This window comes from Pseudonocardia xinjiangensis (assembly GCF_050948425.1).
Taxonomy (GTDB): Bacteria; Actinomycetota; Actinomycetes; order Mycobacteriales; family Pseudonocardiaceae; genus Pseudonocardia; species Pseudonocardia xinjiangensis.
Genome location: NZ_CP192009.1, coordinates 2168601 through 2281186 on the forward strand (window position 1 = coordinate 2168601; position 112586 = coordinate 2281186).

General features: G+C 73.8%; 104 protein-coding genes, 1 pseudogene and 1 riboswitch (2 of these 106 cut by a window edge). Of the genes and pseudogenes, 64 read left to right on the plus strand and 41 right to left on the minus strand.

Annotated elements, in window-relative coordinates; genetic code table 11:
- Positions 1-1474: the 5' portion of a serine/threonine-protein kinase gene (locus ACQPZA_RS10275; protein WP_433279999.1), read on the minus strand. The gene continues 59 nt to the left of window position 1, outside the view; only the first 1474 of its 1533 coding nucleotides appear in the window; the start codon lies at positions 1472-1474; its stop codon lies off the left edge, out of view.
- Between the two features lie 74 nt (positions 1475-1548).
- A riboswitch (cobalamin riboswitch) is annotated at positions 1549-1668 on the plus strand.
- Positions 1669-1703: 35 nt separating this feature from the next.
- Between ACQPZA_RS10275 and cobN the strand changes: the two genes are divergently transcribed.
- From cobN to ACQPZA_RS10295, 4 genes are all read left to right on the plus strand, one after another.
- Positions 1704-5510, plus strand: a complete 3807-nt coding sequence (gene cobN, locus ACQPZA_RS10280; RefSeq protein WP_433280001.1) for a cobaltochelatase subunit CobN — start codon at positions 1704-1706, stop codon at positions 5508-5510.
- Entirely contained in the window at positions 5507-6247 is a 741-nt protein-coding gene (gene cobI / locus ACQPZA_RS10285; RefSeq protein ID WP_169398865.1) for a precorrin-2 C(20)-methyltransferase, read from the plus strand. The genes cobN and cobI overlap by 4 nt, the downstream gene beginning before the upstream one ends.
- A 7-nt stretch (positions 6248-6254) precedes the next feature.
- On the plus strand, positions 6255-8003 hold the full coding sequence (cobT, locus tag ACQPZA_RS10290; protein WP_433280003.1) for a nicotinate-nucleotide--dimethylbenzimidazole phosphoribosyltransferase: 1749 nt from the start codon (positions 6255-6257) through the stop codon (positions 8001-8003).
- A gap of 199 nt (positions 8004-8202) precedes the next feature.
- Positions 8203-8841 carry a hypothetical protein gene (locus ACQPZA_RS10295; protein WP_433280005.1) on the plus strand — a complete coding sequence of 213 codons (639 nt, stop codon included), beginning with the start codon at positions 8203-8205 and terminating at the stop codon, positions 8839-8841.
- Between the two features lie 5 nt (positions 8842-8846).
- Here the strand turns inward: ACQPZA_RS10295 and ACQPZA_RS10300 are convergent, their stop codons facing one another.
- Positions 8847-9584, minus strand: a complete 738-nt coding sequence (locus ACQPZA_RS10300) for a DUF998 domain-containing protein (RefSeq protein WP_169398862.1) — start codon at positions 9582-9584, stop codon at positions 8847-8849.
- A 78-nt stretch (positions 9585-9662) separates the two neighbouring features.
- Entirely contained in the window at positions 9663-10157 is a 495-nt protein-coding gene (locus ACQPZA_RS10305; RefSeq protein WP_433280007.1) for a DsbA family protein, read from the minus strand.
- A gap of 133 nt (positions 10158-10290) precedes the next feature.
- On the opposite strand from ACQPZA_RS10305, the gene nhaA reads away from it, so the two are divergent.
- Positions 10291-11571: a Na+/H+ antiporter NhaA gene (gene nhaA, locus ACQPZA_RS10310; RefSeq protein ID WP_433280009.1), complete on the plus strand. Its 1281-nt coding sequence runs from the start codon at positions 10291-10293 to the stop codon at positions 11569-11571.
- Positions 11572-11753: 182 nt separating this feature from the next.
- Here nhaA and ACQPZA_RS10315 read toward each other — a convergent pair whose 3' ends face one another.
- The 3 genes from ACQPZA_RS10315 to ACQPZA_RS10325 all read right to left on the minus strand — a co-directional run bounded on the left by ACQPZA_RS10315 (position 11754) and on the right by ACQPZA_RS10325 (position 14290).
- A complete protein-coding gene (locus tag ACQPZA_RS10315; protein ID WP_433280011.1) occupies positions 11754-13145 on the minus strand; it encodes a DNA polymerase IV in 1392 nt (463 codons plus the stop codon).
- Between the two features lie 67 nt (positions 13146-13212).
- Positions 13213-13917 (minus strand): 4'-phosphopantetheinyl transferase family protein, encoded by a 705-nt coding sequence (locus ACQPZA_RS10320; protein WP_433280013.1) that lies wholly within the window; start codon positions 13915-13917, stop codon positions 13213-13215.
- Between the two features lie 139 nt (positions 13918-14056).
- A complete protein-coding gene (locus tag ACQPZA_RS10325; protein ID WP_433280015.1) occupies positions 14057-14290 on the minus strand; it encodes a hypothetical protein in 234 nt (77 codons plus the stop codon).
- Positions 14291-14501: 211 nt separating this feature from the next.
- On the opposite strand from ACQPZA_RS10325, the gene ACQPZA_RS10330 reads away from it, so the two are divergent.
- Together ACQPZA_RS10330 and ACQPZA_RS10335 are read left to right on the plus strand one after the other, a co-directional pair.
- Positions 14502-15635, plus strand: a complete 1134-nt coding sequence (locus ACQPZA_RS10330; protein ID WP_433280017.1) for an NAD(P)/FAD-dependent oxidoreductase — start codon at positions 14502-14504, stop codon at positions 15633-15635.
- A gap of 40 nt (positions 15636-15675) precedes the next feature.
- Positions 15676-16863 (plus strand): cytochrome P450 family protein, encoded by a 1188-nt coding sequence (locus ACQPZA_RS10335; RefSeq protein WP_433280019.1) that lies wholly within the window; start codon positions 15676-15678, stop codon positions 16861-16863.
- Positions 16864-16948: 85 nt separating this feature from the next.
- Here the strand turns inward: ACQPZA_RS10335 and ACQPZA_RS10340 are convergent, their stop codons facing one another.
- Together ACQPZA_RS10340 and ACQPZA_RS10345 are read right to left on the minus strand one after the other, a co-directional pair.
- Positions 16949-17593, minus strand: coding sequence for a CoA transferase subunit B (locus ACQPZA_RS10340; protein WP_433280021.1), 645 nt, complete (start codon positions 17591-17593; stop codon positions 16949-16951).
- Positions 17590-18354, minus strand: a complete 765-nt coding sequence (locus ACQPZA_RS10345; protein ID WP_169397985.1) for a CoA transferase subunit A — start codon at positions 18352-18354, stop codon at positions 17590-17592. Before ACQPZA_RS10345 ends, ACQPZA_RS10340 begins: the two co-directional genes overlap by 4 nt.
- Before the next feature lie 182 nt (positions 18355-18536).
- Between ACQPZA_RS10345 and pcaB the strand changes: the two genes are divergently transcribed.
- From pcaB to ACQPZA_RS10365, 4 genes and pseudogenes are all read left to right on the plus strand, one after another.
- Positions 18537-19664, plus strand: coding sequence for a 3-carboxy-cis,cis-muconate cycloisomerase (gene pcaB, locus ACQPZA_RS10350; protein WP_433280023.1), 1128 nt, complete (start codon positions 18537-18539; stop codon positions 19662-19664).
- A gap of 112 nt (positions 19665-19776) precedes the next feature.
- A complete protein-coding gene (locus ACQPZA_RS10355) occupies positions 19777-20535 on the plus strand; it encodes an IclR family transcriptional regulator domain-containing protein (protein WP_433280025.1) in 759 nt (252 codons plus the stop codon).
- Between the two features lie 87 nt (positions 20536-20622).
- Positions 20623-21759 carry an LLM class flavin-dependent oxidoreductase gene (locus tag ACQPZA_RS10360; protein WP_433280027.1) on the plus strand — a complete coding sequence of 379 codons (1137 nt, stop codon included), beginning with the start codon at positions 20623-20625 and terminating at the stop codon, positions 21757-21759.
- Positions 21756-23098, plus strand: a pseudogene (locus ACQPZA_RS10365) (NtaA/DmoA family FMN-dependent monooxygenase). The gene ACQPZA_RS10360 and the pseudogene ACQPZA_RS10365 overlap by 4 nt, the downstream one beginning before the upstream one ends.
- 73 nt (positions 23099-23171) lie before the next feature.
- Here ACQPZA_RS10365 and ACQPZA_RS10370 read toward each other — a convergent pair.
- From ACQPZA_RS10370 to ACQPZA_RS10395, 6 genes are all read right to left on the minus strand, one after another.
- Complete coding sequence (locus ACQPZA_RS10370) at positions 23172-23540, minus strand: DUF488 domain-containing protein (RefSeq protein WP_433280029.1); 369 nt, start codon at positions 23538-23540, stop codon at positions 23172-23174.
- Positions 23537-24748, minus strand: coding sequence for a cupin domain-containing protein (locus ACQPZA_RS10375; protein WP_433280031.1), 1212 nt, complete (start codon positions 24746-24748; stop codon positions 23537-23539). Before ACQPZA_RS10375 ends, ACQPZA_RS10370 begins: the two co-directional genes overlap by 4 nt.
- A gap of 167 nt (positions 24749-24915) precedes the next feature.
- On the minus strand, positions 24916-25536 hold the full coding sequence (locus tag ACQPZA_RS10380; RefSeq protein WP_433280033.1) for a response regulator transcription factor: 621 nt from the start codon (positions 25534-25536) through the stop codon (positions 24916-24918).
- Positions 25533-26639 (minus strand): sensor histidine kinase, encoded by a 1107-nt coding sequence (locus ACQPZA_RS10385; protein WP_433280035.1) that lies wholly within the window; start codon positions 26637-26639, stop codon positions 25533-25535. The genes ACQPZA_RS10380 and ACQPZA_RS10385 overlap by 4 nt, the downstream gene beginning before the upstream one ends.
- Complete coding sequence (locus ACQPZA_RS10390) at positions 26636-27415, minus strand: ABC transporter permease (protein WP_433280037.1); 780 nt, start codon at positions 27413-27415, stop codon at positions 26636-26638. The genes ACQPZA_RS10385 and ACQPZA_RS10390 overlap by 4 nt, the downstream gene beginning before the upstream one ends.
- Positions 27412-28356: an ABC transporter ATP-binding protein gene (locus ACQPZA_RS10395; RefSeq protein WP_433280039.1), complete on the minus strand. Its 945-nt coding sequence runs from the start codon at positions 28354-28356 to the stop codon at positions 27412-27414. Before ACQPZA_RS10395 ends, ACQPZA_RS10390 begins: the two co-directional genes overlap by 4 nt.
- Before the next feature lie 123 nt (positions 28357-28479).
- On the opposite strand from ACQPZA_RS10395, the gene ACQPZA_RS10400 reads away from it, so the two are divergent.
- On the plus strand, positions 28480-29535 hold the full coding sequence (locus ACQPZA_RS10400) for a winged helix DNA-binding domain-containing protein (protein ID WP_433280041.1): 1056 nt from the start codon (positions 28480-28482) through the stop codon (positions 29533-29535).
- 10 nt (positions 29536-29545) lie between these two features.
- Here the strand turns inward: ACQPZA_RS10400 and ACQPZA_RS10405 are convergent, their stop codons facing one another.
- Positions 29546-29716, minus strand: a complete 171-nt coding sequence (locus ACQPZA_RS10405) for a hypothetical protein (RefSeq protein ID WP_169397969.1) — start codon at positions 29714-29716, stop codon at positions 29546-29548.
- Between the two features lie 85 nt (positions 29717-29801).
- On the opposite strand from ACQPZA_RS10405, the gene ACQPZA_RS10410 reads away from it, so the two are divergent.
- Positions 29802-30767, plus strand: coding sequence for a GlxA family transcriptional regulator (locus ACQPZA_RS10410; RefSeq protein WP_433280043.1), 966 nt, complete (start codon positions 29802-29804; stop codon positions 30765-30767).
- Between the two features lie 16 nt (positions 30768-30783).
- Here the strand turns inward: ACQPZA_RS10410 and ACQPZA_RS10415 are convergent, their stop codons facing one another.
- Positions 30784-31881 carry a sensor domain-containing diguanylate cyclase gene (locus ACQPZA_RS10415; protein ID WP_433280045.1) on the minus strand — a complete coding sequence of 366 codons (1098 nt, stop codon included), beginning with the start codon at positions 31879-31881 and terminating at the stop codon, positions 30784-30786.
- A gap of 129 nt (positions 31882-32010) precedes the next feature.
- Here ACQPZA_RS10415 and ACQPZA_RS10420 point away from each other — a divergent pair, with 129 nt between their 5' ends.
- The 3 genes from ACQPZA_RS10420 to ACQPZA_RS10430 all read left to right on the plus strand — a co-directional run bounded on the left by ACQPZA_RS10420 (position 32011) and on the right by ACQPZA_RS10430 (position 36259).
- The gene (locus ACQPZA_RS10420) at positions 32011-32841 is read left to right on the plus strand and encodes an enoyl-CoA hydratase-related protein (protein WP_433280047.1); all 831 of its coding nucleotides are present in this window, start codon (positions 32011-32013) and stop codon (positions 32839-32841) included.
- Between the two features lie 84 nt (positions 32842-32925).
- Positions 32926-34281, plus strand: coding sequence for an FAD-dependent oxidoreductase (locus tag ACQPZA_RS10425; protein WP_433280049.1), 1356 nt, complete (start codon positions 32926-32928; stop codon positions 34279-34281).
- 181 nt (positions 34282-34462) lie between these two features.
- Positions 34463-36259 carry an acyl-CoA dehydrogenase gene (locus ACQPZA_RS10430; RefSeq protein WP_433280051.1) on the plus strand — a complete coding sequence of 599 codons (1797 nt, stop codon included), beginning with the start codon at positions 34463-34465 and terminating at the stop codon, positions 36257-36259.
- Between the two features lie 10 nt (positions 36260-36269).
- Here ACQPZA_RS10430 and ACQPZA_RS10435 read toward each other — a convergent pair whose 3' ends face one another.
- Positions 36270-36545 (minus strand): hypothetical protein, encoded by a 276-nt coding sequence (locus tag ACQPZA_RS10435; protein WP_433280053.1) that lies wholly within the window; start codon positions 36543-36545, stop codon positions 36270-36272.
- Between the two features lie 258 nt (positions 36546-36803).
- Here ACQPZA_RS10435 and ACQPZA_RS10440 point away from each other — a divergent pair, with 258 nt between their 5' ends.
- Complete coding sequence (locus ACQPZA_RS10440; protein ID WP_433280055.1) at positions 36804-37655, plus strand: NAD-dependent epimerase/dehydratase family protein; 852 nt, start codon at positions 36804-36806, stop codon at positions 37653-37655.
- Positions 37656-37701: 46 nt separating this feature from the next.
- Here ACQPZA_RS10440 and ACQPZA_RS10445 read toward each other — a convergent pair whose 3' ends face one another.
- Together ACQPZA_RS10445 and ACQPZA_RS10450 are read right to left on the minus strand one after the other, a co-directional pair.
- Positions 37702-38940, minus strand: coding sequence for an MFS transporter (locus ACQPZA_RS10445; RefSeq protein ID WP_433280057.1), 1239 nt, complete (start codon positions 38938-38940; stop codon positions 37702-37704).
- A 66-nt stretch (positions 38941-39006) separates the two neighbouring features.
- Entirely contained in the window at positions 39007-39186 is a 180-nt protein-coding gene (locus ACQPZA_RS10450) for a hypothetical protein (RefSeq protein ID WP_169397978.1), read from the minus strand.
- A 152-nt stretch (positions 39187-39338) separates the two neighbouring features.
- Between ACQPZA_RS10450 and ACQPZA_RS10455 the strand changes: the two genes are divergently transcribed.
- Both ACQPZA_RS10455 and ACQPZA_RS10460 read left to right on the plus strand, forming a co-directional pair.
- The gene (locus tag ACQPZA_RS10455) at positions 39339-39575 is read left to right on the plus strand and encodes a type II toxin-antitoxin system Phd/YefM family antitoxin (protein ID WP_433280059.1); all 237 of its coding nucleotides are present in this window, start codon (positions 39339-39341) and stop codon (positions 39573-39575) included.
- Positions 39572-39994: a type II toxin-antitoxin system VapC family toxin gene (locus ACQPZA_RS10460; protein ID WP_433280061.1), complete on the plus strand. Its 423-nt coding sequence runs from the start codon at positions 39572-39574 to the stop codon at positions 39992-39994. Before ACQPZA_RS10455 ends, ACQPZA_RS10460 begins: the two co-directional genes overlap by 4 nt.
- 6 nt (positions 39995-40000) lie before the next feature.
- On the opposite strand, the gene ACQPZA_RS10465 is transcribed toward ACQPZA_RS10460, so the two are convergent.
- Entirely contained in the window at positions 40001-41026 is a 1026-nt protein-coding gene (locus ACQPZA_RS10465) for an LLM class F420-dependent oxidoreductase (protein ID WP_169397979.1), read from the minus strand.
- Between the two features lie 125 nt (positions 41027-41151).
- On the opposite strand from ACQPZA_RS10465, the gene ACQPZA_RS10470 reads away from it, so the two are divergent.
- Positions 41152-42408, plus strand: a complete 1257-nt coding sequence (locus ACQPZA_RS10470; protein ID WP_433280063.1) for a glycosyltransferase 87 family protein — start codon at positions 41152-41154, stop codon at positions 42406-42408.
- A gap of 88 nt (positions 42409-42496) precedes the next feature.
- Here the strand turns inward: ACQPZA_RS10470 and qcrB are convergent, their stop codons facing one another.
- Genes qcrB through ctaE form a run of 4 tightly spaced genes read right to left on the minus strand, consistent with a single transcriptional unit; the run spans position 42497 to position 46849 of the window.
- Positions 42497-44221 (minus strand): cytochrome bc1 complex cytochrome b subunit, encoded by a 1725-nt coding sequence (gene qcrB, locus ACQPZA_RS10475; RefSeq protein ID WP_433280065.1) that lies wholly within the window; start codon positions 44219-44221, stop codon positions 42497-42499.
- Complete coding sequence (gene qcrA / locus ACQPZA_RS10480) at positions 44218-45375, minus strand: cytochrome bc1 complex Rieske iron-sulfur subunit (RefSeq protein WP_433280067.1); 1158 nt, start codon at positions 45373-45375, stop codon at positions 44218-44220. Before qcrA ends, qcrB begins: the two co-directional genes overlap by 4 nt.
- Positions 45372-46214 carry a cytochrome bc1 complex diheme cytochrome c subunit gene (gene qcrC / locus ACQPZA_RS10485; protein WP_169400357.1) on the minus strand — a complete coding sequence of 281 codons (843 nt, stop codon included), beginning with the start codon at positions 46212-46214 and terminating at the stop codon, positions 45372-45374. The genes qcrA and qcrC overlap by 4 nt, the downstream gene beginning before the upstream one ends.
- 29 nt (positions 46215-46243) lie before the next feature.
- Positions 46244-46849 carry an aa3-type cytochrome oxidase subunit III gene (ctaE, locus tag ACQPZA_RS10490; protein WP_169400356.1) on the minus strand — a complete coding sequence of 202 codons (606 nt, stop codon included), beginning with the start codon at positions 46847-46849 and terminating at the stop codon, positions 46244-46246.
- A 127-nt stretch (positions 46850-46976) separates the two neighbouring features.
- Here ctaE and ACQPZA_RS10495 point away from each other — a divergent pair, with 127 nt between their 5' ends.
- Both ACQPZA_RS10495 and trpD read left to right on the plus strand, forming a co-directional pair.
- Positions 46977-47405 (plus strand): hypothetical protein, encoded by a 429-nt coding sequence (locus tag ACQPZA_RS10495; protein WP_433280069.1) that lies wholly within the window; start codon positions 46977-46979, stop codon positions 47403-47405.
- Positions 47398-48447, plus strand: coding sequence for an anthranilate phosphoribosyltransferase (gene trpD, locus ACQPZA_RS10500; RefSeq protein ID WP_433280071.1), 1050 nt, complete (start codon positions 47398-47400; stop codon positions 48445-48447). The genes ACQPZA_RS10495 and trpD overlap by 8 nt, the downstream gene beginning before the upstream one ends.
- A 327-nt stretch (positions 48448-48774) precedes the next feature.
- Here the strand turns inward: trpD and ACQPZA_RS10505 are convergent, their stop codons facing one another.
- Positions 48775-49053 (minus strand): Lrp/AsnC family transcriptional regulator, encoded by a 279-nt coding sequence (locus tag ACQPZA_RS10505; RefSeq protein ID WP_169400353.1) that lies wholly within the window; start codon positions 49051-49053, stop codon positions 48775-48777.
- A 36-nt stretch (positions 49054-49089) separates the two neighbouring features.
- The gene (locus ACQPZA_RS10510; RefSeq protein ID WP_433280073.1) at positions 49090-50805 is read right to left on the minus strand and encodes a DEDD exonuclease domain-containing protein; all 1716 of its coding nucleotides are present in this window, start codon (positions 50803-50805) and stop codon (positions 49090-49092) included.
- A 104-nt stretch (positions 50806-50909) separates the two neighbouring features.
- Here ACQPZA_RS10510 and ACQPZA_RS10515 point away from each other — a divergent pair, with 104 nt between their 5' ends.
- The 3 genes from ACQPZA_RS10515 to ACQPZA_RS10525 all read left to right on the plus strand — a co-directional run bounded on the left by ACQPZA_RS10515 (position 50910) and on the right by ACQPZA_RS10525 (position 55294).
- A complete protein-coding gene (locus ACQPZA_RS10515) occupies positions 50910-52292 on the plus strand; it encodes an NYN domain-containing protein (protein WP_433280075.1) in 1383 nt (460 codons plus the stop codon).
- 739 nt (positions 52293-53031) lie between these two features.
- Positions 53032-54042, plus strand: a complete 1011-nt coding sequence (locus ACQPZA_RS10520) for an NlpC/P60 family protein (RefSeq protein ID WP_433280077.1) — start codon at positions 53032-53034, stop codon at positions 54040-54042.
- 103 nt (positions 54043-54145) lie between these two features.
- Complete coding sequence (locus ACQPZA_RS10525; protein WP_433280079.1) at positions 54146-55294, plus strand: glycosyltransferase family 4 protein; 1149 nt, start codon at positions 54146-54148, stop codon at positions 55292-55294.
- A 31-nt stretch (positions 55295-55325) separates the two neighbouring features.
- Here ACQPZA_RS10525 and ACQPZA_RS10530 read toward each other — a convergent pair whose 3' ends face one another.
- Entirely contained in the window at positions 55326-57155 is a 1830-nt protein-coding gene (locus ACQPZA_RS10530; protein WP_433282753.1) for an AMP-dependent synthetase/ligase, read from the minus strand.
- 111 nt (positions 57156-57266) lie between these two features.
- On the opposite strand from ACQPZA_RS10530, the gene ACQPZA_RS10535 reads away from it, so the two are divergent.
- The 6 genes from ACQPZA_RS10535 (at position 57267) to ACQPZA_RS10560 (ending at position 61625) form a co-directional block, all read left to right on the plus strand.
- Positions 57267-57659, plus strand: coding sequence for a polyketide cyclase / dehydrase and lipid transport (locus ACQPZA_RS10535; protein ID WP_169400287.1), 393 nt, complete (start codon positions 57267-57269; stop codon positions 57657-57659).
- A gap of 10 nt (positions 57660-57669) precedes the next feature.
- Positions 57670-58458, plus strand: a complete 789-nt coding sequence (locus ACQPZA_RS10540; protein WP_433280082.1) for a metallophosphoesterase family protein — start codon at positions 57670-57672, stop codon at positions 58456-58458.
- Between the two features lie 107 nt (positions 58459-58565).
- On the plus strand, positions 58566-59006 hold the full coding sequence (locus tag ACQPZA_RS10545; protein ID WP_169400289.1) for an SRPBCC family protein: 441 nt from the start codon (positions 58566-58568) through the stop codon (positions 59004-59006).
- A gap of 36 nt (positions 59007-59042) precedes the next feature.
- Entirely contained in the window at positions 59043-60269 is a 1227-nt protein-coding gene (locus tag ACQPZA_RS10550; RefSeq protein WP_433280084.1) for an ArsA family ATPase, read from the plus strand.
- On the plus strand, positions 60266-60628 hold the full coding sequence (locus tag ACQPZA_RS10555; protein ID WP_169400291.1) for a hypothetical protein: 363 nt from the start codon (positions 60266-60268) through the stop codon (positions 60626-60628). Before ACQPZA_RS10550 ends, ACQPZA_RS10555 begins: the two co-directional genes overlap by 4 nt.
- A gap of 46 nt (positions 60629-60674) precedes the next feature.
- The gene (locus ACQPZA_RS10560; RefSeq protein ID WP_433282755.1) at positions 60675-61625 is read left to right on the plus strand and encodes an ROK family glucokinase; all 951 of its coding nucleotides are present in this window, start codon (positions 60675-60677) and stop codon (positions 61623-61625) included.
- A 32-nt stretch (positions 61626-61657) separates the two neighbouring features.
- Here the strand turns inward: ACQPZA_RS10560 and ACQPZA_RS10565 are convergent, their stop codons facing one another.
- On the minus strand, positions 61658-62095 hold the full coding sequence (locus tag ACQPZA_RS10565) for a hypothetical protein (RefSeq protein ID WP_169400292.1): 438 nt from the start codon (positions 62093-62095) through the stop codon (positions 61658-61660).
- 197 nt (positions 62096-62292) lie between these two features.
- Here ACQPZA_RS10565 and ACQPZA_RS10570 point away from each other — a divergent pair, with 197 nt between their 5' ends.
- The 3 genes from ACQPZA_RS10570 (at position 62293) to ACQPZA_RS10580 (ending at position 64401) form a co-directional block, all read left to right on the plus strand.
- Positions 62293-63048: a lysophospholipid acyltransferase family protein gene (locus ACQPZA_RS10570; RefSeq protein ID WP_169400296.1), complete on the plus strand. Its 756-nt coding sequence runs from the start codon at positions 62293-62295 to the stop codon at positions 63046-63048.
- Positions 63049-63115: 67 nt separating this feature from the next.
- The gene (locus ACQPZA_RS10575) at positions 63116-63733 is read left to right on the plus strand and encodes a hypothetical protein (protein ID WP_433280087.1); all 618 of its coding nucleotides are present in this window, start codon (positions 63116-63118) and stop codon (positions 63731-63733) included.
- A gap of 179 nt (positions 63734-63912) precedes the next feature.
- Positions 63913-64401: a polyadenylate-specific 3'-exoribonuclease AS gene (locus ACQPZA_RS10580; protein ID WP_169400653.1), complete on the plus strand. Its 489-nt coding sequence runs from the start codon at positions 63913-63915 to the stop codon at positions 64399-64401.
- A 36-nt stretch (positions 64402-64437) separates the two neighbouring features.
- On the opposite strand, the gene ACQPZA_RS10585 is transcribed toward ACQPZA_RS10580, so the two are convergent.
- Entirely contained in the window at positions 64438-64623 is a 186-nt protein-coding gene (locus ACQPZA_RS10585) for a GPGG-motif small membrane protein (RefSeq protein ID WP_433280089.1), read from the minus strand.
- 140 nt (positions 64624-64763) lie between these two features.
- On the opposite strand from ACQPZA_RS10585, the gene ACQPZA_RS10590 reads away from it, so the two are divergent.
- Positions 64764-66152 carry a class II 3-deoxy-7-phosphoheptulonate synthase gene (locus tag ACQPZA_RS10590; protein WP_169400651.1) on the plus strand — a complete coding sequence of 463 codons (1389 nt, stop codon included), beginning with the start codon at positions 64764-64766 and terminating at the stop codon, positions 66150-66152.
- A gap of 191 nt (positions 66153-66343) precedes the next feature.
- Here the strand turns inward: ACQPZA_RS10590 and pknB are convergent, their stop codons facing one another.
- The gene (gene pknB / locus ACQPZA_RS10595; RefSeq protein WP_433280091.1) at positions 66344-68116 is read right to left on the minus strand and encodes a Stk1 family PASTA domain-containing Ser/Thr kinase; all 1773 of its coding nucleotides are present in this window, start codon (positions 68114-68116) and stop codon (positions 66344-66346) included.
- Positions 68117-68183: 67 nt separating this feature from the next.
- Between pknB and ACQPZA_RS10600 the strand changes: the two genes are divergently transcribed.
- A complete protein-coding gene (locus tag ACQPZA_RS10600) occupies positions 68184-68540 on the plus strand; it encodes an Rv2175c family DNA-binding protein (protein ID WP_312859532.1) in 357 nt (118 codons plus the stop codon).
- A 28-nt stretch (positions 68541-68568) separates the two neighbouring features.
- Here the strand turns inward: ACQPZA_RS10600 and ACQPZA_RS10605 are convergent, their stop codons facing one another.
- Genes ACQPZA_RS10605 through ACQPZA_RS10620 form a run of 4 tightly spaced genes read right to left on the minus strand, consistent with a single transcriptional unit; the run spans position 68569 to position 73930 of the window.
- The gene (locus ACQPZA_RS10605) at positions 68569-69510 is read right to left on the minus strand and encodes a phytoene/squalene synthase family protein (RefSeq protein ID WP_433280093.1); all 942 of its coding nucleotides are present in this window, start codon (positions 69508-69510) and stop codon (positions 68569-68571) included.
- Positions 69488-71239: a polyprenol phosphomannose-dependent alpha 1,6 mannosyltransferase MptB gene (gene mptB, locus ACQPZA_RS10610; RefSeq protein WP_433280095.1), complete on the minus strand. Its 1752-nt coding sequence runs from the start codon at positions 71237-71239 to the stop codon at positions 69488-69490. The genes ACQPZA_RS10605 and mptB overlap by 23 nt, the downstream gene beginning before the upstream one ends.
- Positions 71240-71267: 28 nt before the next feature.
- Positions 71268-72821 (minus strand): phytoene desaturase family protein, encoded by a 1554-nt coding sequence (gene crtI, locus ACQPZA_RS10615; RefSeq protein WP_433280097.1) that lies wholly within the window; start codon positions 72819-72821, stop codon positions 71268-71270.
- Positions 72818-73930, minus strand: a complete 1113-nt coding sequence (locus ACQPZA_RS10620; protein ID WP_433282757.1) for a polyprenyl synthetase family protein — start codon at positions 73928-73930, stop codon at positions 72818-72820. The genes crtI and ACQPZA_RS10620 overlap by 4 nt, the downstream gene beginning before the upstream one ends.
- Positions 73931-74071: 141 nt before the next feature.
- On the opposite strand from ACQPZA_RS10620, the gene metF reads away from it, so the two are divergent.
- Positions 74072-74971 carry a methylenetetrahydrofolate reductase [NAD(P)H] gene (metF, locus tag ACQPZA_RS10625; RefSeq protein WP_433280099.1) on the plus strand — a complete coding sequence of 300 codons (900 nt, stop codon included), beginning with the start codon at positions 74072-74074 and terminating at the stop codon, positions 74969-74971.
- Here the strand turns inward: metF and ACQPZA_RS10630 are convergent.
- Both ACQPZA_RS10630 and ACQPZA_RS10635 read right to left on the minus strand, forming a co-directional pair.
- Complete coding sequence (locus ACQPZA_RS10630) at positions 74955-75647, minus strand: LppM family (lipo)protein (RefSeq protein WP_433280101.1); 693 nt, start codon at positions 75645-75647, stop codon at positions 74955-74957. The two genes, metF and ACQPZA_RS10630, sit on opposite strands and share 17 nt — an antisense overlap.
- A 44-nt stretch (positions 75648-75691) precedes the next feature.
- Positions 75692-76267 carry a GNAT family N-acetyltransferase gene (locus ACQPZA_RS10635; protein ID WP_433280103.1) on the minus strand — a complete coding sequence of 192 codons (576 nt, stop codon included), beginning with the start codon at positions 76265-76267 and terminating at the stop codon, positions 75692-75694.
- Between the two features lie 185 nt (positions 76268-76452).
- On the opposite strand from ACQPZA_RS10635, the gene ACQPZA_RS10640 reads away from it, so the two are divergent.
- Both ACQPZA_RS10640 and ACQPZA_RS10645 read left to right on the plus strand, forming a co-directional pair.
- Positions 76453-76770 (plus strand): hypothetical protein, encoded by a 318-nt coding sequence (locus tag ACQPZA_RS10640; RefSeq protein ID WP_169399815.1) that lies wholly within the window; start codon positions 76453-76455, stop codon positions 76768-76770.
- Positions 76771-76790: 20 nt separating this feature from the next.
- The gene (locus ACQPZA_RS10645) at positions 76791-77237 is read left to right on the plus strand and encodes an SAV_6107 family HEPN domain-containing protein (protein WP_433280106.1); all 447 of its coding nucleotides are present in this window, start codon (positions 76791-76793) and stop codon (positions 77235-77237) included.
- A 30-nt stretch (positions 77238-77267) separates the two neighbouring features.
- Here the strand turns inward: ACQPZA_RS10645 and ACQPZA_RS10650 are convergent, their stop codons facing one another.
- Positions 77268-78176, minus strand: a complete 909-nt coding sequence (locus ACQPZA_RS10650; RefSeq protein WP_433280108.1) for a ParA family protein — start codon at positions 78174-78176, stop codon at positions 77268-77270.
- Positions 78177-78230: 54 nt separating this feature from the next.
- On the opposite strand from ACQPZA_RS10650, the gene ACQPZA_RS10655 reads away from it, so the two are divergent.
- Positions 78231-78998: a class I SAM-dependent methyltransferase gene (locus tag ACQPZA_RS10655; RefSeq protein WP_169399818.1), complete on the plus strand. Its 768-nt coding sequence runs from the start codon at positions 78231-78233 to the stop codon at positions 78996-78998.
- A gap of 371 nt (positions 78999-79369) precedes the next feature.
- On the plus strand, positions 79370-79753 hold the full coding sequence (locus tag ACQPZA_RS10660; RefSeq protein WP_169399819.1) for a DUF3040 domain-containing protein: 384 nt from the start codon (positions 79370-79372) through the stop codon (positions 79751-79753).
- 100 nt (positions 79754-79853) lie between these two features.
- Here the strand turns inward: ACQPZA_RS10660 and ACQPZA_RS10665 are convergent, their stop codons facing one another.
- The 3 genes from ACQPZA_RS10665 to ACQPZA_RS10675 all read right to left on the minus strand — a co-directional run bounded on the left by ACQPZA_RS10665 (position 79854) and on the right by ACQPZA_RS10675 (position 84502).
- Complete coding sequence (locus tag ACQPZA_RS10665; RefSeq protein ID WP_433280110.1) at positions 79854-82139, minus strand: transglutaminase TgpA family protein; 2286 nt, start codon at positions 82137-82139, stop codon at positions 79854-79856.
- Positions 82140-82212: 73 nt separating this feature from the next.
- Positions 82213-83481 carry a DUF58 domain-containing protein gene (locus ACQPZA_RS10670; protein ID WP_169400477.1) on the minus strand — a complete coding sequence of 423 codons (1269 nt, stop codon included), beginning with the start codon at positions 83479-83481 and terminating at the stop codon, positions 82213-82215.
- A 46-nt stretch (positions 83482-83527) separates the two neighbouring features.
- Positions 83528-84502 carry an AAA family ATPase gene (locus ACQPZA_RS10675; protein ID WP_169400479.1) on the minus strand — a complete coding sequence of 325 codons (975 nt, stop codon included), beginning with the start codon at positions 84500-84502 and terminating at the stop codon, positions 83528-83530.
- 430 nt (positions 84503-84932) lie between these two features.
- Between ACQPZA_RS10675 and mraZ the strand changes: the two genes are divergently transcribed.
- The 21 genes from mraZ (at position 84933) to ACQPZA_RS10780 (ending at position 110819) form a co-directional block, all read left to right on the plus strand.
- Positions 84933-85364, plus strand: a complete 432-nt coding sequence (gene mraZ / locus ACQPZA_RS10680; protein WP_169400476.1) for a division/cell wall cluster transcriptional repressor MraZ — start codon at positions 84933-84935, stop codon at positions 85362-85364.
- 164 nt (positions 85365-85528) lie between these two features.
- Positions 85529-86512, plus strand: a complete 984-nt coding sequence (rsmH, locus tag ACQPZA_RS10685) for a 16S rRNA (cytosine(1402)-N(4))-methyltransferase RsmH (RefSeq protein WP_433280113.1) — start codon at positions 85529-85531, stop codon at positions 86510-86512.
- 174 nt (positions 86513-86686) lie between these two features.
- Entirely contained in the window at positions 86687-87553 is an 867-nt protein-coding gene (locus ACQPZA_RS10690; protein ID WP_433280115.1) for a hypothetical protein, read from the plus strand.
- Positions 87553-89409 carry a peptidoglycan D,D-transpeptidase FtsI family protein gene (locus ACQPZA_RS10695; RefSeq protein ID WP_433280117.1) on the plus strand — a complete coding sequence of 619 codons (1857 nt, stop codon included), beginning with the start codon at positions 87553-87555 and terminating at the stop codon, positions 89407-89409. Before ACQPZA_RS10690 ends, ACQPZA_RS10695 begins: the two co-directional genes overlap by 1 nt.
- A 240-nt stretch (positions 89410-89649) precedes the next feature.
- Positions 89650-91308 (plus strand): UDP-N-acetylmuramoyl-L-alanyl-D-glutamate--2,6-diaminopimelate ligase, encoded by a 1659-nt coding sequence (locus ACQPZA_RS10700; RefSeq protein ID WP_433280119.1) that lies wholly within the window; start codon positions 89650-89652, stop codon positions 91306-91308.
- Between the two features lie 46 nt (positions 91309-91354).
- Positions 91355-92764, plus strand: a complete 1410-nt coding sequence (locus ACQPZA_RS10705; RefSeq protein WP_433280121.1) for a UDP-N-acetylmuramoyl-tripeptide--D-alanyl-D-alanine ligase — start codon at positions 91355-91357, stop codon at positions 92762-92764.
- Positions 92761-93831: a phospho-N-acetylmuramoyl-pentapeptide-transferase gene (mraY, locus tag ACQPZA_RS10710; RefSeq protein ID WP_169400066.1), complete on the plus strand. Its 1071-nt coding sequence runs from the start codon at positions 92761-92763 to the stop codon at positions 93829-93831. Before ACQPZA_RS10705 ends, mraY begins: the two co-directional genes overlap by 4 nt.
- The gene (murD, locus tag ACQPZA_RS10715) at positions 93831-95213 is read left to right on the plus strand and encodes a UDP-N-acetylmuramoyl-L-alanine--D-glutamate ligase (RefSeq protein ID WP_433280124.1); all 1383 of its coding nucleotides are present in this window, start codon (positions 93831-93833) and stop codon (positions 95211-95213) included. Before mraY ends, murD begins: the two co-directional genes overlap by 1 nt.
- The gene (gene ftsW / locus ACQPZA_RS10720) at positions 95210-96529 is read left to right on the plus strand and encodes a putative lipid II flippase FtsW (protein ID WP_433280126.1); all 1320 of its coding nucleotides are present in this window, start codon (positions 95210-95212) and stop codon (positions 96527-96529) included. Before murD ends, ftsW begins: the two co-directional genes overlap by 4 nt.
- The gene (gene murG / locus ACQPZA_RS10725) at positions 96526-97701 is read left to right on the plus strand and encodes an undecaprenyldiphospho-muramoylpentapeptide beta-N-acetylglucosaminyltransferase (protein ID WP_433280128.1); all 1176 of its coding nucleotides are present in this window, start codon (positions 96526-96528) and stop codon (positions 97699-97701) included. The genes ftsW and murG overlap by 4 nt, the downstream gene beginning before the upstream one ends.
- Complete coding sequence (gene murC, locus ACQPZA_RS10730; RefSeq protein ID WP_433280130.1) at positions 97698-99110, plus strand: UDP-N-acetylmuramate--L-alanine ligase; 1413 nt, start codon at positions 97698-97700, stop codon at positions 99108-99110. The genes murG and murC overlap by 4 nt, the downstream gene beginning before the upstream one ends.
- Before the next feature lie 79 nt (positions 99111-99189).
- On the plus strand, positions 99190-100038 hold the full coding sequence (locus tag ACQPZA_RS10735) for a cell division protein FtsQ/DivIB (protein WP_433280132.1): 849 nt from the start codon (positions 99190-99192) through the stop codon (positions 100036-100038).
- A 207-nt stretch (positions 100039-100245) separates the two neighbouring features.
- The gene (gene ftsZ, locus ACQPZA_RS10740; RefSeq protein WP_433280134.1) at positions 100246-101667 is read left to right on the plus strand and encodes a cell division protein FtsZ; all 1422 of its coding nucleotides are present in this window, start codon (positions 100246-100248) and stop codon (positions 101665-101667) included.
- A gap of 26 nt (positions 101668-101693) precedes the next feature.
- On the plus strand, positions 101694-102386 hold the full coding sequence (pgeF, locus tag ACQPZA_RS10745) for a peptidoglycan editing factor PgeF (protein WP_433280136.1): 693 nt from the start codon (positions 101694-101696) through the stop codon (positions 102384-102386).
- A 101-nt stretch (positions 102387-102487) separates the two neighbouring features.
- Positions 102488-103219 (plus strand): YggS family pyridoxal phosphate-dependent enzyme, encoded by a 732-nt coding sequence (locus tag ACQPZA_RS10750; RefSeq protein WP_433280138.1) that lies wholly within the window; start codon positions 102488-102490, stop codon positions 103217-103219.
- 57 nt (positions 103220-103276) lie between these two features.
- Complete coding sequence (locus ACQPZA_RS10755) at positions 103277-103984, plus strand: cell division protein SepF (RefSeq protein WP_433280140.1); 708 nt, start codon at positions 103277-103279, stop codon at positions 103982-103984.
- A 4-nt stretch (positions 103985-103988) separates the two neighbouring features.
- Positions 103989-104282, plus strand: coding sequence for a YggT family protein (locus ACQPZA_RS10760; RefSeq protein WP_312859490.1), 294 nt, complete (start codon positions 103989-103991; stop codon positions 104280-104282).
- 47 nt (positions 104283-104329) lie between these two features.
- A complete protein-coding gene (gene wag31 / locus ACQPZA_RS10765; protein ID WP_169399533.1) occupies positions 104330-105196 on the plus strand; it encodes a DivIVA-like cell division protein Wag31 in 867 nt (288 codons plus the stop codon).
- Between the two features lie 60 nt (positions 105197-105256).
- Positions 105257-107050, plus strand: a complete 1794-nt coding sequence (locus tag ACQPZA_RS10770; protein ID WP_433280143.1) for a hypothetical protein — start codon at positions 105257-105259, stop codon at positions 107048-107050.
- 299 nt (positions 107051-107349) lie between these two features.
- A complete protein-coding gene (ileS, locus tag ACQPZA_RS10775) occupies positions 107350-110529 on the plus strand; it encodes an isoleucine--tRNA ligase (protein WP_433280145.1) in 3180 nt (1059 codons plus the stop codon).
- Positions 110530-110543: 14 nt separating this feature from the next.
- Positions 110544-110819, plus strand: coding sequence for a DUF167 domain-containing protein (locus ACQPZA_RS10780; RefSeq protein ID WP_433280147.1), 276 nt, complete (start codon positions 110544-110546; stop codon positions 110817-110819).
- Between the two features lie 84 nt (positions 110820-110903).
- Here ACQPZA_RS10780 and ACQPZA_RS10785 read toward each other — a convergent pair whose 3' ends face one another.
- Positions 110904-111284 carry a DUF4267 domain-containing protein gene (locus ACQPZA_RS10785; RefSeq protein ID WP_433280149.1) on the minus strand — a complete coding sequence of 127 codons (381 nt, stop codon included), beginning with the start codon at positions 111282-111284 and terminating at the stop codon, positions 110904-110906.
- Between the two features lie 92 nt (positions 111285-111376).
- On the opposite strand from ACQPZA_RS10785, the gene ACQPZA_RS10790 reads away from it, so the two are divergent.
- Entirely contained in the window at positions 111377-111952 is a 576-nt protein-coding gene (locus ACQPZA_RS10790; RefSeq protein ID WP_433280151.1) for a TetR/AcrR family transcriptional regulator, read from the plus strand.
- 62 nt (positions 111953-112014) lie between these two features.
- On the plus strand, positions 112015-112586 hold the 5' portion of the coding sequence (locus ACQPZA_RS10795; RefSeq protein ID WP_433280153.1) for a class I SAM-dependent methyltransferase. 181 nt of this gene lie beyond the right edge of the window; 572 of the gene's 753 nt are visible here — the first part of the coding sequence; it begins with the start codon at positions 112015-112017; the stop codon falls past the right edge of the window.

The window sequence follows — 112586 nt, forward strand, 5'->3', positions numbered from 1 at the left end:
GGCCGGCCAGGCGGTAGGTGAGCTGCCAGTTCGTGCAGGTCTGGCCGCCCGGGCCCAGCTCGGCGGACTGGGTGCTGGTGAACGCCACGTCCACCTCGAGCCCGTCCGCGTCGTCGTCGCGCACCGCCGTCAGCACGGGGTTGTGGATGACCGTGGTGGCCTGCCCCTTCGCCCACACCTCCAGCCCGCTGCTGGCGATGTCGGAGTCGGGGTGCAGGAGGGCGAACGCGTCGGCGTAGCGGTTCTCGTTGATCCCCGCGACGTACTCGTCGATCACGGTGCGGGCCTCCTCCAGCGCGGGGTGCGCCACCCCCGGCGCCACATCGACCAGGTGCTCGCGCGGGAGCGCGGCGCCCGACGTGCCGGTGGCGGCTGCGGGTTCGCTCGGTGCGGCGCTCACCGACCGTGGACGGTCGACGAGCTGCAGGAACGCGATCGTGGCGAGCGCGGCCACCAGCACCGCGGCGACCGTGGCCACGACCAGTGGACGGCGCCCGCGCCGGGGCGGCACCAGCGCGGGCGGCGGTGCGAACTGCGGGGCCGGGACGGCGGGGGGAGGCAGGCGCGGGACGTACACCGTCGCGGTGGTGCCGGGCCCGCCGGCGGCCGGGCCATCGACGACGGCCCGGGTGACCGGCTGTCCCGTGGCGCGCTGCGCGCCCTGCAGGGCCTCGGCGGCCTCGGCGGCGGAGGCGAACCGGTCGCCCGGCGCCTTCGCCATCAGCCGCTCCACCACCCGGCACACCGCGTCGGGCACCCCTGCCGGGCGCAGGTCGGGCACCGGGTCCCGGGCGATCCGCGCGACCGTGGCGAACAGCTCCTCGGTGTCGGTGACGAACGCCGGACGGCCGGTGAGCAGCGCGAACATCGTGGCGCCGAGCCCGTAGAGGTCGGCGGCGGGGGTGGCGTGCCCCTCCAGCAGCCGCTCCGGCGACGCGTAGGCCGCGCTCGCGCGGATCCGGCCGACGGCCGTGGTCTCGGTGACGCCAGGCAGGCGCGAGATGCCGAAGTCCCCGAGCTTCGGCTCGCCGTAGCGGGAGACGAGCACGTTGGCCGGTTTGAGGTCCAGGTGCAGGATGCCGGCGCGGTGCGCCGTCTCCAGCGCTCCGGCCACCGTGACCGCGACGTCCAGGACCTCGGCCCACGGCAGCGGCCCGTCCCGGCGGATCCGGTCGGCGAGCGACCCCGCCGACATCAGGTCCATCACGATGTAGGGCTCGCCGCGGGCGGTGGTGCCGCTGCGGTGCACCGTGACGATGTGGGGGTGCCCGGACAGCGCCCCCATCGCCTGGCACTCGCGGACGAACGCGCGCCGCACACCGTCGCCGTCGAGCCGCTCGTGCAGCACCTTCACGGCGACCCGGCGGCCGAACTCCGGCTCCTCGGCGGCGTAGACGGTGCCGTACCCGCCCTGGCCGACCACCTCGGGACGGGCCAGCCCCGGGATGCCGGGTTCTGGCACGTCAGAGATCATCGGCGCAGTCTAGGGATGATCGTGGGGGCGTCGGCATCCTCACGCCGCGTTGACCCGTGACCTCCCGATGTGTTCCAGTGCTCCCCGACGTCAGTGGAGGAAGCCGGTGTGAGTCCGGCGCGGTCCCGCCACTGTCACCGGGCCGGCACGCGCGGGCCTGGGAGCCAGACACTCGCTGCCGTCGCACCTCCCACCGAGTAGAGGGCGCGGACCCTCGGAAGGAACGCTGATGACGCGCGCTGCCTCCGCCACTGCCGGCCCGGAGGGGTCCGCCGCCGACGGGGCTCCGAGCACCGTCCTGCTGTTGTCCACCGCCGACACCGAACTGCTGGCCGCCCGCAGCTCGGGGGCCCTCTACCGCACGGCCAACCCGGCACGCGTCGAGCCCGCCGGCCTGGCCGCGCTGCTCGACGGCGTCGACGTGGTCGTGCTGCGGCTGCTCGGCGGGCGCCGCGCCTGGCCGGAGGGGGTCGACGCGCTCGTGGCGTCCGGGCGTCCCGTCGTGCTGCTGGGCGGGGAGGCCGCGCCCGACGCGGAGCTGATGGCCGCCTCGACGGTGCCGGCCGGTGTGACGTCGGAGGCGCTGGCCTATCTCGCCGCCGGCGGGCGGGACAACCTCCGCGAGCTGCACCGGTTCCTGTCCGACACGGTGCTGCTGACCGGCGAGGGGTTCGCCCCGCCCGCACCCGCCCCCGACTTCGGGGTGCACGGCGAGCGCGAGCAGGTCCCCGGCCGTCCGACGGTTGCGGTGGTCTTCTACCGGGCGCACGAGCTGTCGGGAAACACCGCGTTCGTCGACACGCTCTGCGACGCGATCGAGGCGCGGGACGCCAACGCGCTGCCGGTGTTCTGCGGGTCGCTGCGCGGTGTCCCGTCCGCCGGGGCGGACGGCCTGATGGAGCTCCTGGGCCGGGCCGACGCGCTGGTCGCCACCGTCCTCGCCGCGGGGGGCACCCGCGCGAGCGACGCCGTGGCGGGCGGCGAGGAGGACTCCTGGGACGCGGGCGCGCTCGCCGCGCTGGACGTGCCGGTGCTGCAGGGGCTCTGCCTGACCACGTCGCGGGCCACCTGGGCCGACTCGGACGCCGCGCTCTCGCCCATGGACGCCGCGATGCAGGTGGCGATCCCGGAGTTCGACGGCCGGCTGATCACGGTGCCGTTCTCGTTCAAGGAGGTCGACGCGGGCGACGACATCCCCGTGTACCGGGCCGACCCCGAGCGCGCGGCCCGGCTGGCCGGGCTTGCCGTCCGCCACGCCCGGCTGCGGGCCACGCCCGTCGCCGAGCGGAAGCTCGCCGTGGTGCTGTCGAGCTACCCGACCAAGCACGCCCGCGTCGGCAACGCGGTCGGGCTGGACACCCCGGCGTCCGCGGTGGTGCTGCTGCGCGCGCTGCGGGACGCCGGCTACGCGGTGGGGGACTTCCCGGAGGACTCCGACGAGCTGATCCACACGCTGATCGCCGCCGGTGGCCACGACGTGGAGTGGCTCACCGAGGACCAGCTCGCCGCCGCCCCGTCACGGGTGCGGCTGGAGCACTACCGCCGCTGGTTCGACGCGCTGCCGTCCGCGCTGACCGACGGGATCCGGGAGCACTGGGGCGAGCCGCCGGGGTCGCTCTACGTCGACGGAACCGACGTCGTGCTCGCGTCCCTGCAGTTCGGCAACGTGGTGCTGATGATCCAGCCGCCGCGCGGGTTCGGGGAGAACCCGGTGGCGATCTACCACGACCCCGACCTGCCGCCGTCGCACCACTACCTGGCGGCGTACCGCTGGCTCGACCACGAGTTCGGCGCGGACGCCGTGATCCACCTCGGCAAGCACGGCACGCTGGAGTGGCTGCCGGGCAAGGGGCTCGGGCTGTCGGCGGAGTGCGCCCCGGACGCCGTGCTCGGCGAGCTGCCGCTGGTCTACCCGTTCATCGTCAACGACCCGGGCGAGGGCACGCAGGCCAAGCGCCGCGGCCACGCCGTGGTCGTCGACCACCTGGTGCCGCCGATGGCGCGCGCCGACACCTACGGCGAGATGGCGAAGCTCGAACAACTGCTCGACGAGTACGCCACCGTCGCCGCGATGGACCCCGCGAAGCTCCCGGCGCTGCGCGCGCGGATCTGGGAGGTCGTCACCACCGCACAGCTGCACCACGACCTGCACGTCGACGACGCGCCCGGCGAGCAGGAGTTCGACGACTTCGTCCTGCACATCGACGGGTACCTGTGCGAGGTCAAGGACGTCCAGATCCGCGACGGCCTGCACGTGCTGGGTGGGGTGCCTGCCGGCGAGGCCCAGGTCAACCTGGTGCTGTCGATCCTGCGCGCCACACAGGTCTGGGGCGGGAAGCGGGCGCTGCCCGGCCTCCGCGCCGCGCTGGCGGCGTGGGCGGGCATGGACGAGCAGTCCCTTCTCGCGGCTCCGGGTGAGCGGTTGCAGCAAAGCCACTTTGACGCAACCTCGTTGCATGAAAGTGGCTTTGCTGCAACGGGGGCTGCAACGGGGGCTGCACCGGGGGCTGCAACGGGGGGCACCCCGCTGGAGCGGCTCGTCGGGCTCGCCGGGGGGCCGGCCGTCACCGGGGCCGATCTCGTCGACGTGCTGGAGGGCGTCGCTCGCGCGCTCGTCACGGAGGTGCAGGGCCGGGGCTGGAGCGGCGCGGCGCAGGTGTGCGCCGATCTGCTGGGGGAGGAGATCCCCGACGTGGTGGCGGTGCTGCAGTTCGGCTGCGCCGAGGTCGTGCCGCGGCTGAACCGCACCACCGACGAGATCGCCGGCGTGCTGCACGCCCTCGACGGCGGGTACGTGCCCGCCGGGCCGTCGGGCTCGCCGACCCGCGGCCTGGTCAACGTGCTCCCGACCGGGCGCAACTTCTACTCCGTCGACCCCAAGGCGATCCCGTCGCGCTCGGCGTGGGAGATCGGGAGCGCGCTGGCCGACTCGCTCGTCGCCCGCCACCTCGCCGACACCGGCACCTACCCGCAGAGCGTCGGGCTCACGGTGTGGGGGACCTCGGCGATGCGCACCCAGGGCGACGACCTCGCCGAGATCCTCGCGCTGATCGGCTGCCGCCCGGTGTGGGACGAGGCGTCGCGGCGGGTCACCGGGGTCGAGGTCGTGCCGCTCGAGGAGCTCGGCCGCCCGCGTATCGACGTCACGGTGCGGATCTCCGGGTTCTTCCGCGACGCGTTCCCGCACGTCATCACGCTGCTCGACGACGCGTTCGGGATGGTGGCCGAGCTGGCCGAGCCGCCCGAGCAGAACCACCTGCGCGCCCACGTCGAGGAGGACGTGGCCACCCACGGCGACCGCCGCCGGGCCACGGCCCGGATCTTCGGCTCGAAGCCGGGTGCCTACGGCGCCGGGCTGCTGCCGCTGATCGACGCCCGCAACTGGCGCAGCGACGCCGACCTCGCCGAGGTCTACGCCGTGTGGGGCGGCTACGCGTACGGCCGCGGCCTGGACGGCCGCGAGGCGCGCGCCGACATGGAGCAGTCGTTCCGGCGGATCGCGGTGGCGGCCAAGAACCAGGACACCCGCGAGCACGACATCGTCGACTCCGACGACTACTTCCAGTACCACGGCGGGATGGTGGCGATGGTGCGCGCGCTGACCGGGCGCTCGCCCGCCGCGTACGTGGGTGACTCGGCGGTCACCGACGCCGTGAAGACCCGCACGCTCGCCGAGGAGACCAAGCGGGTCTTCCGGGCGAGGGTCGTGAACCCGAAGTGGATCGCCGCGATGCAGCGCCATGGCTACAAGGGCGCGTTCGAGCTCGCCGCCACCGTCGACTACCTGTTCGGCTACGACGCCACCGCCGGCGTGGTCGACGACTGGATGTACGCCCAGCTCGCCGAGAGCTACGTCTTCGACGAGACCAACCGCGACTTCATGCAGCGGTCCAACCCGTGGGCGCTGCGCGGGATCACCGAGCGGCTGCTCGAGGCCGCCGACCGCGGGCTGTGGGCCAAGCCCGACGACGCCGTGCTCGACCGGCTGCGCCAGACCTACCTCGACCTCGAAGGCGACCTGGAGGGCGAGTCGTGACGAACACGCTGGTGGGGGTCGGGGTCGGCCCCGGCGATCCGGAGCTGGTCACCGTGAAGGCGGCCAACCTGCTGGCCAAGGCCGACGTCGTGTTCGTGCCCGTGGCCGACTCCGGCGAGACCGGACGCGCCGAGCAGACCGTGCTCTTCTACGCCGAGGCGTGGCGGGTGGAGCGGGTGGTGTTCGCGCTGCACGACCGCGAGCACACCCACCGCCGGGAGCAGGCCTGGGACGCGGCCGCGGCGCAGGTGGCGCGCTGGTACGCGCGGCACCCGGGCGGCACGGCGGTGTTCGCGACGATCGGCGACCCGTGCGTCTACTCCACGTTCAGCTACCTGGCCGCGTCGGTGCGGTCGGTGGTGGGGGAGCTGTCGGTCGAGCTGGTGCCGGGGATCACCGCGATGCAGGACCTCGCAGCGCGCAGCGGCACGTCGCTGGTCGAGGGCCGCGAGGCGCTCGCCCTGTTCCCGATGACCGCCGGGCCCGAGCGGTTCCGGGAGGCGCTCGCGCGCGGGGACGCCGTGGCCGCCTACAAGTTCGGGCGGATGCTGCCCGAGACCCTCGCCGTCCTGCGCGAGACGGGCCGGATCGACGAGGCGGTGTACGGCGCGGGGCTGGGGCTCGCGGAGGAGGACATCCGCCCCGCCCGCGACCTGGACCCGCACGAGCCCGGCCCCTACCTCTCCACGCTGGTCGTCCCGCCGAAACGCGACGGCCGCGGCCACGGACTGCGCTGACGCCGCCGTGGACCCCGACGCGTTCTACGAGGTCGTGCACTCCCGCCGCGACGTGCGCTCGGGGTTCCGGCCCGGCGCCGCCGTCGACGACGCCGTGCTGCGCCGGGTGCTCGATGCCGCGCACGCAGCGCCCAGCGTGGGCTTCTCCCAGCCGTGGGACTTCCTCGTGGTCCGCGACCGGGCCCTGCGGGAGCGGGTGCAGGCCCACGTCGCCGCCTCCCGGGCCGCGTACGCCGCCACGCTGCCCGGCGCCCGGGCCGCCGCGTTCCGCGACCTCAAGGTCGAGGCGATCCTCGACGCCGCGCTGAACATCGCCGTCACCTGCGACCCGACCCGCGGTGGCCGCCACACGCTGGGCCGCCACACCCAGCCGCGGATGGCGCCCTACTCGACGGTCGGCGCCGTGCAGAACCTGTGGCTGGCCGCGCGGGCGGAGGGTCTGGGCGTCGGCTGGGTCAGCTTCGGTGACGAGCGCCTGCTCGCCGGCCTGCTCGGGCTGCCGCCGCACCTGGAGGTGGTGGCGTACCTGTGTGTCGGGCCCGTCACCGACTTCGCGCCCGAGCCGGAGCTCGCCACGGCCGGCTGGGCGCAGCGCCGACCGCTGCGATGGGCCGTGCACCACGACACGTACGGCCGGCGCGGACTACCCGGGGAGGAACCGATGGACCTGCTCGACGAGACCGTCGCCGCGATCGTCGCGCCGGACGGCGCGGCACGTGCCGCCGCCACGGAACGCCTCGACCGGATGACGAAGCCGCGGGGCTCGCTGGGCCGCGTCGAGGACGTCGCCGTCACCCTGGCGGGGATCGCCGGGAGCTGCCCCCCGGCGGTACCCGAGCCGGCGGCGGTGGCCGTGTTCGCCGCCGACCACGGCGTGCACGCCCAGGGGGTGTCGCCGTGGCCGCAGGAGGTCACGGCGCAGATGGTGGGCAACTTCGTGGCCGGTGGCGCCGTGGTCAACGCCTTCGCGCGGCGGCTGGGTGCCGAGGTGTGCGTGGTGGACGTGGGGGTGGCCGCGCCGCTCGCCGCGCCGGACGCCGCACCCGTTCCCGGTCTGCTCCCGCGGCGCATCGCCGACGGCACCGCGGACATGACCGCGGGCCCAGCCCTCACCCGTGAGCAGGCCCGGGCGGCCGTCGAGGTGGGCATCGAGACCGCCCGTGACCTCGTCGCGGCCGGCAACCGGTGCCTCGTCACCGGCGACATGGGCATCGCCAACACCACGGCGGCGGCCGCCCTGATCTGCGCCTTCACCGGATCCGAGCCGGGTGCGGCCACGGGTCGGGGCACCGGCATCGACGACGCGACTCTCGCCCACAAGACCGCGGTGGTGGCCGCGGCACTCGCCCGGCACGACCCCGACCCGGCCGATCCGGTCGGCGTGCTCGCCGCGTTCGGTGGGCTCGAGCACGCCGCGCTGGCGGGGTTCGTGCTCGGCGCAGCGGCCCTGCGGGTGCCGGTGCTCCTCGATGGGGTGAACGCCGGGGCCGCCGCGCTGGTGGCCGCGGCCCTCGCCCCGGCTGCGACGGGCTACTGCGTCGCGGGACACCGCTCGGCGGAGCCGGGGCACGCCGTCGCCCTCGCGCAGCTGCGCCTCGAACCGCTGCTCGACCTCGGGATGCGGCTGGGCGAGGGCAGCGGGGCACTGCTCGCCCTTCCCGTGCTGCAGGCCGCCGCGCAGGCGCTGCAGGACGTCGCCACCTTCGACGCCGCCGGGGTGGCCGACAAGGAGGGTGCTGAACAACTCCGCCCATAGGGCCGAGATGTTCAGCGCGCTCCTTGGGCTGAGTCCGTACGGGCCAGGCCCCGCCCCCGTCCGCGCGACATGAGGCCCCCGGCCGGCCCGGGCCTCAGTGCGATTCGCGACCCCCCGTAACGCGGGCCCCGGGCCGCTCCGATTCCATCCGCGACCCACCCGACCCGATGACAGGACACCGGCCGATGGTTTCGCCAGCATGACCGCGCGTTCGGTGCGCTCGACGCCCGCCGGTGAGTGGTTCCTCCCCGCCGACGGGGGATCGGGTTCCCTGCTCCGGGTGGCCGACGGAGTGGCGGCGGGGGACGTGCGGCGGATCCGTGACCTCGGTCTGGCGGGCCTGCTGCCGATCGGGAACGTCGTCGCCGCCGACGGGCAGGTATGGCTGCGCACCCCGCAGCCGCCCACACCCACGCTGGACGACCTGCTCGACGCCCCCCTGACCGGCGCGGACGCGGTGGCGGTGCTGACCGTCGTCGTCCGGACGGTGGCCGAACTGCACGGCCAGGGCCTCGTCCACGGGCACCTCGACGGCGAGGCGGTGTTCTTCGACCCGGACGGGACGCCGCTCGTGGTGATGATCGACGCCGGCCGCGGCGACCCGGCGCAGGACCTCGACAGCATCGCCGACATCGCGGCGACGCTCGCCCACGTCTGGTGCTCCGGCGACGCCCCGACCGCGGCGCTCCTGCGCCGGTGCGCGGCGGTGGCCCGCAGTGCCGGGCCGGAGGCCGCGCTCGAGGCGCTGCTCCCCGCTCCGCGGGCCTGCGGGCCCGCTGCGGTGGCCACCCCGCCTGCGTCCGGTGATCACCCGTCCGACGTCGCCGCCATCTCCTGACCACGTCAGCAGGGCGGGGCAGCCCCGGACGCCGCGGTGTCGGCGGGCCACGGTCCCGTGCGGGAGCGCGCAGCGGGCCACGACACCCGCAGCAGATGCACGGCCAGCACCGCGACGACCGCGCCGTGGACGAGCAGCGCCATCCGCTGCAGGAGCCCGCCGGGGTCGACGCCGCCGAACACCGACACGAACCCGGGGATCCAGTCGTTCAGCCTGCTCACGACGTACACGACGGCGAGTACCGCCGCTCCGGCCGACAGCCTCCGGACGAGCCCGACCACCGGCAGCCATGCGGGGCTCTCCGCCAGCCGGGGGGCCGCCGCGAACCCGGCGAGAGACAGCAGTGCGAAGATCCCGGCGCCGGCGAACTGGTGCACCCAGCCGCTGACCGTCAGGATCTGCGGCGAGTCGTCGGTGGGGAAGATCGCCGCCACCAGCAGGCACGCCGTCCACGTGATGAACAGGACGGCCGGGCGACCGGCCAGCCGCACCCCGGCGCGGGCCATGCCGAGCACCACGGCCTGGGTCCCGACGGCGAGGGCCACGACCGCCGAGCCGAGCAGGTCGGCGGCTCCGTCGACGAACTCGTAGAAGCTCAGGGGCTGCGAGATCGGGTCGACCTCGTGCCGGTAGGCCACCCCGAGGTAGAGCATCAGGACCATGGCGCGCCCGGCTGCGAGGATCGCGAGCACGGCGAGCAGCGACGTGCCGATTCCCGGCCACCTCGGGGCGGGTCGCTGCATGGTCCACATCATGCCGCGCGAGATGCTGTTCCGCGATCATCGCGCGCCACCCGAACGGGCCCGATCCAGCAGGCCGGCTCAGGTTTCGAGTGCCTCGACCAGGTCTCGGACGGTGACGGCCCCGCGGTACTGCGCACCGTTGACGAAGAGGGTCGGAGTACCACGCACGCCGCTGCGGACCCCGGAGTTGAAGTCGGCCTCCACCCGCTCCTCGACGAACTGGGTGGCGGGCCACACCACCTTCTCCGGCGGGACGCCGATCTCCTCGGCGTAGCGGCGCAGGTCCTCCTGCCGCAACCGGGGCTCGTCGCCGGAGAAGAGCCGGTCGTGCATCGGCCAGAACTGGCCCTTGAGGGCCGCGGCCTCCGCCGCGACCGCGGCCGACAGCGCGAACGGGTGCAGCTCGGCCAGCGGGAAGTGGCGGAACGCGAAGACGAGACGGGTGCCGAGCCGCTCGCGCACCTCCTCGATCACCGGTGCCGCCTTGCGGCAGTACGGGCACTCGAAATCGCCGTACTCGACGAGCGAGAGCTCTGCGCCGAGTACGCCCTGCAGATGGTCGTAGGTCCCCATCCGGGGGTCGAGAGCGATCGTGACCTCCAGTGACGTGTGCCGAGGTGCCGGTTCCCAGGATGGCAGGATTCCCCGAGTGGCGGTAACGACACTAACCGAGCGCGGCGAGCTGAGTCGCGCCGCGCGGTCCTTCATGCGGACCGAATCCGGTTCGGCGGTCCTCCTGCTCGCCGCCGCCGTGATCGCGTTGGTCTGGGCCAACGTCGGGGGTTACGAGGCGTTCTGGCACACGCCGCTCTCGTTCTCCGTCGGCTCCATCGACCTGACCCTCGACCTGCGCCACTGGGTCAACGACGGCCTCATGGTGCTGTTCTTCCTGAGTGTCGGCCTGGAGATCTCGCGCGAGACCGTGCTCGGAGAGCTGCGGGGTGTCCGGGCGCTCGCCACCCCGGCGGTGGCCGCCATCGGCGGTTTGCTGGTCCCGGCTGCGATCTTCCTGCTGTTCAACGCGGGTGGGCCGGCCGCGGGCGCGTGGGGCATCCCGATCTCGACCGACACGGCGATCGTCATCGGCATGCTCGCGCTGATCGGGCCGCGTTGCCCGGACCAGCTCCGGGTGTTCCTCCTCGCGCTCGCGATCGTCGACGACATCGGCGCCGTGCTCGCGATCGCCATCTTCTACACCCACCAGGTGAACTACACGGCGTTGCTCCTGGCCGTCGTTCTGTTCCTGGCGCTGCTGGGGCTGCGGTTCGTCGACTTCTGGCGCACGCCGATCTACGTGGTGATCGCCGTCGTGATGTGGGTGGCCGTGCTGGAGTCGGGTGTGCACCCGAGCGTGGTCGGCGTCGCACTCGGCCTGCTCGTCAACGCCTACGCCCCACGGCCGCGCGACATCGCGAGGGTGCAGGTGCTGGGCAGCAGCTTCATGCTCGACCCCAGCCCGGAACGAGCCCTCGCCGCCCGGACCGCCGCGGCGGAGGCCGTGTCGCCGAACGAGCGGCTGCAGCTGCGCATCCAGCCGTGGAGCAGCTACGTGATCGTCCCGATCTTCGTGCTGGCCAACGCCGGTGTGGTGCTGTCGGGCGCCTCCATCGCCGCTGCGGTCAGCTCGCCGCTCTTCTGGGGCATCGTGGTGGGCCTGACGGTCGGCAAGCTGATCGGCGTCACGCTGGGCACCTGGGTGGCGCTGCGCACCGGGATCGGCCGGGTGCCCGACACCCTGCGGTGGGGCCAGATGGTGGGGGGCGCCGGGCTCGCGGGCATCGGGTTCACGGTCGCCCTGTTCATCACCGACCTCGCACTGACCGACCCGGTGCTGGTGAACGACGCCAAGATCGGCATCCTCACCGGCTCCATCCTCGCGGGCGTCATCGGCTGGCTGATCTTCCGGCTGGCGGGGGAGCGCGGCGGCCAGTGCGCCCCGAGCGGGCTCCCGGTGCTGCCGCCGCGGCCCTGGCGGCCGCCGGAGTAGCCCCCCCGCCCCGCAGGGCGGGCGACTCGCGCACCCGAACCGGGCGACTCGCGGAGCAGAACCGGGCGACTCGCGGGGAGTTCCGCGAGTCGCCCGGTTTCTGCGCGCGAGTCGCCCGTTCCGTGGCCGCGAGTCGCCCGGTTCGTGCGCGTGTTCCGGGGGTCGGGTCGGGCCGTGCCTGGTCAGTCCAGGCTGCCCAGCGGGTCGGCACGGACGAGGTCGGGGTCGGCGGCGGCGAAGGTGCGGGCCCGGCCCGGGCCGGTGCTGCGCGTCTCGAACCGGACGGTGACGCGGCCGTGGCCGGCGCCCTGCACCCAGCCGTGGCCGTGCTCGGGGTGGCGCACGTCGTCGCCGGGGCGCCACGCCTGGCTCAGCGTGTCCGCCGCGGACGGGTCCGGGAGCGGGCCCGGCTCATCGGGCGCGAGGACGGCGGGGTCCACCGGGGCCGATCCGGTGGGGCTCGGATCGGGATCGGGCTCGGGCCGGGCGGCATCGGCGGCGGCGTCGAAACGGACGGCCTCGAACAGCGCGGGCGGCGGGTCGTCGATGAGCCCGGCCAGTGACACCCCGATCAGCCGGACCCCGCCCTCGGGTACAGCGGCGCGGGCCAGCCGCTGGGCGACCGCGGTGAGTGTGGGGAGGTCGGTGCTCCCGCTGCCGGCCGTCTCGGAGCGGCTCGACGTGGTGAAGTCGGCGCTGCGCACCTTGACCGTGACGGTGCGGGCGGCGCGCCCCGACTCCACGAGCCGCCGGTGCGCCGCCTGCGTCATCCGGGCGACGGCGTCGTGCACGGCGGTCATGGCGGTGAGGTCGGTGTCGAAGGTGGTCTCGGCGCTCACCTGCTTCGCCGCGCCCCTCGGCGCGACGGGCCGGTCGTCGACGCCGCGGGCGAGGCGGTGCAGCTCCATCCCGATCGCGGTGCCGAGCAGGCCGGTCAGCTCGCGCAGATCCATGGCGGCCAGCTGACCGATGGTGTGCACGCCGAGCCGGTGCAGACCGGCCTCGGCCACCGGTCCCACACCCCACAGGGCGCGCACCGGCAGCGGCGCGAGCACCGTCTGCTCCTCGTCGGGTGCCACGACCCGCAGCCCGTCGGGCTTGGCGAGCTCGGACGCGATCTTGGCGAGCTGCTTGCCCGACCCGGCGCCGACGGAGGCGGCGAGCCCGGTGGCGGCGTGGACCGCCGCCCGCAGATCCGTGCCGAACCGCTCGACCTCGGCCGCCGAGGCGCCCGCCAGCGCCGGAGGCTCCAGGAACGCCTCGTCCACCGAGACCGGCTCGAGCACCGGCGCGGCGTCGGCGAGGACGCTCATCACCCGCTCGCTGAGCGCCCGGTAGAGCCCGAACCGGGCCGGCAGCACCACGGCGTGCGGGCAGAGCCTGCGGGCCTGACCCATGGGCATGGCCGAGCGCGCTCCGAACACCCGTGCCTGGTAGCTGGCCCCGGCCACCACGGCACGCGGGCCGAGCCCGCCCACCAGCACCGGACGCTCGCGCAGCGTGGGACGGGTGAGCTGCTCGGCAGAGGCGAAGAACGCGTCCATGTCGAGGTGCAGCACCCACCGCGCGCCCACAGCCCCATCATCCCCGAGCCCCCCGACAGTCTCGTGCGGCCGGTCTCGTGCGGCGACGGTACGGGAGTCAGCCCACTCCGGCGTGCAGCACCGCGTTGCCGTCGGCCTCGACCACCCGGGGTGGCGCCGCGCCGAACCCGGCCACCGCGGCCGGGTACCCGTCGCCGGGGTGCAGGTCCCGGAGCCACACCGGCTCGGACGGTGCGCCGTCCCCGGTCCACTCCCGCACCCCTGCGGGCCCCAGCGTGATCGCCGTCATCGGGCTGGACAAGCCGCTGCCGGTGGCCTTGAGCAGCGCCTCCTTGCGCGTCCACAGCGCGAAGAAGGACCTCGGGTCGGATACGGACTCGGCCGCTGAGCAGACGTGCGCGGCCATCGCGGGCAGCTCGGTGAGGTCGCGGATCTGCTCGACGTCGAGACCGACCGGGCCGCCCGGGTGCACGGCCACGCCGACGAGGTCGCCGGAATGGGTGAGCGAGAACCCCGGGCCCCCGGGAAGAACGGGTTTGCCGTGCTGCTTCCCGCACTGGCAGGTGCGGTCGAACTCGAGATCCGCGGCGGGACGCCCCACGGCGTCGGCCAGCACGATCCGCGCGAGTGCGTGGGCGGCGACGTAGCGAGCGCGGTCGGCAGGCATCCGGAAGCGTTCCAGGCGGCCCCGCTCGTGCGGGTCGAGGAGCGCGACCAGGCCGGGTGCCGACTCCGGCGCCACCGGCGCCGCCCACCAGACGGTGGTGTCCCGGGTTCCGGAGTCGCTGCGCGCGATGGTCACGCTGCCATCGTCACACGCGGCCGGGCCGGGACGGGGGTAACGAGCGCGACATGGACACCGGCCGCGCCGCGGCGGACGTGTCCGGGTGCGCGGGGTACCGCCGGCCTCGTGGACGCGAGGCCGGCGGTACCGGAGCGGATCAACCGGTGCGACGCACAGGGTTGATCCGGCGGCCCTGCGCCGCACGGGCGCGGCCCGAGGAGCCGGGATGCACGGCTCCGTTCTGGGCCTGCTTGCCCGAGCGGCCGCGACGGGCCGCGCGGTTGGCCGGCGGCGTGGCGGCCGGGTCGAGGACCGGTTCGCCGCCGACGATGGCGGTGGGGTCGCCGAGGACGGTGTCGCCGGCGACGGTGGACAGCAACGGATCATGCACGAGTGCCTCCTGCAGGTAGGACGAAGCCGGCACAGCAACAGCAACAGCTGGACCGAGACAGGCCGGCCGGATGGCTGGGACGGGCGGCGCGGACGGAGGTCCGGGCCGCGGTGCCGCGCGAGGCGGTCGTCACTACAGGCGCATGAGAGGAACGGTAGGAGAAACCGGACACTGCCGCCACGGGTTTTCGGGCCGCACTACCGTCGGGTTCATGACCCACTCCGCTGACGTCGTCGTGATCGGTGGGGGGATCGCGGGCGCGTCGGTCGCCTACGAGCTCTCCGCCAGCCGCTCGGTCGTCCTGCTCGAGGCGGAGACCGCGCTCGCCCGGCACTCCACGGCCCGCTCGGCGGCCACCTACATCCCCGGCCACGGCACGCGGCCCGTCCGGGCGCTGATCGTGGCGAGCGGGCCCCGCTTCGCCCGGCTCGCCGCCGAGCTGGACGCGCCCCCGCTGCTGACGCCGCGCCCCGTCGTGCACGTCGCGGTGGACGCGGCCGGTGAGGCGGCGCTCACCACGACACTCGGGGAGCAGGCGGGTGAGCCCGAGGCCCCGGTGTCGATCGACCCGGCGGAGGCGGAGCGCCGGTGCCCGATGCTCGTGCCGGGCCTGGTGCGGGCCGCAGCGGTCGTGGAGGGCGCGGCCGACGTGGACACCGAGGCGCTGCACCAGGCCTACGTCCGCGGGCTGCGCCGCCGCGGGGGCACGGTGCGGGCGGCCGCCCGGGTGACGGCGATCGAGCGCAGCAGGAGCGGCTGGCGCGTCCACGCCGGAACCGGCGACCCGATCGACACGGCCGACGTCGTCGACGCCGCGGGTGCGTGGGCGGACGTCGTGGCCGGGCTCGCCGGCGTGCCGCTCGTGGGGCTCGTCCCGCTGCGGCGCACGATCGCGGTGGTGCGCGTGCCGGACCCGGCCCGGCTGCGGGTGCCGGACGGGCGCGTGCCGATGGTCCGGGAGGCCGCCGAGCGGTTCTACTTCAAGCCGGAGGGCGACGGGCTGCTGGTGAGCCCGGCGGACGAGACGCCGGTCGAGCCGCACGACGTCAGGCCCGACGAGCTCGACGTGGCGACGGCGCTGGAACGCGTCGAGGCGGTGACCGGGCTCGGGCTGCGCTCGGTGCGCACCAGCTGGGCGGGGCTGCGCTCGTTCGTCCCCGACCGGCGTCCCGTGGTCGGGGCCTGGCCCGACCACCCGGGCTTCTGGTTCTGCGCCGGCCAGGGCGGTTCCGGCATCGAGTCCGCTCCGGCGCTGTCGGCCTTCGCCGCGGCCGTCGTCACGGGGGAGCCGGTGCCGGCGGACGTGCCCCTCGATCCGGCGACGTTCTCCCCGACGCGCCTGTAAGCTCCTGCTTACATCAGTTTGGGACGCCTGAAGGAGAACGTTGACCTCCACCCTCGAGCTCTTCGAAGGCGCCTTCTGGCGCGACCCGTACCCGGCATATGGCACCTTGCGCACCGACGAGCCGGTGATCCGGCTGGAGCGTCCGGAGGGCGCGGTGTGGCTGCTGTCGCGCTACGCCGACGTGCGGGCAGCGCTCGCCGACCCGCGGCTGGTCAAGGACTGGCGCTACACGCTGCCGCCGGAGGAGCGGGCCGCCGCTCCCGTGTCGCCCATGCCGATGATGCTGCTGATGGACCCGCCGGACCACACCCGGCTGCGCAAGCTGGTGTCGCGTTCGTTCACGCTGCGCCGCATGGAGGGGCTGCGCCCCCGCGTCGAGCAGATCGCGGGCGAGCTCCTCGACGCCCTGCCGCCGACCGGCCGGGTCGACATCATGGCCGAGTACGCGTTCCTGCTGCCCGTGCTGGTGATCTGCGAGCTCCTCGGCGTGCCGGCCGATGACCGCGACGACTTCGCGGCCTGGTCCAACACGATGGTCGACGAGTCGACGCGCGACGAGTCGAACGCCGCGTCGGGGAAGCTCTTCGAGTACCTCTCCCGGCTCATCGCGGAGAAGCGCGCACACCCCGACGACGCCCTGATCAGCGGGCTGATCGAGGTGGCCGAGGACGGCGACCGGCTCTCCGAGGGCGAGCTCATCGGGATGGCGACGTTGCTGCTCATCGCCGGGCACGAGACCACCGTCAACCTGATCGGCAACGGCTTGCTCGCCCTGCTCACCCACCCCGAGCAGCTCGCTCTGCTGCGGGAGCGCCCCGACCTGCTGCCCTCGGCGGTCGAGGAGTTCCTGCGCTGGGACTCCCCGGTGCACAGCACCCCGCTGCGGGTCGCCGCCGAGGACGTCGAGTACTCCGGGGTGACGATCCCGGCCCGGTCGGTCGTCACGCTCTCGCTGGCCGCGGCGAACCGCGACCCCGCCCGCTTCGACGGCGCCGAGGAGCTGCGCGTCGACCGGGACCCCGCGGGCCATGTCGCGTTCGGCCACGGGCTGCACCACTGTCTCGGCGCCCAGCTCGCGCGCATCGAGGGGCAGGAGGCCCTCGGGCTGCTGCTCGCACGACGCCCGGAGCTGGCGCTGGCCGTCGACCCGCAGGAGCTGCTGTACCGGCACAGCACGCTGATCCGCGGGCTCCGGAACCTCCCGGTGGAGCTCGGCCCGTCCGCCTGACGAGCGCTCCCCGGCGCGGTGAGGGGTGACCGCGCCGGGGAGTTCTCGTGGGTGGGTTCCGCAGCGCTGCGGTCCCGTGGATCGATCAGCGCGCCGCCGGCCCGTCGTGCAGGGGAGCACCGGTGGCGGCGCGCACCTCGTCCGCGGTGACGCCCGGCGCGGTCTCCACGAGCGCGAGCCCGTCGTCCGTCACGTCGATCACGGCGAGGTCGGTGATGATCCGGTCGACGCAGGCGGCGCCGGTGAGTGGCAGGGTGCACTCCGCCACGATCTTGGGTGAGCCGTCGCGCGCGGTGTGCTCCATCATCACGATCACCCGGCGAGCGCCGTGGACGAGATCCATGGCGCCGCCCATGCCCTTGATCATCTTGCCGGGCACCGCCCAGTTGGCGAGGTCGCCACGGGCGCTGACCTGCATCGCACCCAGTACGGCGACGTCCACGTGCCCGCCCCGGATCATGCCGAAGCTCGCGGCCGAGTCGAAGTAGGACGCCCCCGGCAGCACGGTGACGGTCTCCTTGCCCGCGTTGATGAGGTCGGGGTCCACCTCGTCGCCGGTCGGGTAGGGGCCGACACCGAGGATCCCGTTCTCGGAGTGCAGCACGACCGTGCGTCCCGTCGGGATGAAGCCGGGCACGAGTGTCGGCATGCCGATCCCGAGGTTGACGTAGGAGCCGTCGGGCAGCTCGGTGGCCACCCGCGCGGCGAGCTGGTCACGGGTGAGGCTCATGCTGTCTCCACGTTCGGGGCGCGTACCGTCCGGAACTCGACGGGCTTGTCGGCGTCGGGCACGTGCACCACGCGCTGCACCTGGATGCCCGGGGTGTGCACGGCGTCGGGGTCGATCTCCCCGGGTTCGACGAGGTGCTCCACCTGGGCGATGGTGATCCGGCCGGCGGCGGCGCAGACGGGGTTGAAGTTGCGGGAGCTGCGGCGGTAGACGAGGTTGCCGTGCCGGTCGCCCTTCCAGGCGTGCACCAGTGCGAAGTCGGGGACGATCGCCTCCTCCAGCACGTAGGAGCGCCCGCCGAACTCACGGACCTCCTTGCGGGGCGAGCGCACGGCCACCCCGCCGTCGGCGTCGTGGCGCCACGGCAGGCCTCCGTCGGCGACCTGGGTGCCCACGCCCGCGGGGGTGAAGAACGCGGGGATGCCGGCGCCACCCGCCCGCAGCCGCTCGGCGAGCGTGCCCTGGGGTGTGAGCTCCAGCTCGATCTCCCCGGCCAGGTACTGGCGGGCGAACTCCTTGTTGTTGCCCACGTAGGAGCCGATCGTGCGGCGGATCCGGCCGGCGGCGAGCAGCGTGCCCAGCCCGAACCCGTCGATGCCGAGGTTGTTGCTGATCGTCTCCAGGTCGGTGGCGCCCTGGTCCAGCAGCGCCGCGATCAACGCGGCGGGGACGCCGGACATCCCGAACCCACCCACCGCGAGCGACGCGCCGTCGGGGACGTCGGCCACCGCCTCGGCCGCGGTCGCGACCACCTTGTCCATCACGGACCCGACACTAGAACGGTGTGCGCGCAACGCACAACCGTTCGCAGAGCGAACACGGGCGAGTGTCGGGCAAGTTCAGGAAAGCCACTTTCCTGCCCGGAGAGGGCAGCAACGTGGCTTTCCTGAACCTGGGTGGGTACCGGTGGTGCCGCGGCGCGCGGCCCGTACGGTTCCGCCTCATGTCCAGTGCGCTGTTCGACCCGGTGTTCGGGGCCGACCGGGTGGCGGCCCGGCTCGACGACGCCTCCTGGGTGGCCGCGCTCGTCGCCGTCGAGGTGGCGTTGGCCCGCGCCGCGGCCGAGCACGGGGTCGTCCCCGCGGCCGACGCCGCACGCATCGCCGCGGTGGCCGGCGACCTGCGGATCGACCCCGCGGAGCTCGGGCGGGCGGCCGTGGAGGGCGGGAACCCGGTGATCCCGCTGGTCAGGCTGCTGCGGGAGGCTGCGGGGGAGGCCGGGCGGTCCGTGCACCCCGGCGCCACGAGCCAGGACGTCATGGACACCGCCGCCGTGCTCCTCACCGGGTGGGCGGGCGAGATCGTGCTCGACGACCTGCGCGGTGCCGCCGCCGCCGCCGCGGCACTGGCCGCCGCGCACCGGACCACCCCCATGATCGCCCGCACGCTCGGGCAGCAGGCCCTGCCCACGACGTTCGGCCTCGTCGCGGCCGGGTGGTGCGCGGGCCTGGACCGGGCCACAGCCGGGCTCGCGCGTCCCTTCTCCGCATTGCCCGTCCAGCTCGGCGGGGCTGCCGGCACCCTCGCGGCGCTGCACCCGCACGGCCCTGCCGTGGCGGCGTCGCTCGCCGCGAGCCTCGGGCTCTCCGACACCCCGCCGTGGCACACCGAGCGCACCCGGATCGGTGAGCTGGCCGGCGCGCTGGCCGTGGCCGCAGGCGCCTGCGCGAAGCCGGCCACGGACGTGGTCCTGCTCGCCGGGACGGAGCTCGGTGAGGTGTCCGAGGCGGCGCCGGGCGACTCGTCGTCGATGCCGCACAAGCGCAACCCGATCGCCGCGATCACGGCGCGGGGGGCGGCCCGGCGGGCCCCAGGGCTGGCCGCGGTGCTGCTCGCCGCGGCCGACCACGAGCACCAGCGCGCGGCGGGAGCCTGGCACGCCGAGTGGCAGACGCTCGGCGAGCTCCTGCGGGCCACCGGCGGTGCCGCGGCCCGGCTGCGGACCTGCCTGGAGGGCCTGGTGGTCCACCCGGACCGGATGGCCGCGAACCTCGCGCTCACCAGTGGGACGGACCCCTCGCCCGGCCACGCCGCCGACCTGGTGGACCGGTTGCTCGCGGACCGGCCGTGACCCCCGCGAGTCGCCCAGAATCCGCCCGCGAGTCGCCCGGTTCGCGCACGCGAGTCGCCCGGCCCGGTGCCACGCCGCCGCGCCCCGCCACGAGCAGGACGGGGGCGCCCTGGTGACCGAACACGTCCGCTCGCTCGCCAGGGGCCTCGCCGTCATCCGGGCCTTCGACGCGGATCACCCCGAGCAGACCCTGAGCGAGGTCGCCCGCCGCACCGGGCTGCCGCGCGCCGCCACCCGGCGCTTCCTGCACACCCTCACCGAGCTCGGCTACGTCCGCTCCGACGGACGGATCTTCGCGCTCACCCCGCGGGTGCTGGAGCTGGGCTACTCCTACCTCTCCAGCCTGTCGCTGCCCGAGATCGCCGCGCCGCACCTGGAGGCGCTGGTCCGGGAGGTGCAGGAGTCGGCGTCGGTCTCGGTGCTCGACGGTGGTGACGTGGTCTACGTCGCCCGGGTGCCCACCTCGCGGATCATGACCGTCGCCATCACGATCGGCACCCGGCTGCCGGCCTACGTCACGTCGATGGGCCGGGTGCTGCTGGCGGCCCTCCCGCCCGAGGAGCGGGCGGACCGGCTGGCGGCACTGCGACCGCAGCCCCTGACGGACCGCACCCTCACCGACCCGGCGGCGCTCGCCCGCGAGCTCGACGCGGTCCGCGAGGCCGGGTTCTGCGTGGTGGACCAGGAGCTGGAGCTGGGGCTGCGCTCGATCTCCGTCCCGGTGCGCGGCCCGGGCGGCGTGGTGGCCGCGGCGAACGTCAGCACCAGGGCGGGCTCGCGGGACGTCGTGCGTGAGGTCCTCCCGGCGCTGCGTGCGTGCGCGTCCGCCATCGAGGCCGACATCACCGCGGGCGACCGGACCCTGTGCTGACACCTCCGCCCGGCCGGGGGGAATGCCCCGGCGGCGGCACCGGGTTCGAACGAGGAACGGGCCGACACGAGCCACCGGAGGGCACTCATGGGGCGCAGTACGTACCTGGCGGTGGAGGTGTCGGGAGCGGGGCGGCACCCGGCGGCGTGGCTGCGGCCGGACGCTCAACCGGACGCCCTGCTCACAGCGCCGTACCACATCGGACTGGCGCAGCTCGCCGCCCGGGCCGGTGCCGACTTCCTCGCCGTGCCCGACTCCCTCGCCCCACCGTCGCCCGACCCGGGGCAGGTGCCGCTGCGCCTGGACGCGGTGGCGATCGCCGCGCGGGTGGCGCCGGTCGTCCCCGGTGTCGGGCTGGTGCCCACGGTGACCGTCACCCATACCGAGCCGTTCCACGTCTCCAAGGCGATCGCCACGCTGGACCTGGTGTCCTCCGGCCGGGCCGGCTGGGAGCCCGTCGTCTCGCGGACGGCCGCGGAGGCGGAGCTGTTCGGCCGCAAGCCGGCCGCGCCGCCCGCCGAGCTGTGGCGGGAGGCCGCCGAGGTCGTCGACGTCGTGGTGGCGCTGTGGGACTCCTGGGAGGACGACGCCGTGATCCGCGACGTCGCCACCGGCCGCTACGTCGACCGCGACAAGCTGCACTACATCGACTTCAGCGGTGAGTTCTTCTCGGTGAAGGGGCCCTCGATCACGCCGCGCAGCCCGCAGGCCCACCCTCTGGTCGTGGTGCGCGGTGACGAACCGGAGGCACTCGCCGTGGCCGCGGCCCGGGCCGACGTGGTCCGCGTCGCCGCCGCCGACCTCGCGACGGCCCACACCGCGCGGGAGCGGGTGCGCGCGGCGGTGGCCGCGGCGGGCCGGGACCCGGACGCGGTCGCCGTGCTGCTCGACGTGGAGGTGCTGCTGGGCGCCGACGCCGGGAGCGCCCGCCGCGAGCTCGACGCGCTCGACGCCCACCGCGAGCTCGCCCCGTCCTCGCTGCGGGTCGTCGACACGGCGGCCACGCTGGTCGACGTGATCACCGACGCCGTGGCGGGCGGCGCTGCCGACGGCGTCACCGCCGTGCCGCTCGCGCTGCCGAGCGGGGTGCAGGCGATCGCCGCTGACGTGGCTCCCCGGCTCGCCGACCGTGGCCTGCGGACCCCGGTCGCGCCCGGTGCCACGCTGCGCGACCGCTTCGGCCTCGCCCGCCCGGCGAACCGGTTCGAGGGAGCGCGCGCGTGACCGCCACGAAGCAGATCCACCTGGCCGCGCACTTCCCGGGGTCAACAACACCACCGTCTGGAGCGACCCGGAGTCCGGCAGCCAGACCGACTTCGCCTCGTTCGTGCACTTCGCGCAGACCGCCGAGCGGGGCCTGTTCGACTTCCTGTTCCTCGCCGAGGGGCTGCGGCTGCGCGAGCACCGCGGCCGGATCCACGACCTGGACGTGGTGGGGCGCCCCGACACGCTCACCGTGCTGAACGCGATCGCCGCCGTCACCACGCACCTGGGCCTCGGGGGCACCCTCAACACCACGTTCAACGAGCCCTACGAGCTGGCGAAGCAGCTGGCGTCGCTCGACCATCTCTCCGGTGGCCGGGCCGCCTGGAACCTCGTCACCAGCTCGGACGCCTTCACCGGCGAGAACTTCCGCCGCGGCGGGTTCCTGGCGCCCGAGCAGCGCTACGACCGCGCGCAGGAGATCCTCGACGCGACCCGGGAGCTGTGGCTGTCCTGGGCGGAGGACGCGGTGGTGGCCGACCGGGAGCGCGGCGTCTTCGTGCGTGACGGTGCGGTGCCGGTCGTCGAGCACCGGGGCGAGCAGTTCTCGTTCTCCGGACGGTTCTCGCTCCCGCCGACGCCGCAGGGGCACCCGGTGCTGATCCAGTCCGGCGACTCGGACGCGGGCCGCGAGTTCGGGGCACGCACCGCCGACGCGATCTTCTCCCGGCACGGCACGCTCGAGGCGGGCCAGGCCTTCTACCGCGACCTCAAGGGCAGGCTCCCGCGCTACGGCCGGGCCGAGCGGGACGTCACGATCCTGCCGGCCACCACGTTCGCGCTCGGCGACACCGCGGAGGACGCGGAGGAGGTGGCCGCCCGGGTCCGGCGCGCCCAGGTGAGCCCGCAGACCGCGATCGCGTTCCTCGAACAGGTGTGGGGCCGCGACCTGTCGGCGTACGACCCCGACGGCCCGCTGCCCGACGTCGACCCGGACCCGGACGGCACGTCGATCACCCGCGGCCGGGTGCGGCACGAGAAGGACCCGGCGGCCGTGGCCCGGCAGTGGCGGGAGCTCGCCGAGGCGAAGGGCGGCCTCTCGATCCGGGAGCTGATCATCGAGACCACCGCCCGGCAGTCGTTCGTCGGCACCCCGCGGCAGGTGGCCGAGCAGATGGACACCTACGTGCAGCAGAACGCCTGCGACGGCTTCATCCTCATCCCGCACCTGGTCCCCGGCGGGCTCGACGAGTTCGTCGAGAAGGTGGTGCCGGAGCTGCAGGACCGGGGCAGCTTCCGCACCGAGTACACCGGGCCGACCCTGCGCCACCACCTCGGCCTGGCCCGCCCCCGAGCCTGAACCCACCGCGCACACCTGATGGCCACCGTGCACATGTCCTGCAGTGTGTGCGGTGGCCACGGGGTGTGCGCGGTCAGGACGGACCCTCCAGGAGTTCGGCCAGGACCGCGGCCTCACTGATCGCGGGGTCCTTGCTCGCCGTCAGCAGCGTCAGGGTCCGGCCCTGCGCGAGCTCGGCCAGGTGCGCGAGGGCGGACTCCTGCTCACCGCTCCCGAGCTCCTCCCGGTACCGACGCCCGAACTCGGTGAAGAGCTCGGGGTCGTGGCCGTACCACCGGCGCAGCTCGGTGGACGGGGCGACGTGTCTGCACCACTCGTCGATCCGCGCCTTGGCCTTGCTCATGCCCCGCGGCCAGAGCCGGTCGACCAGCACGCGGACGCCGTCCTGCTCGGTGACGGGGTCGTAGATGCGGCGCACCCGCACCGCTCCGGCAGGGCTCACCGCAGTGGGGTGATGCCCTGGGTCTCGCGCGGGAACGTCGCGAGCGTCTCCTCGGGGATGTTGAGATGTGCCGACACCAGCGACGGCGGGACGTGGGCGAGCCAGTTCGCGAGCGAGACCTCCTCGTAGTGGTCGCTGCGGAAGGTCTCGACGTAGATCAGGACGTCGTCCCCGGTGTTCTCGACGTAGTGACCGAGGTTCCGGCGCACCACGCCGACGTCGCCCGCACGGAAGTCCGACGTGTTGGCGTGCGGCCCGGTGTTGAAGACCGTCATGCGGCCCTGCCCGCGCAGGTAGTACTGCCACTCGTCGGCGTTCGGGTGCCAGTGCAGTTCCCGCATCGAGCCGGGCTGGATGACGTTGAGTGCGGCAGCGACCGACCGTGCGGCGGGGAAGTTGGTGCTGTCGGCGACCTGGATGCTCCCGCCGCTGTTGCGGTAGCGCGCCTCGGAGCGCGACAGACGGAAGATCACGGCCTCGGTCGCGCCCCACTCCACGCCTGCCGCCTCCTGGTCCGCGGCCAGATCTCCCGGTTCGTCGCCGGGGAAGATCCAGAGGTTGTGCAGCGGGATGTCCGTGAAGACCTCCTGGGCGACGCCGAAGTTCTTGGCGAGCACGTCCGGCGGGGTGTGGGCGAACCAGTCGGTCAGCAGCAGCGTGTTGCTCTCCGACTGCTGACCGTCGTCGAACGCGAGGACGAACTCCGCTCCGTCGGGCCCGAGCCCTTGCAGCGAGTGCGGCAGGCCGGCCGGGAAGAACCACAGGTCGCCCGCCTCGACGTCGTCGACGCTCGGCCGTCCGGTGCGGCTCAGCGTGGTGATCCGGCAGCGCCCCTCGGTCATCAGGGCCCACTCGGCGGTCTGGTGCCAGTGGAGCTCCCGGATGCCGCCCGCCTCGAGGTACATGTTGACGCCGGCGATCTCGTCCGAGATCGCGAAGTCGGACTGGGTGAGCTCGCGTGCCCAGCCGCCCTCCTGCACGCGTCGGGGGGAGATGTTGAACGAGGACCAGAAGAACGGCTGCGAGCTGATGTCGGTGGCGGGCGCGTGCATGTGGTTCGGGAACTGGCTCTCGATGACCGGGTTCCGCGGGCCTTTCATGGTGGTGCTCGCCGGGTGGTCGAGGGTGTTGATCTCGCCCTCGGGCGGGAGGTCCGGATCGCCGAAGCTCGGTGTCTCGTGGTGCGGTGCTGGTACCTGGGGTTCCATCGGCTGGCTCCTCCACCTCGCGACGGCGACCGGGCCGTGCCGTCACCCGGCCGGCGCTGCGGTCCTCATGCCACCACCTCACCCCGGCGCCGGGTTCCTCGCTTGAGCAGAATGACTGGACTTCGGCCGCCGGTGGCACCTCCTGCATCGCCGAACGATGCCGTGGCCTACAGCCAGCCCCGGTCGCGGGCCACCCGCGCGGCCTCGATCCGGTTGCGCACCCCGAGCTTCGTGATGGCCGTGGAGAGGTAGTTGCGCACCGTGCCCTCGGCCAGGTGCAGGTGCGCGGCGATGTCGCTGTTGGGCAGCCCCTCGGCGGCGAGGCGGAGCACGTCGCGCTCGCGGTCGGTCATCGGGTCGGCGCCGTCCCACGCGGCGACGGCGAGCGCCGGGTCCACCACCCGCTGCCCGGCGTGCACCCGGCGGACGGTGTCGACGAGCTGGTCGACGGGCGCGTCCTTGAGCACGTACCCCGACACGCCGCTCTCCAGGGCCCGGCGCAGGTAGCCCGAGCGCGCGAAGGTCGTGACGATCACCAGCCGGGTGCGGGCCCGCCTGCGGTGCAGCTCGGCGGCCACGTCCAGGCCGCTGAGGCCGGGCATCTCGACGTCGGTGACCAGCACGTCCGGGTCGTGCTCCTCGACGGCGGCCAGCGCTTGCGTGCCGTCGGTGGCCGTGGCCACCACCTCGAGGTCCGGCTCGAACGACAGCAGCCGGGCGAAGGCGCCGAGCACCATGCCCTGGTCCTCCGCGAGTACCAGCCGGATCACGCTCGCCCGCCCCGTCATGTGGCCACCGCCGCCGGCACGGTGACGGTGAGCGCCGTGCCGCCACGGGCGCGGCGCTGCACCTCGCCGCCCAGCGCCGCGATCCGCTCGCGCATCCCGGTGAGCCCGTTGCCGTCCGGTGTCTCGCCGCCCACCCCGTCGTCGGCGACCTCCAGCACCACCCGCCCGCCGACGCGGTGCAGCGTGACCGTGCAGTGCCGGGCGTCGGCGTGGCGCACCACGTTGGTGACGCCCTCCCGCAGGGCCAGGCCCAGCGCGGTCTCGGCCGACGGGGTGAGCACCAGCCCGGGTTCGCGCGTGACCTCGAGCGTCACGCCGGCGGCGGTCAGTGCGCTGCGGGACACGGCCAGCTCGTCGTCGAGGTCGACCTGCCGCCAGCCGGACACGGTGGCCCGCACCTCCGTGAGCGCGGCACGAGCGGCCTGCTCCACCTCCGCCATCTCGGCGATCCCGGCCTCGGCGTCGGTGCGAGCGAGGCGCTGCGCGAGCTGGGAGCGCACGACGATGCCGGTGAGGGTCTGTCCGAGCAGGTCGTGCAGGTCGCGGGAGATCCGCTCCCGCTCCGACAGGGTGGCCAGGTGTTCCACCCTGGCGTTGTGGATGCGGTTCGCACGGCCCTCCTCGATCTCCTCGATCGTGACGAGCCCGACCACCCAGACGAGCACGAGGGACGGCGCGAACGCCCAGAGGCGCCAGGGCATCGGGATCGAGGAGAGCAGCACCAGCACCACGACGAGCGCGGTGAGCCCGGCGAGCCACCACCGGGCGACCCGCCGCGTCCGGCCGCTCCCGGCGAATGCAGCGGCGTAGACGAAGAGCACGCTCGCGCCCGAGTTGACCGGCGCGGCCAGGACACCCAGCACGGTTGTCGTCACCAACGCCCAGCGCCGGACCGGCCCGGGACCGCGGTGCGCGAGAACGTAGATCGGGAGGAACACGACGACCACGGCGAGGGCCACCGCCCACTGCAAGGGCCGGTTCCGGTCGTCGTACAGCGGTTGGAAGAGCAGCATGCCCAGCCAGACCAGGTGCCAGAGGGTGGACGCCCGCAGCGGAGCCTGCCCGCGGACTGCGACCCCCGCACTGCCGGGCTCCGCGGTCATACGCGGAGATTACGGTAGGCCCAACCGGCCAGCACCGCACTGATCGTCGTGGTGAGCAGCAGCGCGAGCAGGTTCCCCAGCGCGTCGGCTCCGGTGAGCTGGGCCAGCGCGAGCTGGGCGAGGTGGTAGGTCGGCAGGAACGGCGCGAGCGCCTGCACGAACCTCGGCATCATGTCCAGCGGGAACCACAGACCCGACGCCACCACCATCGGCAGGTACACCGCGTTCAGCACGGCCGCCGTCGCGTTCGAGGAGGCGACGAAGCCGACGGCGAGCCCGAGCAGCGTGAACGGGAGGCCGCCGAGCAGCAGCACGCCCACGAGCCGCAGCCACGTGCCGAGGTCGAGCACCGGTCCCGCCACGAGGAGCGAGACCCCGCTGATCGCGAGCACGACGGCCAGCGCGTAGGGCAACGCGGAGATCACCTTGGCGGCGATGGTCGTGCCGATCGGGGCCGCCGACACCTTCTTCACCCGCAGCCAGCCGCTCGTCCGGTCCTCGGCCACGGCCACGCCCGGGCTGAGCAGCATCACCGAGACGACGCCGAACGTCCCGAAGGTGGCCAGCATGGTCGCGGCCGTCGGCAGCCCGGACGCGGACGGCTGGTTGCCGAACAGCGACGCGAACAGCGCGAAGAACATCACCGGGAACAGCACCGAGAAGAACAGCGCGGTGGGCTCCCGCAGGATGGCCCGCACCCCGTCGGCCACCTCGACGCCCAAGACCCGCAGGTGCGGTACCAGCGGGGACGTCGGTCCCGTCTCGATCGCGGTCATGCCCGCACCTCCACCTTGTCGCCGGTCGTGTTGTTGCCTGTCCTGTTGTCGCCGCTCGTCGCGTCCCCGGTGAGCGCGAGCAGAGCCTGTTCCAGCCCCGCGCCCTCCACCCGCAGGTCGGTGAGCTGTTCGTCGAGCACCAGCCATCGGCGCAGCACGTCCTCCGGCGCGGCCGTGGCCACCTGGACGCGGTCGCCGTCCGTGGTCACGGACAGGACGCCGGGCAGTGTCCGCAGCACGCTGTCCGCCACGCCGGTGCGGGCGACGATCGTGCGGTCGGGCAGGCGGGCGGTGAGCCCGGCCGGGGTGTCGGCGGCCACGACGTGCCCCCGGTGCAGCACCACCACCCGGTCGGCGACGGCGGCGGCCTCCTCCACGATGTGCGTGGTCAGCAGGATCCCCGCGCCGGCGTCGCGGCGGGCGGCGATCGTGCGCCAGAACGCGCGCCGTGAGGTGATGTCCAGCCCGACGGTCGGCTCGTCGAGCAGGAGCAGGGTCGGGTCACCGACCAGGGCCATCGCCAGCGCCACCCGCTGCTGCTGGCCCCCCGAGAGCTTTCCGGCCCGCCTGCGCTGCAGGTCGGTGATCCCGACCTCGGCGAGCACCGGTCCGGCCGCGGTGGCAGGCCGCCCGGCCCGCACCGCCGCACCCCGTACGAGCTCGGCGACGGTGAGGGTGCGCGGGAAGCCCATCGACTGCTGGACCACGCCGAGATGCCGCCGCGTCGCCGCCCGGCGGGGGTCGCCGCCGCACACGCGGACCTGCCCCGACTGGGGGGCCAGCAGTCCCGTGGCCAGCCCGACGAGTGTGGTCTTGCCCGCGCCGTTCGGGCCGAGGAGTGCCACGCACTCGCCGGCCCGGACGGTCATGTCCACCGAGTCGAGGGCGGTGAGGGCGCCGTACCGGTGGTGGGTGCCGGCGATCTGCAGGACGTCGATCATGGCGTTGACGGTGCCGGGTTCCGCCCTGCTGTGGCAGTGGGCGCAGTCAGGGCCCCGGCCTGACAAAAGTCACGTTCGTGCTCGATCACGAGGTTGTCGGGGGCGCCGGGCACACTCCGGGGCATGGCGGAGCGCGTGCTGACCACCGATGAGCTCAACCGCGCGGTCCTCGCGCGCCAGCTCCTGCTCGAGCGGTCCGCGCTGCCGCCGGAGCGGGCCGTCGAGCAGGTCGGTGGCCTGCAGACGCAGTACTCGCCGTCGGGCTACATCGGGCTGTGGTCGCGGGTCACGGGCTTCCGCCGGGAGCTGCTCACCGACGCCCTGACGAGCGGCACCGTCGTGCAGGGCTGGGCGATGCGCTGCACGATCCACATGCTCTCCGCGTCCGACTACTGGCCCCTCATCGCCGCGGTGCGGGCCCCCCGCCGCGTGTGGTGGGTCCGCGCCCACGGGGGCAGCGGGATCGACATGGGCAAGGCCGCGGATGCCGTGCGGGGGTACCTGGCCGACGGGCCGCTCAAGCAGGCCGAGATCCAGCGGTTGCTGGCGGCCGACGGGTTCCCGCGTGAGGTGTGGTCCGGCGTCCAGCTCTGGCTCGAACTGGTGCGCGTGCCGCCTGCGGGCACCTGGGGCACGCCGCGGGCCCATGTCTACGGGCTCGCGGAGCACACGGTGCCCCTACCCGCGTCCCTGCCGTCGGTGGAGGAGGGCGAGGAGCTGCTGGTCCGGCGCTATCTCGAGGGCTTCGGCCCCGCGTCGGCCAAGGACGTCTCGTCCTTCTGCGGATGGACGGTCACGGGTGCGCGCAGGGTGCTGGAGCGGCTCGAGCCGCGGCGCTTCCGCGACGCGTCGGGCGGTGAGCTGTTCGACCTGCCCGGCGCCCCGTTGCCGCCGGCCGACGCCCCCGCGCCCGTGCGGTTCCTGGGCCAGTGGGAGGCGGTCCTGCTCGTGCACGCGCGGCGCACGCAGATCCTCCCGGAGGAGTACCGGCCGCTGGTCTTCGGCAAGACGATGCCCCAGTCGGTGCCCACGTTCCTCGTCGACGGCCGGGTGGCGGGCACCTGGCGCTACGTCGAGGGTTCCGTTCGCTGCGAGCCGTTCCAGGTGCTGCCCCGTGCCGTGCTCGACGAGCTGCACGACGAGGGCGAGCGCCTCACGGAGTTCTACGCGGGCGGGTGAGGCCGGCGCGTCAGGGCAGGCGGATGTCGGAGTGGTAGCCGGGTAGCGCACGCAGCTCGGCGAGCTCTCGCTCGCGGTCGCGGTCCACCGGGACGGACGACGTCACGCGCCCGCCCGGACGTGCGATCGAGATCGCCACGGCGACGGCGACGGCGAGCAGGACGATGATTGCGGTAGCCATGGCAGGAAGTATTCGCCGCTCCACTTCCTGCCAACAGTGGCAGACGTGCCTATCAGAGCAAACATCCTGCCACTATGCTGTCGCCATGCTGTCCACCGTCGCCGCACTGGTGCTTCCCGAGGTCTCGCCGTTCGAGTTCGGCACCATCTGCGAGGTCTTCGGTGTCGACCGCACCGCCGACGGCGTGCCGCCGTTCGAGCTGAGGGTGTGCGGTCCCGCAGCGGGCGAGCCCGTCTCCACCACCGTCGGGATGAGCGTCGTCCCCGAGTACGGCCTCGACGGGCTGCGTGACGCCGACCTCGTCGCGGTCGGGGCCACCCGGCTGCGGACCTTCCCCGAACCGGTGCTCGACGCGCTGCGCGAGGCGGCGGCGGGTGGAAGCACGATGCTCAGCGTGTGTTCCGGAGCGTTCGTGCTCGGAGCCGCCGGCCTGCTCGACGGCCGCTCGTGCACCACGCACTGGATGAACGTCGATGAGCTGCGCGAGCGTCACCCGCTGGCCCAGGTCGACCCCGACGTGCTGTTCGTCGACGACGGCGACCTCATCACCAGTGCAGGCACGGCGGCGGGCATCGACGCCTGCCTGCACCTGGTACGCCGGGAGCTGGGCAGCGCCGTCGTCAACCTGATCGCCCGCCGCATGGTCGTACCCCCGCAACGCGACGGCGGGCAGCGGCAGTTCGTGGAGCAGCCGGTGCCGCAGTGTTCGTCCGACGGCCTCGCCCCGGTGCTGGACTGGGTGATCGACCACCTCGAGGTCGAGCACACGGTCAGTGACCTGGCCCGGCGAGCGCGCATGTCGGACCGCAGCTTCGCCCGTCGCTTCGTGGCCGAGACCGGCACCACGCCGCACCGCTGGCTCACGCTGCAGCGGGTGCTGCGGGCGCAGCGGCTGCTCGAGGACACCGATCTCGGCATCGACGACGTCGCCGAGCGCAGCGGTTTCGGGAGCGGGGCGCTGCTGCGCCACCACTTCCGCAAGGTCGTGGGGGTGGCGCCGGCCGACTACCGGCGCACGTTCACCCTGCGCGCGGCGGTGGCGGGCCACTGACCGCCCGGCGGCCGGGTCAGTCGGCGAGCAGGCTCACCGGCTCGGACGCGCGGCCGCCGAGCTCGACCTGGTGCACGAGCTGCGGGATCGGCAGCGGCCGGTTGCGGGTGACGGTGGCCGCCGCGACCCCGGGCAGCGCGATGAACGGGTAGACGTCCTCGAGGCGCGCCACGCGCTCACAGACCTCCTGGCAGAACCACATGACCTTCTCCGGGGGCCAGGACGGGAGCACCACGAGGAAGTCCTCGCGCCCGATCCGCACCACCCGGTCGACGCTCGTGAGCAGGTCCTGCACGCATTCGCTCACGCCGTGGAGGGCGGCGAGCTCGGCGCGCAGCCCGTAGTCGGCCCGGACCTCGGCGATACCGAACACCCGCAGCAGGGCCAGCCCGATCGGCAACGTGCCGGCGCCGAGCCCGGCGGTCCACCGCTGCAGGAACTTCTCGGTGTAGAGGCCCGTGCGCGGATCGCGCTCCCCGCTGTCCTCCGCCACGGCTTCGAGCGCCACCTCCGCCGCGGTGCGGGCCCGGACCGCGGCCTCCATGCGGTCGGCGAGGTAGCGGGCGGGGACGCCCCACCAGTTCTGGTAGGAGGGTTCGGTCACCAGCTGCACGGCCTGCAGGATCTCGTCCATCCGGGCCACGACGGGCGCGGGCAGCCGGAGCCGGGAACGCAGCCGGAGGACCGCCCGGATGGCGTCCTCCCGGCGGAAGGACCACCGGCCGCGGAACGTGCGGCCCTCCTCGATCGTCCGGGCGACGGGATCGACCGTCTCCAGGTCGGTGGCGGCGAGGGTGGCGCCCCCGTGCGGACCGAGAACGGTGACGCTCCACTCGCGGGTGAGGGGGTCGGTCGCCGGGAGCAGCGCGGGCGCCACCCCGGGTGGCATAGGCGGTACGGCGTCCTCCGCCATCCCGATCACCGTGAGGGCCCCGTGGGCAGCGATCTCCTGGTAGACGGCCTTGGCGCGCTCGAAGTAGGAGTGCTTCTGGAACATCGCGATGACGATCAGTGGCTCGCCGGGGGCCGCAGCAAGGGCGAACTGCTCGATGGCGTGTGACAGCTCGATGAGCACAGGCTTGCCGAGAAGCTCGCCGGTCCCGCTACGGTCCACGAGGCGGGAGGGTAGCCCTCCCGACGGCACGGGCTGTTGCGCCGAACGGATGATCGGCGGCCTCGGAGATTTGTAACACACGTCACCGCCGACCGCCGGGTTCGGATGGTCCGGACGTACTGTCGGGCCGTGAGCGGACTGCGCGAAGATCACGGAGACCCCGACGCCGCCGTACTCGCCGATCATGCCCCTGACGGTGTCCTCACGCTGACGTTCAACCGTCCGGAGCGGCGCAACGGCTGGGCCGAGGACATGGAGCGGGGCTACTACGACCTGCTGGTGCGGGCCGCCGCGGATCCCGACGTCCGGGCCGTCGTCGTGACGGGCGCGGGCAGCACGTTCTGCCCCGGTGCCGACCTCTCCCGTCTCGGTGGCCTCGGTGCGGAGGGCGCGCGGCTGCCGCACAAGCCGGTGGACGTGCCCCGGCAGTTCCCCAAGCCGTTGATCGCGGCGATCAACGGCGGCTGCGCAGGGGTGGGACTGGTGCAGGCGCTGTTCTGCCACGTGCGGTTCGCCGCCGACACCGCTCGTTTCTCCACCGCGTTCGCCCGGCGGGGTCTCATCGCGGAGTACGGGGTCGCCTGGACGCTCCAGCGGCTCGTCGGGGTCGAGAACGCGATGGACCTCCTGCTGTCGGGGCGCACGGTCGATGCGGCGGAGGCCAAGGAGCTGGGCCTGGTCAGCCGGGTCGTCCCGCGCGCCGACGTGCTCGGCGCCGCCCAGGCCTACGCGGGCGACCTCGCCCGCAACTGCAGCCCCCGCGCCATGGCCGTGATCGCCGGACAGGTGCTCGCCGACCAGGAAGGGTCGTTCGACGAGGCGCTGGAGCGCTCCTACATCCACGCCGACCGGTTCATCGGTTCGGCGGACCTGCGGGAAGGAGTGGCGTCCTTCCTGGAGAAACGCCCGCCACGGTTCGCGCCGCTGGGCAGCCGGGAGAGCACACTCCGTGCTCCGTGAGGTCGGCTATCCGGCGCGCTGAGCCAAGTCCGGATCCGCCCGCGGTGGCAGGATCGGAGCAGGACCAGCACGGGAGATGAGCACATGCAGCAGGCACAGGCCCGGGTCGCGGTGATCGGAGCGGGCCCGTCCGGGCTGTACGCCGCGGCTGCTCTCCTCGCCTCGGGTGAGCCGGTGAGCGTCGAGGTACTGGATCGGCTGCCGGCGCCGTACGGGCTCGTGCGCTACGGCGTGGCGCCCGACCACGTGAAGATGAAGTCGGTCATCCGCGTACTGCAGAAGCCCTTCGACCCCGCTCACGTCGAGTTCCTCGGGGGCGTCCGGGTCGGGGAGAGCGGCATCCCGCTGGACGTGCTGCGCGACCACTTCCACGCCGTGGTCCACGCCACCGGCAGCTCCGTCGACCGCCGCCTCGGGGTGCCCGGCGAGGAGCTGGCCGGCTCGCTCGGCTCGGGCGCCTTCGTGAGCTGGTACTGCGGCCACCCCGACCACGTCGACCTGCAGCCGCTGCTGGACCACCCGGGTGTCGCCGTGGTCGGGGCGGGGAACGTGGCGCTGGACGTCGCCCGCGTGCTGGCCAAGACCGCCGACGAGATGGCCGAGACCGACGTCCCGGAGCCCGTGCTCGCCGCACTGCGCGCCAGCGCCGTCCGGGACGTGCACGTCCTGATCCGCAGAGGGCCGCAGCACGTGCGGTTCACCCCCGCCGAGCTGCGCCAGATCGGGGAGCTCGCCAACGCCGACGTCGTCGTGCACGACGACGGGCTGCTCGCCGCCGGGGTCGACGAGCCGGAGGACCGGCGGCAGCGGCAGAACCTGGAGATGCTCCGGGAGTGGGCCGCCCACGGGAGCACGGGCAAGCCGCGCCGGGTGCATCTGCGGTTCCTGCGCAACCCGGTGCGGTTGCTCGGGGAGAACGGCCGGGTGAGCGCGGTGGTGGTGGAGCGCACCCGGATCGACGCCGAGGGCCGCGTGGTCGGCACCGGTGAGGAGGAGACGCTCGACGTCGGGCTTGTGGTGCGGGCGATCGGGTACGACGCGGAGCCGATCCCGGGCCTGCCGTTCGACGCCCGCACCGGCACGGTGCCCAACGAGGGCGGCCGGGTGGTGCGCGACGGCGTCCCCGTGCCCGGCGCGTACGTCACGGGGTGGATCAAGCGCGGCCCGACCGGCGTGATCGGCACGAACAAGGCCGACGCGGCCGAGACGGTCGCGGCGCTGCTGGCCGACCTGCCGGCGCTCCCGGCGCCCCCGCACCCCGAGCCGGAGGTGTTCCGGAAGGCCCTGGCCTCGTACGGGATGCGGCCGGTGGACTGGACCGGATGGCTGCGGCTGGACGCCGAGGAGGTCCGCCGCGGCGGCCGCCGGGGAGCGGAGCGGGTGAAGGTCGCGGACCTCGCCGAGATGATGGAGGCCGCACACGGCGCGCCTGCCCCCTGAGCCGGGTCAGGGGTGTCCCGTGGATCTTGGTCGATGAGAGCCGTGATCCAGGTGGTTCCTGGCGGCGCCGCTGGATCGCCCTCATACCGGGCGTATTCGGGCGGTTCGGCGGTGTCGCCAGGGGCCGCCTAGGCGCGGCTGTCGCGATTGAAGATCCGCGGGACATCCCTTAGCCTCGGGCGTGCGATCACTGCTGCTCTCGCGACGCGACCTCGACTTTCTGCTGCACGACTGGCTCGACGTGGGGTCGCTCACCGCGCGCCCGCGGTTCGCCGAGCACTCCCGCACCACGTTCGACGCGGTGCTGGAGCTGTCCGAGCAGGTGGCGACGGAGCAGTTCGCCCCGCACAACCGGGCCGCCGACCTCACCGAGCCGCGGTTCGACGGCGACCGCGTCCACATGATCCCCGAGGTCGGCGAGGCGCTGCGGGTACTCGGCGAGACCGGGATCGTGGGTGCCGGGCTGGACGAGTCGGTCGGCGGGATGCAACTGCCGCAGACCGTGGTGCAGGCGTGCTTCCTGTGGTTCCAGGCCGCGAACATCGCCACGGCGGCCTACCCGTTCCTGACCGTCGCCAGCGCGAACCTCCTGATGGCGCACGGCAGCGCGGAGCAGGTGCGGACCTTCGTGCAGCCGATGGTCGAGGGCCGGTACTTCGGCACGATGTGCCTGTCCGAGCCGCAGGCGGGCTCGTCGCTGGCCGACATCACCACGCGCGCCGAGCCCCGCGACGACGGCACCTACCGGCTCTTCGGCAACAAGATGTGGATCTCGGCCGGTGACCACGAGCTGAGCGAGAACATCGTCCACCTCGTGCTGGCGAAGGTACCCGGCGGTCCGCCGGGGGTGAAGGGCATCTCGCTGTTCGTGGTGCCGCGGTTCCTCGTCGGGCCCGACGGCGCCCGCGGGGACCGCAACGACGTGGTGCTCGCCGGGGTCAACCACAAGATGGGCTACCGCGGAACGGTGAACACCCTGCTCAACTTCGGCGAGGGCCGGCACACGCCGCGCGGGGAGCCGGGAGCCGTCGGCTACCTCGTTGGCGAGCAGCACCGCGGGCTCACCTACATGTTCCACATGATGAACGAGGCGCGCGTCGGCGTCGGTGGGGGAGCGGCGGCACTCGGGTACACGGGCTACCTGCACGCGCTCGACTACGCCCGCACCCGTACGCAGGGGCGGCCGGTCGCGGCGAAGGACCCGGCCGCGCCGCAGGTCCCGATCATCGAGCATCCGGACGTGGCCCGGATGCTGCTGGCCCAGAAGTCCTACGCCGAGGGCGCGGTGGCGCTCACCCTGTACTGCGCCCGGCTGCTCGACGAGGAACGCACGGCAGCCACCCCGGAGGACCGGGCCAGGGCCCACCTGCTGCTCGACGTGCTCACGCCGATCGCGAAGAGCTGGCCGTCGCAGTGGTGCCTGCACGCCAACGACCTGGCCATCCAGGTCCACGGCGGCTACGGCTACACCCGCGAGTACGCCGTGGAGCAGTTCTACCGGGACAACCGGCTCAACCCGATCCACGAGGGCACCCACGGCATCCAGGGCCTCGACCTGCTGGGCCGCAAGGTCGTGATGGACGGCGGCGCCGGTCTCGCGCTGCTGGTGGAGACGATCACCACCACGATCGGCAAGGCGCGGGCCGCAGGCGGCGAGGCCGCGAGCCACGCCGACGTCCTCGCCGCCACCGTGGCGAGCGTCGAGCAGGTCACGGCGCAGCTGTGGGCGGCCGGTGACCCCGCGGTGACCCTGGCGAACTCGTCGATCTACCTCGAAGCCGTCGGGCACGTGGTGGTGGCGTGGATGTGGCTGGAGCAGGTGGTGGCCGCGGCAGGCCGTTCCGGCGACTTCTTCGACGGCAAGCGGGCGGCGGCGCGCTACTTCTTCCGCCACGAGCTGCCGCGCACGGGCCCGCAGCTCACGCTGCTGGCCGAGCTGGACCGCACCACCCTCGACGTGCGCCCGGAGTGGTTCTAGGAGCGCGCTCCTAGCAGGGGGCGACGGACACGACCGTCGGAAGCGCGCCCATCCGCTCGGTGAACGTGGCCGACTCGTCGTTCGTGACCGAGACGGTGCAGGTCACGCAGCTGTAGGGGACGCCGTCGCGGACGTCGACGGCGAAGTCGCGCACCGGGAAGCCACACGCGCGCAGCGCGGCGCCGACACGCAGCACGCCGTCCATGCCGCCGGTGGTGACGATCTCGTGGCGACGCTGCAGCCGGGGGACCCAGGTGGGACGGGGGGAATGGCCGAGAACTGTCATGGTGGCTCCAGGGGTTCCGTGGGGTACGGGTGACCCGAGCCAGGCCTCGGTTGGGGGAGGGGAGAGGAAACGCGCGCCGGCGGCCTGGCTCAGCCGACGCGCAGCCGTACGGCCACGTCGTGCGAGAGGGCGGTACGCATGCCGACGACTGTAGCGCGGTCGGTCGCAGCCCACCACGCGCCCCGCCGCGGCGGGGTGGTAACACAAGGGCGGGGTGCCGGTCGGCACTCCGTGACGACCCACCCCGGAGGAAAGCCCATGACGTCCGTCGCCGTGACCGGAAGCAGCGGGAAGCTCGGTCGTCACGTGGTGCGCCACCTGCAGGAACACGGCTACACCGTGATCGCCCTCGACCGCGTGCCCGATCCCGGCTCCCCCGCCGCGGCCTCGGTACGGGTGGATCTCACCGACCACGGGCAGGTGGTCGAGGCGTTGACGGCCGTCGACGGCCGCCACGACGGCGTGGACGCCGTCGTGCACCTCGCGGCGATCCCGGCGCCGGGGCTCGCCACCAACGCCACCACGTTCGCGAACAACATCACCGCCACCTACAACGTCTTCGCGGCGGCGCGCACGGCGGGGATCCGCAACATCGTCTGGGCGTCGAGCGAGACCGTGCTCGGGCTGCCGTTCGACACCCCGCCGCCCTACATCCCGGTGGACGAGGAGTACCCGGTGCGCCCGGAGAGCACATACTCCCTGGTCAAGAGCCTGGAGGAGGAGATGGCCGGGCACTTCTGCCGCTGGGTGCCGGACCTGAAGATGATCGGGCTGCGGTTCTCCAACGTGATGGACCCCGAGGACTACGCGAAGTTCCCCGGCTTCGACGCCGACCCGGCGTCGCGGCGGTGGAACCTGTGGGGCTACATCGACGGCCGCGACGGTGCGCAGGCGGTGCGGCTGGCGCTGGAGCACCAGGCCACCGGCGTGGACGTGTTCGTGATCGCCAACGCCGACACGGTGATGTCCCGGCGCAGCGCCGACCTCGCCGCCGAGGTCTACCCCGGCGTCCCGGTGACCCGCGAGCTGGGGGAGCACGAGACGATGCTGTCGATCGACAAGGCGCGCCGGGTGCTCGGGTTCGAGCCGCAGCACAGCTGGCGAGACTGACCCGTCCGGCCCGCGACCTGGGCCCGGCCCGCGTGGCGTGCCGGGCTCAGGTCGCGACGAGCGGGACCGGATCCGGGTCGTCGAGCCGGGCCGGGGTGAACAGCCGCCACGCCACCAGCGTGAGCGCCGCCATCCCGGCGAACGCGATCCACAACGGCGCCGTGATGCCGAGGCCACGCGCGGCCAGCCCGCCGGTGAGCGCGCCGATCGCCGACCCCCCGACCGCGAACAGGAAGTAGACGCTGTTGACGCGCCCGCGCAGGGCGTCGGGCACCACGCGCTGGCGCCAGGACAGCGTGATCACGCCCCAGAGGCTCGCGTGCGCGCCGAAGACCACCATCGTCGTGACGGCCACCCACGGCGCCCGGGTCAGCGCGAGGGACAGGTGCGTGCAGGTCTCGATCACCAGCCCCACGCGCAGCAGGAACGCCGCTCCGAACCGCGTCAGCAGCCGCGCGGCGGCCACCGAGCCGGCGAGGCCGCCGACCGCGCTCGCGGCGAGGAGCAGGCCGAAGCCGATCTCGTCGAGGCCGAGCCGCTCGCGCGCGTAGAGCACGAGGATCGAGAACGCCCCGGTCAGCGTCACGTTCATCAGGCACAGGCACAGTGCCAGCACACGCAGGACCTGGTGGCCCATGAGGGCCCGCACACCGGTGGCGATGTCGCGGATCATCGGGCGGGGCGCCCCGGTGGGCACCTCGCGCGGCACCGAGCCGCGCAGCGTGGCGACGAGCACGGCCGCCACCAGGAAGGTGGCCGCGTTGAGGCCGAACGGCAGGGCCGCGGCCACGACGAACAGCGCGGCGCCGAGCGGTGGTGCCAGCAGGCTGTTGCCGACGATCTGGACGCCCATGAGGCGGGCGTTGGCCCGCGGTAGCTGCTCAGCCGGGACGAGGGCGGGCAGCAGCGCGGTGCTCGCGCTGTCGGCCAGCGTCTCCATCGAACCGATCACGAAGAGCGCGGCGTAGATCAGGAGCACGGTGACCACGCCGGTGGCGACGGCCACCGCGAGCGCGGCGATGACCACGGCGCGGACGACGTTGACCAGCACCACCAGCCGGCGACGGTCGAGCCGGTCGACGACCACACCTGCGGGCAGGGCGAACATCAGCCACGGGAGCTGCTGGACGAACAGCGCCCCCGCCACCAGCGCCGGGTCGCTCGTCAGCGACGCCAGCAGGAGCGGGCCGGCGGCGAGCGCGACGCCATCGCCGACGTTCGACACGGCGTTCGCCGCCCACAGCTTCGCGAACCCGCTGCCGAGCGGCACCCCCCGAGCCCTCACCGGCGCAGCCTGTCGTGCGACGGCCACCCGCGGCAACCGGGTTGCCGCGGGCGGCCGTCGCGTCGGTCAGCGGCGGCTGCTGCGGCGCCACCCCGAGGTCGAGGCGCCGACCCCGGCCAGGTGCAGGGCAACGCACAGCAGACCTGCTGTCAGGAGCACCTGGGCCGTGATGATATCGAGGGAGATGCCGGCGAGCTCGAAGATGAGAGCCAGGGCGAACAGCACTGCGGCGATGATCGCGAGCATGACGCGTCCTTCCGCGGGAGGATGGGTGGTGCGGATGCTCCCTTTGCCCGACGCGTCGCGCATCCGGAAAGGCCAGCGGCGCGGGGATCGTGATGCGTCCGTTGTGCGAAGAACCCCCCGAGCTGGCGTCTCACCGGTGATACATTCGATCCGTGGACGAGGTGACGATCCGGGACCTGCGCAACCACGGAGGTGACGTCCTGCACCGGGTGGAGCAGGGCGAGACCGTCGTCGTCACGCGGGCCGGGGTGCCGGTCGGCGAGCTGCGGCCGCTCCCCCGGCCCAGGCTCTCCGCCGCCTCCCTGCTCACCCGCTGGCGCAGCGTGCCCGTGGTCGACCCGGCCGCGTTCCGGGCCGACGTCGACGCCGTGCTCGATCCTGCACTGTGACTGCGCCAGAAGCTCGCGGCCTCCTGGACACCAGCACGGTCATCGCACTCCCGCTCCTGCGCAGCGAGCGCGGGCTGCCCGCGGAGCCGCTGATCTCGACGGTCACGCTCGCCGAGCTGTCCGTCGGGCCGCTGGTCGCCTCGTCCGACGACGAACGGGCAGCGCGGCAGTCTGTTCTGCAGCAGGCCGAGTCCGACTTCGACCCGCTCCCGTTCGACGCGCCGGCCGCCCGAGCGTTCGGGCGCGTCGCAGCATCCCTGCGCCACGCCGGCCGGAAGCCGCAGGCTCGCGCGTATGACGCCCTGATCGCCGCGGTCGCCATCGCGAACGACCTCCCGCTGCACACGTGCAACCCGGCCGACTTCACCGGGATCACGGGCCTGGAGGTCGTGGCCGTACCGGTGCCCGAGCGGCCCTGACCGACGTCAGTCCGCCGCCCGCAGCTCCTCCATCGCCGGGACGAACAGGTCGTCGGCGTGCGGGTAGGGGGCGTAGAAGGTGAACCGGTCCACCACGCCGCCGAACCGGTCCAGCACGGCGGCCCCGAGCTGTGCCGGCTCCGCGACCACGGCGAACGCGTTCAGCACCTCGTCGTCGATCAGCTCGCCCATCTGCCGCCAGCGGTCGTCGTCGGTGCCGCGCGAGAGCCGGTTGAGCTCGCCGCCCAGCTCGTCCCAGCCGTGCAGGTCGAGCACCTTCCGGTAGGCCGGGGTACTGCCGTAGAACGCGATCTGCTCCCGCGCGCCCCGGGCGGCCGCCTCCATCTCCTCCTCCGTGGTCCCGCTCACGACGAGACCGGAGAAGCTGATCGAGAGGTCGGCGAGCGTGCGCCCGGACCGGGCCAGGCCCTCCTCCAGGGTCGGCACCGTCCGCTCCCGCAGGTAGCGCGCGGTCGTGAACGGGTGCGGCTGCAGACCGTCGCACACCTCGCCCGCCACGCGCGTCATGTGCTCGCCGACGGCCGCGAGGTAGACCCTGGGCGGACCCCACGGGCTCGGCGCGGGGGAGAAGAACGGGGTCATGAGCGTGTGGGAGTAGAAGTCGCCGCGGAAGTTCAGCGGTTCGCCCTCGTTCCAGGACGCCCAGATCGCGCGCAGCGCCTGCACGTACTCCCGCATCCGCGGCGCCGGGTGACCCCACGGCATGGCGAAGCGCCGCTCGATGTGCGGGCGCACCTGGCTGCCCAGACCGAGCAGGAAGCGGCCCTGCGAGTGCACCTGCAGGTCGTGTGCGACGTACGCGGTGGACATCGGGTTGCGGGCGAAGGCGACCGCGATCGCCGTGCCCACCGTCAGCCGGGACGTGTGCTCGGCCACCGCCACCAGCGGGAGGAACGGGTCATGCTGTCCCTCGAAGCTCCACAGCCCGTCGTACCCGGCCGCCTCCCGCTCCCGCGCCTCGGCAGCGAGCTCCGCCAGCCCCGTGCCCTGCAGCATCGCGTCGACCTTCATCGGCTCCCCGCTTCGTGTGTCCCCGGCTTGGTCGTCCCGAGCATGAACGACGGCACGGTGCGTGTGCCGCGCGGCCTGCCGTCGCGGCCCGGCTAGCCTCGGGCGCCGACGATCACGGAGGGCCGATGGGCGCAGGTCTGATGGGTGCAGGGCGGACGACCGCGGACACCGAGGTGCGCGGCCGGCGGGCACTGCGCTGGGGCACGGCCGGGGCGGTGGTCGCGCTCGCCGGGCAGGCAGTGGTGCTCGCGCTCTGGCCCGCCGCGCACCTGCTCATGATCGACCTGCAGGTGTACCGCGCCGGCGGTGAGCACGTGCTGAGCGGCGAACCGCTCTACACCGGCGGCGTGCTCCTGGACCTGCCCTTCGTCTACCCACCCTTCGCGGCGGCGCTGTTCGCGCCGCTGGTGTTCCTGCCCCTCGACGTGCTGAAGGTCCTCTGGACCGTCGGCGACCTGGCGCTACTGGGCTACGTCGTGCACCGCTGCGCGCGCAGCGTCGGGGTGCCGTCCGGCTCCGCGGCCGTGGCGGCGGTCCTGCTCACCGTGCTCGCGACGTGCCTGGACCCGGTGCGCACCACCCTCTACCTCGGGCAGATCAACATCGTGCTGCTCGCCCTCGTGGTTGCCGACCTGCTCGGCCGCCCCGGCAGCCGGTGGCGGGGGGTGGGCCTCGGCATCGCCGCCGCGGTCAAGCTGACGCCCCTGATCTTCGTGGTGTACCTGCTGGTCACCGGGCGCCGGCGCGCTGCGGCCACCGCGCTCGGGGTGTTCGTCGTCGCCGCCGGGATCGGGTTCCTCGCCGCGCCGTCCGACTCGGTCGCCTACTGGTTCCACGGGACGTTCGCCGCCGCCGGCCGGATCTCCGACGTGGCCGGCAACGCCAACCACTCGCTGAACGGTCTGCTTGCGCGGTTCGGCACCCCGTCGGCCCCGTCGGTACTGCCCTGGATCCTCACCGCCGCCGTGCTCGGGGCGCTCACCGTGTGGCTGGCCGTGCGGGCGCACCGGGGCAGGCAGGAGGTGCTCGCCCTGACGCTGTGCGGCCTCGGCTCGGCCGCGCTGGCCCCGTTCGCCTGGTCGCACCACTGGGTGTGGGTCGTGCCGCTGGTGGTCCTGCTCGCCCACCGCGCGGTGACGGGCGGGCGGGCTGCCGCCGTGGCGCTGCTCGGGGTGCTCGCCGCCACCCTCGCCGTGGTCACCGCGCTGCCGGGCCCCGGGGTCGGGCCGATCCCGAGCACCGGGCTCATCTCGCTGCAGCCCGACGTCTACCTGCTGCTGTTCCTCGCCGTGCTCGCCGGGAGCTGGTGGTTGCTCGGTTCCCCCGTCCCGTGGCGGACCGGCGGGCAGGCCGAGCGTGCACCTGGTCGGCCCGGAACCTGAACCGGTGCACGCTCGGGGTGCTGGAAACGGCGAGAGGGCCCCGCCGGTGTCCCGGCGGGGCCCTCTCACGTGCGTGCTGGCGGGGACCTCAGTCGCCCGCGGTCGGTCCCGAGTCGCCCGAGTGCGGACCGGTCAGCGCCTTGCGCTCCTCGCTGCGCGCCACGCTCTCGGCGTGCCCCGAGTCGCGGGATGCGCCGTCGTGCTGGGCGGCTTCCGCGGCGGCCTCCTCGGCCCTCGCCCGCTCCAGCGCGGCGGTCTCCTCCGGCGGGTCGGGGGTGAGCAACGAGCCCGGCACCGGGGCGCCACCCATACCCAGCTGGTTCATCCTCTTGGGCACGGGAGCGCCCTGGTAGGCCAGCGGGATGGCGTGCCCGTGGTCGTCGACGCCGCCGAGGGGCTGGTGCACCTCGATGAACTCACCGTGCGGGAGCCGCTTGATGATGCCCGTCTCGATGCCGTGTTCCAGTACCGCCCGGTCGGACCGCTGGAGCCCGATGCAGAGCCGGTAGGTCACGTAGTACGCGATGGGCGGGACGACCAGGACCCCGATCCGGCCTGCCCACGTCGTCGCGTTCAGCGAGATGTCGAAGAAGTAGGCGATCAGGTCGTTGCTGCCGCAGAGGACGAGCACCGCGTAGAACGAGATGGCCATGACCCCGAGCGAGGTGCGGACCGGAACGTCACGGGGCCGCTGCAGCAGGTTGTGCAGCGCGTTGTCCTTCGTGAAGTGGCGCTCGATGGCCGGATAGGCGCCGGCGAGCACGTAGAGCACCGGGAGGAACGCGGGGCTGGCCCAGAAGGCCGGCGGGATCGTGTAGTTCCCGATCGCGATGTTCCACGGCGGGAAGATCCGCAGCATTCCCTCGGTGAAGAGCACGTACCAGTCCGGCTGGGATCCGGCGGAGATGTGCGAGGGGTTGTACGGCCCGAAGTTCCAGATCGGGTTGATCTGCAGCAGCCCGCCCATGATCGCGATGACGCCGACGGTGACCGCGAAGAACGCGCCGCCCTTCGCGGCGAACGCCGGGAGGATCCGGACGCCGACGACGTTCTTCTCGGAGCGGCCGGGGCCGGGGAACTGGGTGTGCTTCTGGTACCAGACCAGGCCGACGTGCACCGCGATCAGCGCGAGCAGAATGCCCGGGATCAGCAGCACGTGGATGATGTAGAGCCGCGGAATGATCTCGGTGCCGGGGAACTCCCCGCCGAAGAGAGCGAACTGCGTCCAGGTGCCGATGACGGGCACCGCCAGGGTGAACCCGGAGGCGATTCGCAGCCCCGTGCCCGACAGCAGGTCGTCGGGCAGGGAGTAGCCGCTGAAGCCCGCGAAGAACCCGAGGAACAGCAGCAGCACGCCGATGATCCAGTTGGTCTCACGCGGCTTGCGGAACGCACCGGTGAAGAAGGTGCGGATCATGTGCGCGACCATCGCGGCCAGGAAGAGCAGCGCGGCCCAGTGGTGCACCTGCCGGACGAACAGCCCGCCGCGCACCTGGAACGAGATCTCCAGTGCGCTCTCGTAGGCACGGCTCATGTGGACGCCGCGCAGGTTGTCGAACGGGCCGTTGTAGGTGACCTCGACCATCGACGGGTCGAAGAACAACGCGAGGTAGGTGCCCGAGAGCAGCAGGATGATGAAGCTGTAGAGCGCGACCTCCCCGAGCATGAACGACCAGTGGGTCGGGAAGACCTTGTTGAACTGCTTGCGCATCCCCGCTGCCGGGTGGAAACGCTGGTCCAGCTCATCGAGGGCGGCTGCGCCCTTTGCCTGCAGCCCACCGCTCGAGCTCGTGGGGGTGGTGATCGCGCTCATGATGATCTCAGCTCCCAGAAGGCCGGACCGACTGGCTCGTTGAAGTCCCCGCGGGCGACGAGATAGCCCTCGTCGTTCACGGTAATGGGAAGTTGGGGGAGCGCGCGCGTCGCAGGACCGAAAATCGGCTTCGCGTACTCCGTCGCGAGGAACTGCGACTGGTGGCACGGGCACAGGATCCGCTGGGTCTGCGCCTCGTAGAGCGACGCCGGGCAACCCAGGTGCGTGCAGATCTTGGAGTAGGCGTAGTAGTCGCCGTAGTGGTAGTTCTCCAGGCCGGGACGCTCGATCACCGTGGTGTTCGGGCGGAACCGGATGAGCATCACCGGGGTGTCGGAGCCGCGCAGGCCCGCCTCCAGTGCCTCGTCGTTGCCCCGGTCCGACTCGCGGAACGGGAAGACGGTCTCCATCGAGCCCGCCTCCTGGTCCTCGGGACGCACCAGGGAGACCTCGTCCGGGTCGCCCGTGTCGCGGCGCAGGTACACCGTCTCGCCGTTCACCGGCTTCCACGCCGTGACCCACAGCGGGGCGTCGGCCCCGCCCTTCCACGGGTTGCGCACCAGCGGGGCGATCGCGGCGATCCCGAGCCCGAGGCCGAAGATGCCGGCCGCCGCGCCCGCCGCCCGCGTGATCAGCTTGCGGCGCGCGATGCCGGTGTCCTGGCCGGCCTTGGCCAGCTGCGCGAGCACCGTCTGGCGGGCCACCTCGTCGGACGCCCCGTCGTGGCGCTGCTGCACCGAGACCTCGTCCGGGAAGAACTTCTTCACGTACGAGATGACGGCGATGCCCAGTGCCAGCACCGCGAGACCGAAGGTGCCGCCGACGACCGGCGTGTACAGCGCGTACATCGTGTAGCCGGGCTGTCCCGGCGCCACGTACTCGAACGGCCAGAAGATGAAGGCCACCACGAAGGCGAGCCCGGCGATCGCGGAGATCACGAACCACAGGGCGACGGCGCGCTCGGCGCGCTTCTCGGCGCGGGTGCCTGGGATCGGCCACTTCCGCTGGTTGTGGACGATCTCGACGTCGTCGAGCTCCGCAGCGAGCCGCGCCCGCTGGTCCGGCGTCATCTCCTCCACCTCGGCGGCGGTGGGGGTGGGTGGATGCGGGTGCTCCGTGCCCAGTGCGGGCGGGTCCTGCCGCGAGGTGGTCATGACTTGGCTCCCAGCCACAGTGCGAATCCGATCAGGCCGGCCAGGCCGACGATGAATGCGATCAAGCCCTCGGAGACCGGCCCGATGCCGCCCAGCGGCTCCCCACCGGGGTTGTTGTTGCCGTTGGTCACCGACTTGATGTAACCGATGATGTCCTTCTTCTCCTCCGGCGAGAGCTGCCGGTCGGAGAAGCGGGGCATGTTCTGCGGGCCCGTGAGCATCGCCGTGTAGATGTCGGTCTCGGTGGCCGGGTCGAGGTTGGGCGCGAACTTGCCCGAGGTCAGCGCGCCACCGCGGCCGGTGAAGTTGTGGCAGGACGCGCAGTTGAGCCGGAAGAGCTCACCGCCGCGGGCGGTGTCCGGGCCGCGCAGTGCCGCCCCGGACTCCGGCGGCCGCGTGGGGCCCCCGCCGTTGGACTCGATGAACGCGCCCAGCGCGTCGAGGTTCGCCGCGCCCTGGGGGGTGTCCGGGTTGAACTCAGGGAGCGGCGGCTTGCGGATGGCCTGCGCCTCCTGGCGCGCCAGCGGCATGCGGCCGGTCGACACCTGGAAGTAGGCGGCTGCGTCGCCCACGCCGATCAGGCTCGGTCCGCGGTCCTCCACGCCCTGCAGGTTCGCCCCGTGGCAGGTGATGCAGTGGGAGTTGTAGAGCTCCTGCCCGAGCGCCACCTGTGCGGCGTCGTCCGGCTGCGCCACCGCGACCTGGGGTTGCGGCGCGAAGGTGGTGTAGAGGCCGCCTACGACCAGCAGGCCGATGCCGAGCGCCGTGACGCCGGCGATCCGGCGTCGAAAACGGCTGCGCGGGCCCCGGAGGCGCTTCGAGGAAGGTGTGGTGGTCATCGTCTGCGTCTTCCAGCCCATGTCGGCGGTCAGCGGATGAAGTAGATGACGGCGAACAGGCCGATCCACACCACGTCGACGAAGTGCCAGTAGTACGACACGACGATCGCGGCGGTGGCCTGCTGCGGGGTGAACTTGCTGAGCTTGGTGCGGATGATCAGGAAGATGAACGCGATGAGGCCGCCTGTGACGTGCAGCCCGTGGAACCCGGTGGCCAGGTAGAACACCGTGCCGTACGCGCTCGACGAGATCGTGGTGCCCTCGTGGACGAGGTTCCAGTACTCGTAGCTCTGGCCGAGCACGAAGATCGTGCCCATGACCAGCGTGAGCAGGTACCAGCGGCGCAGCCCGAACACGTCGCCCCGCTCCGCGGCGAACACCCCGAACTGGCAGGTGAACGAGGACGCCACCAGCACGATCGTCACGACGAGTGCGTAAGGCACGTCGAGGTGGGTCGGGGCGGGTGGCCACGTCGCACCCGGAGGATTCTGAGCGCGCGCGGTGAAGTAGATCGCGAACAGCCCGGCGAAGAACATCAGCTCGCTGGACAACCAGACGATGGTGCCAACGCTGACCAGGTTCGGGCGGTTCAGCGAGTGGATGCGCGCGCTGATGCTGGGAGCCGCTGTCGTCACCCGGGCATTATGACCCCCGGCCAACTTCTACAGCCTGTCGGGATACCCGGGGTGTCGGTCACGGTTCGGTCGGCCAACGGGCGGCACCCCCCGAATGTTCCGGAGCGCGGCACTACAGTTCCTCCCTGTGAGCAGCCCCGTCGCGCACCCGACCCTGACCGTGCTGGTGTTCAGCCACCGCCCCGAGGTACGCGAGGCCGTCGTCATGGCCATCGGCCGGCGACCTGCCCCCGACCTCGGCCGCGTCCGGTTCGTCGAGGCCGGTGGCATCGCCGAGGTGCTGGCCGCCGTCGACGCCGGCGGCGTCGACCTCGCCATCCTCGACGGCGAGGCCCAGCCCACCGGGGGCATGGGTCTCTCGCGCCAGCTGAAGAACGAGATCGACGACTGCCCGCCGATCATCGTCACCCTCCGCAGGAGCGACGACCGGTGGCTCGCCACCTGGTCGCAGGCCGACGCGGTGCTCGTGCACCCGCTCGACCCCCTCACCGCCGCCGAGACGGTGGCCGACGTCCTGCGCCGGTCCGCCGCGCTCGACACCGCGATCCGTGGCTGACGACACCCCGCTCACCTGGCCGGGGATCCTGGGCAGGCTCATCCGCGGGGAGCACCTCGGTGCCACCGACACCGCGTGGGTGATGGACCGGATCCTCTCGGCAGAGGCCACTCCCGCGCAGCTCGCCGGGTTCCTCGTGGCCCTGCGGGTCAAGGGTGAGACGGCGGAGGAGATCTCCGGTCTGGCCGACGCGATGCTGCGCCACGCCCGCCGGGTGGTCGTGCCGGGACGCGCCGTCGACGTGGTGGGCACCGGGGGTGACCAGGCCCAGACGGTGAACATCTCCTCCATGGCCGCCGTCGTGGTCGCCGCGGCGGGAGTGCCGGTCGTCAAGCACGGCAACCGCGCCGCGTCGTCGGCCAGCGGGGCCGCCGACGTGCTCGAGGCGCTCGGCGTGGCCGTCGACCTGCCGCCCGACGGCGTCGCGGCCTGCGTGGCCGAGCTCGGTATCGGGTTCTGCTTCGCCCCGGTGTTCCACCCGTCGATGCGGCACGCGATCGGGCCCCGCCGCGAGCTCGGCGTGCCCACCGCCATGAACATCCTCGGCCCGCTGACGAACCCGGCCCAGCCCCTCGCGGCTCTGGTGGGCTGTGCCGACACCCGACTGGCCCCCGTGATCGCCGAGGTGCTCGCCGGGCGGGGCTCGTCGGCGCTCGTGGTGCGCGGCGACGACGGGCTCGACGAGCTGACCACCACGACCACCAGCACGGTGTGGGCCGTGACCGGCGGTGAGGTGCGCAGGGAGACGCTCGACGCCCGCGAGTTCGGCATCGTCCCCGCCACCCGGGAGGACCTGCGGGGCGGTTCCGCGCAGGTCAACGCCGGGGTGTTCCGGGCGCTGCTGGCGGGGGAGCCCGGCCCGGTGCGCGAGGCGGTGCTGCTGAACGCGGCGGCCGCGGTGGTGGCCTTCGACGGTGTGCCCGCTCGCCTGGCCGACGCCTTCCCGGCGGCCCTGGACCGGGTGGCGGCCGCGATCGACTCGGGCGCGGCGCAGCGGTTGTTGCAGCGGTGGGCGACGTTCTCGGTGGCCCAGCGCGCCTGACGCTCCTGTTCACCCGGTCGGCGTCGTAGCGCCGCCCTGCGCGAGTCGCCCGCTCCGGGTGTGCGAGTCGCCCGTTTTGCGTGCGCGAGTCGCCCGCTCCGGGTGCGCGAGTCGCCCGTTTTGCGTGCGCGAGTCGCCCGCTCCGGGTGCGCGAGTCGCCCGTTTCGCGTGCGCGAGTCGCCCGCTCCGGGTGCGCGAGTCGCTCGTTTCCATAGCGGGTGGCCGCGGTTGCCGCGTCGTGGTCCCGTGATGCTGTTCCGGTGGGGCCTGATGCCGCGTCATGTGTCCATGACGCGCCGGGCCGGCGGGGGCGTCGGCCCCTGCGGGTCAGTCCAGGCCCACCGAGAAGGTGGCCTCGGTGTCGGCGCGGGAGTACGAGCGGAAGGCGATGTGGGTGTCGGTGCGCCGCACCCCGTCGACCTTGCTGAGGCGCCCGGCGATCACGTCGGCCAGCTCGTCGTGCTGGCTGACCTTGACCACCGCGATGAGGTCGACGTCACCGGCGCAGGAGTAGACCTCGCTCACCCCGTCGAGGTCGGCGATGGCCTGCGCGGTCTCCGGGATGCGGTCGGCGGCGGTGTGCACCATGACGATCGCGGTGATCACGACGGCTCCTCGGGTAGGTCGACTTCCCGCCCGACCCTAGTCCACGCCGGCCTCGATCGGCCGCGCCCGCTCCACCCAGCCACCCCAGCGTGCGGCGCTCCGGGCCGGCTCGGCCCACGAAGGCTCGGCGTGGACCAGGCGGGTGCCACCGGTGGTGAGCCAGCGGTGCAGCAGCCGCACCTCCTCGGGGGGCGCTCCGCGCAGCGGGCCGGGCTCGGTGAGGACCGTCTGGGCGCCGAGACGCAGGGCGTCGATCACGGGCATGGGCGCGACCCCCCGGGGTGCCACCCCGGCGGCCGCGAGCCGGCCGAAGCGCAGTACCGAGACCTCCCAGCCGCCCCGGCCGTCCGGCCTGGCTCCGACCACCTCGGGCAGCGCGGCGAGCGTGGCCAGGCGCTGGGAGCGTTCGAGGCCGAGGATCAGTGCGGCGAGCCGGTCGCGGGCCTGGGCGGCCGACTCGAACCGCTCCCGCCCGGCGAGCTCGTCGACCTCGGTGGCCAGGGTGCGCAGCGCGCCGTCGTCGCGGCCGTCGACCAGGTCGTGCAGGGCCCGTACCGCCGGTGCGTACTCCTCGGGTGTCTGCAGCCCGGCGCACGGCGCCGCGCACCGGCCGAGCTCGTGCAGCGCGCAGGGCGACGCCGAGGCGCCGCGGGCCGGGATGCGCTGGGTGCACGGGCGCAGGGGCACCGCGTCGAGGACGGTGTCGACGGCCGTGGCGGCCGCCTGCCGGGACCCGAACGGGCCCAGCGCCCCGTCGCGGGGGGTGGCGACCACGGACAGGCGGGGGAACGCCTCGGCGGTGGGGGTGACCCACCACCCGCGATGGGGACGGCGGGACCGGCGGTTGTAGCGCGGCTGGTGCGCTGCGATGAGCCGCAGCTCCCGTACCGCGGCCTCCAGCGCGTGGGCACACACGACGGTGTCGACGCGCTCGGCGAGCGCCACCATGTCGCGCACGCGGCGGCGCCGCTCCCCTGCGGTGAAGTAGCTGCGCACCCGCCGCTGCAGGTCGCCGCTGGTGCCGACGTAGAGAACCTCGTCACGGGGGCCGCGGAAGAGGTACACGCCCGGCGCCGCGGGCACCCCGGCCGCGAGCACCCGCTTCTTGCGCTGCTGCTGCGTTGGCCGGTGCGGCGCCGACTCGCGGGCCAGTCCCAGGAGCTCCTCGAGGCTCTGCACACCGAGGTTGCCCACCCGTTCGAGCAGGTGGTGGAGCACCTCGACGGTGGCCCGGGCGTCGGCGAGCGCACGGTGGGTGGGCTTCGTGGTGGTGCCGAACAGCTGGGCCAGGGCGCCGAGCCGCACGCTCGGCGCCTCGTCGCGGGAGAGGACGGCGCGGGCCAGGCGCGCGGTGCACAGCACCGGCGGGCGGGGCCACGGCCGCCCGTGGCGCTCGCACGCCGCCCGCAGGAAGCCGGCGTCGAAGGGTGCGTTGTGGGCCACGAGGACCGCACCGCTCAGGAACTCCAGCAGGGTGGGCAGGACGGCGGGGAGCCGGGGAGCCCCGGAGATCATCGCGGTGGTGATACCGGTGAGCGCCATCACTGCGGGTGGTACCCCGGTGCCCGGGTCGACCAGCGTGGCGAGCTCGCCGATGCGCTCACCCCCGCGGATCTTCACCGCGCCGATCTCGGTGATCGCGTCGTTGCCCGCCGAGCCGCCGGTGGTCTCCAGGTCGAGCACGACGAACGTCACCTCGCGCAACGGGGTGCCGAGCTCGTCGAAGGACAGCTGTGGGGAGAGACCGGGCACGGCGGCGGACGCTAGCGGCAGTGACCGACAGAACCGGGGGACACAGCGCGTATTCGCGCTGCCACCGGTGGGTGGTTCCGCTCGAACGCGGATAACCTGGAGTGATGTCCGGGTCAGACGACACCGCCCGGCCGCCCGGGTGCGGCGCGGCCGAGCCGTCGCCTGCCGGTGACCGCGATTCCGGCCCCGGTGACCCCGCCGCCCCGGAGCCCGTGAGCTGGGAGCGGCTCCCGGACGCCGTGCGTGCCCGGCTGGCCGACACGGCCGCTGCCGCGGTGGGCTCCATGCCCGTCACCGACGTCCCGGTGCCGCTGCGCAGGCTCGCCCGTTTCACCCCGGCCAAGCGCGCGAAGCTGGGCGGGGCGGCGCTGACCGCGGAGCTGGCGGCCTCGGTGGCCTTCCGCGCGGCGGTCGTCGCGTGGTGGGAGGAGCACCGCCCCGGGGAGCTCACCACCGCCGCGGACGACCCCCTCACCGCCGCGGCGGCCGCTCTCCTCGCCGACGACCCCGCGGCCGCCGCCGCGGTGGCCGCGGCCGCGCGCCGTGGCGAGGTCGTCGAACTGCGCGCCGAGCGGGATGCCGCGCTCTCGCGCGTGGACAAGCTCACGGCCGAGCTCGACCGGCTGCGTGCGGAGCTCACCGAGGCACGGGCCCAGGCCAGGGTGGCGGGGGAGCAGCGCGACGCCGAGTACCAGCAGCTGCGCAGGCGCGTCTCGGAGCAGGGAGCGCGGCTCCGCGCGGCCATCGACGGGCAGGTGGCCGCCGAGCAGAGCGCCGCCGACCTCCGGCGCGCGGCCGAGAGCGAGCTGGCGGCGGCCCGGGCCGAGCGCGACCGCGAGCGCGGCCGGGCCGAGGCGGAGCGCAGGCGCGCCGACCGCGCATCGGCCGAGGTGGCGGCGGCCCGGCAGGCCGCCCGCGAGGCCCGCAAGGCCGACGAGGTGCGCCTCGAGCTCCTCATCGACACCCTCGGTGGGGCCGTCACGGGGCTGCGCCGTGAGCTGGCGCTGGGCGGCGGTGGCCCCCGGCCCGCCGACCTCGTGGCCGGCGCCCAGGCCGCGCGCCGCGGGGCGGCGATCGACCGGCTGTCCGAGCTCGACGCGCTCCTGACGGTCCCGTCGGTGCACGTGATCGTCGACGGCTACAACGTCAGCAAGACGGGTTATCCCGAGCTGCCGCTGGCCGACCAGCGCACGCGTCTCGTCGGACAGCTGGCTGCGCTCGCGGCGCGGACGGGTGTGGAGATCACCGTCGTGTTCGACGGTGCCGGCGTCGTCACCGCCCCGCCGCGGGGATCGCGGGTGCGCGTGCTCTTCAGCGACGTCGGAGTGCTGGCCGACGACGTGATCCGCGACCTCGTGGCGGCCGAGCCGGAGGGTCGTCCGGTCCTCGTCGCCACGTCGGACCGCGCGGTCGTGGAGTCGGTCCGCCGCGGCGGGGCCTACTCGGTGCCGTCCGCGGTGCTGCTGGGCCGGCTGGCCCGCGTCTGACCCCTGCGGCAGCCGTTTCGGTCATCCGATCGGCATTCGGTGGCGAAGAACTGTCGGAGGTCGCTCCTAACGTCCGCGGTATCGGGAACGACCCGGCCGACGAGGGAGCAGGAAATGATCATCGATTGTGACAGCTGCGAGGTTCGTGGGATCGCCTGCGGCGATTGCGTGATCGGTGTTCTGTTGGGCGCGCCCACCCCGCAGACGACCGGAGCGGAGGGTTCGGAGGTGCCGTCCGGCGCGCCCATCGTGCAGTTCGACGCACCGGAGCGACGTGCCCTGGATGTGCTCGCAGATCAAGGTCTTGTACCGAGATTGCGACTGGTGGCTGTCCGTGAGCGCCGAGCGTCCGGTGACACGGATGGCGGAAGATCGGCTCGTGACGCAGGGTGACATCACAGCGTTGCAGAACCTCTTTGGTAGCTCTTTGCATTCACAGGGGACTCTCATCACCCCATCCGGTGACATCCCCCCGGTTTGGCCGTCATTGCCCGTCTCCGTAATCTCGCCGCGACCTTGTGGCGGTTCAGCCATTCGACCGGAATGGCGACACAAGGTCACCGCACCTTCGTCCGAACGGATGGCCTGAGGGCCCCCGATCGGGGAGCGTGCGGGTGGTGAGAGGAGAGCCATCCGCGTGGTGTCGCCTCGGCGTACCCCATCCGGTCACGGTCGGAAGTTCCGGTGGATCACACACCGATCCGCCCTCCGCCGGAGTCATGTCCCATCCGCGGGAGCGTTGGTCCTTGTCTCGCTCCTCGCTCTCGTTCTCGGCGCCACACCGGCGAGCGCGCAGCCCCCGTCGCCGCCACCGCCGCCCCCCACCAACGCGGCCGACGCCGCCGCCCAGCTCGACCAGGTGCAGCGGGAGGCCGAGGCCCTCACCGAGGAGTGGCACGCCGCCCAGGACACCGTCGACGCCCGGCAGGCCGAGCTCCAGACGCTCGAGCAGGCGGTCGCGCCGGCCAAGGCCGCGGTCGACGCGGCCAAGGCCGACGAGGAGCAGTACCGCCAGCAGCTCGACGCGGTGGCGATGGGCACCTTTGAGAGCGGCAACCTCGACCAGTTCAACGCGCTGCTCGCGAGCGGGTCCCCGCAGGACTTCCTGGACCAGATGTCGGCACTCGAGACGCTCTCGGCCGACTACAAGGCCGCGCTCGAGCAGCTGTCGTCCGTCGTCGACGTCACGGCGAAGGCACAGGCCAATGCCGACGCCGCCGTCGAGCGGGCCAAGTCCGCCGCCGACGAGGCCAAGAAGGCCGAGGACGACGTCGCCGCCCGGAAGCGCGACGCGGAGATCCGCATCGACCAGGCCGAGAAGCTCCTCGAGCGGCTGTCCCCCCAGCAGCGGCGCGCGCGCAACGGGCCCCAGGAGGACGCCCCGGACGTCCCGATCACGGGCACCGGGGCCGGTGTCGAGGCGCTGAAGGCGGCGGCGACCCAGCTCGGCAAGCCCTACCAGTGGGGTGCGGCCGGCCCGAGCAGCTACGACTGCTCCGGTCTCACGAGCTGGGCCTTCAAGAAGGCAGGCGTCACGCTCCCGCGGTCGAGCAGCCAGCAGGCGCGCGTCGGCAAGGCAGTGTCGTGGGACAACATGCAGCCCGGCGACCTCGTCTTCTACTACTCGCCGGTGAGCCACGTCGGGATCTACGCCGGCGGCGGAAAGATGATCAACGCTCCCCAGACCGGCGATGTCGTGAAGTACCAGACGGTGTCGAGCAGCGCCTTCAGCGGCGCCCGCCGCCTCTAGGCCTCGTCCGCTCCCCGAGTACGGGCGGCGGCCGGCCCGATGTGGCCGGCCGCCGCCCGATCTCATCTCCGGGCCCGCAACGGGCTGCACTAGCGTCGCGCGGGTGCCGCCCACGTTGCTGGTGACCAACGACTTCCCGCCCCGCACCGGCGGCATCCAGACGTACCTGCAGGCGTTCGCCGACCGGCTCCCTGCCGGTGAGCTCGCGGTCTACGCACCGGCCTGGCCGGGCGCGGCGGAGTTCGACTCCGCGCGCTCCTACCCCGTGCACCGGCACCCGACGTCCCTGATGGTGCCCACCCCCGGCGTCGCCCGGCGGGCGGCCGCTCTCGCCCGCGAGCACGGTGCGACCACGGTGTGGTTCGGGGCGTCGGCACCACTGGCCCTGCTGGGCCCCGGGCTGCGCCGCCGGGCCGGCATCACCCGGGTCGTGGCCAGCACCCACGGTCACGAGGTGGGCTGGGCGATGCTGCCCGGTGCCCGGCAGGCGTTGCGCCGGATCGGCTCCGACACCGACGCGCTCACGACGATCTCGCGCTACACGCGCGGGCGGGTGGCCGCCGCGTTCGGCCCGGACGCGGCCCTGGAGGTCATGCCGTCGGGGATCGACACCGCCGTGTTCCGCCCGGACCCCGCCGCCCGCGCCGAGCTGCGCCGCCGCCACGGCCTCGGTGACGCGCCCGTCGTCACGTGTGTGTCCCGGCTGGTCGCGCGGAAGGGACAGGACGTCCTGATCCGGGCCCTGCCCAGGCTGCGGGAGCGGGTGCCGGGAACGCGCCTGCTGATCGTGGGTGACGGACCGGACAGCCACCGGCTGCACCGGCTGGCCGCCGCCACCGGCACGGCGGAGCACGTCGTGTTCACCGGTCCGGTGCCGGCCGCCGAGCTACCGGCCCATCACGCCGTCGGGGACGCGTTCGCGCTGCCCTGCCGCACGCGCGGCCGCGGGCTCGACGTCGAGGGCCTCGGCATCGTGCTGCTGGAGGCCGCCGCGTGCGGGCTGCCGGTGGTGGCCGGCGACTCCGGCGGCGCGCCGGAGACGGTGCAGGCCGGCCGCACCGGCCACGTCGTCGACGGCCGGGACGTCGAGGCCGTCACGGACGCACTGTCGAGCCTGCTCGCCGACCCGGACCGCGCCAGGACGATGGGCGCGGCCGGGCGCGAGTGGATGCTGCAGGAGTGGGCGTGGCCCGCCCGCGTGGCCCGCCTGCGTGCGCTGCTGTCCGGCGCCCCGCTCCCGGCGGCCACCTGAGGCCTGCACTGGAGTATCCGGGCGCGCCGGGTCAGGCGGAGCTCTTGGGGGTGCTGTAGATGCTCGCGATGTCCTCGGCGAAGGTCTTCACGACGACGGCGCGCTTGACCTTCATCGTCGGCGTCATCTCGCCGCCCGCCTCGGTGAAGTCGACGGGCAGGATCCGGAACTCGCGGATCTGTTCGGCGCGGGAGACGGCCTTGTTGGCCTCCGCGACGGCGTTGCTGATCTCCGCACGCAGCTCGGCGTCGTCGACGAGGTCGGCCACGCCGTCACCGGCGGGCTTGCCGTTGCGTTCGCGCCACCCGGGCAGGGCGTCGGCGTCGATCGTGACCAGCGCGGCGATGAACGGCTGTGCGTCGCCGACGACCATGCACTGGCTGACCAGCGGATGCGCGCGCAGGCGGTCCTCGAGCACGGCAGGCGCGACGTTCTTGCCGCCCGCCGTCACGATGATCTCCTTCTTGCGGCCGGTGATCGACAGATAGCCGGCGTCGTCGATCTCGCCGAGGTCGCCGCTGTGGAACCAGCCGTCCTCGATCGCCTCGGCGGTGGCCGTCTCGTTCTTCCAGTACCGCCGGAAGACGACCGGACCCTTCAGCAGGATCTCGCCGTCGTCGGCGATGCGGACGGAGTGGCCGGGCAGCGGCCGCCCCACCGTGCCGATCCGCTGGGCCGCGAGGGTGTTGATCGTGACCGCCGCGCTGGTCTCGGTGAGGCCGTACCCCTCGAGGATGGGCAGGCCGACCCCGCGGAAGAAGTGGCCGAGCCGCTCGCCCAGCGGGGCGCTGCCCGAACCGGCCGCCACGGCGCTGCCACCGACGGTGCCGCGCAGCTTGCTGTAGACGAGCTTGTCGAACAGCGCGTGCCGCAGCCGGAGGGCGAGCCCGGGGCCGCCGGTGTCCTGGGCCCGGCTCCACGCGATCGCGGTCTCGGCGGCCGCGTCGAAGATGCGGCCCTTGCCGTCGTCGTGGGTGCGCTGGCGGGCCCCGTTGTAGACCTTCTCGAACACGCGCGGCACGGCGAGCAGGAACGTCGGACGAAACGACTGGAGATCGGGTAGCAGGGTCGACACGTCCGGCGTGTGGCCGACCACGGTGCGGCTGGCGACCGCGCAGTACTGCAGCGCGCGCCCGAACACGTGGGCGAGCGGCAGGAACAGCAGGAACGACCCGCTGTCGGTGAACACGGTGGAGAACTCGCGCGCCAGCGTCTTGGCCTCCCACACCAGGTTGCCGTGGGTGAGCTCGCAGCCCTTCGGACGGCCCGTGGTGCCGGAGGTGTAGATCAGGCTGGCCAGGTCGTCGACCCCCACCGCCTGCCGCCGGGCGTGCACCTCGTCGGCCGGGGTGTCGGTACCCAGCGCGGTGAGCTGCTCGATCGCCGCGGACGACCCGTCGGTGCCCGCCTCGATCTGCCACACGTGCCGCAGCGCCGGGAGGTCGTCCGAGACGCTCTCGACGAGCGCCCGGTGCTTGTCCGACTCGACGACGATCGCGACCGCTCCGGAGTCGGCGAGGATCCAGTTGATCTGCTCGGCGGCGGACGTCTCGTAGATCGGCACGGTGACGCCGCCTGCGGCGAGCACGGCGTAGTCGATGACGGCCCACTCGAAGCGCGTGCGGGAGAGCAGGGCGACCCGGTCGCCGGGCTCGACCCCGGCCGCGATCAGCCCGCGCGCCACGGACGTGACCTCGTCGGCGAACTGGCCGGCGGTGACGTCGGTCCACGAGCCGTCGGCGCCGGTGCGGCGGCGGAAGGCCGGTGCGGCGGCGTCCTGGGCGGCGTTGTCGTAGACCGCGTCGACGAGGTTCTCCTCGTCGCCGACACGGACCGTTGCGGGGACGCTGTACTCGCGCACGGTCTTTTCCTCCTGGCCGGTCCGGCTGTCGTTCATGGGAACCTACCGTGCAGTTCAAGGCCGGGGCAGGCCCCGGCGCGACGGCGTGATCCGGTGCGGCAGGCTGCGCCCATGCCGTCGGTGGACGTGATGGACGAGACGTTCCTCGCCGTGGCCCCCGAGGTGGTGGCCGCCGAGTTCGCGCAGCCCGCGCGCTGGCCGGTGCTGTGGCCCGACCTGCGCCTCGAGGTGATGACCGACCGAGGCGTCCAGGGACTGCGCTGGACCGTGCAGGGAGCGCTGGTCGGCAGCATGGAGGTCTGGCTCGAACCCGTGCTCGACGGGACCGTGCTGCACTACTTCCTGCGGGCCGACCCGGCCGGACCGGACGGCGCCCCGCGCCCTGTCTCGGCCCGTCGGGGCGCCGCGGAGGCACGCCGCCGCCAACGCGCGGCCAAGGCACTCGCGTTCGCCTGCAAGGACCGCCTGGAGGCGGGACGCGCGCCGGGCGAGGCACCGACGTAAATTGACGGCCATGCGCGTGCACGTGGTCTCCGACGTGCACGGCAACGTGGAGGCGCTCGCCCGGGCGGGCGAGGGTGCCGACGCGCTGGTCGTCCTGGGCGATCTCGTCGAGTACGTCGACTACGGCGATCCGGCCGCCGGCATCCTGGGCCGGGTGCTCGGGTCGGAGGTCAGCGAGCGGTTCGCGCACCTGCGCACGCACGGAGCGCCGGGGGAGCTCATCGCGTACATCCGCGACGCATGGTCGCGGGTGCAGGACGCCGACGCCGTGGTCGAAGACGCCGTCCGGGAGCAGTACGACCTGCTGTTCGGCGCGATGACCGCCCCGACCTACGCCATCCCCGGCAACGTCGACATGCCCCGGCTGTGGCCGGAGTACGAGCGGCCCGGACTCAGCCTCCCCGACGGGAACGTCGTCCCGGTGGGTGGGCTGCGGTTCGGTTTCGTCGGCGGCGCACCGCTGCCGGCGGGACAGATGCTGCGCCGCAGCGGTCCCTGGACCCCGCACCTGCGCAACGCCGAGGAGTTCGCGGCCGCCGTCCACGCACTGGGCCCGGTCGACGTGCTGTGCAGCCACGTGCCGCCCGCGGTGCCGGAACTGGCGTTCGACGTGGTGTCGCGCCGTCCGGAGGCCGCCGCGTCCGCGCTGCTGGACGTCGTGCACCGGGACCGGCCGAGGGCGGCGCTGTTCGGGCACGTCCACCAGCCACTGGCCGCCCGGGTGCGGGTGGGCCGGACCGAGTGCGTCAACGTCGGTCATTTCCGCCGGACGGGCGTGCCCTACGTGCTGCGCTGGTGATGTTGCGGGGCGGCGACCGGCCCTCCCGTGTGGATGTTCGGGTCCGGGATCGACCTTCCTGGGTTGGATGTTCGGGCTTGCGCGCATCCCTTCGGTAGCCTGCCGCCATGGCCGACGCTACGACCTCCACGATCACCATCGCCGCCCCACCGGAGCGGGTGATGGCAGTGATCGCCGACTTCCCGGCCTACCCCGAATGGGCCTCGCAGGTGAAGAGCGTCGAGGTGCTCGGCAGCGACGCGGACGGGCGCGCCGAACGAGTGAAGTTCACGATGGACGCCGGCCCGATCAAGGACTCCTACACGCTCGACTACACCTGGGCGCCGGACGCGCGGTCGGTGAGCTGGACGCTGGTGAAAGGCCAGATCCAGAAAGCGCAGAACGGGTCGTACACGGTGGTTGGCACGGGGTCGGAGACCACCGTGACCTACAGCCTGGCGGTCGACCTGAACATCCCGATGATCGGAATGTTGCGCCGCAAGGCGGAGAAGGTGATCATCGACACTGCACTCAAGGGGCTGAAACGTCGGGTCGAAAGCGCCCCATGACGCATCATCGCTGATCCCGCGGCTACCCTCCGCGTCGTGCGCGTCGTCCTTTTCACCGGTAAGGGAGGCGTCGGAAAGACGACTCTCGCTGCGGCCACGGCCGCTCTCCTCGCGCGCTCAGGGCGCAAGGTGCTGGTGGTGTCCACCGATCCGGCCCACTCCCTGGGCGATGCGCTGGAGTGCGAGCTCGGTGGCGAGCCCACCGAGCTGGAGCCCGGCCTCTCGGCCGCGCACATCGACACGAGGGCACTCCTCGACGACTCGTGGGGTCCCCTGCGCGGCCACCTCCGCACCCTGCTGTCCGGCGCCGGCGTCGACGAGCTGGTGGCCGACGAGCTCACGGTGCTGCCCGGCGTCGAGGAGCTGCTCGCTCTCGGCGAGGTGCGCCGCGCCGCCGAGAACGGAACGTGGGACGTCGTGATCGTCGACTGCGGCCCCACGGCCGAGACGCTGCGGCTGCTGGCGCTGCCGGAGGCGCTGTCGGGCTACCTGGAACGGCTGTTCCCCGCCCACCGGCGCGCGGTGCGGGGCCTGCTCGCCGGCCTCACCGGCGCGGGACGTGATGCGCAGCCGGCCTGGGACCGCACGGTCGACGCCCTCGATGTGCTGGCCGAGCAGCTCACCGGGCTGCGCGCGATGCTCGCCGACCACACCACGACCTCGATCCGGCTGGTGCTCACCCCCGAACGCATGGTGCTGGCCGAGACCCGCCGCACGCTCACCGCGCTCGCCCTGCACGGCCTGCACGTCGACGGGCTGGTCGCGAACCGGGTGCTCCCCGGACCACCGCCGTCGCTGCGCGGACCGGCCGGCCGCTGGCTGCGGGAACGCCACACCGAGCAACAGGCCGTGCTCGCGGAGCTCGGCGGCATGCCGGTCTCGCTGCGCACCGCCCCCCATGCCGCCGCCGAGCCGACCGGCATCCCGGCCCTGCTCGAGGTGGCGCGGTCGCTCTACGGCTCCGCCGACCCGGCCCCGCGAGCGGGGGCCGCGCCCGAGCCGCTGCTGCAGATCCGCCGCACGGCAGGCCGGGGCCGGTCGCTCGACTCCGAGTTCGAGCTCGTGCTGCACCTGCCCGGTGTCGTCGCGAGCACCCTGGACCTCAGCCGGATCGACGACGACCTGGCCGTCACCGCCGGCCCGACGCGCCGCATGGTGGCGCTGCCGTCGGTGCTGCGCCGGTGCACCGTGAGCGGCGCGCGCCTCTCCGGTGACGACCTGCGGGTGGCGTTCACCCCCGACCCGGCAGCATGGCTCCGATGACGACCACCGCGGGAAGCTGCAACGAGCACGCCGGGCTCGGTGCCGAGCTGCGCGCACTCGTCCTGAGCACGCTCGACCGGCTCGAGCCCGTCCTGGAGCGGATGCGCACCGAGCCGGTGACGCAGACCGCCGAGACCTGCGCGAACTGTCCCGTGTGCGCCCTACTCGCCGCGCTGCGCGGGGACCACCCCGAGCTCGCCGGGCAGCTCGCCGCGTACGCCTCCGGGCTGCTGAACGTGCTGCGGGCCGCGCTGGAGGAGGGCGCCCCCGCACCCCACGGCTCCCCGGCGGCCGAGCCCGACCCGCCGCAGCGCCGCGTCCAGCACATCGTGATCGATCGCGGCCCGGTGCCCCGGTGACCGCCGGTGGGAGAACCGTCGAGTGTCCGTGCTCACGTCCGTGCCCGTGCTGACCGTCGGCGTCGACGTCGGGGGTACGAGTGTCCGCGCCGGTGTCGTCGACGCGGAGGGGAACGTCCACGACACGGCCCGCACGCCCACCCCGCGTAGCGAGGCCGCGCTGGAGGCCGCGCTGGCGGGCGTCATCAGCGAGCTGGCCGGGCGGTACCGCGTCGGAGCCGTCGGGCTCGCGCTGGCCGGCTTCGTCACGCCCGACCGGCGCGGGGTGCGGTTCGCCCCGCACCTGTCCTGGCGCGACGCCCCGGTCGCCGACCGGATCGCCGAACGCGTCGGGCTGCCCGTCGTCGTCGAGCACGACGCCAACGCGGCAGCGCTCGCCGAACGGCACTTCGGGGCCGCGTCCGGCGCGTCCACCGCGGTCTTCGTCGCGCTCGGCACCGGTATCGGGTCGGCGCTGCTCCTCGACGGGAACCTCTACCGGGGAGCCTTCGGGGTGGCGCCCGAGCTGGGCCACCTCCGCGTCGTGCCGGACGGGCGTCCCTGCCCGTGCGGCAAGAACGGCTGCTGGGAGCGGTACTGCAGCGGCACCGCGCTCGCCACCACCGCCGTCGAGCTGCTGGCCCGCGACCCCGGGCGTTCCCCGGTGCTGCGCAGGCTCGTCGCGGGCGACCCGGGCCGCGTGACGGGGCAGCGGGTGGCCGCCGCCGCCCGCGACGGCGACCCGGTGGCGTGCGCCGCCATGGACGACCTCGCCCGGTGGCTGGGGGAGGGGCTCGCGCTGGTGGCCGACGTCTTCGACCCGGAGCTCGTGGTCATCGGGGGCGGGGTGTCGGGGTCGGCCCCGCTGTTCCTCGACGAGGCCCGCGAGCACTACGCCGCCACCGTGACGGGGGCGGGCCGCAGGCCGCTCGCCCGGATCCGCACCGCGCAGCTCGGGGAGGCGGCCGCGGTGGTGGGCGCCGCACAGCTCGCGCGCGAGCTCGTGCTGCAGTCCTGAGGTCCTGACGCCGCCGCTCGGCGGCGGGACCGTCAGACCACGGCTCCGTCGTCGCCGTCGTCCTCGCCGTCGCCGGGCGGATCGGGCCACAGGCGCAGCACGAGCCACCCGAGGCCTGCGGCGAGCCCGAGGAGGCCCAGCGGCAGCCCGTAGGCCAGCGGCACGCCCACCCACCCGGGCGCGATGATGAGCACCAGACCCAGCGCCAGCAGCACCAGCCCGACCAACGCCGGTGGTCCGAGCCGGGGGAGCGGGGGCGGTTCAGGCGGGATGAAGTGCTCGTCGTCGGCGGCCGGGGCCGGCTCCGGGACCGTGGTGGGGCGGGGCTCGAAGAGCGCGCCGGCCGGCTCTGCTGCGGCGGGCCACTCGGGCACCTGGCCCTCGCGGCGCCAGCCGGCCACGATCGCGTCGAACTCGTCGGGGGCGGCGCCGCCGTCGGGCTGCGCGCGCTCGTCGGGATCCCGGTTCACGCGGCCTCCTCACTCGTCCCGCGGTCGGAGCCCGTCGCCCCTGCGGCGGGAACGGCTCGGCCCCCACCATCCTGGCATGCCGGGCCGACGAAGAGGAGGCGCCGGGGCACGCATCGGTTGCGATCGGCCGTGCCCGTTGTCGCCGTGTGACGGGCGTCCGTAGGCTGGCGCAGTCGAGGTGGAGGGGGCACGCCCAGGTGCTGTACTGGTGGTCCAAGTTCGTGCTCCTCGGTCCGCTGCTCCGGTTGTTCTGCCGGCCCACGATCGAGGGAGTCGGGAACGTCCCGGAGCGCGGCGGCGCCATCCTCGCCAGCAACCACCTCGCGGTCGTCGACTCGTTCTTCCTGCCGCTGCTGGTGCCGCGGCGCATCACGTTCCTCGCCAAGCGCGAGTACTTCACCCAGCCCGGGCTCGTCGGCTGGTTGAAGAAGACGTTCTTCTCCGGGGTCGGCCAGGTGCCGATCGACCGGTCCGGCGGGTCGGCCGCCCAGGCGGCGATGGACACGGCCGTGCGGCTGCTCCGTGAGGACAAGCTGCTCGGGATCTACCCGGAGGGCACCCGGTCGCCCGACGGGCGCCTGTACAAGGGCAAGACGGGCGTCGCCAGGATGACGCTGGAGGCCTGCGTCCCCGTCGTCCCGGTGGCGATGATCGGCACCGACAAGGTCAACCCGATCGGGTCCCGGATGTGGCGGCCCCGCAAGGTGCACATCAAGATCGGGGAGCCCCTCGACTTCTCCCGCTACGCGGGAATGGCGGGCGACCGGTTCATCGAGCGTTCGATGACCGACGAGATCATGTACGCCCTGATGGAGCTGTCCGGGCAGACCTATGTGGACATGTACGCGGCGTCGGTGAAGGAGCGGGCGGCCAAGGCGAAGGCCGACGACCTCCAGGAGACCGACGGGAACGCCCGGTCGGCCAGCCGAGTGCCGGGCACCCGCGCCAGCTGATCACCCATGTGGGTGTGTACACCCACTCGGAGCAGCGGCGTATGGGTCGATGTAATACAGTCAGCCGGTGCCGCGATGGGTCGATGTGGTCAGACGGGACAACCCTTCACCCGACGACGAGTCGCCCACGACCTTCGTCCGGGTGGACGACATCCCCACCACGTACGTCCCGGTCGTGACGGCCTCCACCAGTCCTCCCCCCGCCCCCCAGACCTGGATCCGCAGGATCGCGCCGTGGGCGGCCTTCGGCGTCGTCGCCGTCGTGGTCGTCGCGGGCACCACGGCGTGGTCGGCGTCGCTGCGCGGCCCCGAGGACTCGCTCGGCGCCGGCGCCCCCACGCTGGCCCAGGTGCCGGCGCTCGCCCCCGCCACCCCCGAGCCCGCCCCGGAGCCGACCACGGCCGCTCAGGAGGAGACGAGCGCGGCACGCGCCACCCGCGAGCGCGCGCGGACAACGCCACGCCCGACTCCCGCGGTGCCTCCGCCCGCCCCGGCCACCGCGGCGCCCCCGGCCGCCACACAGCCGCAGGAGCCCGCCCGGCCCGCACCCACGTCGGCGGCCTCGACCACCACCCCACGGCCGCGGGGGCCGCTCTTTCCGCCACCTTGCTCCCCGGGCCGGTCGAACAGCGCGGGCGCTCCCTGCCAGACCACCGCCCAGCCGCCGACGTCCCGGCCGCGCTGACCCGGGCTCGCCGATCCCGTGGTGCGGTTCGGGACACTCGTCCCCGCCGCGGACGGGCAGCACATACAGTCATCGGTGGCCCGGCTCGGACGACCAGGCCGCATGGCGCCCGAACGTGGCGCTGACCGGTGCGCACCGGCAGCGCTGTTCACGCGCCGACCAGCGGGAACAGGACGGATATGCGGTTCTTCTACGACTGCGAGTTCATCGAGGACGGGACGACGATCGATCTGGTGTCGATCGGTGTGGTCGGAGAGGACGGGCGCGAGTTCTACGCCGTCTCCACGGAGTTCGACCCGTCCAGAGCGGGCGCGTGGGTGCGCGCCAACGTGCTCCCCAAGCTGCCGTCCCCGGCGGACCCGGCGTGGCGGTCGCGTTCCCGCCTCCGGGCTGATCTGCTGGAGTTCCTGACCTCCGCGCCGGGTGATGTCGAGCTGTGGGCGTGGATCGCCGCCTACGACCATGTGGTGCTCTGCCAGCTGTGGGGGGCGATGCCGGCGTTGCCGCGGGCGCTGCCCCGCTTCACCCGTGAGCTCCGCCAGCGCTGGGAGGACGCCGGGCGTCCGCCGCTCCCGCCGCCCAGCACCGACGCCCACGACGCGCTCGCGGACGCCCGGCTCAACGCGAGGCGGTGGGAGGCCATCGAATCGGCGGTGGCCGCTCGCTGAAGCTCAGCGAGCGGCCACCGCACGACGCCGTCGGGGTCAGGTGAAGATGCTGACACCGCCCGGGCCCACGAGCAGGCCGACGATGATGAGCACGATTCCCCAGATGAGCTGCCTGCGCACAATCGCAAGAATGCCGGCGATGACGAGAACGACGGCGATGATCCACAGTAGAGTTGCCATGCGCCGGGATGCCCTGATCGCTTGGTCGAGGAATCGCGCCATTCGGGTGACCTATGCCGCCGTACGGTTCAGCTCGGGGCTCGTGGTACTGCGCCGAATGGTCCAACGGCTTCGTTTTGCACTATTCGTGGCTCAGCGGAAGCCGGCGACCCGTCCCCCGCCGGCCCGGCTACCCTGCTGATGTGAACTGGACCGTCGACGCACCGGTCGAAGTGCTGCCCGAGCTGCCCCCGCTGCCTGCCGAACTGCGCGCCCGCCTCGATGACGCGCTGGGCCGTCCCGCCGCTCAGCAGCCGGACTGGCCCGACAGCGAGCAGGTCGCGCACGTCCGCACCGTGCTCGAGAGCGTGCCCCCCGTCACGCTCCCCCCGGAGGTCGACCGCCTCCAGGAGCGGCTCGCCCAGGTCGCCCGCGGAGAGGCCTTCCTGCTGCAGGGCGGCGACTGCGCCGAGACGTTCGTCGACAACACCGAGCCCCACCTCCGCGCCACGATCCGCACACTGCTGCAGATGGCCATCGTCCTCACCTACGGCGCCTCGCTGCCGGTGGTGAAGGTGGGGCGCATCGCCGGCCAGTACGCCAAGCCGCGCAGCGCGCCCGTCGACGCGCTGGGGCTGCCGTCCTACCGCGGCGACATCGTCAACTCGATCGTCGCCCACCCCGCCGCCCGGGTGCCGGACCCGTCCCGCATGGTGCGCGCCTACGCCAACGCCAGCGCCGCCATGAACCTCGTGCGCGCGCTCACCGCCACCGGCATGGCCGACCTGACGATGGTGCACGACTGGAACAAGGACTTCGTGCGCACCTCTCCGGCAGGAGAGCGCTTCGAGAACATCGCGGCGGAGATCGAACGCGCCCTGCGGTTCATGGACGCCTGCGGCGTCGACGACCACAACCTGCACAGCGTCGAGTTCTACGCCAGCCACGAGGCCCTGCTCATGGACTACGAGCGGGCGATGCTGCGGCTGGACGTCAGCCGGGGGCAGCCGCGGCTCTACGACCTCTCCGCGCACTTCCTCTGGATCGGTGATCGCACCCGGCAGCTCGACGGCGCCCACATCGCCTTCGCCGAGCTGCTCTCCAACCCGATCGGGCTCAAGATCGGCCCGACGACCACGCCGGAGCTCGCCGTCGAGTACGTCGAGCGGCTCGACCCGCACGGCACCCCCGGCCGGCTCACCCTGGTCAGCCGCATGGGCAACGGGAAGGTCCGCGACTCGCTCCCGCCGATCATCGAGAAGGTGGAGGCGTCCGGGCACAAGGTCATCTGGCAGTGCGACCCGATGCACGGCAACACCGTGGAGTCCACCACCGGCTACAAGACCCGCCACTTCGACCGGATCGTCGACGAGGTGCAGGGCTTCTTCGAGGTCCACCGCGCCCTCGGCACCCACCCGGGCGGCATCCACGTCGAGGTCACGGGCGAGGACGTCACGGAGTGCCTGGGCGGGGCGCAGGAGATCTCCGACGCCGACCTCGCCGGCCGCTACGAGACGGCCTGCGACCCCCGCCTCAACACCCAGCAGTCCCTGGAGCTCGCCTTTCTCGTGGCGGAGATGCTCCGAGGCTGACCCGCCCGGACCCGACCCACCCGGCGAGTCGCCCGAAACCCGCGCGCGAGTCGCCCGCTCGGGGCGCCCGTCCGCGACATGGACACATGACGCTGTCGGGACGGCCCTTCGGGCAGCGATATGTGTCCATGTCGCAGATGGTGGTCGTCCGGCCTCCTGCTGACGCCCGGGGCCGGGATCGGGGCGGGCGGTCAGAAGGTGTCGAGGGTGACCGTGGTGCCGGGGTCGACCAGGGTGCCGGGGCTCGGGTCCTGGTTGATCACGCGGGCGCGGTCGCGCTTGTCGGAGAACCGGGAGTTCTGCTCGACGTCCAGCCCCTCGTCGTCGAGCTTGTCGGCGGCATCCTCGAACCGCTCGCCGATGACGAACGGCACGCGCACCTGGTCCTCCTCCGGCTCGGGTGGAGGGGGAGGCTGGGGGCCACGGCTGAGCACGAGGGTGACGGGCGCACCGATGGCGAGCGGCGTGCCGGCGGCCGGGTTGGTGCCGACGGCCGCACCGGCGGGCACCGTGGGGTTGAACTGGTCGGCGTCGGTGGTCCGCACGGGGGTGAGGCCGGCGTCGCGCAGGGCCTGCTCCGCGGCGGCCACGGCGGTGCCGGGAGCGATGGTGGGCACCGTGGGGCGGCCGGAGGAGATCGTGAGCACCACGGTGCTGCCGCGCAGCAACCGGGACTCGGGCTGGGGGTCGGCGGACGCCACCACACCGGCCGGCTGGTTGTTGTCGCGGGCGGTGGTGATGCTGGCGACGAGATCGGACTCGCCGAGCAACTGCTGAGCCGTGTTCTGGTCCAGGCCGACGACCGACGGCATCGCCGTCCAGCGTCCGCTGCCGAGCCACCAGGCCGACACCCCGACGAGCAGGGCGAGCACGAGCACGATCGCGGTCCAGACGGCGAAGATGCGGCGGCTGCGCCTGCGGGCCCGCAGGTGGGCCGGTGGGCCGCCGGGCGCACCCAGGTGCTCGTCCTCGGCGGGCCGCGCCATCATCCGCGTGCCACCGCGCTGCGGCGCCATGGCGGGGTAGGCGCCGGTACCGGGCACGTGCTGGGGGCCGGCCGGCAGCGTGTCCTGCTCCTCCAGCGGACGTGCTGGCGGCACCGGCGGCGGCACGCGCGGCACCTCCAGTCGGGTCGCCATGCGGCGCAGCTCGGCGAGCATCGCCCCGGCGTCGGCCGGCCGGGCGGCGGGGTCGCGCCGGGTGGCCCGCAGGACGAAGTCGTCGAGCTCAGGGGGGACGTCGCCGGCGATCAGCGACGGCGCCGGCATGTCGGAGTTCACGTGCCGGTACGCCACGGAGAGCGCGGTGTCGCCGGTGTAGGGCGGTTCGCCCGTGAGCAGCTCGTAGAGCATGACGCCCGCCGCGTAGACGTCGCTGCGCGCGTCGGCCGCGCCCGTGGCGACCTGCTCGGGGGACAGGTACGCGACGGTGCCCAGGATGTAGCCGGCGTGGCTGGCCCCGGCCGAAGCGGCCGCGGTGACGAGCCCGAAGTCGGCGACCTTGACCTCGCCGGTCCGGCTGATGAGCACGTTCTCCGGTTTGACGTCGCGGTGGACGAGCCCCAGCCGGTGGGCCTCGGCGAGCCCGGCGAGCACCGGCTCCATCACCGACAGCGCGGCCGGCACCCCCAGCGGCCCGCGGTCCCGCAGGACGTCGCGCAGCGTGCCACCCTCGACGAGCTCCATCACGAGGAACAGCACCGGCCCGTCGACACCCATGTGGTCGCCCTGGTCGTGCACGTCGACGACAGCCGGATGGTCGATGCGGGCCGCGGCCCTGGCCTCGCGCTCGAACCTCGTGCGGAACGCGGGGTCGGCCGCGAGCCGGGGCTCCATCACCTTGATCGCGACCGGCCGGTCCAGGCGGGTGTCGGTACCCCGGTAGACGGTGGACATGCCGCCATGGGCAAGGACCGGCCCGAGCAGGTAGCGCGCGTCGAGCAACGCGGCCGGCGGGGCATTCACGCATAAGACGGTACCGGCACCGGGAGGTGGTGCCGGACCTGCCGGGGCTGTGGCATCGTGTTTACCCGTGAACGATGTGTCCGTGCTCTCCGAGGTCGTGGCAACGCTGCCCGTCGCGGAGGTCGCCCAAAGGCTCAACCAGCCCGTCTCCCGGGTGCACCAGCTCGTACGCGACGGCCAGCTGCTGTCGTTCCGGCGCGAGGGTGAGGTGGTCGTCCCCGCCGACTTCCTCGACGCGGACGATGCGGTGGTCAAGGGGCTGTCCGGCACCATCACCGTGCTGCGTGACGGCGGCTACACCGACGAGGACATCCTGCGCTGGCTGTTCGCGGAGGACGACTCGCTGCCGGGCACGCCGGTGGCGTCGTTGCGCGCAGGCCGGCATCGGGAGGTCAAGCGCCGCGCCCAGGCGATGGCGTTCTGACCTCTCGCGCCACCGCGGACGGCAGGGCTCAGGAGCGGGCGCGGGCCACCACGGCGCGCAGCATCCCCGGCAGCGCGACGGCTGCGCGGGTGCGGGCCGGCACCGACACCCTGCGGTGCAGCACGTGGTAGTCGGCCGCCTCGATCTCGTCGAGGATGCCGCGGTACAGCCGGAAGGCACAGGCGATGCACGCCCGTGACACCGGCTCGAGCATCGCGACGCCCGGCGCGGCCCGGCGGTAGACGGCACGGGTGTGGGCCACGAGGTGCGCGAGCGCGCGCCGTACCCGCCGGTCGGGCCTGCGGGTGTGCCGGCACCAGGTGAGCAGGTCGCGGTCGACGCCGAACGCGGCGAGCTCCTCGGCGGGCAGGTAGAGCCGACCGCGGTCGAGGTCCTCCCCGATGTCGCGCAGGAAGTTGGTGATCTGGAACGCGACGCCGAGCGCGGCGGCAGGCCCCTCCGCCTCGGCGCGCGGCACGGTGGTGCCCAGGATGGGCAGCATCTGCAGCCCGATCACCGCGGCCGATCCGTGGACGTAGACGCCGAGGTCGTCGAACGTCGCGTAGCCGGTGACGTGGGTGTCCATCCGCATCGAGGCCATGAAGGCGGTGAAGTGGCGGCCGTCGATGTCGTAGCGACGGGCGGTGTCGGCCAGTGCGGTGAGCACGGCGCGGTCGCTGGGCCCGCCGGCGAGCGCACGCTCCAGCTCCGCGGACAGGGCGTCGAGCCGGGCGGCCTTCTCGGCGGGAGGCCGCTGGTCGCCCAGGTCGTCGACGATCTCGTCGGCGTACCGGGCGAAGCCGTACAGGGCGTGGACGGCGGGGCGGCGCGCGCGGGGCAGCAGCCGGGTGGCGAGGAAGTAGGTGCGCCCGTGGCGCGCGTTGAGCTCCCGGCAGCTGGCGTAGGCGGCTCGCAGTGCCGGGTCGGTGATGCCGGCGGCGTCGAGCTCAGCCTGTCCCGGACTCGGCACCGGGAGCCGGGACTGCGGCGGTCGGAGCGGCGGACGCCGGTACGGCGGCAGAGGCACGGGCAGGGGCGGTGACCGGTGCGGGCACCGCGCTCGCGGGTCTGCGGGCCCGGGCCCCGGCGGCGAGCCGGAGCGGGTCGGGGTGCAGCAGCGACACCGCGGCGAGTGCGGCCACGAGGGCGCACACCGCGAGGTAGCCCCAGTTGTAGAGGGCGTCCTCGCCGTTGGGGTAGTAGACGATCACGAGCATCAGCGAGATGAACACAACCCAGGCCATCCCGCGCTGCGACCACCGGACCATCGCGAGCAGTGCCATTCCCCAGCTCACGTACCAGGGGAGGGTGGCGGGCGAGAGCACCGCCACCGCGAGCAGCACGATCCCGGCGCGGTGCACGGCGTCCGGTCCGCCGTCGCGTGCAGCCCACCACTGCCGCACCGCGATCCAGAGCAGCACGCCTGCGCCGATGACCCGGGCGACGTTGATGAACGGCTGCTTCGGGACGTTCGCCACCAGCCCGACGAGGGTGTGCGCGAACTCGCCGACGCCGGTGGGGAAGGACATCCAGTTCACGATCATGGACGGTGCGCTGAGTGCCGGCAGCCACCCCAGGCTGACCTGCGCCGCCAGCGTGCAGAGGGCGAACACCACGACGAACACGCCGAGGCCTGCCGCGGTGGCCTTGAGGATGCGCGCCCTGCGTGAGCCCGGTAGCCGGGCGGCCCACACCAGCACGAGGAACGGCAACGCGACGGCCGCGCTGGCCTTCACGGCCATCGCCCCGGTGACGAGCGCGATCCCTCCCGCGGAGCTTCCGCGCAGGGCGACCAGTGCCCCGGCCGCGAGCAGCCCGACCACGAGCAGGTCGTTGTGGCCGCCCCCGACCATGTGGATGACCATCACGGGGTTGGCGACGGCGATCCACAGGGCGACCGGCACCCGCCCGCCGAGCCGGCGGGTGAGCTCGGGCAGCGCCCAGATCAGCAGCAGCAGGCCCGGCAGCAGCGCGAGCCGCATGAGGATCACGCCGAGGATGATGTTGTTGCCGGTGGCCCAGGCCACGCCCTTGGCGAGGAGGATGAACAGCGGCCCGTAGGGCGCCGGGGTGTCCTGCCAGAAGTAGTGGACGTTGTCGGTGAAGATGCCCGGCATCGCGTCGGGGCCGACCGCGTACGGGTCGAGCCCGGCGAGCGCCAGGCCGCCCTGGGCCAGGTAGCTGAAGATGTCGCGGGTGAACAGCGGGGGCGCCAGCAGCATCGGCGCCGTCCAGACGGCCGCGGTGGTGAGCACGGCGCGACCGCCGACGCGGCGGGCGAGGACGTCGCGCCCCAGCTGGACCCAGGCCCACAGCATCAGCGCGACGCCCGCGTAGATGAGCACCGTGGCCAGCTCGCGGCCGTGCCCGTAGCGCCAGAAGCCGAGCGCGGAGTTGGTGAGCAGCGGGTCGCGGACCAGGACACCGCCCGCCCCGAACCCGCCGAGGACCATCATCAGGGACGCGGCCAGCCCGAGCAGGAGCGGCCGCCGGGGAGGGTTGCCGAACCGGGCTCGCCATGACGACCCCGATGCCGGGGCGGCGTCGTGTTCCGGTGGTGCGAGGTCCGCCGGACCTCCACCGGGTGCCGGCCTGCCGTCTGCCGGCGCAGCAACTGGCGCCGATGCGCGCTCCGCAGGCGCTGCTCCCGGCAGCGCCTCGGGCAGCGTCGATCCGTCGACCGATGATGGTGGCTTCATGACGCGATCCATGCTCGCATGACCCGTGTCAGCCGCCGGTGGGTACCCTGCGCGCCCGCGTGGCCGCGCCCGTGATCCGGCGGGCGGCGAGCCGCCCGGAGATCAGGACTGGCGGGATGCCGACGCCGGGGGTGGTGCCGCAGCCTGCCAGTACGACGTTCCCGAGCCCGCGGACGAGGTTGCGGGGCCGGAACGGGCCGGTCTGGGCGAGGGTGTGGGCGAGGGAGAACGGGGTGCCGGCGGCGAGCCCGGCGGCGCTCCAGTCGGCCGGGGTGACCAGGCGTGAGACCTCGATGTCGCCGGTGATCCCGCCGAGGCCGGGGTGGCCGCGGGCCTCGAGCACGCCGAGCAGCTCGTCCCGGTAGGCGGAGCCGATACGGGCCCAGTCCAGCCCGGCGCGGTCGGTGTTGGGGCAGGGGGCGAGCACGAACAGGAGGTCGCCGCCCGGTGGGGCGAGCTCCGGGTCGGTGGCGGTGGGACGGGTGACCAGCAGCGACGGGTCGCTCATCAGCACGCCGTCGTCGATGATCTCGCGGAACGTGCGGCGCCACGCCGCTCCGAACGAGATGGTGTGGTGGGCGAGGTCGGGCCGCTTGCGGTTGAGGCCGGCGTGCAGCACCACGGCGCTGGGGGAGTGGCGCAGGGGCACCGGGCGCCGTGGCGTGCGCCCGACCAGCCGCCGCACGACCGGGAGGTCCGGGGTGAGCACGACGGCGTCGCACGCGACCCGCTCGGTGTCGCCGCCGGGGCCGGCCGTGTCGACGTGCCGGACGGCGGTGACGCGGCCTGCCCGGCGTTCCAGGCCGGTTGCGGTGCGGCCGTAGTGGATCTGCGCCCCCGCGGCCACCGCCGCGTCCGCGAGCGCCTGACCCACCTCCCGCATGCCTCCTCGGGGGAAGAAAACTCCCCCGATCGTGTCCATGTAGGCGATGACGCCGTAGGCCGCCATCGCGAGGTGCGGCGGCACCCCGGCGTAGAGCGCCTGGAACGAGAAGATGCGTTGCAGCCGCTCGTCGGGCAGCATCCGCGCCACCCGCGGACCGAGCCGTCCGAAGCCGCCCAGCGCCGCGAGCCGGACCAGGTCGGGGCCGAGCAGGTCGAGCGGCGAGTCATGGTTGGCGCCGATGAAGGAGTCGATCTCCGCGCGGTAGAGCGCGGTGAGCCACTCGCGCGTGCGCCGGTAGCCCGCCGCGGCCTGCGGGCCGCACACGCGCCTGACCTCGGCCTCCATGGCGTCGCCGTCGGTGTGGACGTCGATCGTGGAGCCGTCGGCGAAGTGGGTGCGGTAGGCGGGATCGAGCACGACGAGGTCGAGACGCTCCTCGAGCTTCTCTCCCACCGCTGCGAACGCCTCGTCGAGCAGGTCCGGCATCGTGAGCACGGTGGGTCCGGTGTCGACCCGGAAGGTGCCGCTGCCGGTGTGCAGGTCGAGCCGGCCCGCGCGGCCACCGGGGTGCTCCGCACGCTCGAGGAGCGTGACGCGGCGTCCCGCGCCCAGCAGGTGCAGCGTGGCGCTCAGCCCGGCCAGGCCGGCGCCCACGACCACGACGTGATCGGTCGGACCGGGGACGGTACGGGTCAACTCCTCCTCCGCGTGGCCATCTCCGCCAGCCCGGCCAGCGCGGTGGCCGCCGGTTCCGCGATCTCGACGGCCGAGAGGGCGTCGAGTGCCGAGCCGGTGAGGGCGGCGATCCGGTGCTCCATCGCCTGCACCGCCCCCAGCTCGGTGAGCAGGTCACGGATCCGCTCCACACCGGCGGCGTCGAGATCGGGATCGCCGATGGCGGCGGTGATCGCGTCGCGGGCCTGGGTGCGCCCCCGGTCCTCCGCGCGTTCGACGGCGAGCGCCAGCAGCAGCGTGCGCTTGCCCTCACGCAGGTCGTCGCCCGCCGGCTTGCCGGTGACGACCGGATCCCCGAAGACGCCCAGCAGGTCGTCGCGGAGCTGGAACGCCACGCCGATGTCGGCGCCGAAGCGCCGGTACGCGGACACGAGCTCCGGCGCCGCGTCGGCGATCGCCGCGCCGAGGTGCAGCGGGCGTTCCACGGTGTAGGCGGCGGTCTTGTAGCGGTCGATCTGCAGCGCGGCACGGGTGGAGGTGTCGCCCGTGGCCTGGTGCAGCACGTCGAGGAACTGGCCGCCGAGCATCTCGGTGCGCATCGCCTGCCACGGCGGCGCCGCCCGCACGAGCGCGGCAGGCGGCAGGCCCGCCGCGCGCAGCATGTCGTCGGCCCACGCCAGCGCGAGGTCGCCGAGCAGGATGGCCGTGGCGGCGCCGAACCGGGCCGGCTTCCCGCGCCAGCCCGCGGTGGCGTGCCTGCGGGCGAACTCGACGTGCACGGTCGGGCGCCCCCGCCGGGTGGCCGAGGCGTCCATCAGGTCGTCGTGGATCAGCGCGCAGGCCTGGATCAGCTCGAGCGCGCTGACCGCGCGGAGCACGGAGACCGCCTCGGGTGAGTCGACGGATCCGCCCGCGCCGCGCCAGCCCCACCACGCGAACGTCGGCCGGATGCGCTTGCCACCCTCGAGGACGAACGCGACGAGCGCGTCCGTGGCGTCGGCGAAGGCCGGGTCGATGGCGACGGCGTCGGCCGTGCGGTCGCGGAGGAACGCGGCGAGCTCGGTCTCGACGGCGGTGACGAGGCCGGTGTCGTCGAGCAGCGCGGTGTCGACCGCCTCGATGTTGGTCATCGGGAGCCCCGCAGCCGACTCGAACGGATCGCGCCGCGGCATCGGGGGAGCAGAACTGCTGGTGAGCGGGGCACGCATGGAGGGTAGCGGCGCAGCCACACTCCGGCGCGCCGACAACGCCGCTGGTCGTAGGCTGAACCCGTGAAGGTCACCCAACGGATCAGCGGCGACCGTCCGGTCTTCTCGGTGGAGTTCTTCCCACCGAAGGACGAGGCGGGCGAGGCGGAGCTGTGGCGGGCGATACGCCGGCTGGAGCCGCTCGACCCGGCGTTCGTGTCCGTCACCTACGGCGCGGGCGGGTCCAGCCGGGACCGGACGATCCGGACGACGGCCCGCATCGCCACGGACACCACGCTCGTGCCCATGGCCCACCTCACCGCGGTGTCGCACTCGCGGGCCGAGCTGCGACAGGTGATCGGGGCCTACGCCGCAGCGGGCATCTCCAACATCCTCGCCGTGCGCGGCGACCCGCCCGGCGACCCGCTCGGGGAGTGGTTGCCCCATCCCGATGGCCTGACCTATGCGGACGAGCTGGTCTCGCTCGTGCGCAGGCTGGGTGACTTCTGTGTCGGTGTGGCGGCGTTCCCCTACGGGCACCCGCGGTCCCCCGACCCCGAGACCGACCTGGCCAGGCTGGTGGCGAAGGTCCGGGCGGGCGCCGACTTCGCGATCAGCCAGCTCTTCCTGGAGCCCGAGGGATTCCTCCGCCTGCGCGACCGGATGGTCGCCGCGGGCTGCGATGTCCCGCTGCTCCCCGGGATCATGCCGCTCACCACGGCGCGCACCCTGCGCCGAGGCCCCGAGCTCTCCGGCGCGCCACTGCCGCAGGCGCTGGTCGAGCGCATGGACCGCTACGCCGACGACCCGGCGGCCTTCCGCGCCGCCGGCATGGACGTCACGGCGGAGATGTGCGCGCGGCTGCTCGACGAGGGCGTGCAGGGCCTGCACTTCTACACGATGAACCGCTCCACGGCCACGGTGGAGCTGGTGCGCAGGCTCGGGCTGGCGGCCCGGCGCCCCGCCGTCACCGCCCCGGGCTGACCGGGGGGTTGCGGGTACGGCGGGCAGCCACCACCACCGCGGCGGCCGCGAGCGCGACCATGCTGCCCAGCACGATCGTCCAGTTCAGCGCCGACGGGGCGTTGGGGTCGTCGAAGGCCACCACGGCGTTGGTGTCGCCGACCTCGCCCGGGGTGAACGTCCAGCTCACGGTGCTGGAGTCGCTGGTGTCGTCGTCGCCGTTGGTCTCGAGCACCTGGCCGGGGAAGCCGACCTTGAGCTGGAAGTCGGCCCGGTCCACCGCCACCGTGGTGAGGTCGACGGCGCCGTTGACGAGCACGCGGTTGCCCGCCCGGCGCAGCTCGAACCGGACCGCGTCACCCGCGGGGCCTGCCACCGTGGCCAGGCTGGCGACCTGCGCGAACGTGAGCCCCGAGAAGCGCAGCACCGACCCCGCGTAGCCGTCCTGCCGGTACGGCGACACCTCGACGTCGGACTCCAGGTCCGCCGGCACCGTGATCGCGGGCCCGGGGTCGTCGGCGCTCTTCTCCGGGGTGGCGATGACGACCTCGCCGGTGACCGTGTCGTCGGGCTGCACGGCGAGCGCCGCACGGACGCGCGCGCACCCGCTGAGCAGGCTGGTGGCCACCAGCAGGGCGAGCAGCAGCAGCGGTAGGACGCGGCGGCGGGCGGTCGGCGTCATCGGCACGGCGGTCATCGTGCCATCCGCCTCGCCGGAGGCGGGCAGCCCCGCCGCTCCGGCTACTGCGCGGGGGCCAGCGGGAGCTCGCGCCCGAGCACGGCGAAGGGCCGGGAGTCACCGGTGAACCGGTGGTTGCGCAGGACGTCGCGGAAGCCGGTGCGCCGGTAGAGCCGCCACGCCCGGCCGGGCGGCTGGGTGCCGTACTCGGGCGTGGAGAGCAGCACCCGTGGCTGCGGGGTTCCGTCGAGCAGCGTTCTGAGCAGGCCCTCGCCGAGCCCGTGGCCCTGCGCGTCGGGACGGACGTGCAGCTCCGTGAGCTCGAAGTAGTCCTGCAGCCAGAACTGGACGTCCGGGCCCCGGCCGGCGAGCCCGCGGCGGACCTCCTCGAACCACCACTGGCCCGGGCCGCCGGTGTAGCCGTAGGCGATGCCGATCAGCGTGCCCGCCGAGTCGAGCCAGGCCGCCCCGCGCCATCCCGGCCGACGGGAGTGGTCGAGCCAGAGGGTGCGCCGGTGCCGGGCGGTGCTGGTGGGGTAGCGCATCGCGCTGACGTACACGTGCAGCGCTTCCGCCAGCCGGTCGGCGAGATCGTCCGGACCGAGCTGGACCAGCTGGCGCGCCGGAGCCCTTGTCACGCGTCCATCACACCACGCGGCCCGCACGTGCGCCGCTCCCGGTGGAGGGCCGACTTGACGAGGAAGGGCCGGAGCGCTCTACTGGAGCCGGATCGAACATGCGTTCGATCCCGGGCTCCGGTGGTGGGGCGGGGGAAGCGCCCCGCCACCGGCGGTCCGGTGCTGGGCGGGAGGAGCGTATTCGGATGAGTGCCTTCGGTCGGGTGTTCGGGTCGCGCCGGCCGACCCCCATTCAGGTGCGGTGGCAGGACGGCGAGCCGGTCGAGTTCGAGAGCCGCCCCGTCCGGCGCGGTCCGCGGTACCTGGTCACCGACGTCCGCGAGCGCTGGATCGAGGAGTCCCCGTGGCCGTTCCCGTCCCCCATGCCGGTCGGGGGCGACCGGCTGCGGTGCTGGCGGGTGGAGGCGCGCTCGGCGGGGGAGCCGGAGGCGCCGGCGCGGGAGTTCGTGCTGCGGATGCGGGCCGGGCCCGGTGTGTGGGATCTGGTGCGGGTGTCGGAATGAGTGAGCTCCGGGAGGCGACGATGACCATCACCACAGCGCGGGTGCCCCACCCGCGGGCGCCCGTCCGGCCGCCCGTCGGGTCGGCGCCCGGCGCGCCCACCTCGCGGGCGGCACTGGCGCTGATGCGCCAGGCCGCCGACGGGCTCGCGGAGGCCCACCGCACCGAGGAGCCGTTGCTCCGCTACCCGGCGGCCTACCTGGCCGCACTGCGGGCAGGCGCGGCGGTGCTCGCGGTGCACGCGCGTCCCCGGCCGCGGCGCGGATCGACGCGCAACGTCTGGCAGCTGCTGGCCGAGGTCGCGCCCGAGTTCGCGGAGTGGGCCGCGTTCTTCGCGTCGTGCTCCGACACGCGGGCCGCGGCGGAGGCGGGCATCGCGCGGCTGGTGGGGCGACGCGACGCCGACGACCTGTTGCGGCAGGCCGAACAGTTCGTGGGCATCGTCAGCGCGTCGGTGCCGCTGCGCTGAGCTGAGCCCGGCCGGCGGTGACCGGCCGGCTCAGCGCGTGGCAGGGGGTGCCGCGGTTGCGGCAACCGTGCGGCGCGCTCTCTCGCTGCGCAGCACCCGGCCCAGGAGCAGCGTGAACACGGCGGAGGCCTCCCGGGCCCCCGGGGTGTCCCACCGCTGGATCGGCATGCAGGCGCCCTGCGCCTGCTGGATCGCCGCCCGGTCGGGCAGCACGCCGGTGAACACCAGCGGGCCGAACAGCTCGCGCAGCTCGTTGATGCGGAACTCGTGCTCGGTGTTGCGCGGCCGTACGCGGTTGATCAGCACGCCGAGCGGCTGCAGGTCCGGGTTGCCACGCTGCCGCTCGGTCTGGATCGCGTCGAAGGCGCGCTGCACACCCGACACCGCGAAGATGGTCGGGTCGGTCACCAGCACGGCACGCTGGGCCGCGGCGAGCGCGCTGCGCGTGAGCTGCCCGAGCGACGGCGGGCAGTCGATGATCACCAGGCGGTAGGGCTCGGGAGGGTCGTCGTACCGGTCGCCGGAACCCGTGCCTGCCGCAGCCTGACCGTTGACGTCATGCAGGCGGGGCACGTCGTAGTGCTCGACGCGGTCGAGCCGCTCCAGCGCCTTGGCCAGCCGTACCAGCTGCTTCGGGCCGGGATCGGGATGGTTGTGGCGCTCGGTCTGCTCCGCGCCCACCAGTACGTCGAGGCCGGCGCCCCAGGCGCTGGGGGCGATCGCGCGCCGCAGCACCGACGGGGTGGGTTCGTCGAGCACGTCGGCCACGGTGGCCGTGGTGGCGGAGCCGACGTCGAGCGCGATCGTGGAGTTGGCCTGCGGATCGAGGTCCACCACCAGCGTGCGCACCCCGTGTTCCAGTGCCGCGCCGGCCAGCCCGAGCGCCACGGTGGTTTTTCCCACTCCACCCTTGAGGCTCAACGTGGCGACGACCTGCACGGCGATCAACCTACCCTGCCCCGGAGCGCACTAGTCTGCCGTTGTGAGGCTGGGATGGTGAGTGGTGCGGCGGCGGAGACGGTCGGTGCGGTGGGCGGGGGTTCGGTGCACCGCACGCTGGTTGCCGAGGTCACCAGGGTGCGCGCCGCGCGGCCGGACCGTCCGCCCCGCGTGCTCGACGTCGGCGGCGGCAGCGGTGCCTGGGCGGTGCCGCTCGCACGCTCGGGGTGCGCCGTCACCGTGGTCGACAACAGCCCCAACGCGCTCGCGGCCCTGCACCGGCGGGCCCGGGAGGCGGGCGTGCACGAGCTGGTCACGCCCGTGCAGGGAGATGTCGACGCGCTCGCCGACGTCGTCCCGCCCGGTGGGGCCGACCTCGTGCTCGGCCACGGGCTGCTCGAGGTGGTGGACGACGCCGCCGCGGCGGTGTCGGCGCTGACCACGGCCACGGCGGCGGGCGGGGCGGTGTCGGTGCTCGTCGTCGGGCGCTACGCCGCGGTGCTCGCGCGCACCCTCAGCGGCCGGCTCGCCGAGGCGCGGGCCGTGCTCACCGATCCCGACGGCCGCTTCGGCGCCGACGACGCTCTGCGCAGGCGGCTCGATGCCGCGACCCTGCGCGGGCTGCTCGAGGACGGCGCGGCGCTGCGGGTGGAGGTGCTGCAGGGCGACGGGGTGCTCGAGGGCTGGGTGCCGAGCGCGGTCCGCGACGGTGGACCCGCTGCCGCCCGCGCCGTGGCCGAGTTGGAGGACCTCGCCGCCGCCGCGGCACCGCTCGTGGAGATGTCGGCCCGGCTGCACGCGCTGGCCCGCCGGCCCGGCTGAGCAACGGTGCGGCCTCCGCCCGAACCATCCGCCGACCCGTACCGGGCGAATCGGACACGGCCGACCGGGTGTGACGGAACGCGCACTGATCGTGTCCGGCAGGGCTCAGCGGGCGGACGTGGGGTGTGGAGATCACCTTCCGGTCCTCCGCAATCCGCCACCGGGGCGTTGTGTGACCGAAAATGGCCCTGCTCATGCTCTCGGCGACGGTCCGTGACAAAGATCGACCCGTCCGCTTGACGAGTCTGGCTAGTCGGCGAGCCGCGAGGCTCGTATCCTCTTGCTCAGACGCCCAGCCCTGGGCGCTCGTCGCGTCGTTCCGGCACCATGGAAGATGACCCGACAGGATGACCAGTGCCGGAGGTGAAGCCGTGCCCCTCTCCGAGCACGAGCAGCGACTGCTCGAACAGATCGAGCGCGCTCTCTACGCCGAGGATCCGAAGTTCGCGTCCACCGTTCGTGGTGGCCGTCTGCGCAAACCCACCCGTCGCCGTCGCCTCCAGGGTGTCGGCCTGTTCGTCCTCGGTCTGGTGCTGCTCGTCGTCGGTGTCGCCGTGCCCCAGCTCTGGCTGGCGTCCAGCTTCCCGGTGCTGAGTGTCGTCGGATTCCTGGTGATGCTCGGCGGTGCCGTGCTCGCGGTCACCTCGGTCGGCCAGGCCGGTCAGCCGGGTCAGCCGAAGGAAGCCGAGCCCGACAAGAACCGCTTCACCGGCCGGATGGAAGAGCGTTTCCGCCGCCGGTTCGAGCAGGAGTAGGCCGCCCGGTCAGGCCTTCCCGGTCTGGCCGAGTTCCAGTCAGCCGGATCGGGGCCACGGACGAGTGGTCCCGATCGTGTACGAAGCCGCCGCCCGGCGATCAGGTCCGGGGGGCGGCGCTTTCGCGTTCGGTGACCGGTGCCTGCTGCTCCACCGGCGTCCGGTGCAGCACCGAGCTCGGCAGCAGCCGCCCGCGCAGCGACAGTGATCCCTTCGTGGCGATCCCGGCCCGCACCGTGCGCACCGGCTCGTCCAGCTCGCCGGGAGCGGGGTGCCCGCCGCCGTACCAGCTCGCCTCCACGGCGCCCACCACGTCCCGCAGCGCCTGCTGCGCGTCGCCGTCCAGCGTGTGCTCCCGCACCATGCGCCGGGCCGAACCCCGCACCGTGTCGCTCGGTGGGTAGCCGACCCCGCGGTCCGCCGACTCGGCGAGCAGCTCCGCCCAGGCCGCCCCGGCGGCCTCGGGGCCCCCGGCGTTCACGGCACCGAGGCGCCGCCGCCGGGCGACGACCCGCAGACCGGCCGGGACGAGCGCACCCGCGATCACCAGCAACACCACGGCGATGGGCCAGAGCGGTGGCCCGCTGCTTGTCGAGGGTGCCGGGGTGAGGGCGTCCGGCGGGAGGTCCTGCGGCTGGGTGGGCGGGGGCGGCGCCTGCTGCGCCGGGTCCTGCCCCGGGCTGAGGTCCTGCTCGGCGGGGGTGTTCGCCGTGTCGGGCGCGGGTCCCTGGGCCTCCTGGACGTACGGGGGCGCGATCGTCCGGCCGTCGGTCAGCGGCGTGGGGTCGAAGGTCGTCCAGCCGACGCCGGGGAACCAGGCCTCGACCCAGGCGTGCGCGTCGGAGGTGCTGATCGAGCGGTACTGGCCGTTGTCGACGCCCGCTGTGAAGCCGACGGCCACCCGCGACGGGACGCCGACGGTCCGCAGCATCACCGCCATGGCGGACGCGAACTGCTCGCAGTACCCGGATCGGCCTACGGTGAGGAACTCGACGAGCGCGTCGTCGCCCGATCCCGGTGCGGTCTGGAGGCTGTAGGTGAACCGGCTGTCGGGCCCGGCGAAGTAGTCCTGCAGCGCCATGGCCCGGTCGAAGTTGTCGGTGCGGCCCGCCACCACCTGCTGGGCGATCTCGGTCACCCGGGGGTCGACGCCCGTGACGTCGAGGTACTCCGGCCCGACGCCGGAGGATCCCGAGGCCTGCCGGAGCTGGGCGACCGTGGGAACCGGCAGCAACGTCTGCTCGCGCCAGCCACCCTCCTCCCGGGGGCGTCCGGTGTAGCCGGTGCCGCTGCTGCGGTCGTAGAGCCACGCGTTCTCCGGCAGGCCGCCGACGTCGAGCGGCTCGCCGTAGAGCGGGAGCCAGTAGTCGCGGAAGGCGACGTTCTCGATCTCGACATTCGCCAGGTCGCCGGGGACGGCGGGCTGTGTCTGGACGGGGCCGGGCAGCGCGACACCCGGGTCCGGCCGGGTGGCCTGCCAGCCGGCGTCCGGCACGTACTGGCGCAGCGTGAGCGCCCGCAGGTAGGTGGGCCGGGTGAGGCCGCGGACCCGGAACAGCTCGGTGGGGCTCTGCTGGTCGAGCTGCCCGCGCAGCGCCGTGAACGGGCTGAGGCCGATCGAGCCGCCGGACCCGCCCGAGCCGCTCCCGGTGTCGAACCGGCCCGCGGTGCCGACGAAGTTCGCGCCCGCTCCGACGCCGATCGCGAGGACCACGGCCACCGCGACGATCGCGACGCTGCCGGGGAGCCTGCGCCCGAACCCGGAGCCGGCGACGAGGAGGAGCCCGAAACCGGCTGCGGCCGCGGCCATCGCCCACCACGGCAGGAGGTTGTCGGCCAGCGCTGCCGGCACGGCGAACACGGCCAGCAGCGGCACGCCGGCCGCGGCGGGCGCGCCCGCGCTCACCGCGGCGAGGTGCACGCCGATGGCGAGCAGCCCGAAGGCGGCCGTGATCAGGAACAGGATCTCCGGGGTGCCCGGCACCGGTGCGGTGCCGGTGTCGATCTGCTGACCGGCCCCGGACACGAGTGCGCCGAACTCCCCGAGCGCCGCGGGCCCGGGCAGCACGCCGAGGATCCCGTTGTCGGCGAACTGCACGGTGAGCAGGACGAGAACAGCCACGGCCTGGCCGGCGGCGACGACCACCGCGCCCAGGCGGTGCAGCAGCAGGCCGACGACGACGACGGCGACCACGGCGGCAGCGGCGTGGCCGAACCAGGCGCCGCCTTGGACGATGGCCGTGACCGGGCCACCCGCGAGCAGCACGGCCAGCCCCGACCCGAGCGCGGCGATCCAGGGCAGGCCCCGGCCCGTGGCCCCGGGGGGCGGCGCGGCGGGGGCGGCCGACGGCGGAGCGGCCGGCGGCCCCTGCACCGAAGTGCTCACGTCATCTCCTCGAGTGCGATGGCCGCCGGGGCGGTGGCGGGGCCGGTCATCCCGCGGTCCGGTGCGCCGGCCGTCATGACGATCCCGGCCGCAGCGCGGCGGGTGCCGCCCCGGCCACGAGGTCGTTCCACACGCGGTCGGGCGTGGACCCGGCGACGGCGACGGTGACGTGCCACCCGGCCCGGCGCAGGGCGTCGGCGTTGGCGGCGGTGTCGCCGTCGCCGCCCCGCCTGCCGCGCAGAGCCGGGTCCCACGTGCTGGTGTCCAGCAGCACGGCGTTGCCTCCACCGGTGCGGCGTCCGAGCAGGGCCTCGACCTGGCCGGGAGCGAGCGCACCGAGCACGGCCAGCACGTCGGTGCCTGATCGGAGCTCCGGCCCGCCGAGGTCGGGACGGGCGGAGGGCCGCAGTGCGGCGAGGGCGTCGAGCAGCGGTTCGGGACCGGAGCCGGTGCCCGGCCCGCTGACGACCACCCCGTCCTCGGTGAGGAGCTCCAGCGGCTCACCGCGGGCCAGGAGGTGGGTGCAGATGCTGGCCGTGAGGCTCACCGCGAACTCGAGGCTGGAGTCGGCCCCGCGGCCGCGGTGCGCGACATCACGGCGGTCGAGCAGCACCGACATCCCGCCGCGCCACGGTCGTTCCTCCAGCCGCACCATCAGCTCGTCGTGGCGGGCCGTGCTCTTCCAGTGGACCCGGCGCAGCTCGTCGCCCTGCCGGTAGGGGCGGATGAGGACGTCCGACGCGCCCTGGCCCTGGTGGGCGAGAGCCGCTCCCGGCGTTCCCTCACCTGCGCCGATGGCCGGAGGCAGCCCCCGGAGCGGAACCACGAGCGGCAGCACGAGCAGCCGGTCGGCGGGGGCGAGCTCGCGCTCGAACTCCGCGAGCCCGAGCGGATCACCCGCCGTGCCGGTGAGCGGGCCCACGCGGTGCACGCCACGGAGCACCGGGCGCAGCGGGTAGGTGAGCAGGGCGCTGCCCCGGCTGGACAGCCGGTGCACCGTGAACCGTGGGGGAGCGTCGGCCTGCGGGCCGGCGGCGTCGGGTGCCGTGTCGGCCAGCCGGAGCGCCCCGAGCAGTGGGCCTCCCTGCAGCCGGAGCCCGACGGTCACCGGCGACCCCACCGGCACCCGGGCCGGGGTGAGCTCGCGCTCGACGTGGACGCGCCGGCGGGCCCGCGCCGCGAGGAACAGGGCCAGCAGCGGGAGCAGAGCGACGAACACCCCGACGCGGAGCAGGTCGCGTTCGTTGAGGGCCACCGCCGAGGCCGCGGTGGCCAGGCCACCCGCGAGCAGGCAGCGTCCCCGCGTGGTGAGGCCGGAGAACCGCCCGGCCCGCTCGCTCACGGGCCGGCTCCGCCGGCGCCACCCACCACGCCCCGGCCCACCCCGCTCAGAGTCCCGGCCGGGCCGGCCCGGGTACGGCCTGCCGGCCCAGGAGGCTGCGGACGATGTCGACGGCGGTGCGGCGGGAGGCCAGGGCGTCCGGGGCCAGGAGCAGCCGGTGCGCCAGCACGGGGACGGCGACGGCCTGCACGTCGTCGGGCACCACGTAATGCCGTCCGGCCAGCGCCGCCTGCGCTCTCGCCGCCCGCACCAGCTGCAGCGTGGCCCGGGGGGAGGCGCCCAGCCGCAGCTCGGGGAGCCTGCGGGTGGTGCCGACGAGCTCGACGCAGTACTGGCGTACCTCGGGGCTCACGTGGACACGGCGCACGGCGTCGATGACCGAGCGGACGAGCCGCGCGTCGACGACCGGGCGGAGGATGTCGAGCGGGTCGGAGGCGGCGTGCTCGTCGACCATCGCCAGCTCGGCCGCGAGGTCGGGGTAGCCCACGCTGACGCGCGCGGTGAACCGGTCGCGCTGGGCCTCCGGCAGGGGGTAGGTGCCGTCCATCTCGATCGGGTTCTGGGTGGCGACGACCATGAACGGGCTCGCCAGGCCGTAGGTGGCGCCGTCGACCGTGACCTGGTGCTCGGCCATGCACTCGAGCAGTGCCGACTGGGTCTTCGGCGAGGCCCTGTTGATCTCGTCGGCGATGACGATGTTGGCGAACACCGGACCGGGCCGGAACTCGAACTCGGTGGTCTGCCGGTTGTAGATCGACATGCCGGTGATGTCGCCCGGCAGCAGGTCGGGGGTGAACTGGACGCGGCTGACCGAGCAGTCGATGGAGCGGGCGAGCGCCTTGGCCAGCGAGGTCTTGCCGACCCCAGGCACGTCCTCCACCAGCAGGTGCCCCTCGGCGAGCAAGGTGACCAGCGCGACGCGTACCACCTCGGGCTTGCCCACGATCACCCGCTGGATGTTGGCTGCGATCCGGCCACACAGATCGGCGACATCGGCGAGGCCTGCGCCGTCACCCTCCATGCCGGTGCGGCTGCTCGTCGCGGTCACCCGACCTCCTCGCGCTCGTCGTGTCGGTCCCGATGCGTCGAGACGGGATCAGTGTGTCAAACGGCCGCGGGCAACTTTGCCCGATGGGGTACTCCACTGATCCCCCACTGTGCCCCACCCGCGACACGCGTGGCCCCGACAGCACCCCTTCGGCGGTCCCGTGCACCCCCACTGGCGCAGTCCGAGCGTGATTTCGCTCCGAATTCTCACCCTGCGTGATCGGAACGACGGGTGCTCCCGCGGTGGCCGGTCGGTGCCCCCCACCTTCCCCCACCGCTTCTGACCAGGGCTTTTGTGACGCAGATCGGGAAAGTGGCCGGATCGTTCCGGTTGACGGTGGGGCAGAGTGGGGTAATGTGGTGATCGCTGGGGCACAACGGGGCCACTGGGTGGAGGTGGGCCGATGTTCCTCGGTACCTACACCCCGAAGCTGGACGACAAAGGGCGGCTCACGTTGCCCGCGAAATTCCGCGACGAGCTGCGAGGCGGGCTGATGATCACGAAGGGGCAGGACCACTGCCTGTACGTGTTCACCCGCGAAGCCTTCGCGGAGCTGGCCGGCAAGGTGGCATCGGCGCCGCTCACCAGCGAGTCGGCGCGGGTCTTCCAGCGCAACCTGTTCTCCGGCACCGACGAGCAGAACCCCGATGGTCAGGGACGCATCGCCATCACCCCCGAGCTGCGCCGCTACGCCGGGCTCAGCAAGGACTGCGTGGTGATCGGCGCCTTCACCCGCGCCGAGATCTGGGACGCCGAGGCCTGGCAGCGGTACCAGGACGAGCACGAGGACACCTACGCCAAGGCACAGGAGGAGGTGCTTCCCGGACTCATCTGATCCGGGAACGACGCGGGTGCGGATCGACACGGCGGTGTCCCCACCCGGCAGCCCTGGCGCACCTTCCCCGGTGCCAGGTCTGCCGGGTGGGGACATCGCCGGTGGCCCGGCTGGGGAGCCCGGGCCTTGCGGGGGCTCGACGACACGGGGCAGGGAGGTGTGCGGTGGGGCAGCACGACCACGAGAACGGGCCGGCTGGGGCCAGGCACGTCCCCGTGGCCCTGCCCCGGGTCGCCGAGCTGCTCCGCCCCGCACTCGCCGACCGCCCGGCGGTCATGGTGGACGCGACGCTCGGTCTCGGCGGGCACGCCGCCGCGCTGCTCGCGGAGCACCCGCAGCTCACCCTGGTCGGGTTGGACCGGGACCCGGAGGCGCTGGCCCTGGCCGGGCGCCGGCTGGTCGCGCACGGCGACCGGGTCCACCTCGTGCACGCGGTCTACGACCGCATCGCCGACGTTCTCGCGGAGCTGGGGCTGCCCCGGGTCGACGGTGTGCTGTTCGACCTCGGCGTGTCCTCCCTCCAGCTCGACGCCGACGAGCGCGGCTTCTCCTACTCCCGCGACGCGGACCTCGACATGCGGATGGACCCGACCGTGGGCCCCACCGCGGCGGACATCCTCAACTCCTACCCGGTGCCGCAGCTCGCGCGGGTCCTGCGCGAGTACGGCGAGGAGCGCTTCGCGGGGCGGATCGCCGCCGCCGTCGGCCGCCGTCGCGCCCACGCCCCGCTGCTGCGCAGCGCCGAGCTGGTCGAGCTGCTCTACGAGGCCGTCCCCGCCGCATCCCGGCGCACCGGTGGCCACCCGGCCAAGCGGACGTTCCAGGCGTTGCGGATCGAGGTGAACGGCGAGCTGGACGCGCTGCAGACGGCGGTCCCCGCCGCTCTGGAGTCCCTCGCCATCGGCGGCCGGATCGTGGTGCTCGCCTACCACTCACTGGAGGACCGCATCGTCAAGCGCGAGCTGGCGGTGCGGTCGACCTCCCGGACACCGGTGGATCTGCCGGTCGAGCTGCCCGGGCACGGGCCGGAGCTACGACTGCTGACCCGCGGTGCCGAGCAGGCCGGTGAGGACGAGATCGGCGACAACCCGAGGGCGGCATCCGTGCGTCTGCGGGCCGCCGAGCGCATCCGGGAGGTGGCGTCCTAAGTGGAGGGTTGAGCAGCTCCGCGGCAGGGAACGGGAGATCACGGTCGCCGGGCTCGGGCAGGGCGAACGGCGTCAGCGAGGAGGGGCCGTCATGGCAGGTGCAGACGGGGGAGCGAAGAACGTGCTCGCGAACAGATCGTCCGCCACGGGTGAGACGCAGGCCGGGGGCGAGGGATGAGCGCGCCGGTCAGTGAGCGCACGCGCACCGCGGCCCGCAACGCGGCGCGCTCCCGTACGGCGACCATCCCGGCCCAGCGCGGCGGTTCCGTCGCCGCGCCGCGTGCCTGGGAGGGAGCGCCGGCCCCGCAGAAGAGCGCGCGGTCGACGGAGAAGGCGTACGCCCGCCGGGACGACCGGGTGCGGCGCAGCGGTGCCACCCGTCCCGCGCGTACCGCGGCCACGCCGCACCGCGCACAGTTCGTGCTGCTGGTGATGGTGCTGCTCGCCGTCGGGCTGGTGGCGACGCTGTGGTTGTCCACCGCGGCCGCCGCGGGCTCCTACCACCTGCAGGACGCCCGCGACCAGGCGCTGGCGCTGAGCCAGCAGAGCGAGCGGCTGCACCGCGAGGTGGCCGACCTCGAGTCGGCACCCGAGCTGGCCCGCCGCGCCGAGGCACTCGGCATGGTGCCCGTGCAGGACTCCGCGCGTCTGGTGGTGGCCCCGGACGGCTCCGTCACCGTGGTCGGTCAGCCGAAGGCCGCCACCCCGCCGGCCGGGCCCGTCGCCCCCGCGCCGCCCGCAGCAGGGCCCGCGGCAGGCAACGTCTCCCCGGTGTCCCCCGTCGGCCCGGTGCCTCCGGGCGCCCCGGTGCCGCCCGATGCGGCGGCCGCGGCACTGCCGCCGGAGGACGTGACGCCGCCCGCCGGTCCGCAGCAGGCCGGCGCCCCGGCGAACAGCTCGGCCGACTCCGTCTCGCGGAGCACCGGCACCACAAACGCCACGGACGGCACCGGTGCGGTCGGCACCACGACCACCGGCACCACCGGCGGGGCGGGCACCACGGGCGGGACCGGCACCACGGGCGGGACGGGCACGGACTGATGACCTCTGCCCCGCCCCGGCCCCGGGCCGCACGGGCGGTCCGGAGGATCCCGACGCAGCGTCCCCCGGCGCCACCTCGCCGCTCCACCGGTCCGGCGCCCTACTCGCGCAGGCTGAAGGTCGGCCGGATCCTGCTGGTGCTCGCGCTCGGCGTGGCCACCCTCAAGCTCGTGGTCGTCCAGACCGTGCAGGCCGGGGCCCTGAACGCGGCCTCGTCACGCCAGTACACGACCGACATCGCGCTGCCTGCCGAGCGCGGCGAGATCGTCGACCGCAACGGCAACCCGCTCGCGTTCAGTGTCGCGGCGAGTGCGCTCACCACCAACCCGCGGCTCATCGCGGCCACGAAGAAGGCCGGCACGGCGCAGTACGTGGGGGAGATGGCCACCGCCGTCGCCGAGGCCACCGGCCAGGACCGGAACACGCTGCTCGGGCTGCTCACCAGCGACCGGCCCTACGTCGTGCTGGCCAAGCTCGTCGACCCGGACGTGGCGCAGTCGCTGCAGGACCGGTTCAAGGACATCGCCATCGCCCGCCGCGAGGTCCGCCAGTACCCGGCGGGCGACACCGCGGCCAACGTGGTGGGCGCCGCCGCCTGGAACGCCGAGGAGGACAAGCTGACCGGCCGGGTCGGCCTGGAGAGCTCGCAGGACAATGCGCTCGCCGGCTCGGAGGGACTGCGGATCGTCGACACCGCGGAGGGCAGCGACGCCGTCATCCCGGGCAGCACCCGCTACGAGCGTCCCGCCATCCAGGGCTCGAACGTGCAGCTCACCCTCGACTCCGACCTGCAGTACACGGTCCAGAAGGCGCTGAGCGACTACGTCGCGAAGACCGGTGCGAAGCCGACGTCCTCGGCCGTCGTGCTGGACAGCCGCACCGCCCAGGTGCTGGCGATCGCGAACGGGGAGACGTTCGACCCGAACGACCTCGCCGACGCCACGCCGCAGCAGCTCGCCAACCCCGCGGTGCAGAGCCCGTTCGAGCCGGGCTCGGTCAACAAGATCGTCACGATGTCGGCCGCCCTGGAGTACGGGGTCGCCACGCCCGACGAGGTGCTGACGGTGCCGGGGCAGATCAAGGTCGCCGACCGCACGATCAACGACGCCTGGGTGCACGGCCCCGAGCACTACACGCTCACCGGCGTGCTCGCGAAGTCGTCGAACGTCGGCACGATCATGACCGCCCAGAAGGTGGGCGAGCAGCGGTTCGCCGACATGCTCACCCGGTTCGGGCTGGGCACGCCCACCGGTGTGGGGCTGCCCGGGGAGAGCGGCGGCCAGGTCCCGCCCATCGCCACCTGGTCCGGGTCGACGTTCGGCAACCTGCCCATCGGGCAGGGCCTGTCGATGACGACCCTGCAGATGGCCGGGATGTACCAGGCGGTGGCCAACAACGGGCTGCGGATCCCGCCGCGGATCATCGCGTCCACCACGGGGCCCGACGGTGTCCGTTCCGTTCCGCCAGCACCGCAGGGTGTGCAGGTGGTGTCGCCGCACACGGCGCAGGAGCTCCGGACCATGCTCACCGCCGTCACGCAGAAGGCGCCCGGCGGGCAGAGCGGCACGGGTCCCGCGGCCGCGGTGCCCGGGTACCAGGTGGCCGGTAAGACCGGCACGGCCCAGCAGGTGGACCCGCGCTGCGGGTGCTACTCGGCGTCGACGTACTGGATCACCTTCGCGGGGATGCTCCCGGCGCAGGACCCGCGCTACGTCATCGCGATCATGCTCGACGCCCCCAAGGGCGGCACGAGCGCGGCCCCGCTGTTCCACGACATCGCCACCTACCTGGCGCAGCGTGAGAAGCTGCCGGTGAGCCCCGAACCGGCGCCGATACAGACGCTCGTCGCGCCCTGACCGCGCGTGCCCGGACCGGCCGAGTGGGGGGTCCGCGGGGTGGGGGTCCTCCCGCCCCGGGGCATGCCCCCGTCCGGGTGCGCGGCGGGTGGTGGGGTGGGGGCGACGACCGCAGCCGACGCCGGGCCGGTCGCCGCCGGGGGACGTGCCGGCCCCGATCGGCGTGGTGCGACCTCCCGTGGGGTCGATCATCGGCCGGATGGACACGGTCACCGGCCCTCCGGTGAGACCCCTCTGGGGATGCGTGCGTCCGGCGGTTGTTCCGGTGCGTCCGGTGGTGTATCACCCGGCGCGGTTGCGGTGGTGCGCGGAGGGGGTGATCCGGGTGCGCCGGTAGCCTTCCGCGACGTGTCACCTGCCAGTCCTGCCGCCGCCGTCACGGCCGCCGCGTCCCCTCGACCGCGGTCCGTGCGGCCGGTTGACCTGCGCGTGATCGCCGCCGCCGTCGACGCCACCACCTCCGATCCCGCAGGCCGCGCCGCGGCGCCCGCCGCCGTCACCGGGGTGACGCTGCGCGCCGCGCAGGTGCATCCCGGCGACCTGTTCGCCGCGCTACCCGGTTCTCGCGCCCACGGCGCCGACTTCGTCGGCGACGCGGTCACCGCGGGGGCGGTCGCCGTGCTCACCGACCCGGACGGCGCGGCCCGTTCGACGGCCTGCCGGCTCCCGGTGCTCGTGCATCCGCGGCCGCGTGACGTCCTCGGTGCGGTGGCCGCGCTCGTCTACGGGGACCCGACGGCCCGGCTGTCGGTGCTCGGGGTCACCGGCACGAGCGGCAAGACCACCGTCGCGCACCTGCTGGAGGCCGGGCTGGCCGCAGGCGGCCGCACCACGGGGCTGATCGGCACGGTCGGCACGCACATCGACGGCAGGCGGCTGCCGAGCGCCTTCACCACGCCCGAGGCGCCCGACCTGCAGGCGTTGTTCGGGGTGATGGCCGAGGCAGGCGTCACGGACGTGGCGATGGAGGTGTCGAGCCACGCGCTCGCACTGGGCCGCGTGTCGGGCACGCGGTTCGCGGTGGCCGCGTTCACGAACCTGTCGCAGGACCATCTCGACTTCCACGCCGACATGGACGACTACTTCGAGGCGAAGGCCGCCCTGTTCGACGGCCGGGCCCGCCACGGTGTCGTGTGCGTCGACGACGAGTGGGGGGAGCGGATGGCCGCACGCGCCCCCGCCGCGGTCACGGTGTCCACGCGCGGGCCGGCGCAGTGGCGGGCGGTGGACGCCGCCACGGGCCCCGACGGCACGCAGAGCTTCACCGCGCTCACCCCGGACGGGCAGTCCGTGCCCGTGCGGCTGCTGCTCCCGGGGGCGTTCAACGTCGCCAACGCACTGGTCGCGCTGGCCTGCCTGGACGCCGTCGGGGTACCGGCCGCGGTCGCGGCCGAGCGCTTCGCGCAGCTGACCGTGCCGGGCCGGATGCAGCGGGTCGAGGCGGGCCAGCCCTATCTCGCCGTCGTCGACTACGCCCACAAGCCGGCGGCCGTGGCGGCGCTGCTCGACACGTTGCGCGCGCAGGTGCCCGGCCGCCTGATCGTCGTGCTCGGCTGCGGTGGTGACCGCGACCGCGGCAAGCGCCCTCTGATGGGTGCGGCCGCCACCACCCGCGCGGAGGTGCTCGTCGTCACCGACGACAACCCGCGTACCGAGGACCCCGCGGAGATCCGCGCTGCCATGATGGCAGGAGCCCAGGCGGAGCCCGGTCACGGTGACCTGATGGAGATCGGCGACCGGCGCGCCGCGATCGCGGCCGCGGTGGCGTACGCCCGGCCGGGGGACGCCGTCGTGGTGGCCGGCAAGGGCCACGAGACAGGCCAGGAGATCGACGGCGTCAAGTACCCGTTCGACGACGCCGCCGAGCTGGCGGCGGCGATCGGGGCCGGGCGGCAGTGACCCCGCACGACATGATCGGATACCACCCGATGACCGGGACGACAGCATGATCGAGATGCGGCTGGCCGATGTCGCCGCCGTGACCGGAGGGCGGCTCTACCGCGCCACCGGGGAGGAGCGGGTCGTCGCCGTCGAGTTCGACACACGCGCGATCGGGCCGGGTGGCCTGTTCGTCGCCCTTCCGGGCGAACGGGTCGACGGGCACGACTTCGCCGCCGCCGCCGTGGCGGCCGGTGCCGTGGGGGTGCTCGCGGGGCGACCCGTGGACGCCCCGGCCGTCGTGGTCCCGCCGGTGCCGCGCGAGGTGGGCACCTACCTCGCCGAGACCGACCCCGACGGGTTCGGCGCCGCCGTGCTGGCCGCGCTCGCCCGGCTGGCCGCGCACGCGGTGCGCGCGCTGCCGGCCACCACCGTCGTCGGGGTCACCGGCAGCTCCGGCAAGACCTCCACGAAGGACCTCCTCGCCGCCGTCCTCGCCCCGCTCGGACCGACCGTCGCGCCTCCGGGGTCGTTCAACAACGAGCTCGGCCTGCCCTGGACGGCGCTGCGTGCCGACACCGCCACCCGCCACCTGGTGCTCGAGTACTCGGCCCGCGGCCCCGGCCACATCGCGCGGCTCGCCGCCGCCGTGCCCCCGCGGATCGCGGTGGTCCTCAACGTGGGCAGCGCCCACCTCGGTGAGTTCGGCTCCCGCGCCGCCGTCGCGGCCGCCAAGGGCGAGCTGGTGGAGGCACTCCCTGCGGACACCGGGGTGGCCGTCCTCAACGCCGACGACCCCGCCGTCGCGGCGATGGCGTCGCGCACGGACGCCCGGGTCGTCACGTTCGGCCGCGGGCCCGACGCCGTCGTGCGCGCCGAGGACGTCGAGCTCGACGCCGGTCGCGCCCTCTTCACCCTCGTCACACCGGCGGGTCGCGCGTCCGTCGCGCTGCGGCTGGTGGGTGAGCACCACGTCGGCAACGCGCTCGCCGCAGCCGCCGTGGCGCACGAGCTCGGCGCCACCGCCGACGGGACCGCCGCTGCTCTGGGCGACGCGCTCCCGGCGTCCCGGTGGCGGATGGAGGTCGTCGACCGTCCCGACGGCGTCACCGTCGTCAACGACGCCTACAACGCCAACCCGGAGTCGATGCGCGCCGCACTGCAGGCTCTGGTCGCGCTCGGTGGCGGGCAGCGCAGGACGTGGGCGGTGCTCGGGCGGATCGGCGAGCTCGGTGACGGGAGCGCCGCGGCCCATGCCGAGGTCGCGGCGCTGGCCCGGGAGCTGGGTGTCGACGAGCTCGTCGCGGTCGAGACCGCCGACTACCCGGGTGCCCGGCGCGCGGAGGGCATCGGCGAGGCACTGACGCTGCTGGGGTCGGAGCTGAACCCCGGCGACGTGGTGCTGGTCAAGGCGTCCCGCGCGGCGGGTCTGGAACGGGTGGCTGCCGGCCTGCTGGAGGGGTCGGTGTCGCGGTGAGAGGCGTCTTCATCGCCGCGGGGGTCGCCCTCGCGGTCTCGATCCTGCTCACGCCCTACCTCATCCGGTTCTTCTCGCGGCAGGGCTTCGGCCAGGAGATCCGCGCCGAGGGACCGTCGAGCCATCAGGCCAAGCGCGGCACCCCGACGATGGGTGGCGTCGCCATCCTGCTCGCGATCTGGCTCGGCTACTCGGTCTCGCACCTGCTCACCGGCGAGCCGGTGACGTCATCGGCGATGCTCGTGCTGTTCCTGACCACCGCGCTGGGGGTCGTCGGGTTCCTCGACGACTTCATCAAGATCCGCCGGGCCCGCAACCTGGGCCTGAACAAGACGTCCAAGATCGTCGGGCAGGTGCTCACCGCCACGATCTTCGGCATCCTCGCGCTGCGCTTCGCCAACGCCGACGGGCTGACACCGGGCTCGGACAACCTCTCGTTCGTCCGCGACATCACCGTGCTGTCGTTCGGTCTGATCGGGTTCGTGGTGCTCGCCAACCTCATCGTCGCGGCCTGGTCCAACGCGGTGAACCTCACCGACGGGCTCGACGGCCTGGCCGCAGGCACCGCCGCGATGGTGCTGGCCACCTACACGATCATCGGGTTCTGGCAGTTCCGCAACAACTGCTCGCTGCTCAGCGCGGCGGGCTGCTATCAGGTACGCGACCCTCTCGACGTCGCGCTCGTGTCGGCGGCCGCGATGGGCGGCTGCATCGGTTTCCTCTGGTGGAACGCCGCCCCGGCGCGCATCTTCATGGGCGACACGGGGTCGCTCGCGCTCGGCGGGCTCGTCGCCGGCCTGTCGATCGTGACGCGCACCGAACTGCTGCTCGTGGTGATCGGCGGGGTGTTCGTGGTGGAGGCGCTGTCGGTGGCCGTGCAGATCGCGGTGTTCCGCACCACCAGGCGCCGCGTGTTCCGGATGGCGCCGTTCCACCACCACTTCGAGCTCGCCGGGTGGGCGGAGACGACCGTGATCATCCGGTTCTGGTTGCTCGCGGCGATGTGCGCGGCCCTCGGGCTGGGGCTGTTCTACCAGGAGTGGCTCACCGCGTCGGCGGGCCAGTGATGGGCGCCCCGCCCGAGCTCGACGGCGCCGCGGTGCTCGTGGCCGGGGCCGGCGTGTCCGGCCTGGCCGCCGCGGCGGCGCTGGTCGAGCTCGGAGCGCGGGTGACGGTCACCGACGCCGTGCCGGCCCGGCTCACCGACCTGCCCACCGGGGCGGAGCCCGGCGGGGATCCCGACACCGTGCCGCCCGGCACCGCGCTCGTCGTCACCTCCCCCGGCCGGCGCCCCGACCACCCGCTGGTGGCCGCGGCCGCCGCGGCCGGGGTGCCGCTGGTCGGCGAGCCCGAGCTGGCCTGGTGGGTCGGGCAGGCCCGCGACACACCGCCGGAATGGCTGGTCGTCACCGGCACCAACGGCAAGACCACCACGGTCGGCATGCTCGCCACGATCCTGCGTGCGGCCGGTCGCGACGCGGTGGCCTGCGGCAACATCGGCTACCCGGTGGTCGACGCGGTCCGGGCCGGGCACCCCGTGCTGGCGGTGGAGCTGTCGAGCTTCCAGCTGCACTGGTCCCCCTCGATCCGGCCCGCCGCCGGCTGCGTCCTCAACGTGGCCGACGACCACCTGGACTGGCACGGCTCGATGGCGGCCTACGCCGCGGCGAAGGCCAGGGCGCTGCTCGGCCCGATCGCCGTCGCCGGTGCGGACGACCCGGCCGCCGCAGCGCTGCTCGCCGAGTCACCCGCCCCGCGCCGGGTGGGGGTGACGCTCGGCGAGCCGGGGCCCGACCAGCTCGGCGTGGTCGACGGAATGCTGGTCGACCGCGCGTTCGGCGGCGGCGAGCTCGCCCCGGTGGCGGCCGTGCACCCCGGCGGGGCGCCGGGGATCGTCGACGCGCTCGCCGCCGCGGCGCTCGCCAGGGCACACGGGGTCGGACCGGACGCCGTGCGCGGCGGCCTGGACGACTTCCGCCCCGGACCGCACCGCGGCGCCGAGGTCGCCACGGTGGCCGGCGTCCGCTTCGTCGACGACTCCAAGGCCACCAACCCGCACGCCGCGGCGGCGTCGATCAGCGCCCAGGCCCCGGCGAAGGTCGTGTGGATCGTCGGCGGTCTCCTCAAGGGCGCCTCCGTCGACGACCTGGTGGCTCGGCACGCCGACAGGCTGCGCGCCGCGGTCGTCATCGGCACCGACCGCACCGAGATCCTCGCGGCTCTCGCGCGACACGCGTCCGACGTCCCCGTCGCAGAGGTGACATCGGGTGACGATGGCCCCATGGTGATCGCCGTGCGACGGGCCGCGGCCCTCGCGCGGCCGGGTGACGTCGTCCTGCTCGCCCCGGCCGCGGCGTCGATGGACCAGTTCGCCGACTACGGCGACCGTGGCCGGGCGTTCGCCGCTGCGGCCACCGCGCTGCAGCCACGACCGGGGGAGGGGTCATGACCGCCGCCGACACCGGCCGGCCGCGGCCGCCGCGTACCCGGCCCACGCCGCGTACCGGTTTCCGGGGCGCGGTCGGTCGCATGGGCGCCGCGCTCGGGCAGTGGCTGCGCCGCCCCCTCACGTCGCTGCACCTCATCCTCGGCGTGTTCGGGCTGCTGACGCTGTTCGGACTGGTCATGGTGCTGTCGGCATCGGCGGTGGAGTCCTACACCGCCGACGGCTCGTCGTACTCGGTCTTCACCCGCCAGCTCATCTTCTGCGTGCCCGGCCTGATCCTGTTCTGGGTGGGGCTGCGGGTCCCGCCGCGCGCCCTGCGCGCGGTGGCGTCCGCCGCGCTGATGGCAGGTGTGGTCGCACTGATCGCCGTGCTGCTCGTCGGCCAGGAACGCGGCGGGTCCCGCGGGTGGTTCGTGCTGGGCCCGATCTCCATCCAGCCGTCGGAGGCGGTCAAGGTCGCGCTGACGCTGTGGGGCGCGCACGTGCTCGTCGCCCGCCGGGCCGTGATGCACCGCTGGAAGTACGCGCTGTCGCCGGTGGTGCCGGTGACGGTCGTGCTGCTCACCCTGCTCGTGCTGCAGCCCGACCTGGGCGGAGCGGTCACGCTCGGCATGGTGCTGGTCGCTCTGCTGTTCTACGCGGGCGCCCCGATGCGGCTGATGCTCGCGCTCACCGGGGGCGCAGTGGCCGGTGCGATCGTGCTGGCGCTGACCGCGAGCTACCGGCTGGATCGCATCAACGCGTTCCTCTCCCCGGGCGGCGACCCGCTCAGCGGCGACTACCAGGCCCGCCAGGCGCTCTACTCGCTCGCCGACGGCGGGCTGTTCGGCGTCGGGCTCGGGCAGGGCCGGGCGAAGTGGAGCTACCTGCCCAACGCCCACAACGACTTCATCTTCGCGATCATCGGCGAGGAGCTGGGCTTCATCGGTGCGTTCGCCGTGCTCGCGCTCTTCGCCACCCTGGCCTACACCGGCTTGCGCATCGCCGCCCGCAACACCGACCCGTGGCTCAAACTGGTGGTCGCCACCTCGACGACCTGGCTGGTGGCGCAGGCCGCCATCAACATCTGCTACGTCGTGGGGCTGCTGCCGGTGACCGGGCTGCAGCTCCCGCTGATCTCGTCCGGAGGCACCTCGCTCGTGGTCACCATGTTCGTCTTCGGGACCCTCGCCAACGCCGCGCGCCACGAACCGGAGGCCATCGCGGCGCTCAAACAGCACGGTCAGGGCCGCGTGGCGCGGATGCTGCGGCTGCCGATGCCGACGCCCTACCGCGCACCTGCCACCCGCCGGCCCGCGCAGCGGGGACGGGTCCGATGAGCACCGGTCCCGCCGTCCGGCGGGGGCCCTCGATCGTCGTTGCCGGCGGGGGCACCGCGGGGCACATCGAACCGGCGCTCGCGCTCGCCGACGCCGTGGTCCGGCGGCGACCGGACGCCCGGATCACCGCGCTCGGCACCGAACGCGGGCTCGACACCGCCCTCATCCCGGCCCGTGGCTACCCGCTGGAGCTGATCCCACCGGTGCCCATGCCGCGCAAGCCGAGCGGTGACCTGCTGCGCCTGCCCGTGCGGGTGCGCGAGGCGGTCATGCGGGTGCGGGAGGTGCTCGACAGGGTGGAGGCCGACGTCGTGGTGGGCTTCGGGGGCTACGTCGCGCTGCCCGCCTACCTGGGCGCGCGCGGCCGGGTGCCGGTCGTCGTCCACGAGGCGAACGCACGGGCGGGGCTGGCCAACAAGGTCGGCGCGCGGTTCGCGGAGCTCGTCGCGGTCGCGGTGGGCGGGAGCGGCCTGCCCGGCGAGCAGGTCGTCGGGATGCCGCTGCGGCGGTCGATCACCGGTCTCGACCGGCGAGCCCTGCGCGCCCAGGCCCGGCAGTGGTTCGGCCTTCCCCCGCACGGTCCGGTGCTGCTGGTGTTCGGTGGCTCCCAGGGGGCGCGCACGCTGAACGAGGCGGTCGCCGCCGCGCTGCCCCGCCTGCTGGGTGCCGGGATCGCGGTCCTGCACGCCCACGGCAGGAACGGCACCCCAGCACCGCCCGCCCGCGGTTACGTCGCCACGCCCTACATCGAACGGATGGACCTGGCCTACGCGGCGGCTGACGCCGTGCTCGGCCGGTGCGGCATGACCACCGTCGCCGAGATCACCGCCGTCGGTCTCCCCGCCGTCTACGTCCCGCTCCCGCACGGCAACGGGGAGCAGGCACTCAACGCCGCGCCCGTCGTCGCCGCCGGGGGAGGGCTGCTGGTGGACGACGCCGAGCTCACCGGTGAGCGGGCCGCGGCCGAGCTGGTCCCGTTGCTCACCGACCCCGGTCGCCTGGCCGCCATGGGCAGGGCGGCGCGCTCCTCCGGCCACGCCGACGCCGCCGACCGCCTCGCCCACCTCGTCCTGGACATCGCCGGGCATCCGGGCCCGCCGCCGGGCCAGGACCTCTGGCGGGCCGACACCAGGCCCCGGCGCACCGGACCCGACCCGTGGCTGCAGTCATGAGCGACGCGGACGTCCGGGTCGATCTGGCGGGTCGGGTGCACCTCATCGGGATCGGCGGCGCCGGCATGAGCGGGATCGCCCGGATCCTGCTCGCGCGGGGGGCCACCGTCTCCGGGTCGGACGCCAAGGACTCGCGTGCCGTGCTGTCCCTGCGCGCGCTCGGTGCCCGCGTGGAGATCGGCCACGACCCCGCCCACCTGCCCGAGGCGCCCGCCACCGTGGTGGTGTCGAGCGCGATCCGTACCACCAACCCCGAGCTGGCCGCCGCCCGTGAGCGCGGGCTCGACGTGGTGCACCGCGCACGGGCACTGGCCGCGCTCACCGACGGCAGGCGGCTGGCCGCCGTCACGGGCACGGCGGGCAAGACGTCCACCACCTCGATGCTCACCGTCGCGCTGCAGCACTGCGGGCTCGACCCCTCCTTCGCGATCGGCGGTGACCTCGCCGCGTCCGGGTCGGGCGCCCACGAGGGCAGCGGCGACATCTTCGTGGCGGAGGCCGACGAGAGCGACGCGTCGTTCCTCGCCTTCTCCCCGGTGGTCGCGGTGGTCACCAACGTCGAGGCCGACCACCTCGACCACTACGGCAGCGTCGAGGCCTACCTGGCGGCGTTCGAGACGTTCCTCGACCGGATCGTGCCCGGTGGCGCGCTCGTGACGTGCGCCGACGACCCCGGCGCCGAGGCGCTGGCCCGGGTGGCGGAGGGCCGCGGCATCAGGGTGCGGCGCTACGGCCGGGGGCCGGGCGTCGACGCCCGCCTGGTCGACTTCCGGCCCGACGGCACCGGCGCGCGGGTGGTGCTCAGCCACGACGGCGTCGAGCACCTGCTCCGCCTGGCCGTTCCCGGCGAGCACATGGCGCTCAACGCGCTGGCCGCGCTGCTGGCGGGGGTCGAGCTCGGTGCGGAGGTCGACGGCCTGCTGGCCGGGCTCGCCGCGTTCGACGGGGTGCGCCGCCGGTTCGAGTTCCGCGGCCGCGCCGCCGGTGTGGCCGTGTACGACGACTACGCCCACCACCCCACCAAGGTGGCGGCGCAGCTGCGCGCGGCCCGGGACGTGGTGGGCGACCGGGGCCGGGTGGTCGTCGGTTTCCAGCCCCACCTCTACTCGCGCACCCGCGAGTTCGCCGGTGCGTTCGGCGCGGCGCTCGGGCTCGCGGACGAGGTGGTCGTCCTCGAGATCTACGGCGCCCGCGAGGACCCCGAGCCCGGGGTGAGCGGCGCGCTCGTCGCCGATGCGGTCACGCTCCCGCCCGACCGCGTGCACTACGTGCCGCGCTGGTCGGACGTCCCGGCCGTGATCGCCGGTGTCGCCCGGCCCGGCGACCTCGTGATCACGATGGGCGCCGGTGACGTCACCGTGCTGGCCCCGGAGATCCTGCTCGAGCTGGAGCGACGGGAGCGGTCATGACCGGGCAGCGGGACGGCCGAAGCCGGCGAGGGGCGGTCGCTCCGCCGGCCGGCCCGACGGACACCGGCGAGGAGGGCCTGTGAGCAGCTCGACGACCCCCCGTCCCGTGTCCCGCCCGGCACCTCCGCGCTCGATGGAGGACCGGCCCACCCGGCGTCCCCCGGGACGCCAGCCGCGTCCGGCGGTGCGGCCGGTCCCGGCGTCGCGCTACCGGCGCCGCAGGCTCGCCGCCCTGCTGGTCGCGTTGCTGCTGCTCGTCGGCCTGGGCCTGACCGGCCGCGTGCTGCTCTACGACGTGGGCCTGGCCGACGTCGAGAACGTCCAGGTCACCGTGGCGAACCGGGGCGGCGCCCCGGACACCGCCGACGACACCGTCGTCCCGGTCGACGACGTGGTGGCCGCCGCGGGGGTCACCGTGGGCGCTCCGCTGGCCGCCGTGGACACCGCCGGGGTCGCCAACCGGGTGGCCCAGCTGCCCGGCGTGGAGTCGGTCCGCGTCACGAGGAACTGGCTGCACACGGTCACCATCGACATCACCGAACGGGTCGCGGTGGCCACGGTGCAGACCGCGCAGGGCCTGGCGCTCGTCGACCGGTCCGGTGCGGTGTACCCCGGTGCGGCCGCGCCGGGACTGCCGCGGTTCACGTTCGGCGCGGTCGGCCCCGACGACCCGTCCACGCAGGCGGCGGTCGCCGTCCTCGCCGCGCTGCCGGACTCGGTGCGGACGCAGATCCTGACCGTGGACGCCACGGACACGGCGCCGGACGCGCCGGGTCAGGTGACCCTCGGCCTGTCCGGCGGGCGGCAGATCCGCTGGGGGTCCCCGGACCGGTCCGCCGACAAGGCGGCCGTGATCGTGCCGCTGCTCACCCAGCCCGGCCATGTCTTCGACGTGACGAGTCCGGACCTGCCTACGATCAAGCGGTGAGCACGTGCCACCCATGCACTCGCCCGGGTTGCGGCGCCACTCTGCGTGACGCAGGAACCAGGGGAGTGGGTGACTTCACGGCCGACCCGGTCGGGGGGTTGCCTCTGCGCGGCGCGCCTGCTGGACCGGGACCATGAGGCGACCTAGCGTTCGAACACGAAGGCCCGGACCCCTGGGTCCGCCCGAAGCTGGACTGGAAGGTGCGCCATGACGCCCCCGCACAACTACCTGGCCGTGATCAAGGTCGTCGGCATCGGTGGCGGCGGCGTGAACGCCGTCAACCGAATGATCGAGGTCGGTCTCAAGGGCGTCGAGTTCATCGCGGTGAACACGGACGCGCAGGCGCTCCTGATGTCCGACGCCGACGTCAAGCTCGACATCGGCCGGGAGCTGACGCGCGGGCTGGGTGCCGGGGCGAACCCCGAGGTCGGGCGCAAGGCGGCGGAGGACCACCGCGAGGAGATCGAGGAGGTCCTCAAGGGGGCCGACATGGTCTTCGTCACGGCGGGCGAGGGCGGCGGCACGGGCACCGGCGGCGCACCGGTGATCGCGTCGATCGCCCGCAAGCTCGGCGCGCTGACGATAGGTGTCGTCACCCGCCCGTTCACCTTCGAGGGCCGCCGCCGCGCGGGGCAGGCGGAGGACGGGATCCAGGGGCTGCGCAACGAGTGCGACACGCTGATCGTCATCCCGAACGACCGGCTCCTGCAGCTCGGTGACGTGGGCGTCTCGCTGATGGACGCCTTCCGGTCCGCCGACGAGGTGCTGCTCTCCGGTGTCCAGGGCATCACCAACCTGATCACCACGCCCGGCCTGATCAATCTCGACTTCGCCGACGTCAAGAGCGTCATGTCCGGTGCGGGCAGCGCGTTGATGGGTATCGGGTCCTCGCGGGGCGAGGGCCGGGCGGTGCAGGCGGCGGGCAAGGCGATCAACTCCCCGCTGCTCGAGGCGTCGATGGACGGTGCCCAGGGCGTGCTGCTCTCGATCGCCGGCGGCTCCGACCTGGGTCTGTTCGAGATCAACGAGGCCGCGTCACTGGTGCAGGAGGCCGCGCACCCCGAGGCCAACATCATCTTCGGCACGGTGATCGACGACTCCCTCGGTGACGAGGTGCGGGTCACGGTCATCGCGGCCGGGTTCGAGGCCGGCGGTCCCACGCACAAGAAGATGGAACCCACCGCGTTCCGCTCGCCCGACCGGCCGTCCCCCACATCGGGCACCGGCGGGGCCCCGGCCTACCCGGCCGACCGGCCCGCGCCGAACCAGCCCGCAGCGAGCGGCAACGGTGCCCAGCACCAGCAGGGCGGGCCGGGCAACGGCTACGCCACGGGTCAGGGCAACGGTTACCCCACCGGCTCCAGGCCGCCGGCGGGCAACCCGGCCCCGGCGCACCAGGCGGGCACGCTGCCGCCGCCTGCTCCCTCGCCCGGCCCCTACGCGCCGCCCGCCCCCCGTCAGCCGGACTCCCCGCGCCGGGACCAGAGCTTCGATCCCGGCCACCCGCCCGCCGCGGACAGCCCCCGCCCGCCCGCGGCGCCGGACCGCCCGAACCCCGGCTTCACGCGACCGGTCGAGGCCGACGACTTCGACGACGACGTGGACGTGCCGCCGTTCATGAAGCGTTGACCCGAGCGCGGGCCCGCGTCCGGCGGGTGGTCACGACCCGGGCCGGTGGGCGTTCGACCGGCGGCTTCGGCACGTTCAACCTGTCGACGGGCGTGGGCGACGACCCGGCCGCCGTCGCGGCCAACCGCCGCCGCCTGTCGACCGAGCTGGGCATTCCGGTCGTGTTCCTCGGACAGGTGCACGGCACGAGGGTCGCCACCGTGGACTCGGTGCCCGAGGTGGGCGCGCCGGACATCCCGGCCACCGACGCCGCCGTGACGGCCCTGCCGGGCGTCGGGCTCGCGGTGCTGGCGGCCGACTGCGTGCCGCTGTTGCTCGCCGACCCGGTGGCCGGCGTCGTCGGCGCCGCTCACGCCGGCCGGGTCGGGGCGGCCGCCGGCGTGCTGCCGGCCACCGTGGCCGCCATGGTGGCCCTCGGCGCGCGGGTGGAGGCGCTGGAGGTGCTGCTGGGTCCTGCCGTGTGCGGGGCCTGCTACGAGGTCCCTGCGGCGATGCGGGCCGAGGTGGACGCCCGCCTGCCCGGCAGCGCGGTGCGCACCCGCCGCGGCACCCCGGGACTGGATCTGCGCGCCGGTCTCTACCACCAGCTCACCGCACTCGGGGTGGCGCGGGTCGGCGGCGACCCGCGGTGCACGCTCGAGGAGCGCGACCTCTACAGCCACCGCGGGAGCGCCCCGACCGGCCGCCAGGCCGCGGTCATCTGGCTCGACCCCCGCTGAGCGGTCCATCCGGCCGCCGGGCCCGGTTCCGTGGACGATGGCAGGGTGATCTTCGGTGTGATAGACAGCCGGGCCTGATCCGGCTGCGGACGGGGTGGGCTGTGGATGCGCAGAGACGCGAGGAGCTGACCCGTCGGCTGCAGGCCGTGCGGGAACGCATCGACGCCGCCTGTGTCGCCGCCGGGCGGGCGCCCGGTGACGTGGCGCTGGTGGCCGTCACCAAGACCGTGCCGGCCACGGACGTCGCCGTGCTCCTCGATCTCGGTCTCACCGTGTTCGGGGAGAACCGGGTGCAGGAGGCCGGGGCGAAGGTCTCGAAGGTCGCCGAGCTCCGTCCCGACGCAACGCCCCGCTGGCACTTCATCGGTGGGCTGCAACGGAACAAGGCCAAAGCCGTCGCGCGCTGGGCCGACCAGGTGGAGTCGGTGGACTCGGTGCGGCTGGCCGACGCTCTCGACGCCGCCGTGCGGCGCGAGCAGGACACCGGTGGGCGCCCCGGCCCGCTGCCCGTTCTCCTCCAGTACAGCGTCGACGGCGACCCCGAGCGCGGTGGCGTGCCCCGCGACGGCCTCGGGCCGCTCGCCGAACGTGTCGCAGCCTGCGCCGGGCTGCAGCTCACCGGCCTGATGGCGGTGGCGCCGCTGGGTGCCGATCCCGATGCCGCCTTCGCCGACGTCGCCGAGGCGGCCGCCTGGCTCCGTGTCCGGTTTCCGCAGGCCAGCACCTTGTCGACCGGAATGAGCGGTGACCTGGAGGAGGCGATCAGGCATGGATCGGACGTGGTGCGTGTCGGAACAGCCCTTGTGGGGGAACGCCGGATAACCTCCGGGTGATCGTCGCGCCGTGCTGTCTGCGGCCGACCGTCGGGGGCGTCGATGATGGGAGCGCGAATGGGCGCGATGTACCGGCTCAAGGCCTATTTCGGCATGGTGCCCGCCGAGGAGATGGGCGAGTACGCCGACGAGCCGGTTCACGACCGGTACGACGACCGGTACGCCGAGGGCCGCCGTTCCGACCGGAGCTCCCGCGAGTACGGCGACGACCGATGGGACGACCGCTCCTACGACGACGACTCCCGACGCGCCCGCTACGAGGACGAGTGGGACCGGCGCCCGCCCCGCCCGGTGGCGGCGGTCGAACGGACCGCGCCACGGACTACCGCAGTGCCGCCCGTCGGCGTGCCGGGGGCGGGACCGTCGGTGGTCCGGGGTGCGCTCGCGATCGATCCCGACTCCGTCCGGGAGCCGGTCCGGGCGGTTCCCCCTGCTCCGGCCGCCGTGCCCGAGCAGCGCGACCACGCGACCCGCGGGGCCGCCGCCCTCGCCAGGATCACCACGCTGCAGCCCCGTAGCTACAAGGAGGCGCGCACGATCGGCGAACGCTACCGCGACGGCGTGCCGGTGATCATGAACCTCACCGAGCTGGAGACCGACGACGCCAAGCGCCTCGTCGACTTCGCCGCCGGCCTGGCGTTCGCCCTGCGCGGCTCCATCGACAAGGTGACGAACCGGGTCTTCCTTCTCACACCGGCCGATGTCGAGGTCTCGGCGGACGACGCGCGCAGGCTCGCAGAACGAGGCATCTTCCGCCAGGATTGAGGGCGTGCCCCTCGCCATCCAGTTCGTCGTGTACTACGTGCTGTTCTTCTTCTGGCTGCTGCTCATCGGGCGCATCGTCGCGGAGCTCGTCAGGAGCTTCGCCCGCCAGTGGGTGCCTGCCGGCCCCAGTGCCGTGGCTCTCGAGCTCATCTTCACGGCCACCGATCCACCGGTGAAGTTGTTGCGCAGAGTGATCCCCGTCGTGCGGATTGGCGGCGTGGGGCTAGACCTGTCGATTATGGTTCTGTTGCTGGTCGTGTTCATACTGATGAACGTTGCCCAGCCGACGCCGTTGTGAGCCCCAGTCACACGGTGCCGCCGCCGAGGACTGCATGAGGTGATCCGATGCCGCTGACGCCCGCCGACGTCCACAACGTCGCGTTCAGCAAACCCCCCATTGGCAAGAGGGGGTACAACGAGGACGAGGTCGACGCGTTCCTCGACCTGGTCGAGGCCGAGCTGGCTCGCCTGATCGAGGAGAACGAGGACCTGCGCGAGCAGGTCTCGCAGCTCGAACAGCGCCTCGGGAACGCACAGGCCGACTTGGAGGACGCGCGTTCGCGTCCGCCTGCTCAGATGGGGGCGCCTGTTTCGCCCCCCACTCAGCAGATCCAGCGGCAGGTAGACCCCCCGTCGATGCGGCAGATGGAGCCACCGCGCTCCATGGGCGGCCCGCAGTCGCTGATGGACGGGGAGGGCGGCGACCACCACGTCCAGGTGGCCAAGGTCCTGAGCATGGCCCAGGAGATGGCAGAGCGGCTCACCGCCGAGGCCAAGTCCGAGGCCGACGCGATGCTCACCGACGCCCGCACCAAGTCCGAGCAGCTGCTGTCGGATGCGCGCACCAAGTCCGACGGTCTCGTCAACGACGCCCGCTCGCGGGCCGAGACGATGCTGAACGACGCCCGTACCAGGGCCGAGACGCTGGAGCGGCAGTCGCGCGACAAGGCGGCCACGCTGGTCGGTGACGCCGAGCGCAAGCAGGCGGAGATCATCGGCACGATCACGCGCGACAAGTCGGTCCTCGAGAAGAAGATCGACGAGCTGCGCACGTTCGAGCGTGAGTACCGCACCCGCCTCAAGACCTACCTGGAGTCCCAGCTCAGGGACCTCGGTGAGCGCGGTTCGGCGGCTCCGTCCGACAGTCGGTCCAGCTCCAACGGCGGGTACGCCTCCACCGGCTACGGCCAGCGTGCCGACGCCGGTAGCTGACCGAGACCTACACGGGCGGTGTGGCGGACTCCCGCCGCACCGCCGCACACGGAGAGAATCGTGCTGCTCCTGGTCCTGATCCTGGTCCTCGTCGCCTTCGGCCTGCTGGTGGTGGCGCTGCTGTCCGGCAGCGTCCTGTGGGCGTGGGTATCCGTGGGGGTCAGTGTCGCTGCGGCGGCGGTCCTGCTGGTCGACTGGCTGCAGCGCCGCAACGCGGTGAAGGCCGGTGCCGCCGCGGCGGCCACAGGCAACGGCGCCTCGGGCGCGGCCACGCTGGACGTCGATCCGGTCACCGAGGTCCTGCCGGTCATTCCCCGGCCCGGATCCGCCGCGCCTGCGGGGGTCAACGGAGCCCCTCAGGACGCCGCCGATCACCGGTTCGACGAGCTGCTGGACGGCACGCAGACCGTCGTGATGCCCGCGGTGAAGCCGTCCGGCTCTGCCGATCGACCGCCCGGCGCTACTGCTGGAATCAGCCCATCGGGCAGTGATTTGTCACGCAGCGTAACCAAGAGCGGTTCGGATCACTCCGCTCCGGTGCCGCCGGCGAGCGACGCCGAGGGCACCACCGACTTCGGTGCCGGGACCGCCGGCGCCGCGCCGTCGGGCTCCGCCGTGCCGTCCCCGCCCTCGGCGGCGCAGGCCGCCACCGAGCCGGCGCGCGACGCACCTGCCGCGGCCCGGGCCGACTCCGGCCCGGCGGCCCGCGAGAAGAGCGACCCCGCCGACGGGTCGGCCGCGTCCACCTCGAAGGGCGCGACCGCCGCGGGCACCTCGGCCGTCGAGAGCACCGTGGTCATGAGCGCGCGCAAGCCCGCCACCCCCGCGGGTTCGGCTCCGGACGCCGGCCCTTCCGGCCGCGAGGCAACCGCGGGTTCCGGAACCGCAGCGGCTCCGGCGGCCGACGGCGCGAAAACCGACGCCGCGAAAACCGACAGCGCGAAAACCGACAGCGCGAAGCCTGACGGCACCAAGCGCGGTGGCTCGGCAGCCGGCGGTGCAGTGGCCGGCAGCACCACGACGAGCGCCACCTCCGTGGACGGCACCACTGCCGGTGGTGCGCCGACTGCCGACACGGCGACGAGCGGCACGACCTCCGGCGGCACGACGCCGAGCGGGACCGCGGGTGCCGGCGGGACCCCCGACGGCACGAGTCCCGGTGGTACGACAGCCGGTGGCCCGGCCGCGGGCGGCACCACCACGGGCGGCTCGACGGCAGGCGGGTCGGCAACCACGGCAACGAGCACCACGTCGACCGGCGGCACGACCGCGAGCGGTTCCTCCACGGGTGGCTCGGCGACGAGCACCACGTCGACCGGCGGCACGACCGCGAGCGGTTCCTCCACGGGTGGCTCGGCGACGAGCGGCGCGTCGACCGACGGCACGACCGCAGGTGGCACGACGGCCGGTGGTTCGGTGCCGACCGAGCCGGCCCACAGCCCGGCAGGCGCCGGAGCCGCTGGTTCGCCGGCCGCGGCCGGCGGCGAGGCGCCCGCCGGTGATGTCGCGGGCGACGGCACGCCTGCGGCGGCGGTCACCGGTGGCTCGGCCGAGAGCGCCGCCGCCGACACCGCCGCTCCCGCGGACGCCGCGCAGCCAGAGGCGGACACCGACGCCGAGCCGCCGGAGGAGCCGCCGGACACCGCCGTCTTCGCGCTGGTCGCGGCGCTCGCCGACGAGGTGCTGGTGATCGACGAGCAGCCGCGCTACCACGTGAAGAGCTGCCGGGCGCTGGTCGGCAAGCCGCCGATCCCGCTGGCGGTGCGCGAGGCCATCGAGCTCGGGTTCTCGCCGTGCGGCTGGTGCGCGCCCGACCGCACGCTGGCGAGCAGGCACGGCGCCGCCACCCGGTAGGCGGCCGGTCGGTAGGGCCGCCACCCCGGTAGCAGGCCCGCGGGAATATCGGCTCGCGCCGTGGCGCTACCCTTGCACGCACAGGCACCGATCCGGCCATCACCGGGGAGCCTCCGGAAGAACAGGCGTTCGGCAGCGGCCGGGTCGCCCCAGTAGAACCGGACGGGAGCGGCCCGTCACAGCCGTCCGATGAGAGGCCGTCCTCCGGGGCGGCAAGCGGGGTGGTACCGCGGCGCCCGCAAGGGCCGTCGTCCCCGTGCAGGCAGCAGCACCAGCCACGCACGAGGAGCACACCAGCGATGAGCGCCCACGCCGAGCAGTCGCGTTATCCCACCGTCCCCGCGCACCCGTCCTTCCCCGCCCTGGAGCGCGAGGTCCTGGACGCCTGGGAGTCCGACGGCACGTTCGTCGCCTCGGTCGAGGCGCGCCCCGCGGGGGAGAACGGCAGCAACGAGTTCGTCTTCTACGACGGCCCCCCCTTCGCCAACGGGCTGCCGCACTACGGGCACCTGCTCACCGGCTACGTCAAGGACGTGGTGCCGCGGTACCAGACGATGCGCGGCAAGCACGTCGAACGCCGGTTCGGGTGGGACACCCACGGCATGCCCGCGGAGATCGAGGCGGAGCGCGAGCTCGGGATCAAGGACAAGACCGAGATCGAGGAGATGGGCGTCGCGGCCTTCAACGAGGCCTGCCGCACGTCGGTGCTGCGCTTCACCGACGAGTGGCGTGACTACGTCACACGGCAGGCCCGCTGGGTCGACTTCGACAACGACTACAAGACGCTCGACCTGGACTACATGGAAAGCGTCATGTGGGCGTTCAAGACCCTGTGGGACAAGGGTCTGATCTACTCCGGGTTCCGCGTGCTCTGGTACTGCTGGCACGACGGCACGCCGCTGTCGGCCACCGAGACCAGGATGGACGACGTCTACCTGGACCGGCAGGACCCGGCCGTCACGGTGGGCCTGCGGCTGCGCGCACCCGGCACCGACCTGGACGACGCGCTCGCGCTCGTCTGGACCACCACGCCGTGGACGCTGCCGTCCAACCTCGCGATGGCCGTCAACCCGGCCGTGGACTACGTGCTCGTGGCGGCCAACGGAGAGCGGTACGTGCTCGCCGCGGCCCGCGTCGCCCACTACGCCCGCGAGCTCGGCGAGGAGCCGGAGGTGCTGCGGCACCTGACCGGTACCGAGCTGCTGGGGCTGTCCTACGTCCCGCCGTTCGACTTCTTCTCCGGCTGGGAGAACGCCCACCGCATCCTGGGCGCCGACTACGTCACCACCGACGACGGCACGGGGCTCGTGCACATCGCGCCCGCCTTCGGTGAGGAGGACAAGGTCGTCACCGACGCGGCGGGCATCGAGACCGTCGTGCCGGTGGACTCCCGCGGTGAGTTCGACTCCCGGGTGCCCCCCTACGCGGGCATGCAGGTCTTCGACGCCAACCCGCAGATCATCCGCGACCTGCGCGACGGCGCGCCGCACGTGCAGGGGGTGCTGCTGCGCCACGAGACCTACGACCACCCGTACCCGCACTGCTGGCGCTGCGGCAACCCGCTCATCCAGCGGGCGGTGGACTCGTGGTTCGTGCAGGTCACGGCGTTCCGCGACCGCATGGTGGAGCTGAACCAGGAGATCACCTGGGTGCCGGAGCACGTCCGCGACGGGCAGTTCGGCAAGTGGCTCGAGGGCGCCCGCGACTGGTCGATCTCCCGCAACCGGTACTGGGGCTCGCCGATCCCGGTCTGGGTGTCGGACGACCCGCAGTACCCGCGCGTCGACGTGTACGGCTCGCTCGACGAGCTGGAGCGTGACTTCGGCGTGCGCCCGACCGACCTGCACCGCCCGTACGTCGACGAGCTCACCAGGCCGAACCCGGACGACCCCACCGGGCGCTCGACGATGCGCCGGGTGCCGGAGGTGCTCGACTGCTGGTTCGACTCCGGCTCGATGCCGTTCGCCCAGGTGCACTACCCGTTCGAGAACCGCGACTGGTTCGACCACCACTACCCGGGCGACTTCATCGTCGAGTACAACGGGCAGACCCGCGGCTGGTTCTACCTGCTGCACGTGCTGGCCACGGCGCTGTTCGACCGGCCGGCGTTCCGCTCGTGCCTGGCCCACGGCATCGTGCTGGGTGACGACGGGCAGAAGATGTCGAAGTCACGGCGCAACTTCCCGGACGTCAACGAGGTCTTCGAGCGCGACGGCTCCGACGCCATGCGCTGGTTCCTCATGGCCTCGCCGATCCTGCGCGGGGGCAACCTGGTCGTCACCGAGCAGGGCATCCGCGAAGGCGTGCGGCAGGCACTCCTGCCGCTGTGGAACACGTGGTACTTCCTGTCGCTCTACGCGGGTGCGGCCGGGCGCCGCGGCGTGTTCCGCACCGACTCGGAGCACGTCCTCGACCGGTACGTACTGGCCCGCACGGCGGCGCTCGTCGACGACGTCACCGCGGCGATGGACGTCTACGACGTGGCAGGGGCGTGTGAGCACGTCCGCGACCACGCCGAGGCGCTCACCAACTGGTACGTGCGCCGCTCGCGGGAGCGGTTCTGGGACGGCGACGCCGACGCGATCGACACGCTGCACACCGTGCTCGAGGTGACCGCCCGCGTCGCCGCGCCGCTGCTGCCCCTGACCCTGGAGAAGGTCTGGCAGGGGCTCACGGGCGGCCGGTCGGTGCACCTCGCGGACTGGCCCACCGCCGACGAGCTCCCGCACAACGCCGCACTGGTGACCGCGATGGAGCGCGTGCGTCAGGTGGCCTCGTCGGCGCTGTCGCTGCGCAAGGCCCGCGGGCTGCGGGTGCGGCTGCCGCTGGCCACCCTCACGGTGGCGGCCGCCGACGTCGCGGCGCTGGAGCCGTTCACCGACATCCTGCGCGACGAGGTCAACGTGAAGGACGTCGTGCTCACCACGGCCGTCGCCGAGTTCGGGCGGTTCGAGATCGCGGTCAACGCCCGGGCCTGCGGTCCTCGGCTGGGCGGCGACACCCAAAAGGTGATCCGCGCCGTGAAGGCGGGGGAGTGGACGGCGAGCGACGACGGCACCGTCACCGCTGCGGGCATCGAGCTGCTGCCCGGCGAGTTCACCGAGAAGCTGGTGGCCGCAGGCGGGGAGGGCGCGGGCACGGCGATCGCGGCCCTGCCCGGTTCCACCGGACTGGTCGTGCTGGACACCGCGGTCACGCCAGAGCTGGCGGCGGAGGGGACGGCCCGCGACGTCGTGCGCGTCGTGCAGCAGGCCCGCCGTGACGCCGGTCTCGACGTGTCCGACCGGGTGGCGCTCACGCTCGACGGGCCCGGTCCGGTGCTCGACGCCGTGCGCGCGCACGAGCCGTTCGTGTCCGGCGAGGTGCTGGCGGTCTCCGTGGCCTACGCCGAGGTCGCCGAGCCCACCCTCGCCGGGGCCGTGGCCGCCCCGGACGGGAGCTCCACCCAGGTGCGCGTCCTCGTCAGCCGCACCGCCTGACGAGCGGCAGCCGGGTGCGGATCTCCGTCCGGGTGCGGCCCGGCTCCCGTGCCGACTCGGTCGGCGGGAGCCGGCCGGGCCCGCACGGGCCGGTCCTGCTGGTGTCGGTGCGGGCCCGGCCGGTGGACGGTGCCGCGAACGCCGCGGTCCGCGAGGTGCTCGCCGAGGCGTTCGGGCTCCGGCCCGGGAAGGTCGAGATCGTGTCCGGGCTGTGGGCCCGCGACAAGGTCGTGGCGTTGGAGGGCGACGAGACGGTGCTGGCGACGCGGCACGCCGAGCTGCTCGGCTGACCGGGAGGATGGCCGGATCGGCCGCCGCGCGGGCTCGTTCGCGATCTCCGCGTAGGTCGAAACGGGCGACGACCAGGGACGTGCTCAGCTCCCGAGCAGAAGAAGCAGGCCGGTGATCACCACGGCCACCGCAGTGCCTCCGTGCATGGCGTACCCGAGGGTCTTGCTCCCCTTGTTCCTGATGACCACGAGTGCGTCACCGAACGGGGTGATCGACGCGGCCAGGACGAGCCAGCCGAGCACCTGGAACTGCCCGAGAGCGAGCGGGACGAGGATCACGAGCCCCGACGCGATGTCACGGGTGCCCTTCAGGTACAGCCACGCGCCGGCGTCGCCGCGGGGCCAGTCAGGTAGGCCGAAGGTCGCTGCGCTCGCCTGTGAGGCCAGGAGGTAGCGCGTTCCGACCGCGATGATGCCGACGCCGGTGAGACCGGCGAGGGCGGCGCCGATGTAGGTCACGAGCATGTGGTGCTCCTTCGGGAATCTAGCGTTGCTAGTATCTGAAGCGAAGCTAGCACAAGCGCTGCTTGAAGATCTAGCAATGCTAGGATCAGACGATGCCGAACCAGAACCGCCGCGAGCGGGAGCGCGCTGCACGCCACGAGCTGATCGTCCGGACGGCACGTGAGCTCGCCGAGACCGAGGGCTGGGACGCGGTCACGACGAGGCGGCTCTCGCAGCGGATCGAGTACAGCCAGCCGGTGCTCTACAGCCACTTCGCCGGCAAGGACGCCATCGTCGGGGCGGTCGCGCTGCAGGGCTTCACCGAGCTCGCCGACGCGCTCGCGGCCGCCCGGGTGGGGGCGGCGACGACGGACGAGGCCGTGCCGGCCGTCATCCGGGCGTACCTCGCGTTCGCCGAGACCAATCCCGCCCTCTACGACGCCATGTTCACCCTCTCCACCGACCTGCCGTTCGCGCAGGACACCACGCCCGCTCCGATGCAAGCAGGGTTCGCGCAGCTCCACGACGTGTTCGCGCCGCTGGCAGGTGAGCGGGACACCGGCGTGTTCACCGAGGTCTGGTGGGCCACGATGCACGGGCTCGTCACCCTCGCCCGCGGCGGGCGCCTCCCGGCGGGCGCCCAGGAGCAGCGCGTGGCGATGCTCGTCGAGCAGCTCACCGCGCGGTGACGACGGACCCGGAGCGGGCGACCGGAGATCCACAGCCGCGATCCGCGCGCATACTCGGACCCATGGATGCGGCGACCGTGTGGGCCGAGCGCCAGGAGGGCCGGGGCATCCCCCCGGAGATCCTCGCCAAGGCCCGGAACAACCCGTTTCACCACGACGTCGACTACTTCGCGGCGCCGTCACAGCCCGTGGACACACCGTCGCGGCGGGCGGCTCTGGAGCTGCTCGCCGACGGTGGCACCGTGCTCGACGTCGGCTGCGGGGGAGGGGCGGCCGCCTTCGCGCTGGTGGGCCGGATCACCCACGCCACGGGCGTGGACCAGCAGCAGGACATGCTCGACTCCTTCGCCGCGGCGGCGCGGGCCCGTGACCTCCCGTACCGGACGGTCGCGGGGCGGTGGCCCGACGTGGCCGCCGAGGCCGGCACCGCCGACGTGGTCGTCTCCCACCACGTGCTGCACAACGTCGTCGACCTGCCGCCGTTCGTGCGCGCGCTCACCGCGGCCGCCCGCCGGGGGGTCGTCGTCGAGATGATGACGCAGCACCCGACGGCGTGGCTCGATCCGCTGTGGGAACGCTTCCACGGCCTGCACCGGCCGCCGTCGGCCACCACCGACGATGCGGTGGGCGTGCT

Bases quoted from the DNA above. Each gene is read 5' to 3' on its own strand.
- cobN (WP_433280001.1), top strand. From the start codon at position 1,704: ATGACGCGCGCTGCCTCCGCCACTGCCGGCCCGGAGGGGTCCGCCGCC.
- ACQPZA_RS10295 (WP_433280005.1), top strand. From the start codon at position 8,203: ATGACCGCGCGTTCGGTGCGCTCGACGCCCGCCGGTGAGTGGTTCCTC.
- ACQPZA_RS10300 (WP_169398862.1), bottom strand. From the start codon at position 9,584: ATGCAGCGACCCGCCCCGAGGTGGCCGGGAATCGGCACGTCGCTGCTC.
- ACQPZA_RS10305 (WP_433280007.1), bottom strand. From the start codon at position 10,157: ATGGGGACCTACGACCATCTGCAGGGCGTACTCGGCGCAGAGCTCTCG.
- nhaA (WP_433280009.1), top strand. From the start codon at position 10,291: ATGCGGACCGAATCCGGTTCGGCGGTCCTCCTGCTCGCCGCCGCCGTG.
- ACQPZA_RS10330 (WP_433280017.1), top strand. From the start codon at position 14,502: ATGACCCACTCCGCTGACGTCGTCGTGATCGGTGGGGGGATCGCGGGC.
- ACQPZA_RS10340 (WP_433280021.1), bottom strand. From the start codon at position 17,593: ATGAGCCTCACCCGTGACCAGCTCGCCGCGCGGGTGGCCACCGAGCTG.
- ACQPZA_RS10345 (WP_169397985.1), bottom strand. From the start codon at position 18,354: ATGGACAAGGTGGTCGCGACCGCGGCCGAGGCGGTGGCCGACGTCCCC.
- pcaB (WP_433280023.1), top strand. From the start codon at position 18,537: ATGTCCAGTGCGCTGTTCGACCCGGTGTTCGGGGCCGACCGGGTGGCG.
- ACQPZA_RS10360 (WP_433280027.1), top strand. From the start codon at position 20,623: ATGGGGCGCAGTACGTACCTGGCGGTGGAGGTGTCGGGAGCGGGGCGG.
- ACQPZA_RS10375 (WP_433280031.1), bottom strand. From the start codon at position 24,748: ATGGAACCCCAGGTACCAGCACCGCACCACGAGACACCGAGCTTCGGC.
- ACQPZA_RS10380 (WP_433280033.1), bottom strand. From the start codon at position 25,536: ATGACGGGGCGGGCGAGCGTGATCCGGCTGGTACTCGCGGAGGACCAG.
- ACQPZA_RS10385 (WP_433280035.1), bottom strand. From the start codon at position 26,639: ATGACCGCGGAGCCCGGCAGTGCGGGGGTCGCAGTCCGCGGGCAGGCT.
- ACQPZA_RS10390 (WP_433280037.1), bottom strand. From the start codon at position 27,415: ATGACCGCGATCGAGACGGGACCGACGTCCCCGCTGGTACCGCACCTG.
- ACQPZA_RS10395 (WP_433280039.1), bottom strand. From the start codon at position 28,356: ATGATCGACGTCCTGCAGATCGCCGGCACCCACCACCGGTACGGCGCC.
- ACQPZA_RS10400 (WP_433280041.1), top strand. From the start codon at position 28,480: ATGGCGGAGCGCGTGCTGACCACCGATGAGCTCAACCGCGCGGTCCTC.
- ACQPZA_RS10405 (WP_169397969.1), bottom strand. From the start codon at position 29,716: ATGGCTACCGCAATCATCGTCCTGCTCGCCGTCGCCGTCGCCGTGGCG.
- ACQPZA_RS10410 (WP_433280043.1), top strand. From the start codon at position 29,802: ATGCTGTCCACCGTCGCCGCACTGGTGCTTCCCGAGGTCTCGCCGTTC.
- ACQPZA_RS10425 (WP_433280049.1), top strand. From the start codon at position 32,926: ATGCAGCAGGCACAGGCCCGGGTCGCGGTGATCGGAGCGGGCCCGTCC.
- ACQPZA_RS10435 (WP_433280053.1), bottom strand. From the start codon at position 36,545: ATGACAGTTCTCGGCCATTCCCCCCGTCCCACCTGGGTCCCCCGGCTG.
- ACQPZA_RS10440 (WP_433280055.1), top strand. From the start codon at position 36,804: ATGACGTCCGTCGCCGTGACCGGAAGCAGCGGGAAGCTCGGTCGTCAC.
- ACQPZA_RS10450 (WP_169397978.1), bottom strand. From the start codon at position 39,186: ATGCTCGCGATCATCGCCGCAGTGCTGTTCGCCCTGGCTCTCATCTTC.
- ACQPZA_RS10465 (WP_169397979.1), bottom strand. From the start codon at position 41,026: ATGAAGGTCGACGCGATGCTGCAGGGCACGGGGCTGGCGGAGCTCGCT.
- ACQPZA_RS10470 (WP_433280063.1), top strand. From the start codon at position 41,152: ATGGGCGCAGGTCTGATGGGTGCAGGGCGGACGACCGCGGACACCGAG.
- qcrB (WP_433280065.1), bottom strand. From the start codon at position 44,221: ATGAGCGCGATCACCACCCCCACGAGCTCGAGCGGTGGGCTGCAGGCA.
- qcrA (WP_433280067.1), bottom strand. From the start codon at position 45,375: ATGACCACCTCGCGGCAGGACCCGCCCGCACTGGGCACGGAGCACCCG.
- qcrC (WP_169400357.1), bottom strand. From the start codon at position 46,214: ATGACCACCACACCTTCCTCGAAGCGCCTCCGGGGCCCGCGCAGCCGT.
- ACQPZA_RS10515 (WP_433280075.1), top strand. From the start codon at position 50,910: ATGTCCGGGTCAGACGACACCGCCCGGCCGCCCGGGTGCGGCGCGGCC.
- ACQPZA_RS10535 (WP_169400287.1), top strand. From the start codon at position 57,267: ATGCCGTCGGTGGACGTGATGGACGAGACGTTCCTCGCCGTGGCCCCC.
- ACQPZA_RS10540 (WP_433280082.1), top strand. From the start codon at position 57,670: ATGCGCGTGCACGTGGTCTCCGACGTGCACGGCAACGTGGAGGCGCTC.
- ACQPZA_RS10545 (WP_169400289.1), top strand. From the start codon at position 58,566: ATGGCCGACGCTACGACCTCCACGATCACCATCGCCGCCCCACCGGAG.
- ACQPZA_RS10555 (WP_169400291.1), top strand. From the start codon at position 60,266: ATGACGACCACCGCGGGAAGCTGCAACGAGCACGCCGGGCTCGGTGCC.
- ACQPZA_RS10580 (WP_169400653.1), top strand. From the start codon at position 63,913: ATGCGGTTCTTCTACGACTGCGAGTTCATCGAGGACGGGACGACGATC.
- ACQPZA_RS10585 (WP_433280089.1), bottom strand. From the start codon at position 64,623: ATGGCGCGATTCCTCGACCAAGCGATCAGGGCATCCCGGCGCATGGCA.
- mptB (WP_433280095.1), bottom strand. From the start codon at position 71,239: ATGAAGCCACCATCATCGGTCGACGGATCGACGCTGCCCGAGGCGCTG.
- ACQPZA_RS10620 (WP_433282757.1), bottom strand. From the start codon at position 73,930: ATGACCAACATCGAGGCGGTCGACACCGCGCTGCTCGACGACACCGGC.
- ACQPZA_RS10630 (WP_433280101.1), bottom strand. From the start codon at position 75,647: ATGACCGCCGTGCCGATGACGCCGACCGCCCGCCGCCGCGTCCTACCG.
- ACQPZA_RS10640 (WP_169399815.1), top strand. From the start codon at position 76,453: ATGAGTGCCTTCGGTCGGGTGTTCGGGTCGCGCCGGCCGACCCCCATT.
- ACQPZA_RS10645 (WP_433280106.1), top strand. From the start codon at position 76,791: ATGACCATCACCACAGCGCGGGTGCCCCACCCGCGGGCGCCCGTCCGG.
- ACQPZA_RS10655 (WP_169399818.1), top strand. From the start codon at position 78,231: ATGGTGAGTGGTGCGGCGGCGGAGACGGTCGGTGCGGTGGGCGGGGGT.
- ACQPZA_RS10675 (WP_169400479.1), bottom strand. From the start codon at position 84,502: ATGGAGGGTGACGGCGCAGGCCTCGCCGATGTCGCCGATCTGTGTGGC.
- mraZ (WP_169400476.1), top strand. From the start codon at position 84,933: ATGTTCCTCGGTACCTACACCCCGAAGCTGGACGACAAAGGGCGGCTC.
- ACQPZA_RS10690 (WP_433280115.1), top strand. From the start codon at position 86,687: ATGAGCGCGCCGGTCAGTGAGCGCACGCGCACCGCGGCCCGCAACGCG.
- ACQPZA_RS10695 (WP_433280117.1), top strand. From the start codon at position 87,553: ATGACCTCTGCCCCGCCCCGGCCCCGGGCCGCACGGGCGGTCCGGAGG.
- ACQPZA_RS10700 (WP_433280119.1), top strand. From the start codon at position 89,650: ATGCGTGCGTCCGGCGGTTGTTCCGGTGCGTCCGGTGGTGTATCACCC.
- ACQPZA_RS10705 (WP_433280121.1), top strand. From the start codon at position 91,355: ATGATCGAGATGCGGCTGGCCGATGTCGCCGCCGTGACCGGAGGGCGG.
- murD (WP_433280124.1), top strand. From the start codon at position 93,831: ATGGGCGCCCCGCCCGAGCTCGACGGCGCCGCGGTGCTCGTGGCCGGG.
- ftsW (WP_433280126.1), top strand. From the start codon at position 95,210: ATGACCGCCGCCGACACCGGCCGGCCGCGGCCGCCGCGTACCCGGCCC.
- murG (WP_433280128.1), top strand. From the start codon at position 96,526: ATGAGCACCGGTCCCGCCGTCCGGCGGGGGCCCTCGATCGTCGTTGCC.
- murC (WP_433280130.1), top strand. From the start codon at position 97,698: ATGAGCGACGCGGACGTCCGGGTCGATCTGGCGGGTCGGGTGCACCTC.
- ftsZ (WP_433280134.1), top strand. From the start codon at position 100,246: ATGACGCCCCCGCACAACTACCTGGCCGTGATCAAGGTCGTCGGCATC.
- ACQPZA_RS10755 (WP_433280140.1), top strand. From the start codon at position 103,277: ATGGGCGCGATGTACCGGCTCAAGGCCTATTTCGGCATGGTGCCCGCC.
- wag31 (WP_169399533.1), top strand. From the start codon at position 104,330: ATGCCGCTGACGCCCGCCGACGTCCACAACGTCGCGTTCAGCAAACCC.
- ileS (WP_433280145.1), top strand. From the start codon at position 107,350: ATGAGCGCCCACGCCGAGCAGTCGCGTTATCCCACCGTCCCCGCGCAC.
- ACQPZA_RS10785 (WP_433280149.1), bottom strand. From the start codon at position 111,284: ATGCTCGTGACCTACATCGGCGCCGCCCTCGCCGGTCTCACCGGCGTC.
- ACQPZA_RS10790 (WP_433280151.1), top strand. From the start codon at position 111,377: ATGCCGAACCAGAACCGCCGCGAGCGGGAGCGCGCTGCACGCCACGAG.